This is a genomic window from Streptomyces sp. NPDC058459, assembly GCF_042721685.1.
In the GTDB taxonomy this organism is placed as follows: Bacteria; Actinomycetota; Actinomycetes; order Streptomycetales; family Streptomycetaceae; genus Streptomyces.
This window is the reverse complement of the sequence record NZ_JBHXLV010000002.1, coordinates 1-107,180: the sequence shown is the minus strand read 5'-3', so window position 1 is coordinate 107,180 and position 107,180 is coordinate 1. Positions and strand designations below refer to the sequence as shown.

Genomic DNA, 107,180 nt, shown 5'->3' with positions numbered 1-107,180 from the left:
CTGCCGAAGTTCTCCCACCGGGACGCCGACGAGACGGCCGTGCTGCCGCCCGTACGCGACGACGCGCCCGCCGACCGGACGCCGCTCGGGTACTTCCGCGACGAGCGGCCCGCCGAGGCCGACGACGCGGAGGACCGCACCCGCGAGATGCCGAGGCTCGGCGCCGACGGCAAGCCCCGCCGGCCGCGTCCCGACTGGGCCGAGGAGACCCCGCTGGACGACCTGCCGTCGCTCGCGGACGAACTCCTCGGGTCCTACGACGAGCAGGAGGAGCAGGACGAGCGCGGCCGGCGTGGCCGGGGCCGGCGTAGCTGACCAGGGGGAACGAGGGGCGGTGTCCACCGGGCGCTTCGGCGCGGCGGAGGGCGCCGCCCTTCGCCGTGCGGGCACTGTCGCGGGCGCTGCTGCGGGCACTGTCAGTGGGCCCCCGCACAATGGACGACGGAACACGAAGTGACGGAAAGGGCGGCGTGACCCATGAGCGTCTGGGACGACCTCGTCGGGCAGGAGAAGGTGAGCGCGACGCTGGTGGCGGCCGCGCGGGACGCCGACGCGCTCGTCACGGCCGCCACGGCGGACCAGCCGCCGCCTGAGGCGTCGAAGATGACCCACGCCTGGCTGTTCACCGGCCCGCCCGGCGCCGGCCGTAACCAGGCGGCGCGGGCCTTCGCCGCCGCCCTCCAGTGCGTGAGCCCCGACCGCGCCCTCGGCGGCACCCCCGGCTGCGGCTTCTGCGACGGCTGCCACACCGCGCTGCTCGGCACCCACGCGGACGTCTCCCCGGTCGCGGCCGTGGGCGCGGAGATCCTGGTCAAGGACATGCGGGACACGGTCCGCAAGTCGTTCACCAGCCCGGCGAACGGCCGCTGGCAGATCATCCTGGTCGAGGACGCCGAGCGGCTGAACGAGAAGTCGGCCAACGCCGTCCTGAAGGCGGTCGAGGAGCCCGCCCCGCGCACCGTCTGGCTGCTGTGCGCGCCCTCCATCGAGGACGTGCTGCCGACCATCCGCTCCCGCTGCCGCCACCTGAACCTGCGTACGCCGCCCGTCGCGGCCGTCGCCGACATGCTGGTGCGCCGCGACGGCGTCGAGCCCGACGTCGCCGCGGCCGCCGCCCGCGCCACCCAGGGGCACGTCGACCGCGCCCGGCGCCTGGCCACCGACCCGGAGGCCCGCCGCCGCCGTGCCTCGGTACTGAAGCTGCCGCTGCGGCTGGACGAGGTCGGCGGCTGCCTCAGGGCCGCCCAGGAGCTGGTCGACGCCGCCGCCGAGGACGCCAAGCAGCTCGCCGAGGAGATGGACGGCAAGGAGACCGACGAGCTGAAGACGGCGCTCGGTGCCGCCCAGGGCGGACGGCTGCCGCGCGGCACCGCGGGCGCGATGAAGGATCTGGAGGACATGCAGAAGCGGCGCCGCACCCGCACCCAGCGCGACAGCCTCGACGTCGCCCTGGGCGACCTCACCGGCTTCTACCGCGATGTCCTCGCCCTCCAGTTCGGCTCCCGCCTGGCCATCGCCAACGAGGACGCCGAGGACACCCTCCAGCGCATCGCCGGTGCGGGCTCCCCCGAGTCCACCCTGCGCCGTATCGAGGCGATCGGGGCCTGCCGCGACGCCCTGGACCGCAATGTGGCCCCGCTGCTGGCGGTGGAGGCGATGACGATGGCGCTGCGCGCGGGGTGAACGGAGCGTACGCGCCCACAACATGAACACAGAGCACGCGAGGCGTCGCGCAGGGTTACGCTCACCTGATGGACACCAGGTGCTCCCCGTCGCCCCCGCCCGCCCGGTCGCTCCCGGCGCGCCGCCCGTCCCGGCCACCCGCCGCCTCCCGAGCCACGGCCCGGGTCGCGGCGGCCCTGCTCGCGGCGTCCGCGCTGCTCGTGTCCGGCTGCGGCGCGGGCGGCAGGGGGTCGGACGGCACGATGGCGGCGGCACTGGCCGCGCTGCCGATGTCGACGCCCTCGGCGCTGTCGCCCTACTACACCCAGAAGCTGAGCTGGCGGAAGTGCGGCGCCACCGGTTTCGAGTGCGCGACGATGAAGGTGCCGCTCGACTACGACAAGCCCGGCTCGGGCGACATCAAACTGGCCGTGTCACGCAAGAAGGCCACCGGCAAGGGCAGGCCGCTCGGCTCGCTGCTGGTCAACCCGGGCGGCCCCGGCGGCTCCGCGATCGGCTACCTCCAGAGTTTCGCGGCCCTCGGCTACCCCGCCGAGGTGCGCGCCCGCTACGACATGGTCGCCGTGGACCCGCGCGGGGTGGCCCGCAGCGAGCCCGTGGAGTGCCTCGACGGCCGTCAGATGGACGCCTTCACCCAGACCGACGTGACCCCCGACGACGCCAGGGAGAAGGACGCGCTGGTCGGCGCGGACCGGAAGTTCGCCGAGGGCTGCGGGAAGCACTCCGCGCGGCTGCTGCGGCACGTCTCCACCGTCGAGGCGGCCCGCGACATGGACGTCCTGCGCGAACTGCTGGGCGACAGGAAGCTGAACTACGTGGGCGCCTCGTACGGCACCTTCCTCGGCGCGACCTACGCCGGGCTGTTCCCGCACCGCACCGGCCGGCTGGTGCTGGACGGCGCGATGGACCCCTCGCTGGACGCCCGGCAGCTCAACCTGGACCAGACGGCGGGCTTCGAGACGGCGTTCAAGGCGTTCTCGGCGGACTGCGTGAAGCGGGCCGACTGCCCGCTGGACGGCAAGGACGCGACGCCGGCGCAGGTCGGCGACCGGCTGGAGAGGTTCTTCCGCGCGCTGGACGCCCACCCGATCCCGGCCGGCGACGCGGACGGCCGCCTCCTGACCGAGTCGCTGGCGACCACCGGCGTGATCGCGGCGATGTACGACGAGAGCACCTGGGAGCGGCTCCGCGAGGCGCTCAACTCGGCCATGGACGAGAAGGACGGCGCAGGCCTGCTCTCCCTCTCCGACAGCTACTACGAACGTGACGCCCACGGCCACTACAGCAACCTGATGATGGCCAACGCGGCCGTGAACTGCCTCGACCTCCCGCCCGCCTTCGACGGCCCGGAGCAGGTGGAGAAGGCGGTGCCGGAGTTCGAGAAGGCGTCCCCCGTGTTCGGCCCCAGCCTGGCCTGGTCCTCCCTGAACTGCACGTACTGGCCGGTGCGGGCCACGGGCGAGCCGCACCGCATCGAGGCGAAGGGCGCGGCGCCCATCGTGGTGGTCGGCACCACCCGCGACCCGGCCACCCCGTACCGCTGGGCCCGGTCCCTGACCCGCCAGCTCTCCTCGGGCCGCCTCCTCACCTACGACGGCGACGGCCACACCGCCTACGGCCGCGGCAGCTCCTGCATCGACTCCGCCATCGACATCTACCTCCTCCGAGGCACCCCGCCCGCCCAGGGCAAGCGCTGCACCTGACCCCGCCTCGCCCACCGGCCCCGCCCCCGGGGCCGGTACGCACCACTCCCGCACCTGTGTAGACTTACCGACGTCGCCGATCGCACTCCGGTGCGTCCGACACGCCGCTTTAGCTCAGATGGCCAGAGCAACGCACTCGTAATGCGTAGGTCTCGGGTTCGAATCCCGAAAGCGGCTCCATTGAACCCCATGTCACATAGCTCGTGACCTGGGGTTTTTTCCTTTTCGTGACCTTGGATCTGTTGGCGTTTCAGCCTGGAGTCTCCGGAACGGGGCCTCCGGTGGCCGAGCGGTGGCCAATCGTGCAAACGGCGTGCAGTGGCGGTGGCCGAGAGCGTTGCCAGGGGGCCGCTGCACGGCGCTCTGCCGTTGTTCCATCCCTACAAGCCGTCGTCACGCGGGGCCATGAGTGAAGGCTTCCGGACAGGGCCAGCAGTCTTGGGGTGAGGTGGGTGGCGCGGGTCCTAGCCGTCGCTGGGGATGCCTCTACGCCTCAAGCCGCCGGAGCGCAGCGCCTCCCCTCCCGCCACGGCGAAAGTGAACGGAAGGCGGGAGGGGACTGGACGGCTGAGGCCAGCCGCTCCGGTAGCGGATAGGGATTCTCGATGATGTTCAGGCGTACCGGAACATCAAATTCGGGAGCGCCGTGAGAGGTCTCGCTACGCAGTTCGCCCGTACGGGCAGATCATCGATGCGAGTCATCGCAGGGGCGCCTTCTGGTCCAGGAAATCGAGGACGAGTGGGCTGGCAAGGTCGCGACACTCCTCGAAGTACGCGTGCCGAGCGCCCTGGATCAGCTGCAGCCGGGCGCCCGGGATGCGGGCCGCCATGAGCGGTGCGTTGGCGACGGGATTGAGCAGGTCGTCGGTGCCGTGCAGTACCAGGGTCGGGGCGACGATGCCGGGCAGCGCGTCCCACGCGTCGTGCCCGTTGCTCGCGACCAGGTGTCCGCGCCGGGCATGCGCTGGCATGCTCCGGTCACCGAGTGTGTGATACGGGCCCGGGTGCATCGCGAGCCAGGCCGGTGTGTACATCAGCTTCAGCAGAGCTTGTCGCGCCTCCTCCGGATCGGACTGGATCAGGGATCTGCGTACCTCGCCGCTGCGCTCGATGCCGTGCTGACCGCCGGGCGAGGTGCAGCCGAGCACCAGGGCACGCACCCGCTGGGTGTGGCGGGCGGCCAGACACTGGGCGACGCGCCCGCCCATGGACGTGCCGTACACGTCTGCCCGGTGCACGGCCAGTTCGTCGAGGACCGCGACCACGTCGTCGGCGAACCGCTCGACGGAGTAGGGCAGGTGAGGCTTGTCGCTCTCCCCCGTGCCCCGATAGTCGATCGTGACGGTGCTCCGGACGTCGGAGAAGTCGTCGCGGACGTCGTCCCACCAGTGGTGGTCGTTCGCCTGGCCGGCGAGCAACACGAGCGGGGGACCGTCACCGCGGACCTGGTAGGCGATGCGGACTCCGTCCGAGGTCTTGGTGTGCGGCACGGCGATTCCCTTCGAAGGTGACACGACAGGCGCCCGTCTGACGCTGCGGCAGGGGACGTGATCGCATCAACACCTGAGGGTGACGCGACACCCGGCCAGGCTCGGCTTCGCCTCGGCGTCGATCTCGTGGAAGCAGTATTGATCAGAAACTCATGAGGTTCACTCGGTGGTGACCTAGCGGCCGTCAGGGACGTGTACTCGGGCCGTGTCGTGGGCTGTTACATCGATGCCCGGATGAAGCATCGCCTTGCACAAGCCGTGCTGGAGCCCACACTCACCCGCCGCGGCCCGGTTGAGGTTTGCGTCGTCCACTCCGACAGAGGATCGCAATCTTGGTCCTGTATGGTCGCTGCCGTGCTCACCCGGCACGGCCGGGTGGGCTCGATGGACCGGGTCAGGGCCGCAGGCGACGACGCCGTGATGGAGGGCTCCTTCACCCTGGTGCGGAAGGAACGTTTCGTCCGCCGCGTGTGTGCCACCTGGGAGGAGTTGCGGATCGTGTGTCACCTGGAGTGAGCGGGCCTACCGCCAACGTTGGCGCGACAGGCGCCTGGGCCGATTGACCCCCGTGAGTACGAGTTCATCATGACCCCGTCCACAGCCCCGACTGCGTTGACCACGCTGTCCCTTGATCATGCAGGAGTCCGACTTCACCGTCTGGCTGGCACCACGGAAAGAGAATGCATGGCAACCTCGTTCGGCTATGGCGGCAGCGGCGCAGCAGCAGTTCCGTTCCGGGTGCTCGGACCGCTTGAGGTGAGTGGCGAGTCGGCGCCCGTGTCCGTGGCATCGGGGCGGCAGGAGATAGTCCTCGGGGCTCTGGTGCTAGAGCTGAACCGGGTGGTAGAGACGACCTACCTGGTGGATGCCATCTGGGCTCACCATCCGCCGAAGACCGCACGCGCTCAGGTGCAGATCTGCATATCCCGGCTCCGCAAGGCACTTTCCGACGGGAGAGTCGACGCCGCCATCGAGACCCGCGCTCGTGGCTACGTCCTGAGGGTTCGGGAGGATGCGACCGACATCGGCACATTCCGCAGGTTAGTGGCGGAGGCGGATGCTCTGGCCCGTGACGGTCTGAAGACGGCTGCGGTGGAAGCGCTTCACTCGGCGACGGGCCTGTGGCGGGGGCGGTGTCTGGCCGGTGTGCCCAGTGAAGTCCTGACCGGGGCGGCAGCGCGGTGGGATGAGACCCGTCTGGAGGCGGAGGAGACCCGCATGCGGCTGTTGCTGGAACTGGGGCGTTACGAGTGCTTGGTCGGTGAGCTGATGCAGCTTGTCGCTGGCCATCCGCTGCGTGAGCGGCTGCGGGGGTACCTCATGGTGGCGTTGTATCGTTCGGGCCGGCAGGCGGAGGCGCTCGAGACCTACCACCAGGGCCGCGCGTTGCTCACCGAGGAACTGGGCCTGGACCCGAGCAAAGAACTGCGAGATCTCGCGCAGGCGATCCTGACCGATGACCCTGGCCTGGCACTGGCTGAACAGCCCGAACCGCGTGCTGCCGTGGCGACGCAAATCGCTCGGCCGGCGCAGGAACCGGGCGCCGATCCTGAGTCTGTCGTCACCCCCCGGCAGCTGCCCGCGGATATCTGTGATCTCGTGGCCGACGACACGCTCGTCTCAGTGATCTGCGACGCCGTCACCGAAGGACAGGGAAAAGGGCCGCTAAGCATGTCCTTGGTCCTCGGCAGACCCGGCGTCGGCAAGAGCACCTTGGCCACGCATGTGGCGCACCGACTGGCGACGGAGCACTTCCCGGACGGCCAGCTCTACTGTGAACTCAGGGGACTGGGCGGCCAACCGGTGGACCCGGCTCAGGCGTTGGCGCGATTCCTGCGAGCGCTGGGCGTACCTGGCGAGACCATCCCCTATGCGCTCGACGAACGCGCGGAGATGTACCGCAGTCTGCTGGCCGATCGGCGGATTCTGGTGCTGCTGGACGACGCGGTGAGCGAGTCGCAGGTGACGCCGCTGCTGCCTGGAACAGGCACCAGCGGCGTGCTGGTCACCAGCCGCGGCCTGCTTACGGCGTTGCCGGGTGCACGCCGGTTCGAGGCGGAGCCGCTGAACACGGAGCAGGCCCTCCAACTGCTGGGACGGATCATAGGGGAGCACCGCGTCGAGGGTGAGGCGGAGGCAGCGCGAGCCCTCGTACGCTTGACAGACGGCCTGCCGCTCGGCTTGCGTATCATCGGCGCGCGACTGGCCGCGCGCCCGCACTGGTCGTTGGCCTCCGTCCAGAACCGGCTTGAGAACGAGCACCGCAGGTTGGACGAGCTTGCACACGGCGAGCTGTCCATCAGGGCGAGTCTCTCACTCAGCTACGACGCCCTGACGGCTGCTGACCGTAGACTTCTGTGCCTGCTCAGCCTGTCCGAGGGAACGGTCATTCCGGACTGGATGGGTACCGCCCTTGCCGACGACCGCACGCGCTGCCCCACCGACCTCCTGGAACCGCTGGTCGACACGCGGCTGCTCGACATCACGGCCATGGACCAAGGCGGGGATGCCCGGTACGGACTGCCGCTCTTGGTGCGGACGTTCGCGCGCGAACGACTGGCCGCGGAGATTCCCGAAGCAGAACGGGTCGCAGCGGTGCGGCGCATGGTCGGTGGCTGGGTGGCACTCGCCGAGCGGACGCACGAGGAGATGTACGGCGGTCGGCACATGTTCGTGTCCGGTCAGGCCGAACGGTGGCATCCACCGGAGAACATCGTACGGCGGTGCGTGCGCGATCCGCTCGGATGGCTGGAGAGCGAGCAGACCAACCTGGCGAACGCGGTGGAGTTGGCGGCCCGGTTCAAGCTGGACGAGTCGTGCTGGGAGTTGGCCACCAGTCTGGTGACGCTGTGTGAGGTCCGCGGCCTTCCCGATCTCTGGGAGCGCACGCATCGGATAGCGCTGACCGCCGTGCAAGAGGCTGGCAACGAACGAGGTCAGGCGGCGGTTCTCGGCTCTCTGGGGGCCCTGCATTTGTATCGGGGCGAGTACGAGGCGGCAGGCCCTTATCTCAGCGCCGCTCTGCGGATGTTCGAGCGGGTCGGTGAGGTGCGTGGCCAGGCGCTGTCCTTGCGTTACCTGGCGCGAATCGAGCGGCATCACGGTGACGACGGTCGCGCCATGGCCCTGTGCGAGAGAGCCGAGCGCCACTTCACGCGGGTGGAGGATGCCGTCGGTCGCGCGAGTGTGCTTGGCGAGATGGCGCGTATCATGATGCGGCGAGGGGATTTCACGCGCACCCGTGCCTGCATCGACGAGGCCCTCGGCATCTGCCGATCGACCGGCTTCAACCGGGGCCAGGCCCTTGTGCTGCGGCGGTTGGGACAACTGCTGATGTACCAGCAGCAGTACGCGGCGGCGGAACGGACCCTGCTGGAAGTTCTCGGCATAGTCAGGGCGAGCGGCGATCTGGTCGGGGAGGGGTATGCGCTGCATGACCTCGGCCGGGTCAACGTCGATCTGCGCCGTACGGAACAAGCAGTCGAGTACTACTCGCAATCGGCAAGGATTCGGGAGCGAATCCTCGATCACAGGGGGGCCGCTGCCGTTCGGGCTGACATCGTTGTCATCCTGGGCGGGCTCGTGACGCCGATCGGCTGACACCGCCTGGCCTCCCGCGCTATGTCCAGGGCGTGTGGTCGGCGGCCGGGCGGCCGGCAGGCGTCACGGGGCGAGGGCGGTTCGTGCGATGCCGCCGATCTGTCCAGGCCGAGGGGGTGGTGTCGCACCGTTCGCCACCGCTGTCTGAGTTCGGTCGCGGCGCGATCGCCCAAACAACGGTCGACGCACTGTGCCGCAACTCGACAGTCCCGTTGCGCGCGGTCGTCGCCGCCTTGCAGGCGTAGGCGCCAGGGCTCAGGGCTGTCCCGCAATCCCCGGCGGGCACACGACGACACCTACGCCTCTCGCCGCGTTGTCGGATCGTCTCCACATCCAGTATGCGGACGGCCCCCCGCCTCGCGATGCACCGCAGCTGACGCCGTGCGCTGATCCACTGGGGATCGCGGGACAGCCCTTAGCCTCATGCTTTCATGAAGCGGGTTGTCCGACAGGCGGTCAGGTAAGCGAAAAGTGCCTCTGACCAGCGAGAGTGAGGATTGCTGAGGTCCTTGTTCCCGCTCCTGTCGGAGACACTTTCCAGGTGAAGCAGCCTACCGGGTCCTACCCTCATGTCCGTGTCCGGGATGACGGCCGGGCCGTGGTCTCCCAGGCCGGTTCGGTCCTGCTGGTCGAAACGGTCCGCAAGACCGGTCTGGGTCAGGCCATATCCCAGGCTCTCGCGCCGTGGCGAAAGCCGCGGACCATCCACGATCCCGGCAAGGTCCTGCTGGACCTTGCTCTGGCGGTCGCACTGGGCGGGGACTGCCTCGCGGACATCGCGATGCCGCGGTGTGAGCCGGCCGTCTTCGGCTCGGTCGCCTCCGACCCGACCGTTTCCCGCCTGATCGACACCCTCGCCGCCCCCGGTGACAAAGCCCCGCGGGCCGTCCGGTCCGCACGCTCCGAAGTCCGTCCTCAGGTCTGGTCGTTGGCCGGCAAGAACGCCCCGGACGCCGACGGCCAGGTCACGGCCGACCTCGACGGCGTCCTCGTGATCGCGCACTTCGACAAGCAGGACGCGGCCGCGACCTGGAAGAAGACCTACGGCCATCACCCCCTGACAGCCTTCGTCGACCACGGGCCGGGCGGAACCGGCGAGCCCGTCGCCGCCCTCCTCAGACCGGGGAACGCCGGCTCGAACACGGCCGCCGACCACATCACCACCGCCCAACTGGCCCTGGCCCAAATGCCGGAGAAGTACCGGCGCGGACGGCAGGCGCTGATCCGCACCGACTCCGCCGGCGGCACCCACGACTTCGTCGCCTGGCTCACCCAGCCAGGCCGGTGGCTGTCCTGCTCGGTCGGCATGACGGTCACCGAAGCCGGTCCACGAACACGTAGTGAAGGTCCCGGCCCGGGCCTGGACCCCGGCCGTCGAAACGGACGCAGAGATCCGGGACGCTGCCTAGGTCTTTGAACTCACCGGTGACGTTCTGGACGGCTGGCCCAAGGGCACGCGGCTGATCATCCGCAAGGAACGACCGCATCCCGGAGCCCAGTTGAGGATCAGGGACGCGGACGGCACGCGGATCACCTGCTTCGCGACCAACACCCCCGACCGCCCGATCGCCGCTCTCGAGCTCCGTCACCGGCTGCGGGCCCGGGGCCGAGGACCGGATCCGGGCCGCCCGGGCCACCGGCTGCGCAACCTGCCCCTGCACACCACGGCCCAGAACCGCATCTGGCTTGAGATCGTCCAGATTGTCCTGGACCTGCTGGCCTGGATATCGATGCTCGCCCTGACCGGCACCGCACGGTTCCGGGAACCTCGCCGCCTGCAATTCCGCCTGTCCTCCGCAGCCGGACAACTCGTCACCACCGGCCGGCGCCGCATCCTCCGCCTCGCCCGCCACTGGCCCCGGACAGCCGAAATCACCGACGCCCTCGAACGACTTGCACTCCCACCCAATCCCGGCTGACCAGCGGATCCACCTGTCCCTACGAGAAGAAGACCCGGCCGGAGCAGTGCAACCCGGCGCCCAACCGAGGCGACACTCGGGCCCTCGGAATGCGCGCCATCAGCCAGCGAAAGCAAAACGGTCCACCGACCCCGTCGGCGGACCATTATGCAAGATCGAGGCTAATGCCGAAAAAGGCCATTTGTCTAACCATCCTTTGCGCGATGCGGGTGACGGTGACGGTGCCCGTATCTTCCAGAGTTCTATTGCGGCCGCATGCCCGCGCTATCGATTTCTTATCCCTGTGCTGTCCTCGACGGATACCGGATCGATAGCACGACACATGACATTAGGTCCTGCCGACCTCGGCGCCCCTTCAGCAGGCAGCCCTCACAGTCCTCAGAAAGTAGTCCAACGACCGTGGTGACTGGTTGGCGGTGCGCCGTGGCGGGCGAGTTCAGCATGTACGCCACCGCCTTGAGCACGGCACGCTCGTCCAGCGACGCGGCCCCGCCGTGCCGCAGACAGGAGTCGAACGACGGCGACGACGGGACGGCCAGGTCCCGAAGGCAGTCGGGAATCAGCCGCTGCGGCACATCGGTACTCACAAAGGGCATCAGGCCGCAGCTCACACCGTCACCACGTGAGACGAACCCTTCACGCAGTTTTCCGTGCCGAACGACCCAACAGAGTCAGGTGATCATGAACCCGGAATTCTACTCGCGGGTTGCCGACGAGTTCGGTGAATATACCAGTGCGGGGATGCGCACGGATGTCTTTCCGGACGGGGACCCGGAGGCTGCTTTTGACGAGCTGGCCAGGGGCCTGGGCGGTCCGGATGGCCGGCTGGTCGATGTCGGCTGCGCCGACGGGCGCAACCTGCTGAGGATCGCCCCGGCGTTTGGAAGCGTCCTCGGCATCGACATGTCGTCGTCGATGCTTGAGTCAGCCGAGCGGAAGCGTACAGGGACGGGGCTCGGGCACGTCGGGTTCGAGCGGCACGATGCTTCGCGTACCGGTCTTCCTGACGGGGAGGCCGACGTGCTCACGTCTAGACGAGGGCCGTTGTTCCCGGGCGAGTTCCGCAGGGTGCTAAAGCCCGGCGGTCACCTGATCTACATGGGCATCGGCGAGACGGATGTCCGCGCACTGAAGGAGACCTTCGGCCGGGGCCAGCTCTACGGCCGCTGGGACGGCAGGCCAGTGATGGACGACGTGAGCGCGGAGCTCACCGAAGCTGGCTTCACGGTGGTGCTACAGAAGGCTTTTCAAACCGAAGAATTTTATCACTCGCCAGTCGAGCTCGACAGGTTTCTGCGTCAAGTGCCGATTTTCGAGGACTACGACACCGAGGCGGACCGGGTTCCGTTTGAGCGCTACGTGGCATCGGCCGGCAGTGACCGTGGTGTCCGGCTCGACCGGCACTGGTTCGTGGTCCAGGCGAGGAGGACGGCGTGACGATCTTCGACGACCTCGAGTCCGAAGTCCGCAGCTACAGCCGGCTGTGGCCGGTCGTCTTCGACCGGGCGCAAGACAGTCGGCTGTTCTCCGAAGGCGGTCGGCCCTACCTGGACTTCTTCGCCGGTGCGGGTGCGCTCAACTATGGTCACAACAACGCCTTCCTCAAGCAGGCCCTCGTGGACTACATCGCCCGGGACGGGGTGTCGCACGCGCTGGACATGTCTACCGTGGCGAAGCGGGACTTCTTGGAGACCTTCCAGGAGGTCGTCCTGACGCCGCGAGAGCTGCGGTACAAGGTGGCGTTCCCCGGTCCGGGCGGTGCGAACGCGGTCGAGGCGGCACTGAAACTGGCCCGGCGGGTCACCGGACGGCAGTCAGTGGTGAGCTTCACCAATTCGTACCACGGGATGACTCTTGGGGCCCTCGCGGTCAGCGGTAACGCGGCGAAGCGCGCGGCCGCCGGCGTGGCTCTGACCCTGACGACGGCGCTGCCCTACGACGGTTATCCGGGTATCGGGGAAACCGGCCCGCACCATCTCGACCGGCTGTTGTCGGACCCGGGTAGCGGCCTGGACCGGCCGGCCGCGGTCATCGTGGAGACCGTTCAGGGCGAGGGCGGACTGCGGGCCGCCGACGCGGACTGGCTGCGTGACCTCGCAGGGGTGTGCAAACGGCACGAGGTGCTGCTCATCGTGGACGACGTCCAGATGGGCTGCGGCCGCACCGGGTCGTTCTTCAGCTTCGAGGACGCCGGGATCACCCCCGACCTGGTGTGTCTGTCCAAATCCATCGGAGGGTTCGGCCTGCCGCTGGCTCTCCTTCTCATCCGGCGGGAGTTGGACGTCTGGAAACCGGGCGATCACAATGGGACGTTCCGCGGTGTCAGCGGGTCCTTCGTGACCGGAGCGCAGGCGCTGCGCTCCTATTGGAGTGACGGGACGCTGGAGAAGTCCACTCGCGAGCGAGCTGAGCGGATCAGGGCGGCTCTGAGCGCCATCGCCGACGAGCACCCCGAGGCGGGCCTGGAGGTCAGGGGCCGGGGATTCGCGGCCGGACTACGGTTCGCCGTGCCCGGCGCGGCCCGCGCGGTGTGCGTCGCGGCCTTCGAGAGGGGCCTGCTGATGGAGACCTCCGGTGCGGCTGCCGATGTGGTGAAACTGCTGCCCCCGCTGACCATCAGCGACGACGACCTGGACGAAGGTCTCGACATCATCCGTACCTGCGTGGACGCGGGACTCGAGCGGAGCAAGTGAGAGGTCAGGGCTGTGCCAGAAAAAATTCCCGAAGTCGACCTCGAGGCGTGGCGCACGGCGTCCGACGCCGAGCGTGCTCTGATCACTGCGGAGTTGGACACCGCGCTACGCAACACCGGAATGTTTCTCCTGTCCGGGCACGGTGTGCCGCGAGCGGTGATCGACGACTTCCGGGACACCGCGAAGCGGTTCTTCGCGCTGCACAGGGATGTCAAGGCCCGATACGCCATCGAGGCCGCGTATGACAGCGGGTGGCTGGAGATGCATCCCCCCGGCGGGGTCGGGGTACCGGTGAGCGAGGCCGAGGACGCCCCGAGCGCGCCAGATCTTCATGAGTCGTTCTACGTGGGACCAGGTCATCGGACCGGCGACGAGCAGCGGAACCGGTTCAACTACCCGGTGAACCGCTGGCCGGTCGAGCTTCCGGAACTGCGGGCGGCGGCGGATGCGTACACGACGCACATGGTGCGGGTGGTACAGGCGGTCAACGAACTGCTAGCTGTCACGCTGGGGCTCCCGGAGGATTTCTTCACCTCGCGGGCGCAGCGGGCGACGTGGACGCAGAACGCCAGTTGGTACCCGTCGTATTCGAGCATCGGAGAGGTCGCACGCGGTCAGTTCCGCAATGGGCCGCACACCGATCTCGGGACCATCACCCTGCTGAGCCGACAGCCCGGTGTGGGTGGGTTGCAGGCGAGGGACGAGGAGGGCTGGTTCTCGCCGCCGTACAGCCCGGACTCGCTGATCGTCAATCTCGGGGACCTCATGGAGCGGTGGACCGACGGTCGCTGGCGGGCGTTGAAGCACCGTGTGTTGCCGCCCAGTCCGACGGCTCCGGACGAGGAACTGCTCTCGCTGGTCTTCTTCTTCGAGACCGACCCCGACACGCTGATCGAGCCGCTGGCCGTTCCCGCCGGCGGCGGCCGGGGGCTGTCGTCGGTGTACGCGCGGCGGAGCGTCCTGGAGAAGCTCGGTGTCTCGCCGGATTCCGTCCCGGGGGCCGAAGCATGAGCAGAATCGTTACTGTGGTGTCGGGAGGAATCGACTCGGTCACCATGGCGCATCACCTCGCCGCCGAGGGCCACGACCTTCAGGTGCTGTCCGTCGACTACGGTCAACGCCACCGGAAGGAATTGGAGTTCGCCGCCGCCGTCGCTCAGCGGCTCGGTGCGCCGTACGAAGAGGTCGATCTGCGCTCATTGCGTGGCGTCATGCGCGGATCGTCGCTGACGGACCCGTCCGTGGCGGTGCCCCGTCCGGACCGGCCGGTCGGGGGGAACCCGAACATCGTGCCGAACCGCAACGCCGTCTTGTTGTCGGTGGCTTTCGCGCTGGCGGTCACCGTAAGGGCCGATGCCGTCGCCTTCGGCGTCATGGCCGAGGACGTCGGTCCGTCCGACACCTCTCCGGAGTTCCTGCGGCTCTTCCTCGAGATGGAGAGGGTGGCGACCAGGGGTTCGCTCCCGCCTGAGACCGAACTGCTCGCTCCGCTGATCGAACTGCCAAAGACCGGAGTCGTCGCTCTCGGCGAGAAGCTCGGCGTGCCTTGGGACCAGACCTGGACCTGCTTCCGCGGTGAGGACATCCACTGCGGCGCGTGCGCGGCGTGCGGAGAGAGACGCGGAGCCTTTGCGGACCTCGGCATCACGGACCCGACGACCTACCGCGAAGCGTGGACCCGGCGGTGACCGGCGCCAGCCGCCTTGTCGGCGGCCCCCACACGGAAGGAGACAGTGCCGCGTGGAACCGGAAATCGTAGTCAACGAGATCTTCGGCCCGACCGTCCAGGGCGAGGGCCGATCCCTCGGCCGAAGGTGCGCGTTCCTGCGGCTCGGCGGCTGCAACCTGTCGTGCACCTGGTGTGACACGCCCTACACCTGGGACTGGACCGGAGTGGGCGACTCAGGGGTCGCGTACGACCCCCGTGAGGAGTTGCACCGCCGTCCTGTCGGCGAGGTGGCCGAGGAACTCTTGGCATTCGGAGTTGAGTTGATTGTCATCTCCGGCGGCGAGCCACTCGGCCAGCAGAGCCGACTGGTCCCGTTGGTCGAGCTGCTCACCGCGCGAGGTATGGAGATCGAGATCGAGACCAACGGCACACACGCGGCGGACCCGGCCCTGGTGGCCGCCGGAGTCCGCTTCAACGTCTCGCCGAAGCTGTCCCACTCGGGCGACGCGGCCCATCGGCGGATCAGACCGGACGCGCTGAGGAGCCTCGCGGCGACCGACGGCGTCACCTTCAAGTTCGTCTGCCGCGACGCCGGAGATCTGGACGAAGTGGCGGCACTAACACAGGAGTTCAATCTAAACCCAGTCTGGATCATGCCGAAGGGGCAGTCGGGCGCCGAGGTTGGCCGGCACATGGCCGAGCTAGCCGACGAGGTGGTCACACGAGGCTGGAACCTGACCACACGCCTGCACACCTTGTTGTGGGGCGACACGCGAGCTGTCTGAACGCGTGTCCGAATCAAGAGAGAAGGACGAATCGGAAACATGACGCTGCGCATCACGAAGAAGTTCGAGTTCTCCGCCAGCCATCAACTCTCCGGCCTGGCCGAGGGACACCAGTGCTCGCGGCTGCACGGCCACAACTACGTCGTCGAGCTGGAGCTGAGCGCCGATCTCACCGAATTGACGCCGACGGGGTTCGTCCGTGACTACGGCGAGTTGGCCCCCTTCAAGTCGTGGCTCGACCAGACGCTCGACCACCGTCACCTCAACGACCTCGTGGACGAGAACCCCACCGCCGAGAACCTCGCGGTGTGGCTCTACGAGCGCTGGTCGAAGGACTTCCCGGAGCTGACCTGCGTGCGCATCTCCGAGACCCCCAAGACCTGGGCCGAGTACCGGCCCTGAACAACCGGCCGGCTGACGAGAGCAGCCGCCCGTTCATCGGAATCGAACAATGGCCGTGCCGGTCGGACTGGAGAGGTGCCTGAATGTCTGCGACGACGTGGATGCCGGAGGATGACGTCGATCCGGAGAAGCCCCGCGAGGAAGACCCACTGGTCGGACTCGCCCGGCAGCTCCTGAAGGAGATTGGGGAAGACCCCGACCGCGACGGGTTGCGCGACACACCGGCGCGGTTCGCCCGGTGGTGGCGTGAGTTCATCAACTACGAGCCAGGCTCGGTCGGTACTCTGTTCGAATCGGCCGGAACCAAGCAGTTGGTCATCGTCTCGGACATTCAGGTCTGGTCGCTGTGCGAGCACCACCTGCTGCCGTTCAACTGCTCGGTGACGATCGCCTACCGGCCTGCGGACCGGTTGCTGGGCCTGTCGAAGTTCGCCCGGATCGCGCATCGGCACGCGCACAAGCTCCAGGTCCAGGAGCGGCTGGTCTCCGAGATCGCCGAGGCCGTCACGGGACTCAGCGGGGCACAGGACGTGGCCGTCATCGCTAAGGGCGAGCACCTGTGCATGACGATGCGCGGCATCAAGGCGGCGGCCCAGATGACCTCGACGGCCTACCGCGGGGCCTTCAGCGAGGACGCCGGGCTGCGAGCCGAGATGTTCAGCCTGCTGCGCCCCTGAAACCGATCCACACCCTTGGAGACCTATCTTGGGCCGCTGCCCTGGCCTGTACCGGGTCGCTGCCGCGGCCCCGAGGAGCATGCGCCATGGAAACACCATCGGTGTCAGGAATCGGGCGAGTCGCCACTCGGCCCCCGGGGTTGGAAGCGCCGATGACCCTGCTACGCGAACCGGCCGTCGCCGCCGGCGAGTCGATCAAACAGAGCATTCCGATCGGATTGCGGGACCGAGCCGACGACGACGGGGCCGGCGCCGCGCTCTTCGGCCGACGGCTGCGCGACCTACGACTGGGGAGCGGGTTGTCCCAGAAGCAGCTGGCGCGCTCCAGCACGCTCAGCGTTCGAGCGATACGTGATCTGGAGAACGGGAGGGTACGGCACCCCAGGGCGGACTCCCTGCGCCTGCTCGCCGACGCTCTCGGCCTCAGCGCCCGTCAGCTGAAGGGGCTGGCGAACGACCACTCGCGCGGCTGCCCGGCCGGCGTCGCCGAGCCGACGGTGAGCGGCCCGTTCATCGGCCGGGAGCAGGAGCTGGCTGCGCTGACGACGATGCTCGGTCCCGAGCACCATCGTCTGATCACGGTCGCCGGGATCGAGGGCGTCGGCAAGTCCCGGCTCGCGTGGGAGGTGGCGCACGCACTGGAGGCGGCCGAGCACGCGACGGTCCTCTGGCTGCCCCTCCATGACGACCGGCTCCGTAGCGGACAGGCGCCCGGGGGGGCTCCGGACCATCCCACGTGGTGGCCCGACAGCCGACGGCGCCTCGCAGAGACCATCGGGAAGTCGAACAGCATTCTCGTCCTTGACGGCGCTCGCCCGGAAGACGAACTGACGGACGTCACGGCGCATCTCCTGGCCATCTGCCCCCGGCTGCGCATTCTCGTCACGACGAGGAATCCCGTCGGCATGCCCCTCGACACGGTCTTCCCCCTCGCGCCGCTCTCGGTGCCCTCGCCGGATGTCGAGGCGGCGGACCTGGACAGCGTCGCGTCGGTGGCCCTGTTGCTCGCGCAGACGAAGCGCATTCGGCCGGCTTTGCGCCCCGACCTCGACGTCCTCACGGACATCGCCCGGATCTGCCGCGCGCTCGACGGCCTTCCCGCCGCTCTCGAATCCGCCGCCTACTGGAACTTGATCTACTCCCCGCGAGAGCTCGCCCACCAACTCGCCGTCGAGCCGTTTGCCGTGGCACGGCGGCCCCCGGGCAGCCATCAGCGGTCGGATGCTTACGCGTCGGTCCAGCACACCGTCGCCACGCTGAGCAGCCGCCAGCGAGCCCTGCTGTCGATCATGTCTCACAAGCCATCCCGCGAAACGGACGGTTACTGGTCGGTGGCGGAGGTCGCGGACGAGATGGGCCTGTCGGTTGCGGACTGCGCCGACGACATCTACCACCTCGTCATCCTTGGCATCCTGCACCGCGTCGACCGCCACGACGTGGCGATGTTCAGGGTGCTCAACATCGTCTGCTTCGCCGAACAGCGCGCGCTAGCTGGACGGAACGACATCGCAGGACAGCGCACCGCCGCCTGAACTGCATACCACGAGAGAGGACTTGATCAGTGCGCCTCTGCACTCTTCGCACTGGGACCGGTGAGGACGTCGGCGTGTCGGTGCCCGGCGGAATCGCCGTACTGAGCCTCGTCAACGCGACTGAGGGGACCAGCTACGGTCCCACCCTTCTGAACATCATCCAGAAGGGCGAGGCCGTGGCGCTCGCTGCCACGGTCGCCGGCCTGCCCGACCTCGTCAGCCAGGGCATGGGGGCCGAGCCGGTGTTCGGACCGCTGTACCGATGCCCACCGAAGCTGTGGGGTGTGGGCCTGAACTACGTACGTCACGCCGACGACCTTGGCGTACTGCAGCCGGCCGACGCCCCCGGCTCCTACCTGCGGCCGTCTTCCACCGTCATCGGCTACGGCGACGACATTCTGCTCCCCGGCCAGTCGCAGCGCGTCACCGCCGAGGCCGAGCTCGGCGTGGTCATCGGCACCACCTGCCGGGACGTGCCGGCCGAGGACGCCCCATCCGTCATCTTCGGCTACACCAGCGTCCTGGACATGACGGCCGAGGACGCGATCAGGCTCAACCCCCGTCACATTCCGTGGGCGAAAGCCTTCGACACATTCTGCAGCCTCGGCCCCTGGGTCGTCACGCCTGACGAGATCCCCGATCTGTCCGCCGTGCGGATCTCCACCGTCGTCAACGGGCGAACGATCGCGTCCAACCAGGTGTCCGCAATGAAGTACGACCCGTATTGGCAGGTCGGCTACTTCTCCGGTGGCATGCTCCTCGAAGCCGGATCCGTGATCGCCACGGGTACCCCGGGCGCCGGCGTCATCCACGACGGAGACACGGTGGAGGCCCTTGTCGAGGGCGTCGGCGACCTCCGCAACACCGTCAGGCTCAAGGCTGCCTGACACTGCGACGGAACCCTGCTTCCGCCGGCCTGAGGCGGGCTCTCGCGCGCGGCGGGCCGGGTGGGCTATTCGGCGCCGTGACCCCGTCGCGGCGCCGAACACGTTCATCCGACCGTCGGGTTGGCGGGGTCGGGGGCGATCTCCAGCCTGACGCTCTCCCGTGCGGCGGCCAAGGTGCGGAGCACGGTTGCCCGGTCCGTACCGTGCACCGAGGCGCTGACCGGAATGCACATGTTGTGGTCGGTGATCGGCACATGGTCGCCGGGCTGGAACTCCACGAGCACATCGGCGACTCCGGGTAGGGCGCGCAGCGTGTCGAGCCCGTGCGTGGCCACCAGCGTGCCGGGTGCGTCGTCGTTGCGGATGACGACGGAGCCGAGCACGGCTCGAAACCCGTGATCGCCGTCGATCATGTCTGGACGGCGGCCGAGGAAGCACTCCACGGCGTCGTGGAATGGTCGCAGGTCGGAGTGCCTCATCCACATTGGGACCGCGGGGCCGCCCGAGAACCGGGCCGCGAGTTCGATCAGGTAGACATCGTCCCCGTCCCCACCGCACTTGACCTCGATATGGCCGGGCCCATAACGGATGCCGAACGCATCGAGTGCTTTCTTGCAAAACCGCTCCACCCGGGCGTAGTCGGGATGGGAGTCGTCGATCTGGACAATGTCCCAGAGGGGGAAATCGTAGTCGCGGTCGTCAGGCCACCGGTATTCCCAGATGTCGATCAGCCGGTGCGCACCGTCGGCGCTGCAGAAATTCACCGCGTATTCTCGCCCGCGCACGTATTGCTCGACCAGCCATTCCTTCACCGGTCGGTCGTGCCAGTCCACCGCAAGCCCCTTAGTCGCCCCGTCCAGGTCCGCCGCGTTACTGATGACTATGACGCCGTAGGAGCCCGAGCCCATCGTCTGCTTCACGATGACGGGAAAGCCGATTTCCCGGGCGGCGCCCGCGACCGCATCGAGGGAGTCCACAAGCCGGAACTCCGGAACGCGGACCCCCGTGTGTACGGCCCTGGCCCGCATCGCCGCCTTGTTCCGCCGCGCCCAGCTCAGAGTGTGGTCGTTTCCAGGCAGGCCGAGCCGCACCGCGATCTCGTCGGCCACGTGAAGGGTCGACCCACGGGCGGGGACGACGGCCCACGGCTCCAGCCCGGCCTCGCGGACCTGCCAGACGGCGTCTTCCACCCCGTCGGCCCGGAGCGACGTCTCACCGGCGGGGCCGGACAGGGCCGCGGCCGTGGACGATGGCCCCGTGGACAGCGAGACTGCCTGAAAGCCCAGATCGCGTATGGCGGCCTTGTACGCGTGTCCGTTCCTGCCGTCCGCGGGGTCGACCAGCAGGACCACCGGGTCGTTCGATTCCACCGAAAACTCCTCTACGTAGCGACGGTCAGCGCGCGGCCATGGCTTTGGCGGCCTCGATCACCATGGCCTCCTCGGGGTGGACCCGGTCGATGTCGGCGACCGCTGCCATCAGCTCGAAGACATCGACGTTCGCGGTCTTCGCGCATCTGCTGATCAGCGGGAAGAAGCTGGAGTGCGTACGGGTGATGCCACCGACGAGCTGGTACGTACGGTCGTCGTGCAGTCGCTCCAGCGGGCGGACGACGGCTTCGCTCAGTTCCGCGAGAGCCCGGAAGTCATACGCGTCGCGACAGCCCTGGGCATGGAGGGTCGCCGCGAACGTCTCCGTCACGGTGTTGCCGGCCCCGCGGCCGATGCCGTCGAGCGTCGTGTCGACGAACCGTGCGCCGCTCCCCGCCGCCGCGAGCGCGTTGGCGTTGGCCAGGCTCAGGTTGTCGTGCCCGTGGAAGCCGAGTGGAACCTCCACCGACTGACCGACCTTCTCGAACAGCTCGGTGACATCCGAAGGTAGGTAGCCACCCACCGAGTCGACGAGGTAGACGATGTCAGCGCCGTACTCCGCGCACTGCCGGACCGCGTCCGTGACGCCGTCCGCTTCGAGCACGTTCGTTTTCATGAGGTTGGCGAACGCCGTGACGCCGAGGTCCTTGGCGAGGGCGAGGAAGGCCTCGGCCGGGGCGACGGCGGAGATGTCCACGCCGACCCGGACGAACCGCATGCCGGCTGCCACGGCCTGCTTCAGGTGATCCAGCTCGGCGATTCCCGGGATGCAGAACATTCCCCAACTCGCGTGCGTCAGCGTCTTGGAAGCGATGTCGAAGCATCGTGCGTCGGAGACGAGGCTGGGATGAGCCGTGCACTCAGCGGCGTTGAGGCCCAGCCCGTGACCCAGCTCGACGAACCCGATACCTGCTCTTTCAAGACCAGTCAGAACGCTTTTGATCGTGCTTTCAGTGAACTTGAAGTCCACGGCATAACTACCGTCACGGAGCGTGCAGTCCAGGATTTCGACTGCGGATGGCTGCCCGTCCATGGCGGCCATCGGCGATGTCTCTGACATTGAACACCTCAAGCAGAGAAGTAATGGGAGAACAGTGTTCCGACACTAGCCGAGAAGTGCCCGTCCGTCGGCGGCAGATGCCCGGCAGAAAGGCACGAAGTGGCGGGCGTACATGCCTCTTGAGGCAACTGAGGCGACGCGGATTGGCAGGGAAAAGGAATGAAGCAGACGCTGCCTTGGTCAGGTTGCGCTGACCGGTCGCAGTTCGCTGACGAACGTGTCGAAGCGGGAGCGGTAGGAGCCGAAGCGCACCTTGTTGACGTCCGGGTCCGGCGGCCCACCGTCGACCTCGATCTCGGAGAACCACCATCGCCCGCCAGCGCAAAGGAAGTCGACGCAGAGGTACGGCAGCCCGACCTCACGGGCCACCGCTCGCGCCGGGGCGATCACCGCATCGGGCATGGCGGTCCACTCGGCCGTGCCGCCCTGGGCGAGATTGCCCGCTAGCGCGTCGCCGCGCAGTGCACGCGTCAGCACGCTGTGCGGCTCGCCGTCGAGGCAGTGCACACGGTAGTCGACCGCGTCCCGTCCCAGCCACGGCTGGATCACCACCGTCAGCTCGGTGGCGGACGCCCAGGTGAGCACGGCATCCAGTTCTGCGATATTCAAGGCGACGAATACACCGTTCCCGCCTCCCCAACTGGCGGGTTTTACCACCACGGGGAAGTCGATGTCGCTCGCGCGCATCGAGGCGGTGCACCAGTCGAGATGGTCCCGGTCGTATCCGCGGGTACACAGCCGCACCGACGGCAGCCTCGACACCTCACTGCCGAAGCGCTGCAGCGCGGTGAGCGTCTTCTCGTTGTTGATCAGGCTGAGCCGGACGGGGACTGTCGTGAAGAAACCGGCCGCTGACAGGGCGGCGTAGGTCGTCAGGTGCCGCCAGTAGTCGTATCGGTCGACCGGCCACGTGACCAGCTTCGTGTGGAAGAAGGCCCTGTCCCGTGCGACGAGCGCACCGCGCACGCGGACCGAGGCGCCGTCGTCCTGCGTGACGCCCACGACGACGTCGTCGACGCTGATCCGGGTCAGCCGCATGCCCGCCGCGTGCGCGGCGTCGTCGTAGCCTGTGTTGATCGGGGCGTCGTAGGGATTCGGTGACTTGCTCGCGCGCTCTGAACGGATCCAGAACATCGTGATCGCGTCGCTGTCGTCCACTGTCGTCATGCTCAGACTCCGATTGCCGAGGCCGAAACCGCGTCGCTCGCGGCACGGAACCGATGAAACGCCTCGCGGTAGGCGACGAGTTGGACTTCGACGGCGTCGGCGTCGGCGTCGGGTGCGAAGCCTGTGCAGTCCACATACGACAGCCAGAAGCGATCGGCGTCTTGGACGAACCCGACCCGGACGTAGGCGAGTCCGAGCGTGGTCGCGACCGATCTCGCTGGGTCGGACAGCCGCTCGGCGAGTGCCCCTTCCAGACCGGTCGGCTCGCCGTCGACGCACACCACGGCGTGTTCGACGACGTGGTCTCCGAGCCATGGCTGCACGAGGAGGGTCACCTCGGACGCGCCCGCCAACTGCAGGAAAGTGGTCAGCCTGCGTTCGTTCTCCGCGACGAAGACCCGGTCGCCGGGCCGGCGGACCGCCGGACGCACCGCCACCGGGAACTCCAGCCCCCAGTCGGCCACGCGCAGCCGGTCGCGATGGACCTCGATCTCGCGGGTGCACAGCCGCACCGACGGCAGGGTGCGCACCTCGCCGAGGTCGAAACTCAGGAGCGGCACCATCCTGTCGGTCCAGGTGATGGAGTGAACGGCGGGCACGGTGACCATGAACTCGGCGGCTTCGAGTATCCCGATGGTACTCAACAGGCGCCAGGCGTCCGCCGCCTGCGTGGACCCGCCGACCGAGCCGGTGTGGAAGAAGGTGTCGTGCGGGTCCACGCGTTCGCCCCGCACCCGCACGACTGCTGTCTCTCCCGTCTGGCTCACCACCAGGTCGTCGACCGTGGCCGTGCGCAGATCGACGCCGAGGTCCGCCGCCGCCGCGATCAGGTCCCCTACGCACGCGTGGTCGGCCGCCGCGACCGAGGTGTGGTCGCGTTCCGATCGGAGCCAGATGAGGGCGGGGGGAGAAAGGGTGGGCATGGATCTCGCTCCTGGATCGGGGGCGCCAGGCGAAGGGGATCGCGGGACGGCGCCCGGAAACGTACGTGCGGGCGGTGCCGATAAAAGGTTCAGTCGTCCAGCACGGCCAGAGCCCGCGCGGGTGCGCCGTCTCCGCCGCGGACGTTGAGCACACCGACGAAGAGCGTGGTCCACCGGTCCGCGATCTCGCGCAGTACGAGGTTCTCCACGATCAGCGTGCCGGCGCCCAGCAGTGTGCGGTGCACGTCGTAGGGGAAGTCGGCCGGGCGCATGCTCATCGGAAGATCCGGGCTGATCGTGTCCATACCGATGAGGCGCAGCCCCGTGTCCACGGCCCATTGGGCCGCGTCGACCGCTAGGTAGGGGTGGCTGTCCACATAGGCCGACTCGCCGTAGCGGTCGTCCCAGCCGGTGCGGATCAGCAGGGCGTCACCGGGTTCGAGGTCGACGGCGGACTTCAGATCGGCTGACGTGATCGGAACGGGCTCGTCCCGCAGTACCTCGATGCAGTACGCCCGGCCGACCAGCGTCGACACGGGCAGGTGGTCGAGCGTGGCGCCGTCTTCGACGAAGTGCGACGGGGCGTCCATATGGGTGCCGATGTGCGTCGGTATGTTCAGTCGCATGACCCGCATCCGGTCGTCCGCCCATGTGCTGGTGGGCGTGAACTCGGGGGCCTGGATCGTGCGCGCGTGCGGCATGCCCGTTTCCAGCGGGCGGGAGAGATCAACTGTACGTGGCATGGGGTGCCCACTCCTTGGCTTCGACTTAGTTGGCTCGTCCGTCTTCGTACACGCCGTAGATGCGGCGCAACCTGCGTTTCGAGGTGGTTTCCCGGAACGGTCGGCGGCCGTGCAGAATGCGCCGGTTGTCCCACATAAGGCCGACGCCACGTTCGAGCAGCACGGCTTCCGCGTCCACCGCAGCGGCAGCGGAGACCTGGTCGAATGCGTCCATGGCCGCAAGAAGCGCCGGCGGAAGCGGTGTGCCCTCGGCGGCGAATGCTTGCTCTATGTACATGCGGACGTAGCGCAGTTCATATCCGTTGTCCGTCCGCGTCAGCACGGGCTGCCGTTTGATCTTGACGCCGGCCATCTGGTCCTTCACGTCGAACGGCACAGGCCGACTCAGTTCGGCGACATGGGCCGAGTCGATCCGGTTGAGCTGCTGAACCAGGCTCTCGACGTCCATCAGCAGCGTTTCCCCGCCCGTCGCGGACGACAAGCCGAACAGAAAGGCAACGTCGGGCAATTGCGGCAGCAAGGTGCCGTCGGTGTGGTAATTGCCCGTCTTGTTCGAGTTCGAGTAATGGCTGGTGGCTGCGGCTCCGGCCTTGACCTCGACGGGATAGATGAGTTCGCCGGAGCTGTACTGCGGAACCGGGCGGAAAAGCACCGTGAAAAGATTCCAGAAGATGGTGCTGATGTCGTGTTCGCTGAGTCCCTCCGGGGCGACTCGCACGACGACGCCCCCCGCGTCCTTCCGGATGGCCGAAACTATCTCGTCACGCAGCGCAAGGATCTCTGCACCGGCCGCCGGGAAGATCTCCGTCGGCCACTGGTCCAGAGGCGCTTCCCTGTCGATTTCCCGCTCCAGCAGTGCTGAAGACGCCGCGTCGGAGATCGTGAACTCCGGGATCGTGTATTCCGCTGCCATCGTGACTTTGTCCATTTCTAAGGGAAGGGTCGTGAGACTTGGTCGGCGATCAAGTGCCTTTCACGTATCGAGCGGCCACTTGCGATAACGGCCCGATGGAATTTGCAGCACGTCGCGCTCGACAAGTTGCCAGTCGCTTCGCACAGGCGGCTGCTCCGTCCTGCGGCGCTCGCTCATGCGGCTCCGATGGAACTCGATCACATCGGAGGAGAATCTCAGCCGGCCGGTGTTCAGGTAGCGCACCGCACCCTGGACGTCTCGGGCCGTTAGTACCTCGCCACGGTTGTAGACGCTGGGGGAGAAGGGTATGTCCAGATAACCTCGCGCGAATGCCTTCACTGCGCCGTCCGTGAGGCTCCCGTCGCCAGCCATGAGGACGCTCTCGAGGATCTGATCCACTTCGGCGCGCAGGACGGTCGCCTCTTCGTGGACCGTCCGCTCGTCCACCTCGACGCTGTTCGACTCCAAGGCGCCCAGGCGGCTGAGTTGCAGGCCCTCCTGGTTGTCAGACACCGACGGAATGGTGGTCGCCTCGACCGGTGTCTTGACGATCAGCCGCGAAGCACCGGACAGCCGACCGGTGGCCGCGGAAGCCACGATCAACTGCGTCGCCCGCTTCCGGTCCTGCGGGAAAGCCGCCATGTGCTGGTGGAACACGATGTTGACCTGAACTCCGGGATATCCCAGGTTTGCCAGATATTTCTGGCCGAGTTCGCGCAGGACCTTGATCGCAGCGATGTCTTGGGATCGGTTTCCCTGTTCGGCGTATCCGAGTGATACCGAGCCCACGCCTTGGCTGGCCGCCAGCATGGCCTCGATCAAGTTGACGACGATCGCCAGACTGGGTGGGATCAGCACCGCCGTGAGGGTGCCGAAGAACTCACGGTCGATGACCACACCGAACTTCTCACGATAGAGACCGACCAGCCGGTCGACGTACTGCCACTTGCGAAGGGACTGAGCTGGCGAGTAGTCCTTGAAGTAAGGGATGTTGTACGTGATCGCGCCGCCCTCGAAACCGGTCACGCCACCGGCGCATGAGATTTCGGCGAGGAGTCGTGGGTCCCGCGTGCTGTGCCGGGTCTGCAGCGGTGTCCCTACCTCCGATATCACCTGCCGGAGAACGTCGACCCCGTGATTCACCATGGGGAATCCGTTGAGCGTGGAGGCGCCGCGTTCCCGGCTCTCAGCGATCGCGTCGCCGGCCTTGCGGTATTCGTTGTTCCTGGTGAGTGAGTCGATCTGGTAGGACAGCACGTCCGCGCCAGCCCGACGCAGGGCCACGAAGGCCGCGCGTTGCTCGGCGGCAAGTGCCACGCCTGAGCGCGGCTGCACCAGGAACGGTCGCTCCCCCCGGGGACGCGGCGTGTGCGCGCGACTGAAGGACGGCTGCCGGAGCAGGAAAGCCGCGTTATCCGCCAAGTCCCGCGCACGCGCACCGGTCGGCCAGGACTCCAGCACTCCGGTCCGCTGTTGCTGCAGTTCCTTCTCGGTGAGTCGCTGGTCGGGCGGCGCCGTGCCCGGTTGGGCGGGCCAGGAGACGGCTACCGGTCCGCCGCGTACCGCCGGAGGCCGAGTCGAGAGATCCTCGGTCAGCACGGAGAGAATCGTCGGAATGTCGACGTACGTCGGAAAGACCCGCCGAAAGCCAAGCCGGCGTGCATCGCCGCGTATCCGCTCGGAACTGCCTACGTCTAGGTTTCCACCGGCATACCAGAGCGCATCGATGTCGGGATGCTGGAGCATCAGGTCCGGAAACCGCTTCAGATAATGGCGCAGATGACCGTCCATGCACGAGATCATCACGACATCCGCGTTGGCCGCATGCCCGAAAAAATCGTCGAGGCTGTTCTGGGTGCCCATGAAATAGACAGTGTGGCCAGCCTCCGTGATGGCGTGTTTCAGCAGCGTGAGGCCCACCGAATGGGCATCGGCGCCGATCCCGCCGAGCACGATCGACCGTGGCTTCGGCAATGCCTCTGACATCGAATACCTCGGGCGATGGAAGGTGGGGCAAGGTCGTGTCGACAGTAGCGGAGAAATGCACCTGCACCAGCGGCAGAAGTGCGGCAGAAGCCCGGCAGAAAGTGCGGGTCCCACGGTGTAACTGCCGCTCCGGCAGCATGGGATGCCTTGCGGTGTGTGGCCCTTACGTGTAGGAATTGGACCGCATGGATCTGCGGGATCCGTAAGGGCGCGACGAGGAAAGGGTTACTCGGTGGCCAGCATACTCAGTGATAGTCAGGTGGATTTCTACCGCGAGAACGGGTTCTGCGTCGTCGACGGAATATTCGACGCCGAACTGATCGGGAAGGTACGATCTGTCGTCGACGGCCTGCTTGCCTCCGCGAACCTCGCCGATGTGGCTGAGGCGGAGCCGGAGGACGGCTCCAAGGCTCGCCGCATCTGGGCCCCGACCTCCAAGGACGAGCTCTTCGCCCGTATCGCGGAGGACCCCGGGCTCCTCGACGCGGTCGAGCAGCTGATCGGTTCGGACATCGTGCTGCAGTACTCGAAGCTCAACGTGAAGCCGCCGCGTGTGGGCAGCGTCGTCGAGTGGCACCAGGACTTCGCGTTCTACCCGCACACGAACACCGACCTGGTCGCCGCGCTGATCTATCTCGACGACGCGACCCGGGAGAACGCCTGTCTGCGGGTAGTCGCCGGTTCGCACCGGCACGGCCTTCTCCAGCACGAGGCGGGGGGCTACTTCGTGGGCAAGGTCTCGTCGCCGGCGAACGTGGGCTTGAAGGACTCCGCGATCGTCGACTGCGAGGCGACCGCTGGCTCGGTGGTGTTCATCCACCCCCTGCTCCTGCACTCGTCGGAGAAGAACCTGTCGGACGTGTACCGCCGCGTCTTCATCCCGTCCTACCGCGCGGCCGACGCCCTCCCCATCTACTACGGTCCGCATGCCGCGCACAACGAGCCAACAGCGAAACTCGTGCGCGGCCGTGCCTCCAAGGTCGTGCGGAGCGAGGCCGGGCAGTGGCGGCTGCCGGTCGCGGAGGCGGAGTTCAACTCGCTGTACCAGGTTCAGGAAGGCTCTCACGTGAACGATGGCGTGAAGTCGTCCACCGGCTACTTCGCCCACGAGTACGACACGAAGGACGCGGTAGGCGCCACGATGTGAGGTGCCTCCGGCATGCAGACCAGTACGGCCCCCGCCGCATCCGACGAGAAGACGCAAGGAGCATCATGACCAGCTCGCTCAGCGGAACGCCCGCTGTTGTGCTTATGGACCCCTGCGGGCCGGGCATGGGTTTCAAGCCCCAGGTGGCCGGGCGCGGAATGGCCGTGATCTCCGTGTACACGATGCCCAGCGAGCACCTCCGGATCCGGTACCCCGACCACACCGTCGGCGACACGGTCAGTCTCCACGCCGCGGAACTCCACGATATCCGGAAGCAACTGGCGGAACTGGGCGCCGACATCCGGGCTGTGGTACCCGCCAACGACGTGGCCGTGGACAAAGCCGACACACTGGCCGAGGAGTTCGGCCTGCCCGGCAACGGTGCGCGGCTGGCCCTCGCCCGCCGGGACAAGTCCGCGATGCGGGAGACCGCCGCGCGGTCGGGAGTCCGTATTCCCCGGTACGTGACGGTCGAGGACGCGGCCGACATCACCCGTGCCGCGCACGACGTGGGCTTCCCGGCCATCGCCAAGCACACGACCGGGGCCGGGTCGCACGGTATCCGGCTGCTGAGCGGGCCGGGGGATGCCGAGGACCTCTCAGACCTGCACCAGACCGACCACTTCGGAAGGCGGGTCGAGGGCTGGCTGGTCGAACAGTACGTGCGGGGGCGGGAATTGGGGGTCAACTTCTTCTCCCACGACGGCACGCATCACGTCCTGGACATCTGGGAGTACCGGCAACCCGACGACCGGGACTACTCGTTCCCGTACTGGGAGTGGGCGCAGATCTCCCGGGACGATCCCGACTGGCAAACAGCCGTCGACTACGTGCGGCAGGTGCTCGACACGTTCGGCGTACGTCTGGGCCCCAGTCACACCGAGATCAAGATGTCGGCCGGCCAGCCCCACCTCATCGAGCTGGGCGCCCGGCTGCCCGCGTACCCCATGATCGACGCGTGGCTCGCGCACAGCGATCTCGACCCGCATCGCCAGAGCCTGGCCGTCCGGCTGGGCGAGGTGCCGAAGATCGCGACCGTGTCGGTGAAGTTCGACGGCTACTGCGGCGCCAACGCCATCCGCAATGACGGGCCGGCCGGCCGTCTTGTGGAGATCCGCGGACTGGACGAGGTGGAGCAACTGCCCGGCGTGGACAAGGTGGTGGTGCGCTACCGGCCGGGCGACCTGGTGCCGACGACCACCAGCATCCCGACCATTCCGCTCAGGGTGAGCGTCTCCGCGCCGGACCGCCGGACACTGATCCAGCGCATGGCCGCGGTCCGCGACACCGTGAAACCAGTGATCGAACCGGTCTGCTGATCCCGATGACGTTCTTGTCCCAGTACCGGGAACTCTTCGCTCTGCCCCAGTTCGGCTCGTCCCTGTTCGCTGCGGTCGCGGGCAAGCTGAAGCCGGGTATCTCCGCGGTCGCCCTCCTGCTTGAGGTCGCGCACTATCGGGGCCTCGGTCAGGCAGCCGTGGTGGTCTCGGTGTCCGCGCTGGCCGGCGCCACCGTCCCGCTGAGGGGCAGGCTCATGGACGGCTACGGCTACACCCTGGTGATGTTTCCGGGGCTCGTGGCGCATCTGGGCGCCCTGATCGTCCTGGTCTGGAACGAAAGCACACACGGGTCGTTCGCCATCACAGTGGTCTGCGCGTTCATCGCGTCGGCGTCGCTTCCTCCTATCTACATCGTGACCCGGCTGATGTGGGGAGCGATGACGACGGACGACCTCCGGAGATCGATCCTGTCGCTGGATGCCGTGCTGACCGACGTGGGATACATCGTGGGTCCCACCATCGCCGCCGTTCTGGTGGTGGCGGTGGCGCCGTGGGCCGGTCTCGCCGCCTCCGCGCTGCTGACCACCATCGCGACTCTCCTGCTGCTCTCCCGCAAGCTCCCGCACCAGCACAGACAGGTGCGGTCCGCGGAGCGCCACTGGCTGGGCCCGCTGCGTGACCGGGCGGTGCGTCGGACCATGGTGGCGGTGGTGGCCTTCTTCGTCGCGGTCCGTGCGATCGAGCTGGCGTTCCCCGCCTGGGCCCAGCAGCACGACGCACCGCTGATGAGCGGAGTGCTCCTCAGCTGCATGTCGGTGGGCAGCATGGCGGGCGGCCTGGCTCTAGGAGCCCTGCCGGCCAAGAGGGCGAGCCGGGCCACGTTCCCCGTCACGTTGGCCGCGCTGTCCGCGGGAACCCTGCTGGTGGCGGCGGCCAGCCTCAGCTGGACCGCGATCCTGATCGTGGCCGCGGCGATCATGGGAATGGCGGTGGGGCCCAGTTTCGTGGCCCTGTGGGCGACGGTCGGTGATCTGTCTCCGGAGAACATGGCCGCGGAGACGCAATCGTGGATCAGTTCGTTCATGTCGTTGGGCGGAGCCGTCGGGGCAGCTGCCAGCGGGGTGGTCGTCCAAGCGCTGGGACCAGGGGCGCTGCTGCTCCTCGCGGCCGTGGCCCTCGCTCTCGCCTCCGGGCTGGCGCATCTGGCGATCAGCGGTAGAACGAAGACGTCGGAGCAGGCGCCGGGAGTCGATACCTCCCGCGTCGTGACATCGGAGGTGCAGTGACTCGTCAACGGGTGGCCCTGGTAAGCCATGTCGGTTACGACGCCTACCGCCACGATGACGGCAGCCCCTTCTTCCCTCCGGACGAATACGACATCACCCTGCTCGCGCGGTCTCACGACCTCGCTCAGGTGCCCCCCGGTCAGGTGGACCGCTGCATCCCGGTGCACATCCACCCCACCGGAGAGCTCACAGAGTCGCTGCCGGAACTGGTCAGTGACCTCGAGTTCGACTGGGTGGTGGCGACCCAGGAGCGACTGCTGCTGCCGGCCGCACGTCTGCGCGAGACCCTAGGCGTCGGCGGGATTGGCACGCAGCACACGCTGCTGCTTCGCGACAAGATGGCGATGAAGCGCCACTTCTCGGCGCATGGGATCCGGGTTCCGGAATTCATGGAAATCCCTGAACCCATCCGGGCGACAGAGCTTCTCGGCAAGTTCGGTCAGATCGTCGTCAAGCCTGTCCTCGGCTCTTCTTCTCTGGACGTGCATATCGTCCGCGATCAGAACGAGCTGCTGCGCTTGCAGCAACAAGGGTTCGCTGGCCCAGACCGGTACGAGGCCGAAGAATTCATCGCCGGCCGTCAGTTCCATATCGACAGCGTCGTCAACAACGGTGTACCGGTGTCTGTCTCCGTCTCGCAGTATCTGGACTCGCATGAAACATTTCCGTTGAATGGGCAGGTCCGGTCGCACACCCTTGACGATGGGCCGGACCTCGACGTCCTGGTCGAATTCAACCGCGCGGTGCTCGGGTGCATCCCTTGGTTCAGTGGTGCCGCGCACCTTGAAGCATTCCTCGATGCCCATGGGAGGGCGGTGTTCTGCGAGTTGGGCGGACGCCCCGGCGGTGCCGGAATAGACACTACATTTCGGTATCGTCACGGGGTTTCGCTGCTTTTCGCCAGCATCTTGCCGCAGATCGGGCGCGTTGTCCCGGACAGCGTAAGTCAGGCGCATACGGACCGGCCGGCGACCGGTTGGTCCATGATCTATCCGCCGAGGCTGGGGCGCTTTCGTGGGTTCGATGCGTTTCCGCGGGCCGAGTGGTTGCTTCAGCTCAGGGCGCCTTACCGTCCGGGTGAACTCGTCAGGCAACCCAGGCAAGCAAAGGACGCGGTCGCGGTCGCGTCCGTCTGCGGCAGGGATTCACGTGAAGTCGTAAGTCGGCTCGCCGAGGTCAAGAGCGAGATCATCGTGTCCATTACCCCGGAGTGATCGATGACTGCAGGGGTGAGACGCCGCCGTAAGCGGCGCACAAGCCTGCCGGTGATCACCTAAAGGCAGCCTGCAATTCCCATAGGAACGCTCGGGTGCGCTCTCGCGACCGGGTCGCTTCATAATGGTGAGATTGCCGTGCCAACTGGGCAGTCCCGTTCACATGCTCAGCCCCTTTCCTAAGCGCTATCGACTACGGCGAGGAAGAACTCCTGGGGCTGCTCATCCACGCACACCATGCTTGCCCGCTGAACTGGCTGGCCCGCTCAACCCGCTGCTCGACGGCCGCCTTGCCGTCACCGGCACCGTCGGCGTTTGCCATGTCCGGTCCACGCTGACCGCGGCCTTGGCCGCGCCCTGACGCGAAGGCGCAGTAGAGGACCCACACCCTGCATAGAGCCTCTCTTTGTCGTCATAGGTGCACCTTTCGGCGGCTGGCCGGTGGCCGGAAGTCTTTGGACGGCGTAATACCGATGATCACAGACCGACCAAATGCACGTGCGCCGATCAGGTAAAACGTCACTCAGTAGCACGACCAAGCATCATGCAGCATGAACGCTCACGGTCTCGTAATGCGTAGGTCTCGGGTTCGAATCCCGAAAGCGGCTCTTTCAAGACCCAGGTCAGATACCAGTTGACCTGGGTCTTTTGCTTTTCCTTGACCTTCCCCGGTGGGGGGCGAAGCGCTCGGCGAGCCCGCAGGCTGCGATGTGAGGCCGAGGTGCGGCTATTTCTGCAGCGGCGCTGCAGAGGTGTGGCCAGGACGTGTGAGCCGAGAGTCGGCGAGACGACGGTGGCTTTGTTCGATCTCCACAAGTGCCGCAGCCGGCCGGCGACGTTCCGGCGACGATGCCAGGCGCGCAAACTGGGTGGATTCGCGGGACTTGGACCTGGAATGCTTCATGGCTATGGCAGCAACAGCCTGTGTACCGCCGGTCGAGCAGGAGGCCGAGGCACTCGCGGCCGCGGCACCGAGGATCGGAACGGCCAGCAGCAGCGGACCGGAGGCGAAGAGACCGACGACGGTCCCGGTGGTCTTCTTCATCGCCGCTGCCGTTCGCAGGGGCGGACAGCCCGGCCGGGCGACGGAGTTGGGTCAGGGCGTGGGCGTATCAGGGCGTGCTGCATCGCAGCGGCTCCTCGGGTTCGCAGGAGGCGCGGTACCGACTTCTCGTGCAAAGCCGTCGGCACCGCGCCGATGTGAATCCGCCTCTCAGGGCGGGCCCGGGTCAGGGGAGTTGGTAGCTCCCGGACGCCGGTCTCAGGTCATGCGCGGCAGCCAGCCGCGCTCGTAATCTCAGGCGGTGCACCGGGTCTCCTCACGGCATCGAGAACGAGGGATCAACGTGCCCTCCGGGCCGCGCTCTTGGACGCGGCAACACGGATCAACACAGGTCATCGGGGGCGGAGCCGGGCTCCGCCTCGGTGACACGGCGAGACAGTAGACCGGGATTCCGGCCGCACCAAACGACCGCCGAACCCGGGCCCGGAGCACGCCACGGGCTCGCTAGGTGCGGCCGGAAAACGCGGTTAACCTCCGGCGCAACCCAGCTCCGAACGGCCGTTGTTGACCGCCGTCCGGAGCTGGCCCAGTTCCGTCGTGCCCTGAAAGAGGCCCCGCACATGAGCTACACGCTGCATCGAGGCGACGCCCTCACCGTGCTGAAGACCCTGCCGGATGAGAGCGTCAACGCCGTCATCACCGACCCCCCGTACAACTCCGGCGGACGCACCAGCTCGGACCGCACCGGCCGCACCGCCCGCGCCAAGTACGTCACCAGCGGATCGGCGCACGACCTGCAGAACTTCCCCGGAGAGAACCGCGACCAGCGGAGCTATCGAAGCTGGCTGACCACGCTGCTCACCGAGGCGTACCGGGCCGCGACCGAGCACTCCGTCGCCATGGTCTTCTCCGACTGGCGCCAGGAGCCGACTACCAGCGACGCCCTGCAGATGGCGGGCTGGACCTGGAGCGGCACGATCCCGTGGATCAAGCCCGCCAGCCGGCCCCGCAAGGGCGGGTTCAAGCAGTCGGCCGAGTTCATCACCTGGGGCGTCAAGGGCAGCCTCGAAAAGGACCGGGACCTCTACCTGCCCGGCCACTTCATCGCCTCCCAACCGCGCAAGGACCGCGTCCACATCACCCAGAAGCCGGTCGAGATCATGCAGCAGCTCGTGCAGATCTATTCCGTGACCCTGGTTCAGGTGACGTACCAGTCCCGAGGTGCCCCTCGTGAGCCCTCCGGTGGCCGACCGGTGGCCAAACGTGCAAATGGCGTGCAGCGGCGGTGGCCAGGAACGACGATGGGGGTGGGCGTACGGCAGTCTGGCCGTTGTTCCGTTCCTACAAGACGTCGCTCTGCCTCACAGCCTGGGGGACATCGGCAACCACATCAGGGGGCACGGCTATGATGAAGTTTCCCCGTGATCTCGGACATTCGTTTGTTATGCCGCGAGAGCGTGCTGGTGCCGTTGCCGGGTCTCAGCCGGGGTGAGGTAGCCGAATACCTTGTGTTTGCGCAGGCGGCGCCGGTTGTAGAACGTCTCGATGAAGGCGAAGACCTCGGCGCGGGCGGTGGCCCGGACGAGTTCGGCGCGGTGATGGTCGGCCATGGCATAGCCGACGACTTCGCGGGTGGCCAGGTCCAGCCAGCAGGCGAGGTAGAGCCAGCCCTCCGCGGTAGGCGGGTAGGTGATGTCGCCCACCAGTCTGGTTCCGGGCGTATCGGCGTGAACGTCGCGGCCGATCAGGTCCGGGGCCGGCGTCCCCTTCTTGTCCGGCCGAGTCAGTGAGCGGTGCTTGCGGCGGGTGACGCCGCGGATGTCGTGCTCGCGCATCACGCGGGCTATGCGCTTGCGGTTCACCCGCCGCCCGAGGCGGCGCAGCTCGGCGTGGATACGGGGGACACCGTAGGTACGGCGGGAGGCGAGGTGCAGCATGGTGATCTCGTGCGCGAGTGCGTCGTCGGCGGCCCGGCGCCTGCGGCGGGCGGCTTCGCCCTCGCGCCAGGCGTAGCCAGGCGTAGTAGGAGGAGGAGCGGGCCACATGCAGGACTCGGCACAGCAGCACGATCGGATAGTTCGCCTTCTCCGCATGGATCAACCGGTACAGCTCGCTCACCGGTCGTTCTCCCTCACGAAGAAGGCCGTCGCTTTTTTCAGGATCTCGATCGTCTGCCGCTGTTCGCGGATCTCCTTGCGCAGCCGCCGCAGTTCCTCGCGCTCCGCGCTGGTCAGCTCGCCCGGGGCGCCCTCACCCTGGTCGGCCTTGGCCCGGCGGTACCAGCCGCGCAAAGACTCCGAGCTGATGCCGAGTTCCCGGGCGACCGCAGTGACCGTCTTCCCTGAGGAGTCGACGAGCGCGATCGCGTCTCGCTTGAACTCCTCGGTCTACCTCTTCGTGTACTTGCTTCCCACCTGGTGCTACTTCCTCTGGAACCTCAAGATCCCAGTCTCCAGGTGTCCACGATCAAGGGGAAGCTTCACCCGCCCTTCAGACGGGGTGCGGGACGCCGACTTCCGTCACAACTTCCTTACGCGGCGTCAGTTTTGCCTTCTCTTCACGTTATCCTGTGTGCTAGTCGGACTTCTGTGGATCAACTGCAGCGTCTTTATGATTCCCTTGACGAAGAGCAGATTCTTTCATCAGTGAACCATGTCCTTTTATTTACTTATTGGTAATCACTTGTGAGGCATTTTGCCCCAGTTGGTTCTGATGGAAATTCATTGACGCAGGCAAGTTCTCAGGTTTTGATCACCCCGCTGTGAACAGCAGTGAAGGTTCTGTGATCGCGGGGGTCGGGCTGTGTGGCGTGCCGGAAGACGGCTGAGATGGGTGGCGACATCTGCGTTGCTGGTGCAACTGGTGGGTGCGGCGGGTGCGCATGCGGTCGCCGACGCGCCCACAGGGAATGCTTCCTCGGTCACGGATGACGCGACGGGTCTGTCGCCCGAGGCTGCAGCGTCGCAGAAGGCCGCGGAGTCGGGTTCGCCCGTCGAGGTGGCTGCCGAGACGACGCCCACGCAACTGGTGACGGCACAGCCGGACGGCACGTTCACCGTCGAGTTCGATGCCGAGGCTGTACGTGCGCGGCAGGCGTCGCGCTGGGTTCCCGCCGACACCGACCTCGCGGCGACCTCCTCCGGTTTGGTCGTGCCGAAGGCCGCCGCTGTGGACATCGCCTTTTCCGGGGGTGGCGTGCATGATCCTCTGGCGCGGATCACGAAGGACGGCAAGACCTACAGTGTCGGCTCACCCTGGACACTGCCGACGCCGGCGCTCTCCGGTTCGACGGCGACGTACGCGGACGTCCTGCCCGGCACGGACCTGGTAGTGCAGGCGACGGCGGACGGCTTCAGCGAGAACCTGGTCGTCAAGTCCCGGTCGGCGGCCGACAACCCGGATCTGTCGAGCGTGCGCTTCCCTGTCTCGGTCGACGGCGTTTCCGCGTACGACACCCACTCCGGTGGCGCGGCCTTCGTCGACGCCGAGGGCCAGCCGGTATTTACCACCGGCAGCGCGCTGATGTACGACTCCTCGACGTCTGCGGCCTCTACGACCTCCTCTGCGGCTGCCACCGCCGCCACCGCGCCCAGGGCTTCCACCGCCTCGTCCACGACTGCGTCGCGGGCCTCGTACGACGTGACGAGCGCCGCCCTGCGGACGGCCGTGACCGAAGCGGGCACCCTCGACGGTCCCCACCCCGGTGCCCGCGCGACCGCCATGGACGTGACCGCCTCGGACGACGCGCTGACAGTGAGGCCGGACAAGTCGTTCCTCGACGACCCGGACACCACCTACCCCGTGGTGCTCGACCCGCAGACGACCAGTGCGTCGCTGTCGGGGTGGACGACGGTGTGGACGAGTTCGCCGTCGACATCGTTCTGGAAGACCTCGCACGCCCTGGGTGTCGGCTACGACGCATGGGTGGACAACAAGAAGGCCCGCGCGCTGTACCAGTTCGACACGCACACTCTCGGCGGCAAGAAGATCCTCTCGGCGACCTTCACCGCTCTTGAGGTGTGGTCGGCCAACTGCACCCACAAAGCAGTGCAGTTGTGGCGTACCGGGTCGATCGCGTCGTCCACGACCTGGTCGAAGCAGCCGGCCTGGTCCGCCCAGGTGGACTCGGTCAGCACGGCCAAGGGCTATTCGTCGTCCTGCCCCGGCGGGAACGTCGACTTCGACGCCACCAAGGCGGTGAGCTACACCGCCGGGCAGTCAGCATCGACCACCACACTGGGGCTGCGGGCGGCCGACGAGGGCGATGACATCGCCTGGAAGCAGTTCGCCTCGCCGTCTGACCACAAGCCCACTCTGTCGGTGACGTTCGTGTCGAAGCCGTCCGCACCGACGGGTGTGAAGCTGTCGAGCCCGAACCTGACGTGTGCGACGTCCCGTACCACGGCCGCCGTGATCCGGGACACGACGCCCAGGCTGGGAGCGGCCCCGAAGTCGGCGGACGGATCACAGTCGACGCTGCGGCCGAACTTCGAGGTGTACAAGTACGACGCCGACGCCACCGACCCGCTGGTCGGCTCGGGCAGCCCCTCGGCCTACACGACCTCCGGTACCACCGGCACGTGGACGTCTCCGACGCTGACGAACGGGCAGACGTACTGGTTCCGCGCCCGCAGCCAGTACAAGTACTCCTTCGATGGAACCACCGGCTACATGTACTCGGGTTGGACCAGTGGGTGCTGGTTCCGGATCGACTCCTCGGCGCCGGTGCAGCCGGACGTCGACTCGACGACCTACCAGGAGTGTGCGAGCCCGGACAGTCCGGACGACTGCACGGCCTACGGTGGTGTGGGCGCCCCGGCGACGTTCACCCTCAAGGCCAACGGGGCCACGGACGTGGTCAAGTACACCTATCAACTCAACGACAACCCGGTGCGGACGAAAACCTTCGCGGCTACCACGACCAGCTATGCGGTGTCCCTGGCGCCGGACGTCCGCGGGGTCAACACCCTGACCGTCCAGACCTGGGACGCGCCAGGCAACGCCTCCATCAGTTACACGTACACCTTCAAGGTCGCGCCCGGGGCGGGCCCGGTCGCCCACTGGTCCCTCAACGAGGGAACCGGCACCACGGCCACCGATTCGGTCGGCGCGCGGACGGCGACCCTGGCCGGTTCGGCCGGCTGGTCCTCACTCGCCCGGCTCGGCACCTCCCTCCAGACCAATGGGACTTCGTCGTACGCGGCGACAGGCTCGGCCGTTCTGGACACCACCAAGAGCTTCACGATCTCGGCGTGGGCCCGCCTTACGGGTACCGCCCACAACGCGGTCGCCGTCTCGCAGGCGGGCGTCAACGGGTCGGCGTTCGCGATCTACTATTCGACGTCCTACGACGCCTGGGTCTTTAACCGGTACACCACGGACGTGACGGCACCGGCCATTGTCCGCTCGACGGGTACCACCACGCCTGAGGTCGGTGTCTGGACGCATCTGATGGGTGTGTACGACGCGCAGGAGCAGACGATCCAGCTGTTTGTCAACGGTCTGGCGCAGGGTGATCCCGTTTCCTTCACCACGCCCTGGCGGGGCACCGGCGGTCTCCAGATCGCCCGCGGCCAGTACGGCAGTGCGTTCACCGACTATTTCCCGGGTCAGGTCGACGAGGTGGCCGCCTGGAACCGGATCCTGTCGAAAGAGGAGATCGCAGACCTCCAGGCGATGACCAACGCCGACACCGGCCAGGCACAGCCGGCGCTCGCAGCCGGGTGGGGCCTCGACGAGACCTCTGGAACCAGCGCCGCCGACTCCTCCGGATACGGTCACACGGCCACGGTCGCCGGGGGCGGCGGCTGGAGCACCGACACCGACGGCGGTAAGGGCAACGTTCTGTCCCTGAACGGCACTTCGACGGCTGACGCCTCCGCGAACGGACCGATCGTCGACTCTCAGGGAGATTTCACTGTGGCGGCCTGGGCCAAGCTCGACACGGCCTCGCTGTCCGACACCTCCGTCGCACACCACATGCGCGTCGCCACCCAGTCCGGCGGCGTTCGTGACTCATGGGGTCTGTGGTACGACCAGGCGGCGGGCTCCGCGCAGGGCATGTGGGTGTTCGGTCGTACCACAGCGGACGCCGCCGGCACCGCGGCCACGGTCGTGAAGGTGCCCGCCACCACCGCTTCGGCACAGCTGGTCGACCCGGGCGACTGGACCCTACTCACCGGCCTGTACGACGGTGCCCACCACCAGCTCTTCCTCTACGTCAACGGAGTCCGCCAGGGCGCGCAGGGCGACACGGACACCGATGACGACACCGGCGACGGCGTCGTGTTCACCTCGCCCTGGCAGGCCATCGGCACCTTCAACATCGGTCGCGGACGGATCAGCACGGGCGCGTACAGCGACTTCGCCCACGGTCTCGTCGACGACGTGCGGGTGTGGACCGGTGTCATGTCGGACACTGCCATCGACCAGATGTACGTCAACGAAGCGCCCATTCCGCTCTAGATCACAGTGCCGACAGCATCGGTACGCATACGAAAACTTTCGACACACGGGGAGTTCAGTCATGGGCGGGCCAGGGCACAGACGGCGGGAACAGGTGCGCCGGATACGACTGTGGGTTGTCGGGGCCACGACGAGCGCGCTGGTGGCCACCAGCCTCGGCACAGCGCCTGCGGTGTGGGCGACCCAGCGTCACGGACACCACACCGTGGCAGCGCCAACGGCCAAAAACGGTAAAGCGGTTGCCTTCAAGGTGAAGACGGCTGCGAAGAAGGACCCGGTGAAGGCCGCCGCCGCTCGTACCGTCAAGATCCTTTCCCGGGGAGTGAGCTGGCCCACTGCTTCGGCCAGGACGTTCCCGGTGGCGGCGAGGACGGCCAAGTCCACCCTGGTCGGCCGACTTCCAGTGAAGGTGACCCCGCCCCCCAAGGGCCGGGCCCCCACGAAGGTCACTGTCAGGACGGCCCCGCACGGGACGGCCACCGCTCTCGGCATCCATGGCGCGGTCCTCTCCCTCACTCGGGCCGACGGCCGGAAGTCCGCAGCCAAGGCCCGGTTCACGCTGGACTATTCGGGCTTCGCGAACGCCTACGGAGGCGACTACGCCGCCCGGCTCTCCCTCGTACGCCTCCCCGCCTGCGCGCTGACCACCCCGCAGCTCAAGAAGTGCCGTACGACGACGCCGCTGCCCACGACAAACGACACCGCGACGCACACGCTCACCGCGACCACCCCGGTCGCGCTGGCCGCGACGACCGTCGCAGCGACCGCCGACGCCAAGTCCGGGGCCGGTTCCTACGCGGCGACCCCGCTCAACCCGTCCGCGTCCTGGAACGCCGGCGGCTCAAGCGGCGACTTCACGTGGTCGTACCCGCTGTCGGTGCCACCTTCCAACGGCGGCCCGTCACCCAACCTGGCCCTCACCTACGACTCCCAGAGCATCGACGGCCGCCTGCCCTCGACCAACAACCAGCCCTCCTGGGTTGGCGAGGGCTTCGACATGACCACCGGGTACATCGAGCGCTCATACGACTCCTGCGACGACGACGGCCAGTCCGGCAAGAACGACGAGTGCTGGGCGAACGACAACGCCACCCTCGTCCTCGGAGGCAAGTCCAGCCCTCTGATCAAGACGAGCTCGGGCGAGTGGCACGCGAAGACCGACGACGGCGAGCGCGTCACCCGCTCCACGGGCGCGACCAACGGCGACAACGACGGCGAGTACTGGACCGTCACCACCGCGGACGGCACCCAGTACGTTTTCGGCAAGAACCGTCTGCCGGGCTGGGCGACCGGGGACGCGGTCACCAACTCCACTTGGACAGCCCCGGTGTTCGGTGACGACTCGGGCGAGCCCGGTTACGACCAGGGGACGTCGTTCTCCGGCCGTGCGCTGACCCAGGCCTGGCGCTGGAACCTCGACTACGTGGTCGACCCGCACGGCAACGCCATGGCGTACTGGTACACCAAGGAGACCAACTACTACGCCAAGAACGGCACCACCACCGCCAACGGCACGGCGTACGACCGCGGCGGCTACCTCAGCCGCATCGACTACGGCATCACCTCCTCCACCGTCTTCGGCACCGCCCCGGAGAAGGTCTCCTTCACCACCGCGGAGCGCTGCCTGGTCACCAGCACCGAGGACTGCTCCTCGCTCACCTCATCCACCTCCTCGCACTGGCCGGACGTGCCGTTCGACCAGATCTGCGCCTCGGGCAAGGTGTGCACGGCAACCGGGCCGACCTTTTTCTCCCGCAAGCGACTTACGGGCATCACCACGAGCGTGTGGGACGCGAGCCTGGCCACGCCCGCCTACCGTGACGTCGACTCCTGGGCGCTGTCCCAGTCCTTCCCCGACCCGGGTGACGGCACCTCGGCCGGACTGTGGCTGAAGTCCATCACCCGTACCGGAAAAGACGGTTCGACCAAGGCCATGCCGCCGGTCGCCTTCGCGGGCGTCCAGCTCTACAACCGTGTCGACACCACCCACGACGACATCGCCGCGCTGGTCAAATGGCGAGTGCGGACGATCACTTCGGAAACCGGCTCGGTTCTCACCGTCAACTACTCCGACCCGCAGTGCGTCGCCCGTACCACCATGCCCAGCGCTCCCGACTCCGACACTTTGCGCTGTTTCCCGACGTACTGGCAGCCGCCGTTCACGGCGGACCCCCAACTGGACTGGTTTCACAAATACGTTGTCACCCAGGTCACCGAGTCCGACCCGACCGGCGGCGCCCCGCTGAAGGAGACCGATTACACCTACAACGGCTCCCCGGCCTGGCACTACGACACCGACAACGTCACCGCCCCCGCCAAGCGCAAGACGTGGGCGCAGTGGCGCGGCTACGGCAGCGTCACCACGACCACGGGCGATGCGCAGTCCACCCGCACCAAGACGGTCGCCACGTATTTCCGCGGCATGGACGGCGACAAGCAATCCGACGGCACCACCCGCAGCGTCAAGGTCACCGACTCCACGGGGGCTTCCGTCACCGACTCCGACCCGCTGGCGGGCACCGTCCGGGAGTCCATCACCTACAACGGCTCCGCCGAGGTGTCCGGGACGATCACCGACCAGTGGATCCACCAGACGGCCACGGACGGCACTCGCAGCGCGTACTTCACCCGCCCGGCAGCCGTGCATTCCCGCACGGACCTGTCCTCGGGCGGCACGCGCAGCACGCTCGTGTCGACCACGTACGACTCGACGACCGGTGCGGCGCTGACCGTCGACGATTCCGGTGACACGGCCGTCAAGGGCGACGAGCAGTGCACCCGCACCACGATCGCGAACAACACCACCGACTGGCTGATGGCGTTCCCGGTGCGGGTCGAGACCGTCGACGTCGCGTGCGACGCCACCACCACCCGACCCGACGACGTGGTCTCCGACAACCGCACCCTCTACGACAGCAAGTCCTACAGCACCGCCCCGACCCTCGGCGACGAGACATCGACCCAGCGCCTGTCGTCGTACAGCAGCGGCACCCCCGTCTACCAGACGGTCTCCACGAGCCACTACGACACCCAGGGCCGCGTCGACTCCGTCAAGGACGCCGACTCCACGACCGTCAGCAAGACCACCTACACGCCGGCCATGGGCGGCCCGCTGACCAGCACGGTCACCACGGACGCCAAGAGCTACCCGACGACCACGAACTTCGACCCCGCACGGGGCATCGCCACCTCGGTCGTCGACCCCAACAGCAAGCGCACCGAATACGCCTACGACGGCCTCGGCCGCCTGACGTCCCTGTGGCTGGCCAACCGCAGCAAGTCCTCGGGCCAGAGCGCGAGCCTCGTCTACACCTACACGATCTCCAACACTGCCGCCTCCGTGGTCTCCACGGGCAAACTCAACAACGACGGTACGACCTACGACACCACGTACGCCCTCTACGACGCCCTGCTGCGCCCGCGCCAGACCCAGACTCCCGCACCGGGCGGCGGCCGGGTCATCGCCGAGACCAAGTACGACAGCCACGGTCTGGCCGTAGAAGCGGACGCCGACTACTCGGACACCAAATCCCCGTCCGGGACACTGGCGAACATCACCTCCGCGGTTCCGTCCCAGATGCTGACGACGTACGACGGCGCGGCCCGGCCCACGGCGGAGGACTTCCACGCGGTGGGCACCAAACGCTGGACGACCTCCACGGCGTACGGCGGAGACCGCGTGACGGTCACCCCGCCCAAGGGCGGCGTCGCGACCACGACACTGACCGACACGCTCGGCCGCACGGTCGAGACCCGGCAGTACGACGACGGCACGCCGTCGCCGTCCGGCTCGCACACGTCGATCAAGTACACCTACAACCCGAAGGGCCAGCTCAAGGAGGTTGTCGACGACGCGGGCAACACCTGGTCGTACGGCTACGACCTGATGGGCCGCAAGATCACCTCGACGGACCCGGACACCGGGACGACGAGCACGGCATACAACGAGCTGGACCAGGTCGCCTCCACCACGACCGCAGTCGGCACGTCCGACGAGAAGACGCTCAGCTACTCCTACGACATCCTCGGCCGTAAGACCGATCTGTACGACGGCACCACCAAGGACGCGGTGCATGAACTGGCCAAGTGGACCTATGACTCGGTGCGCAAGGGCCAGCCGACGTCCTCGATCCGGTACGTGGGCGGGTCGTCCGGGTCCGGGAGTGCGTACATCAGCCAGGTCGGCGCCTATGACGACCTGTACCGGCCGACCCTGACCCGGGTCACCGTTCCATCGGTCGCGGACGAGGAGGCGCTCGCCGGTACGTACACGTCGACGACCGGCTACAACCTCGACGGCACCGTCCAGGTCACCTCCGACCCTGGGGCCGGCGGACTTCCCGCCGAGTCGCTGGAATACGGATACAACGACCTGAGCATGCCGACGACGCTGAACGGCGCCACTGGCTACGTTCAAAAAACGAGTTATTCGAAACTCGGTGACGTCGCGCAGCTCACACTGGGGGTTTCGTCCTCCGACACCGCCAAGTGGCTGCAGATCACCAACACCTATGAGGACGGCACCCGACGTCTCCGGCGGGAGCTGGTCACGGACGACGCCCAGTCGGCGCCCGTCCAGGACACGTCGTACACCTACGACGACGCGGGCAACCCGACGAAGGTCGCCACGCACGCCGACGGCACCGACGATGTCCAGTGCTACCGCTACGACGGCCACGACCGGCTGAGTGAGGCGTGGACCGCGACGGACGGCTGCTCGGCAGACCCGTCGACAGCGGTCCTCGGCGGCCCGGCACCGTACTGGCAGAGCTTCCAGTACGACGACCTGGGCAACCGCGACACCCAGACCGACCACGCGACTAGGGTGGGTGGTTCGGACACGACGACCTCATTCGCCTACCCGCCTAAGGGCACGGCCCAGGCGCACACGCTGACGTCGTCGACCACGGTCGTGGGCTCCACGACGACCACGAACTCGTACACCTACGACGGTTCGGGTCAGACCCACACCCGCACTCTCAACGGCAAGACTCAGACACTGGACTGGGATTCCGAAGGCCATCTGGCCAAGGTGACCAACGCGGACGGTACATCCGCTTCCTACCTGTACGACGCGGACGGCAACCGGCTGCTCTCGCGCGACGGCTCCGGTACGACGCTGTACCTGGGCGACACCGAGGTGCATCTCGCCAAGGGCGCGACGACGGCCACAGGCACCCGCTACTACGAGTGGGCAGGCCAGACCGTCGCGGTGCGCACGAGCACGGGCGGCCTCCAATGGCAGGTCACCGACGCGCACGACACCGCGGAGACAGCGGTGGACGCGACGACGCAGGCGGTCACGCGGCGGCGGCTCGACCCGTTCGGCAACACTCGTGGCACACAGCCGACTTCGAGTGCATGGCTGGGAGACAAGAGCTTCGTCGGCGGGGTGCAGGACGCCGTCACGGGCCTGACGCACCTGGGGGCGAGGGAGTACGACCCGACGATCGGCCGCTTCGTCTCGGACGACCCGGTCCTGGAGCTGACCGACGCTCAGCAGATCGACGGATACACGTACGCGGCGGACAACCCGATCACAGGCAGCGACCCGACAGGCCTGCAAATGCCTGCCGACCAAGGCTGCACCTCGTGTCAGTCGGACGGCACGTCTTACCTCGTTGACACCGGTTCTGTCAACGACACGAGCTCCGGCACCCACCACAGCTATGGAAGCGGGGGCGGAGGCGGTAGCGGGGGCGGGGGCGGGCGCGGTGGCAGCTCCCACCACAGCTGCGGCTTGTCCCTCTCCTGCTACGCCAAGAAGGCCTACCACGTGGTCGAGCGGCACCCGGTACTCGCAGCCGTGGTCGCCACGGCGGTGGTGGTCGGCGCGGTCGCATGTGTGGCAGCGACGGCGGGCGCGTGCGGCGCCGTGCTGGTCGCGGGCGCCGAGGGTTTCACGGCCGGGGCCGAGATCGGTGGCCTGGGGGCCGCAGTGACGGGGGCCGCGGCCGGGGTGATCGGCGAAGGCGGGGCCGTGGTCGTCGGATCGGCGAGCATCGCCGGAACCGGGGTCGCAGCCGTCGCCGAGGGCACGAGAACGGCCACGGCGGAGGACTCGGCAGCGGCCAGCGGTGCCAAGGCCCATCGATCGGCGGCGGACGACACGTCCCGGGGCGCGAGCCCGCGCGTGGGCAAGGGGGTCGGAGCCCCGCACGCGAAGAGCGTCACGCGGAAGGGGCGTACCGACAACTCAACCGTCATCGCGGGCCACGGTTACTACGTGCTCGGAGACGGGGACGCTACGGTACCGACCGGGACGTGGGTGAAGTTCTACGTCGAGGACGGGAAGAAACTCAAGGACTCCATCGGTCTCGCCGTGGAAACAGGTGCGAACATTCCTCCCATCGAGACGTTCGGGCCCGGACGGAGCATCCCCGACTACACCGTCGACGTCCCCGACAACCTGAACATCAGCAGCAAGTCGATCAGTGTGTTGGAACCCACCAAGTTGAGTGACATCCTGGAACCGAACATGGGCGCGTGCCACGTCGTGGTCTGCCGCGAGTACAAGAATCCCAGGAGGTGAATGATGGCGTACTACAAAGACCTCAGCACGTACGAGTACTCGGACCACGCTGACGAGCCGGGCTGGACGGGTGGGGGTGCGTCCCCGCTGAACGTGGGATGGCTCGCCGAAGGACATGATTTTCCGCAGGGCGACGTGCCAGAGGGGTTCGTGGAAGCCCTCCTGGAGCTGGCCAAGGACGCGGTGAACGTCTACCGGGGCATGCACTTCTGCGACTTCTGCCCGACCTTCCAGGAAGCGCGGAAGAACGTCAGGTTCCGAGACGTGTTCATCGGCAGCGGCGAGGTCCATGTGAGGGGCGGCGAAGGCCATGTCTACGCTGCCCCGGCGCTGGTCGTGCATTATGTGGCGGACCATGCATACCAGCCGCCGCGGGAATTCGTCGACGCGGTACTCGCGGCGGGGGCGGGAAAGTGACGGGCGCACGCGCGGAACGCCGTTCCGCCGGCACCGAGACTCTGCTGGACGTGCTGCTGCGCTGGACATGGATCCGGCGCCGCACGCCCGCGCGGGACATCGCCGACTTCGACAGTGGGCAGCCGCTGCGGGTCGTCGGGTTCACGCAGAGCATCGGCGGGACGGTCGAGGTCCCGGTCGGCAAGGGCAAGCAGGTGGTGCGGTTGAGGCGGGGGTATCTCCGGCTCGCCGTCCGTGAGGCGCCGGCTTGGAGCGATACGCAGGGCGGACGGAGTGCGACCCTCCAAGCGCCGTTCCGGCTGAGGCCGGCGAGCAGGAAGGTGCGGCTCGCACCGAAGTTCGAGAGGTACGAACTCGTCACCGGCGCCGGGACGTACGACCTCGCGGTCCCGAAGAGGGACGGGGAACTGATGCGGCACGCGTTCGGCAAAGGGGCGGAGTCCCGGTGAGCGAGGGCGAGTCCCGCGCGGGCCTCGACGCTCGGCACACCGCTTGACCGTATGAGTTGTCGGTCACCTCATGGACGTGCGAGGAGCTTGCGTCAGCGCACCGTGCGCCGGGGAAGCGAGACCGGAAACCGATATCTGAACAGCACCCGGGTCACCGACCAGGTCGATGTCCGGTGAGTTCTGCGTCGATGCCGCTCCCTGCTAGTTTCGTAGGCAGAGCGCCAGAGCGCGAATCCTTCGATGCTTGTAGAGCTGCCACAGCCCGTGTAGCGGGCACGCGAAGGCGGTAGCGCTCGCGACAGTGACGCTCGCGGTGGCCGCCCGGTGGCCGGACGCCTTTGGACGACATGGAACGAGGCGGCACAGGACAACCGGCCGTGCATGCTCTGATCAGGCCGGACATCACTCGGCAGCACGGCGCGGCACCGGAGAGCACGAACGCTCTCGGTCTCGTAACGCGTAGGTCTCGGGTTCGAATCCCGAAAGCGGCTCCGATGAAGAACCCCAGGTCCGCGGCCTGGGGTTTTCTGTTGCCTATGTCGGGTCCTGGGCCCGCGGTACCCCCGTATGCGCAGGGGTGCCGCAGGCGAAGGGGTCAGTCCTCGGTCGGGGTGCCGAGTTCGGTCACCTCTACCCAGTTGACGGTCTCGTCGTCGAAGCGGAGCTGGTTTTCCCAGGTGTCGGAGGCGATCACGGCGTACAGGACGTCCTCGCCGTCCGGGGCGCTGGGGTGGAGGAACGAGGTGGCGTCGGGGCCGAGGTGTTGGACGCTGCGGGCGATCCAGACGTGGCCGCCGTCGCCGTCGTCGTACTTCACGGCCCTGAGGACCTCGTACCGGGCGAGGTCGGACTCCGTGTTCGGGTTCCATTCCAGCAGGACGCCGTCCTCGCGGGGCGTCGCCTTCAGGCCGGTGACGGGTGCCGGGGCGATGTCGTCACCGTCGGTGGTGGCGGAGGCCGGGGCGGAGACGGGGGAGCGGTTGCCCGCCCTGTCGACGGCGACCACGGTGTACGTGTACGTGTGGCCGCGGTCGACCGTCTCGTCGGTGTAGGTGGCTCCCCACACGCCGGCCCGGTAGAGGTGGCCGTCGCGGTAGAGGTCGTAGCGGTCGACGTCGTCGCTGGTCGACGGCGTCCACCGCAGCACGATGCCGGTACGCGGCTTGAACACGGCCGTCATGCCGGTGGCCGGTGCGGGTGCGTGATCGCCACGGGCGGCGGACGCCGTCGCGCGTGTCGCCGAGGGGTTGCCGGCCGCGTCGACGGCGGCGACGTAGTAGGTGTAGGCCGTCCGCTCGGCGGCGGCCTTGTCGGTCCAGGAGGGCGAGGGCACCGTGGCGACCTGGGTCACCGGGGCCTCCGGGAAACCCGGCTCGGCTTGCCGCCGGCGGAAGACGGTGTACTCGGCCGCACCCGGGACCGGCTGCCAGGCCAGCGCCACGCCGTCCTGCCCGTCCGTCGCCGTGAGGCCGGCCGGTGTCGCCGGGGCGGTGCGGTCCGCCGTGGTGGCGGACACGTCCGCGCTGCCGGTGGACTCATGGCCGGCCTTGTCGACGGCGCGGGCTTCGTAGAAGAAGGTCTGGCCGGTCACGGGCGGCAGGTCGGCGAAGGACGGGGAGGTGAGCAGCTTCGTGCCGCTGACCTTCGTCCAGGCGGTGTCGCTCAGCCGGCGGTAGACGCGGTAACCAGCGAGATCCATCTCCTTGTTGGGCGTCCAGCGCAGGGTGGCCTTCGCCGTCGTGCGGTCGTACGCGGCGGTGGGCCCCGCCGGCGCCAGCGGCTTGACCGTGTCCGCCTGGGCGTCGGTGCGCGGGGTGTACGTGAAGGCGGCGGAGGCGTAGCCGGTCCACGCGACGTAGTCCACGCGGAGCGTGTGCCTGCCTGCGGGGATGCTCAGGTCGACGGTCTTGCGAACGGTCGAGGAAACGTTCCGCCACAGGTCGATCCGCCGCGCGCCGTCGATGTAGACGCGTATGCCGTCCTGTGTGGCCGCGGCGAGCCGGAACGGGCCGCCGGAGCCGAAGTCCCGGGTGACGGACCAGCGGACGGAGAAGTTGTCCTTCGGCAGCGTGACTCCGGCCGGGTCGCCGTAGCCGTAGTTCTCGGAGATCGCCGAGTCACAGGCGGTCAGCTTGGGCGTGCCCTTGAAGGAGGTGTTCGCGTAGTACTGCGCGGTCCAGGACGGCGACGCGCAGGTGACGGCGGAGGCCGGGGTGGCGGTCAGCAGACCGCCGGCGGTGGCGAGGGCGGCCGTCAGGGCCGCCGCCGCCACGCGGGTACGAGTTGTCACAGGAAAAGGGGCCCTTTCCGGACCTGCGGAAACACGGACAGGTGATGCTCGTGTGACTGCTGAGGCGGGGTCAGGGTTGCCCTGCATGAGCCTTGTATTCCGGTTGCCGTTCGCCCGTGCGGGTGACCGGATCAGTGCGTCAGCTTCAGCCCCGCCACGCACGCGATGAGCCCGAGCAGCAGCAGGATCTTCGCGGTGCCGGCCGGTTCGCCGTCGAAGAGCATGGCGTAGGCCGCGGTGAGGGCGGCGCCGATGCCGACCCAGACCGCGTACCCGGTGCCGACCGGGACCGTGCGGAGGGCGAAGGCGAGGCCCGACATGCTGAGCAGCAGGCCGAGTACGAAGATCACGGACGGCAGAAGGCTGCTGAAGCCTTGCGACTTGCCGAGGGCGGTCGCCCACACCGCTTCCAGCATTCCGGACAGTACGAGCGCGATCCATCCCATGGAGAACTCCCACGCGCCGTCTTGTCGTGTGCTGGGTACGGCGCACCTCGTCCAGGAGCCGATCGAAGCTCTGTCAGCCATGGTCGCACGGGCGGCGCGCGCTCACTTCGCGTCCGCGTAGCACTCCACCACGGCCGTGCTGAACGGGAAGCGCACCGGGGTGTCGCCGAAGGTGAGCCGGGCCGCCAGGGTGGAGGCTTCCCGGATGGCCGCCGCGACCTGCTCGGCCTCCTCGGCGGGGCAGTGCACGATGACCTCGTCGTGCTGGAAGAAGACCAGCTCGGCGGCGAGGTCCGCGCACGCGCGGCGCAGGGCGGCCAGGAGCAGCAGCGTCCAGTCGGCGGCGCTGCCCTGGACGACGAAGTTGCGGGCGAAGCGGCCCCTGCTCCGGTCACTCGGCGTTCCTCCGCCGGACCCCTCCTCCTCACCGGCCGGGATGCCCGCCTCCTCCGCGGTGTCCGCGTCCGCGCCGGCCACCGGCGGGCAGGTGCGGCCCAGCCAGGTGCGGACCAGGCGGCCCTCCTCGCCCGCGCGGGCGGCCTCGTCCACGTAGGCCACGGCCCTGGGGTAGCGGCGGCGCAGCGCGGCCAGGTTCTTCAGGCCGTCGCCCGAGGTCTGGCCGTAGATCGCGCCGAGGACGGCCAGCTTGGCCTGGTCGCGGTCGCCGGAGAAGGCGCGCTCGGACACGGACTGGTAGAGGTCGCTCTCGCGGGCCGCGACCTCCATCAGCCCGGCGTCGCGGGAGATCGCCGCCAGCACCCTGGGCTCCATCTGGGCTGCGTCGGCCACCACCAGCCGCCAGCCGGCGTCGGCCACGACCGCGCGCCGGATCACCTTGGGTATCTGCAGGGCGCCCCCGCCGTTGGTGACCCAGCGCCCGGTGACCGTGCCGCCCGCGAGGAACTCGGGACGGAACCGGCCCTCGCGCACCCAGTCCCGCAGCCAGGACCAGCCGTGCGCCACCCAGATCCGGTACAGCCGCTTGTACTCCAGCAGCGGGGCCACGGCCGGGTGGTCGAGGGACTGGAGTTCCCAGCGCCGGGTGGAGCCGACCTTGATCCCGGCCCGTGCGAAGGCCCTGATCACGTCGGCCGGGAGATCCGGGCGGACCCGGTGGCCGAAGGCCGTGGACACCTCGTCGGCCAGCTCACTGAGACGGCGCGGTTCGCCGCCGCCCGCGTACCGCTCGCCCAGGAGGTCGGTGAGCAGGGCGCGGTGCACGTCGGCGCGCCAGGGCAGGCCCGCGCGGTTCATCTCGGCGGCCACCAGCATCCCCGCCGACTCCGCACCGGTCAGCAGACGCATCCGGTCGGGGTGGGCGGTCCGCTCGTGTCTTCGCTGCTGCTCGGCATAGACCTCCAGGAGGTCGGCCAGCGGCATCCGGGTGCCGGACGGCTCGAACAGGGAGGACTGGGCGCCCGGTTCGGCCGCGCGCTGCGGCGGGTCGGGCGGTACGGCGCCGCCTCGGAGGCGGGCCAGGGCGGCGGCGGCCGAGCGTGGTTCGCCGTACCGCCCCTCATGGCCCAGGAGCAGGGTCTCGGCGTCCTCGATGTCATAGCACCGCTCCACTCGCACCCCCGTGGCGAGCAGGCGCGGGTAGACCTCGGAGGTCGACCGCCACACCCAGCGTCCGGTCTCCGGGCGGCTCCGCACCGCCTGGGCGAGATCGCTCTCGCGCCGGACCGGACCAGCGGGCAGCCCGTCCGGGCCGAGGGGGGCGACATCCACGCCACCGTCCTCGGCCGGTGCGAGCGCCCACCGGTCGGTCATGCGTTTGAGTGTGGCAGGGGGGTCTGACAATGGGTCTGACCTGTGCTTTCGGCGTGCCGGCCCATCGGAAGGGTTATCGGCTTGGCCTACGCTCGGCCGCGCGGCTCAGCTGTCCTCCCCGTCGTCCGGATGGCTGGCCGTCTGCCGGGCCGTGGTAGCCGCCCCCTTCTGCTCCAGGAGCAGCGCCAGCGCCCGGTTCACGTACTCCTCGGTGCCCTCCTTGGTGATGCCGAGGCCGGCGAGGACGCCCGCGCCGTTCTCCTGCTCCAGCAGGGCCAGCAGGATGTGCTCGGTGCCGATGTAGTTGTGGTCCAGCCGGAGTGCCTCGCGGAAGGTGAGTTCCAGGGCCTTCTTGGCCTTGGGGCCATAGGGGACCAGCTCCGGGGTGACTTCGGCGGCCGGAGGGAGGGCGTCGGTAGCGGCCCGGCGTACGGCGTCGGCCGCTACGCCCTGTGCCTCCATCGCCTTCACCGCGAGGCCTTCCGGCTCGGCCAGCAGGCCGAGGACCAGGTGCTCGGGCCTGCCCTCCGCGTTGCGGGCGGTCACCGCCGCGTTGTGCGCGGCCATGACGACGTTGCGGGCGCGGGGGGTGTAGCGGCTGAAGCCCTGGCCGGGGTCGAGATCGGCCGACTCCTTCGAGACGAACCGCTTCTGCGCCGCCTGCCGGGTCACCCCCATGCTCCTGCCGATGTCGGTCCAGGAGGCACCCGAGCGGCGGGCCTGGTCCACGAAGTGCCCGATCAGATGGTCCGCCACATCGCCCAGGTGATCCGCGGCGATCACCGCGTCCTGAAGCTGTTCGAGGGGCTCGGCGTGGGCGGTCTTGATGGCCTCGATGAGGTCGTCGAGGCGTACGGAAGCCGTGACTTTCGGGTTGGTCGCCATGTGACAACCGTAGGTTGACACCCCGCCATTGTCAACCAATGGTTGACAGTCACCCTCGACGCTCCGTGCCATACCAAGGATTCACAACAAGGATTATTGTCCACACCCTGTGGACAACTTTGGCGGCCTGTCGGCGGAACATGGCACGATCGACCACGTGACCAGCACCGCCAGCACCGTCGAACGCGCCTTCGCGGCCGCTCTCTACGACGACACCGACTCGGGACTCGACACCGGCGCATCCCTGCTCGCCGCCGACACCGGTGCCGATGCCGAACTCACCCGGCGCGGCGAGGAGTTCGTCGCGGCGGCCTGGCAACGCGGATGGCAGCCCGCCGATGTGGCGCGGTTGGTGCGCCGGGAGCTGGAAGACACCCATCTCGGCCTCGCCGCCGGGCTGATCCGCGTCCAGGCGGCGAAGGACCGGCCGCGCGGCCCCCGTTGGACCGCCCAGCTCGACGCCCTCGCCGACCTGCCGGACGCCCGCGCCAGCGACCGTTTCTCGCACGCCACCACCGTTCTGGAGCTGTACCGGCTGCTGCTGCGCCTGCCCACGCTGGAGCCGCTGGAAGAACCACGCCGGCCCACCGGACCAGGCACCTCCCGCATGCTCGGCCGTATCCGCGCCCTGCTCGCCAAGGCCGAGGGGACCGGGTATCCGGAGGAGGCCGAGGCGCTCACCGCCAAGGCGCAGGAGCTGATGGCCCGGCACAGTGTCGACGAGGCGCTGCTCGCCGCCTCCGCCCCGGCGCCGGACGCGCCCGGCGCCTGCCGGACAGGTGTCGAGCCGCCCTATGAGCAGGCCAAGGCCGTCCTGCTGGACGCGGTCGCCCGCGCCAACCACTGCCGCGCGGTGTGGAACGAGCCGTACGCCTTCTCCACGGTCGTCGGCTTCGAGGCGGACCTGGAGGCGGTCGAGCTGCTGTACACCTCGCTGCTGGTGCAGGCCACGCACGCGATGGCCAAGGCCGAGGCGGCGCAGCGGGCCGGGGGCCGCAAGCGGACCAAGGCCTTCCGGCAGTCGTTCCTGGCCGCCTACGCCCACCGCGTCGGGGACCGGCTCGCGGCCGCCGCCGAGAGCCAGGTCAGCCAGGACCTGCTGCCGGTGCTGGTCACCCGTGAGACGGCGGTGACCGACCGCGTGGAAAGCATGTTCCCGCGCACGACCACCACCCGGCTGCGCGGCATCAACGACGAGGCCGGCTGGACGGAGGGAGCGAGAGCGGCCGACGAGGCCCAGGTCAGGTCACGCCGACGGCTGCCCTGAGGCACGGCGGCCGCCTACCCGCCCGACCCGCCCACCCGTTCACCGACGCGCCGGCCCACCGAGCCCCTGGCCTCCGGCCGAGCCCCTGGCCTCCGGCCGAGCCCCTGGCCTCCGGCTGAGCCCTCGCTCCCGGGCCGAGTCCCCGCCCCCGGGCGGAGCCCTAGTCGCCCACCTGCTGGAACGCGCTCACCGAGCCGTCCACGCCGTCCGCCCCCTTGCCCGCGACCGGGCCGAACTTCCACGGGAAGGTCTTCGCCTCGCCGCCGCCCGGCAGGGTGACCTCCATGCTGCTCGCCTTCAGCGCCTTGGCGTCGCCGTCCGCGCCGCGCACGTAGGAGACGGTGAAGGTCGCCGAGGCGCCCTTGGCCAGCTTCAGCGTCTGGGCCTGCGCGCCCTCGCTCACCGCCAGCTTCACCGAACGGTCGCCGTCGCGCAGGGTGACGCCGGGGAAGTGGTCCAGGACGCAGGGGGCGCTCTGGTTGGTGATGCTGACCGGTACCTCGCCGCTGTCCCCGGCGGCGGGCGCGACGCTCGCCGAGCCGACCTCCAGGGAGACCGCGCCGGCCGCGCAGCCCGAGCCGGTGCTGCTCCTGGCGCCGTCCGTGCCGCCGCCGCTGCCGCCGTCGTCGCAGGCGGTCAGGGCGAGGGCGGCGGCAAGAGCGGTGAGGGTGAGCGGAATGACACGGCGCATGTACTGGTCCCATCGAGGTCGTGACGTCTCCCCGCATCATGGCGCCTCGGCGCGGGGGCCGAGCAGGCACCCCCGCCGATTCACCACTTCAGGCGGAGAAACCGGGGAAACACCTGCGGACGACGGACCTGAGACGGACCTACGGCGGACCTACGACGAACCCACGGCGGACCTACGACGAACCCACGGCGGACCTACGACGGCTGAAGGCTGGTCGGCAGCCCCGTCGGCAGCTTGCCGCCGTCGGCCCTGGTGTACGACTCCGACCCCGCGTCCCCCTTCCAGGTCACCTTGAGCGCCGTGCCGTTGACCGAGTCGACCGTGCCCTCGGACCGGCTGTCGTCGCCGCCCTGGCAGGTCAGCCTGATCGTGCCCCTGCCCGCCCGTTCGCCCGCCGTGCCGCTGCACACCGTGCCGCCGGTCACGAAGAGCCCGGCCTGCTTCCCGGTGATCACCAGGGCGACGATCTTCCCGCCGCCGGTGGTGATCCAGCTGCCCTGGAGCCCGTCGGAGGCACCGGCGCCGTCGGAGCCGTTCGAGCCGGAGGGGGCCGGGGCCGCACTGCTCGTGGTGGGGGAGGGGGACTCGTCCGGTGTGCCGTCCCCGCCGCACGCCGTCGCGGTCAGCGCGAGCGCGCCCACCAGCCCGGCCGCCGCAGCGGCCCGCACCTTCGCCGTAGCCGTCGTCACGTCAAGCTCCCAACCAGTAGCCGGTCGCCTCGCCGGCCGTGCGCGAGGCCCCCCTGAGCCGGAGGTCGGCAGCAAGTTACCAGCCGTGTCCCGGTACATTCCGGGACACGGGGGAACAGGACGGGCCCGGCGCGCGTCTCCGCCCCGGGAGGGACGTTCCGATCCGGACGACCTGGCGCGGAAGCGCTGGCCCGGGGCCCGTCCGCGCATGCCGGAAGCCGCTTCGGGGCAGACGCGTCAGCACCACCAGCCCCGAGGCTCGGGTAAAGCGGACGTCAAAGCTGTAACCGCGGGAACACCCGCCGTGCACGTGCATCTGCTCATTCACCTGCACATGAACAAGGTTATGATCCGGGTCGATCGACCGTGTGATGTCGATCAGTGCGACATCGACCAGATCATCCATGGCCACATCGGACAGTGCACAGCGGGGAGCGACCTGTGGACCGCCACGTTGACGGCATGTACGGGGGGTACGACGTGTACAACGGCATGACTGCCACGCAGTTGGACGGCGTGGCATGGCAGAAGAGCCGTCACAGCAACTCCCAGGGGTCCTGCGTGGAGTTCGCGCGGCTGCCCGGCGGCGAGGTGGCGGTGCGCAACTCCCGCTTCCCGGACGGGCCCGCGCTGGTCTACACCCGCGCGGAGATCGAGGCGATGCTCCTCGGCATCAAGGACGGCGAGTTCGACCACCTCATCGCCGGCTGACCCCGCTACCGGCCGGCGTCGGCGGCAGCCACGCCCGACAACGATGTCACTGACGTGGACCAGCGGGACGGCCAGCGTCGCTCACTTGGTGCTCCCCAGCCGGAACAGCGCCCAGACCAGCTTGCCGCCGGCCCCGCCCGTGACCGGGTGCCAGCCCCAGCCGTCCGCGAGGGACTCCACCAGCAGCAGCCCCCGCCCCGACTCGGCGGAGAAGTCGTCCTCGGTCTCGCGTGGCACGGGGCTCTCGTCGCTCGGGTCGCGCACCGAACACACCAACCGCCCGGTCCAGCGCAGCAGATGCAGCCGGACGGGTGCCGACTGCCCTGCGCCGGACGGGAGTTCGGCTGGCAGCGCGTGCCGCAGGGCGTTGGTGACGAGTTCGGAGACGACCAGGGCGATGTCGTCGAAGCGGTCGCCGACGTCCCAGTGGCCGAGGGTGGACCGGGTGAAGCGCCGGGCCTCACGGACCGCGTCGTAGCGTGCGGGCAGCGCGCAGGAGGCGGCTTCGGACGCGGCTTCGGGGTCCAGCGGCGGAAGGCCCTGCCGTAATGGCTTGAGCATGGTCGATCCATTCATCCCCATGCGAGGCACTCCCGGGAATCGCGGTCGTGGCGAGGCAGCGGTGGCGCTGGTCCATGGTTTCGGATGCGCACAGCAGATGCAAGGGCAGATGCACGTGCACGCGGCCGAAATCACCCTGCGCGTACCGCTTCTTGGCCATTTTTTCCGCCATCCGAATTTCCTCAGGCGTCAGTGGTATCGACCTATGGAGGGCAGAAACGGTTCAGCTCTTTCCGTTTCCGTAACCGTACGAGTACTGCTTGAAGTGTTTTAGTGGCAGACTCAGGAACTTGAGGACGGTTGGGGAGGCGACGAACGTGAGCGCGGGAGAGCCCGGATCGGTGGTGCGGCGGATGCTGCTCGGCTCGCAACTCAGGCGGCTGCGAGAAGCTCGGGGGATCACACGAGAGGCGGCGGGTTACTCGATCCGCGCCTCCGAATCGAAGATCAGCCGGATGGAGCTGGGCCGGGTGAGCTTCAAGACCAGGGACGTCGAAGACCTGTTGACGCTCTACGGCATCGACGACGAGGCGGAGCGCGAGTCGCTGCTCTCCCTCGCACGGGAGGCCAACGTGGCGGGCTGGTGGCACAGTTACTCCGACGTGCTGCCGAGCTGGTTCCCCACCTATGTGGGCCTGGAGGGCGCCGCGCACCTCATCCGGGTCTACGAGGTGCAGTTCGTGCACGGCCTGCTCCAGACCGAGGACTACGCCCGCGCGGTCGTCCGGCGCGGCATGCGCGGCGCGAGCGCGGAATGCCTGGAGCGCCGGGTCGCGCTGCGCCTGGAGCGGCAGAAGCATCTGCTCGACGACCACGCGCCCGAGTTCCACATCGTGCTCGACGAGGCCGCCCTGCACCGCCCGTACGGCGACCGCGAGGTCATGCGGGGGCAGCTGCGGCACCTGATCGAGGTCTCCGAGCGGCCCGACGTACGCCTTCAGGTCATGCCCTTCGGCTTCGGCGGGCACTCCGGGGAGAGCGGTGCCTTCACCCTGCTCAGCTTCCCCGAGTCCGACCTCTCCGACGTGGTCTACCTGGAGCAGCTCACCAGCGCGCTCTACCTGGACAAGCGCGAGGACGTCGCCCAGTACGAGCACGCGTTCAAGGAGTTGCAGCAGGACAGCCCCGGCCCGGAGGAGAGCCGGGACCTCATCCGAAGGCTCGCCGAACAGGTCTGAACCGACGAGGAGTTGAGGGGATGCGCGCTCCTCGCTCTCCGTAGCGCACCAGTACGATGGCCCGTGATCAGCACCTGGCGTGACTCAGCCGTACGCTCATGATTGAGGGATCACATGGTGGCCTTTTTCAGCGACCTCGCCCAGCAGTACATCGACGGCGAATGGCGGCAGGGCACCGGCTCCTGGGACGTCATCGACTTCGACCCCTACGACGACGAGAAGCTGGCCTCGATCACCGTGGCCTCGGTCGACGAGGTCGACCAGGCGTACCGGGCCGCCGAGCGGGCCCAGCGGGAATGGGCGCGCACCAGCCCCTACGCGCGTCGCGCGGTCTTCGAGCGGGCCCTCGCCCTGCTGGAGGAGCGCGAGGAGGAGATCGCGGAGCTGATCGTCACGGAGCTGGGCGGCACCCGGGTGAAGGCGGGCTTCGAGATCCACCTCGCCAAGGAGTTCCTGCGCGAGTCGGTCCAGCTGGCGCTGAGCCCCGAGGGCCGCATCCTGCCGTCGCCGGTGGAGGGCAAGGAGAACCGCCTCTACCGTCTCCCGGTCGGCGTGGTGGGCGTGATCAGCCCCTTCAACTTCCCCTTCCTGCTGTCGCTGAAGTCGGTCGCCCCGGCGCTCGCGCTCGGCAACGGCGTGGTCCTCAAGCCGCACCAGAGCACCCCGATCGCGGGCGGCACCCTCATCGGCAAGCTCTTCGAGGACGCCGGCCTGCCGGGCGGACTGCTCAACGTGATCGTGACCGACATCGCGGAGATCGGGGACGCCTTCATCGAGCACCCGGTGCCCCGGGTCATCTCCTTCACCGGCTCCGACGCCACCGGCCGCCATGTCGCCACCGTGTGCGCGGCCCACTTCAAGCGGGTGGTGCTCGAACTCGGCGGCAACAGCGCCCTGGTGGTGCTGGACGACGCGGACCTCGACTACGCGGTGGACGCGGCCGTCTTCAGCCGGTTCGTGCACCAGGGGCAGGTCTGCATGGCCGCCAACCGGGTGCTGGTGGACCGGTCGGTGGCGGACGAGTTCAGCGAGAAGTTCGTCGCCAAGGTGCGCTCGCTGCCGGTGGGCGACCCGCGCGATCCGCGTACCGTCATCGGGCCGGTCATCAACTCCACGCAGGCGAGCGCCCTTTCCTCGGTGGTCGAGCAGGCGCTCGCCGAAGGGGCCACGGCGCTGGTGCGTGGCTCGGTCGAGGGCAACCTGGTCGCGCCCACCGTGCTCACCGATGTGCCGGAGCACTCGGACCTGCTGCGCCAGGAGGTCTTCGGGCCGGTCGTCTTCCTCGTCCCGTTCGACGGGGAGGAGGAGGCCCGGCGCATCGTCAACGACACCCCCTACGGGCTCAGCGGCGCCGTCCACACCGGTGACATCGAGCGCGGGGTGGCGTTCGCGCGGCGGATCGACACCGGGATGTTCCATGTGAACGACGGCACCGTGCACGACGAGCCGATCGTGCCGTTCGGGGGGGAGAAGCACTCGGGGCTCGGCCGGCTGAACGGCGAGACGACCGTCGAGGCGTTCACCACCACCAAGTGGATCTCGGTGCAGCACGGGCGCAGCGGCTTCCCGTTCTGAGCGACCGCGAGAAACTTCCGCCGTCACGGGCCATCGAGGACAGGATCTGACCTCGATGGCCCGTAGCTTCGTCGGTGTCGGGGCCGGACGGCTCCGGCTGGACCTAGGAGAGGCGGACGATCATGGTTGCTCATGTGCGAGCCGAGGCGCCGGGCGACGAGCGCGGGGCACTGCTGGCGTTCCTGGACGAGCAGCGCGGCGGCATCCGCAGGGCTCTGCTGGGCGTGACCGAGGAGCAGGCGCGCACCCGGCCCAGCGCGAGCGAACTGTCCCTGGGCGGCCTGCTGAAGCATGTCGTCGAGGTGGAGCAGGGCTGGGTCGCCCGCGCCCTTCAGGAGCCCGCGGCGGTACCGCGGGACGAGTCGAACTGGCACGAGTCCTTCCTGCTCACCGAGGACGAGACGGTGGCCGGAACTCTGGCGTACTGGGAGCAGGTGGCCACCGCGACGGAGAAGCTGATCCGTTCCGCGCCCAGCCTGGACGACACCTTCCCGCTGCCTCAGCAGCCCTGGTTCCCGCCGGACGGCGCGGTCTCGCTGCGCTGGCTCTGTCTGCATCTGATCCGCGAGACGGCCCGGCACGCCGGCCACGCCGACATCATCCGGGAGTCCCTGGACGGCAGGACGGCCTTCGAGCTGCTCGCACTGGAGGGACAGGGGTCCGCCGCCTCCTAAACGTTCAGTGGTGGAAGCCCGTGGCCGCCTCCTTGTCACCGGTCGGCGCCTCCTGGCGGCGCAGGCCGGTGACGGCGCGGGTGAGATCGGCGAGGAAGAGGTCGGCCAGGTCGTGGGAGAAGCCGTTGCGGCACACCACCCGGAGCACGGAGAGGTCCTCCCGGTCCGGCGGAAAGGTGTACGCGGGAACCAGCCAGCCGTACTCCCGCAGCCGCCGGGAGACGTCGAACACGTCGTACGCGGTGACGTGGTCGGCGGTGGTGAAGGCGAACACCGGCAGCTGGTCACCCCGGGTCAGCAGGCGGAAGTCGCCGAGCGCCTCGACCTTTTCGGCCAGGTAGGTCGCCACGTCCCGGGTGGAGCCCTGCACCGCGCGGTAGCCGTCGCGGCCCAGGCGCAGGAACGTGTAGTACTGGGCCGCGACCTGGGCGCCGGGGCGGGAGAAGTTCAGCGCGAAGGTGGGCATGTCGCCGCCCAGGTAGTTGACGCGGAACACCAGCTCCTCGGGGAGTGCCTCCGTGTCCCGCCACAGGGCCCAGCCGACGCCCGGGTAGACCAGGCCGTACTTGTGGCCCGAGGTGTTGATCGAGGCCACGCGCGGGAGGCGGAAGTCCCAGACGAGGTCCTCGTCCAGGAAGGGGGCGACCATCGCGCCCGAGGCGCCGTCCACGTGCACGGGGATGTCGAGGCCGGTGCGCTCCTTCAGGGCGTCCAGTGCGGCGCACAGCTCGGCGACGGGCTCGTAGGAGCCGTCGAAGGTGGAGCCCAGGACGCCTACGACGCCGATGGTGTTCTCGTCGCACATCCCGGCCGCCGCGTGCGGGTCGAGGTGGAAGCGGTCGCCCTCCATGGTGACGAACCGGGGCTCCACCTCCCAGAAGTCGCAGAACTTCTCCCAGCAGACCTGGACGTTGACGCCCATCACCAGGTTCGGGCGGGCTCCCGGGTACCGGTCGGCGTTGTTCTTGGTCCAGCGGCGTTTGAGCGCCATGCCGGCGAGCATGCACGCCTCGCTGGAGCCGGTGGTGGAGCAGCCGATCACGGCCGAGGGGTCGGGGGCGTTCCACAGGTCGGCGAGGATCGCCACGCAGCGCCGCTCCAGCTCGGCGGTGCGCGGGTACTCGTCCTTGTCGATCATGTTCTTGTCCAGGCACTCCGCCATCAGCACCCCGGCCTGCGGCTCCATCCAGGTGGTGACGAAGGTGGCCAGGTTCAGCCGGGCGTTGCCGTCCAGCATGAGTTCGTCGTGCACCACCTGGTACGCCGTCGCCGGGGACAGTGAGGAGTCCGGCATCCGGTGGGTGGGCGGGGCCTCGGTCATCCCGCCGACGGGGTCGGCGTCCCCGAAGAACGGGTTGACGGAGAGGTGACGTTCCTCGTGCTTCCTGGGACCTCGGTGCAGTGCCATGGACCATGCCTCCATCAGGGGGAATCAGGGAGGGTTCAGGGACATATCAGGGAGGGTTCAGCGGATCGGGGTCCCGTCCGCGCGCAGCTGCATCTGCGGGCGCCCGGTCACCAGCAGCCAGGCGGGCAGCGAGGCGACGCACAGCAGGGCGAGCACTCCGGGCGAGGCGACCAGCGCGGCGGCCGTGAAGAGGCTCACCCAGCCCTGCCGGGTGATCGCCAGCAGCATCCCCAGCACCCCGGTGGCCACCCCGACCGCGGGCTGCACGGCCGGGACCAGGGCGTGCGCGCACAGGCCCAGCGCGGCCCCGATGAACACGGACGGGAAGATCCGGCCGCCCCGGAACCCGCAGGAGGCCGCCACCACCAGCGCGGCCAGCTTCACCACCGCCAGCACCGCGAACTGGCCCGCCGACCAGCCGTCCGGGTCCCGCGCCAGCTCTCCGACCTCGGTGAGCCCCTTGAACAGCGTGAGATGGCCGCCCGCGGCCGCCAGGGCGCCCAGCACCAGCCCGCCCGCCGGCAGCATCAGCATCGGATGCCGCAGCCGGTGGAAGGCCGTGTGGACGTGGGGGAAGACGTGGACCGCGCCCATGCCGAGCAGCGCGGCCGCCGGGGCGATCACCAGCGCCGCCACCACGTCGCCCCAGCGGGGATGGCCGAAGGGCGGCAGCCCCAGGTCGAAGGTGGGGCGCGCGACCAGCGTGGTGGTGACGGCGCCGCACGCGGCGGCGGTCAGCGGCGCGAAGAGGTTGTCCCAGAGCCGTCCGCGCAGCGGGCGCCCGGCCAGCGCCTCGGAGATCACCAGCGCCGCCGCGACCGGAGTGCCGAACAGCGCCCCGATGGTGGCCGCCTCCGCCAGCACCGGCCACAGCGAGTCCGGCGCCCTGGGCACCAGCTTCCGCCCGAGCCACATGGCGAGGCCGACGTTGACCGCGATGACCGGGTTCTCCGGGCCGAGGCTGGGCCCGCCCGCCAGCATCAGCCCCACCGCGAGCAACAGCCCCGGCAGCACCACCGGCGGCAGCACCGGCGCGTCCAGGCCGAGGGTGGCCGGATCGGGTCCGGCGTGCCCGGGGACCTTCCACACCACCAGGCCGACCGCTACACCGGTGGCGAACAGCATCACGAACATCCACAGCACCGAGTACCGGCCCACCCCCAGCGCGTCCGGCAGCGGCCCCCACAGCACGTGCTGGAGTTTCTCGGCCGCCGTGCTCACCCCGACGAAGACGAGGCTGGCGGCGATCCCCACCGTCACGGAGGGCAGGATCAGCGGCAGCAGCGCACGTGCCGGGGCCGTGGGAGCGGTCGGAGGCGGCTGCCGCGCGGTGTCCTGGGCCACGCGCTCACCATAAGCGGACAGAAAAGACACAACATCCCGAACGGCATCCGGCTTGCACCTCACGCGGCGTGAGGCGTCAGCGTGGTGTCCGGGCGGTGACGGCGACGACAGGGAGCGGGAAGTGGGCTGGTCGGTGGGGCAGGTCGCGGGGTTCGCCGGGATCACGGTGCGCGCACTGCACCACTGGGACGAGATCGGACTGCTGGTGCCCGGCGAGCGCACGCACGCGGGACACCGGCGCTACACCGACGCCGACCTCGACCGGCTCCAGCGGGTCCTCTTCTACCGGGAACTGGGCTTTCCCCTGGACGAGGTGGCCGTCCTGCTGGACGACCCGGCCGCGGACCCCCGCGCCCACCTGCGCCGGCGGCACGAGCTGCTGACCGCCCGGATCGAGAGGCTGCGGCAGCTGGCCGAGGCCGTCGAACACGCCATGGAGGCACGCAGGATGGGCATCGACCTCACCCCCGAGGAACGCTTCGAGGTCTTCGGGGACCAGGACCCCGGGCAGTACGCCGAGGAGACGGAGCGGCGCTGGGGCGGCACCGAGTCCTACGCCGAGTCGCAGCGGCGCACCGCCCGCCACACCAAGGAGGACTGGCAGCGGATGCGCGCCGAGTCCGACGACTGGAACACCCGGTACGCGGCCCTGGTGGCCGACGGCGTCCGGCCGGCCGACGCGGCGGCGATGGACCTCGCCGAGGAACACCGCCGCCACATCGGCCGCTGGTTCTACGCGTGCCCGTACCCGATGCACCGCTGTCTGGGTGAGCTGTATGTCGCGGACGCCCGCTTCACCGCCCATTACGACGCTCTCGGCCCCGGTGTCGCCGCCCATCTGAACGCGGCCATTGCCGCCAACGCCGGCCGGCACGGGGAGTGAGCCGGTGGTCCTGGCTCACTCCCGGGCCAGGACCACCGCCGTTCCGCGGGGGCGCACCCCGGTGCCCGGCTGTGCCCCGGTCGCCCGACAGTGCATGCTGGGACCGCCGGTGGAACCTGGGCCGGTCATGACGCGTTGATAGCTTTGTGCGGCCACCGACAGACATCGCTGACCTCGCAGCCGCCGCAGCCGCCGCAGCCGCCCTTCTCCCCCCCCCTCAGGAGCCCGGACCCGTGACGACACTCGCCCTCGGCCCGAGCTGGCTCGACCCCGACCACCTGCTGCAGACGTACAGCATCTGGGGTCTGCTGCTCATCGTCTTCGCCGAGTCCGGCCTGCTCATCGGCTTCTTCCTGCCGGGTGACTCGCTGCTGTTCACCGCCGGTCTGCTGATCAACTCCGGCCGGCTGGACTTCCCGCTGTGGGGCGCCGTCGCGCTGATCTGCGCCGCCGCGATCCTGGGCGACCAGGCGGGCTACATGTTCGGCAAGAAGGTCGGCCCGTCCCTGTTCAACCGGCCCGACTCGCGCGTGTTCAAACAGGAGAACGTCACCAAGGCGCACGAGTTCTTCGAGAAGTACGGCCCCAAGTCCCTGGTGCTGGCCCGCTTCGTGCCCATCGTGCGCACCTTCACGCCGATCATCGCGGGCGTCAGCGGGATGCGGTACCGCTCGTTCCTGACCTTCAACGTCATCGGCGGCGTGCTGTGGGGCGCCGGGGTGACGCTCCTCGGCTCCTGGCTCGGCAACATCGGCATCGTCAAGGACAACATCGAGGCGATGCTCATCCTCATCGTCCTCATCTCGGTGGTCCCGATCGCCATCGAGTTCCTGCGCGCCCGGGGCAAGAACAAGCGCGCGGGGCGGCAGGCCCCCGAGCAGCCCGGACACGAGCAGCCGCGGGCGCCGGTCCTGGACGACTCCACGACCCGGCTCCGCCGCATCGAGCCCGACCAGCCCTACGGGGACCCGTACGGCCGCCCGTACGAGCAGCAGGCGGCCCCCCAGCAGCAGTGGCAGCAGGGCTACGGCGGCCAGGGTCAGCCCGATCAGGGCCAGGGCGGCTACGGGCAGCAGCAGGACCCGTACCACGGCGGACAGCCCCAGCAGCAGCCGCGGTACGACGGCTACGGCCGCCCCCAGCAGCCGCACCAGCCCCAGCAGCCCTACCCCGGCCCCTACGGGTACGACCAGGGCGGCAACCGCTCCCAGTAGCGGCCGGCCCCTCGAAATCCCCTAGAAGCCCCTGGTCCGCTTGGCCGCCCGGCGCTTGCCCGCGGAGCCGATCCGCAGGGTGAGCCGGGAGATCTCGGCACCCAGGTTCACCCCGATGGCGATGGCCATGGCCAGCGACACGGCCTTGGCCAGCGACACCAGCCCCTTGTCCACCTCGCTCTGCGCGATGGACAGCAGACCGAAGTACGTGGCCGAACCGGGCAGCAGCGGGCCGATCGCGGCCGTGGTGAAGGGCAGCGCGGACGCGAACCGGTACCGCGACAGCAGCTGCCCGAACAGACCCACCAGGCCGGCCGCCACCGCCGTGGACGCCACCGGCGAGATCCCCGCGGTGTGGTGCAGCGCGCCGTACACCGACCAGGCGACACCGCCGTTGAGCGTCACCCACAGCACGGTGGAGCGCTCCTGCTGGAGCAGCACAGCGAAGGTCAGCGACAGCACCATCGACGCCACGATCTGGACCACCGGCCGGGACGAGATGCTCGGCACCGTGTCCGGGTTCAGCCCGCCGCCGATCTGCACCCCGAAGTACAGGACCGTCAGCACGCCGACGACGATGCCGACGAAGAAGTACATGACCTCCAGAAGGCGCGCGGCGGCGGTGATGTAGAAGCCCGTCAGACCGTCCTGCACGCTCGCCACCAGCGCTCTTCCGGGCAGCAGCGCGAACAGCCCACCGGTGATCACCGCGGACGCCTTCACATCGACGTGCGCCAGCGAGAACGCCACCCCGATCGCGGCGGGCGGCATCGCGGCCACCGTGAACTGGTAGAACTCCGGCAGCCCGCGCCCTGCGCACAGCCACGCCAGCCGGTCGCCCAGCATCGCGCCCAGCGCCGCCGCGACGAACACGATCACGTCACCGCCGACCAGCACCGAGGCCGCACCCGCCAGCAGCCCGCTCGCCAGGGTCAGCGCCCAGCCGGGGTACGGGTGCCGGTTACGGCGCATCTCCGCCAGCCGGCCGTACGCCTCCTCCAGGGAGACCTGCGCCTCGGCGTCCGTGAGGTCGTCCACCAGCCGGAAGACCGCGGCCAGCCGGGTGTAGTCGGTGCCGCGCCTGCGGACCGTCCGGGACGCCGTCACCGGGTCCTCCACCAGCGAGGGCTGATAGGTGATCGACAGCAGCGTGAAGGTCACCGTCGGCTCGCAGCGGTCCAGCCCGTAGGACCGGCACACCGCGAACATCGCGGCCTCCACGTCCTCGGCGCCCTCACCGCCCGCGAGGAGCAACTCCCCGATACGCAGGGTCAGGTCGAGCACGCGCGGGACCGCCGGGCCCTCGTCCTCGGCCCGCGCCACCGGTTCCGGCGCCGGACGCTCGGCCACCGGCATGCGCAGCATCGTGCGCATCCGGTCCTGCCAGGGCGCGTCCGTGACCAGTGCGATCATCGGTGCGCCGGACGCGGGGGTGAACGCGGACGGCGCGTCCTTGACGCCGTACGTGCGCGGCCGGTCGAACGCCGAGCCCTCCGGCTCGGCCTCCGCCTGCGCGCCCTCCAGCCCCCTGGGCCTGGAGAACTCGGATGTCGTCTCCGACTCGCCGCCCGTCCTGGCGACCGCGAGCCCCTCCGGAACGGCGAACTCGGACGTGATCTCCGGGTCGTACGTGGCCCGCGCCTCGTCCGACCGGGGCTTGCGGTCCTCCGCCTCCGACACCTCGCACCGCTCCCTGAACGACACCTTCCGATTACGCCTCAGTATGCGCGTGAAAGCACGAGCGGGCCGCACCACCCCCACCGGGGTGACACGGCCCGCTCGCCGAGGAAGGGCAGGTCAGTGACCTCCCTGCTCCTCCAGGCGCTTGTAGGAGCGCTCGATCTCCGCCTCCGCCTCCTGGCGGCCGACCCAGTTGGCGCCCTCGACCGACTTGCCCGGCTCCAGGTCCTTGTAGACCTCGAAGAAGTGCTGGATCTCCAGGCGGTCGAACTCCGACACGTGGTGGATGTCGCGCAGGTGCTCCACCCGGGGGTCGGTGGCCGGTACGCACAGCAGCTTGTCGTCGCCGCCCGCCTCGTCCGTCATCCGGAACATGCCGATCGCGCGGCACTTGATCAGGCAGCCCGGGAACGTCGGCTCGTCCAGGATGACGAGGGCGTCCAGCGGGTCGCCGTCCTCGCCGAGCGTGTTCTCGACGAATCCGTAGTCGGTCGGGTAGGCGGTCGAGGTGAAGAGGCGACGGTCCAGGCGGATCCGACCGGTCTCGTGGTCCACCTCGTACTTGTTCCGCGAACCCTTAGGGATCTCGATCGTGACGTCGAACTCCACCGGTGACTCCTCCATGATCAACGCATAGTTCTGGTGGTTAAGTGTCCCTCACGCAGGTGTGTGGATGCGAAAGGGGCTGGTGGTCGTGCCGGAGCTGGGACCTCTGCGGTCCGTTGGACCGCGGCTGAAGCGGTTCACGGACGCCCTGCGACCGAGTCTGGCGCACGCGGCGTCCGTCGTGAAACCGCGTCTCACGCGGTTGACGCACACCATGCGGCCCGGACCCGGCCGACCCGGCCCCAGACCCCCGAGGACCTGGCCCTACACCGCCTCGGCGGCCACCGCCGGACTGGCACTCGCCGTCGGCGCCGCGGCCGTGGCCGGCCCGTTCGACGGCGCGGGCCAGCGTACGGCGGAGCGGGACCGCGCGGTCGCCCTCACGCTCGCACGTGGCGCAGATCACGATGGCGGCGGCGCCGAGGCGGACGACGCCGGCGCCGTGCCGAGCGCCCCGCCCGTGCTGCGCGGGCTCGGTGGCGTCGCGGAGCCCGCCGACTCCCGGCAGGTCGCCCCGCGCGGCATCGCGGGCGTCCTGGACCCCTTGCTGGCCGACCCCGCCCTCGGCACCGGCCAGGCCGCGGCCGTCGTGGACGTGGCCACCGGCACCCGGCTGTACGGCGCCCGCTCCGGCCAGGCGTTCACCCCCGCCTCCACCACCAAGATCGCCACCGCCGTGGCCGCGCTGTCCGCGCTCGGCCCCGAGCACCGGCTCACCACCCGCACCGCGCTCGAACCCGACACCGGCGAACTCGTCCTGGTCGGCGGCGGCGACCCCACCCTCACCGCGCACAAGGCCGGCGGCGGCTGGGCGAGCCTGCGCACCCTGGCCGCGGACACCGCCACCGCGCTGAAGAAGCGCGGCGTCGAGAAGGTCACGCTCTCCTACGACACCACGCTCTACTCCGGCCCCTCCGAGCACCCCATCGGCGTCAACGACAACCTCGCCCAGGTCACCGCCCTCACCGCCGACGAGGGCCGCACCGACGGCTCCGGCAGCGGGCCCGTGGCCCGGGTCGCCGACCCGGCGGCCGAGGCCGCCCGCACCTTCGCCGCGCTCCTGAAGGAGGCGGGCGTCACCACCACCCCGCCCGGCCCCTCCAAGGCCACCGGCCGCGCGGCGACCCTCGCCACCGTCTTCTCGCCCCCGCTGTCCGACGTGGTCGAGCGGATGCTCACCAACAGCGACAACGACATCGCCGAGGGGCTGGCCCGCCAGACCGCCCTCGCCTCCGGGCAGCCCGGCAGCTTCGCGGGCGGCGCCAGGGCCATCGCCGCCCGGCTGGCCAGGCTCCGGCTGCCGATGCGCGGCGCCTCCTTCCACGACGGCAGCGGCCTGGACCGGGACGACCGGCTCACCGCCGACCTCCTGACCGCCCTGCTCGCCACCGCCGCCGACCCCGCCCGGCCCGGCCTGCGCCCGGTCCTCACCGGCCTGCCCGTCGGCGGGTTCACCGGCACCCTCGCCGAGCGCTACGCCGACGGTGGCGCGGCCGGTGTCGTCCGCGCCAAGACCGGCACCCTGACCGGCGTCAACTCCCTGGCCGGCACGGTCGTCACCAAGGACGGCCGCCTCCTGTCCTTCGCCTTCCTGGCCTCGGGCACCACCGACCCCCAGTCCGCCCAGTCGGCCCTGGACCGCACGGCGACCACCCTGGCCGGCTGCGGCTGCGGGTAGCCTCCGGCGGCCGGCGCGGACCCCGTCCGGCCGGGACGCGGCCCCGCGCGGGACGCCCCGCCAGGGGCCTGGCGTACCGGGGGGCCACGCCGTGCGGTGCCGGCGCGGGTTCGTCGCGAGGACACCGGCGCCCGCCCCCCGGCGGGCCCCCGGCCGCCGTCGGTGCGCCGCCTGGTCCGGCCCGTGGACTGCCCGGAGCGCGGGGGCTCACGTACCGTTGACGCATGACGAGCTTCGGTGGCACCGCTTCTCAGGGGATGGTCGACTGGAACCTCGCGGTGGCGACCGCGACGCGGCTCGTGCGGCCGGGGCCGGAGATCACCCGGGAAGAGGCCCGAGCGGTCGTCGCGGAGCTGCGCCGGCACGCCAAGACCTCCGAGGAACACGTCCGCGCCTTCACCCGGATGGGGACCGAGGACGTCCACGACACCCCCGTACTGGTCGTCGACCGGCCCGGCTGGGTGCGGGCCAACGTCGCCGGGTTCCGTGAACTGCTCAGGCCCCTGCTCGACAAGATGCAGGAGCGGCGCGGCCCCGGCGCGGGCAACGCCGTCATGGGCGCCGTCGGCGGCAAGGTGACCGGCGTCGAACTCGGCATGCTGCTGTCGTTCCTGTCCTCCCGCGTCCTCGGCCAGTACGAGACCTTCGCCCCCGCCGCGCCCGACCTGCCCGCCGGTACCGCGCCCGGGGGAGGCGGCCGGCTGCTGCTCGTCGCGCCGAACATCGTCCACGTCGAGCGCGAACTCGACGTCGACCCCCATGACTTCCGGCTCTGGGTGTGCCTGCACGAGGAGACCCACCGCACCCAGTTCACCGCCGTGCCCTGGCTCCGCGACCACCTGGAGGGCGAGATCCAGGCGTTCCTCGCGGAGACCGACGTCGACCCGATGACGTTCCTCGAACGCATCCGGGACGCCGCCCAGTCGCTCGCCGGGGGGCGCCCCGAGGGCGAGCAGGAGGACGGCGGACGCTCGCTGGTGGAGCTGGTGCAGACGCCGGCCCAGCGGGAGATCCTCGGCCGCCTCACCGCCGTCATGTCCCTGCTGGAGGGGCACGCCGACTTCGTCATGGACGGCGTCGGCCCCGAGGTCGTGCCGAGCGTCGCCGAGATCCGCGAGAAGTTCCAGCAGCGCCGCGCCAAGGGCGCCTCCCGGCTCGACCTGGCGCTGCGCAAGCTCCTCGGGCTCGACGCCAAGCTGCGCCAGTACCGCGACGGCGAGCGCTTCGTCCGCGCTGTTGTCGGCGAGGCCGGCATGGACGGGTTCAACCGCGTCTGGACCTCGCCCAACACCCTGCCCACCAAGGCCGAGATCTCCGACCCGGCCGGCTGGGTAGCGCGCGTGCACCGCACGACCGAGTCCTGACAGCGGGCCGGCAGGCGGCAGGGGCACGGCGGGCAGGCGGCAGCGCGGCGGCGGGGGGCACGGCGGGCACGGCGGGCACGGCGGGCACACACGGCAGGAAAACGCCCCTCCAATCACCCGTCCGAGGGACCGTCAGCCATGCGTAGGCGTGCAATGCTCGGGGAATGGCCCGCTTCTGTCACCATCGACGCACTCTGAGTGACCGGACTTCGGGCTCGTCCCCCGAAACTTCATGAAGGGAACCGGACATGGGTCCCCATCCCGCGGTCGCGGCGATACGCCTGGCGGTCCGCCGCGTCCTCCACGACATCGCCACCGGCCAGGCCGCCGAGCACGGCACCACTGGGCACACCACCGGCCACGGCGCCGTGGCCGTCGCCCACCGAACCGGCGTGCCTGGCACCGCGCAGCGCCACCGGGGCTCTGCCCCCGCCACCGCCCCGCTCGTGCTCGTCGCCTGCTCCGGCGGCGCCGACTCCATGGCGCTCGCCTCCGCCCTGGCCTTCGAGGCCCCCCGCCTCGGCCTGCGCGCCGGCGGTGTCACCGTCGACCACGGCCTCCAGCCCGGCTCCGCCCTGCGCGCCGACGAGGTGGCCCTTAGACTGCGCGCACTCGGCCTCGCACCCGTCGAGTCCGTCGCCGTCACCGTGGGCCGCGAGGGCGGCCCCGAGGCGGCCGCCCGGGACGCCCGGTACGCCGCCCTGGACGCCGCCGCCGAGCGGCACGGCGCCGCGGCCGTCCTGCTCGGCCACACCCGCGACGACCAGGCGGAGACCGTCCTGCTCGGGCTGGCGCGCGGCTCCGGCATCCGCTCCCTGTCCGGCATGGCCGCGGTCTCGGGGGCCGACGGCCGTTACCGGCGCCCGTTCCTCCAGCTGGACCGGCAGACCGCCCGCAAGGCATGCCTGGTCCAGTCCCTGCACGTCTGGGACGACCCGCACAACACCGACCCGGCCTACACCCGCTCCCGGCTGCGACACGAGGGCCTGCCCGCGCTGGAGAAGGCGCTCGGCAAGGGCGTGGTCGAGGCGCTGGCCCGCACCGCCCAGCTCTCCCGCGACGACGCCGACGCGCTGGACGCCTGGGCGGGCCAGGCCGAGTCCTCCGTACGCGACGCGGAGGGCGAGCTGGAGTGCGCCAAGCTCTACGCGCTGCCCCCGGCCGTCCGCCGCCGGGTGCTGCGCCGGGCCGCCATCGAGGCCGGCGCCCCGGCCGGTTCCCTCTTCGCCCGCCACATCGAGGAGCTGGACCGCCTGATCACCGGCTGGCGCGGCCAGGGAGCCATCAATCTGCCGGGCAAGGTCGTCGCCCGGCGGCAGGGTGGCAGACTGGTGATTCGGCAAGGCTGAAATCCCGACCCCCGGAGCCCGGCTCCGAAGGGCCGGGCCTGCCGGTGGCCGCCGCCGCGGCCATAAGCGCGGGACGACGAAAGTGATGCGGGTGGACGCGAAAGACATGGGTGCCGACCTCCAGCGGGTGCTCATCACCAAGGAAGAGATCGACGCGAAGCTGGCCGAGCTGGCCGCGAAGATCGACGCGGAGTACGCGGACAAGGATCTGCTGATCGTCGGGGTCCTCAAGGGCGCCGTCATGGTCATGGCGGACCTGGCGCGGGCGCTGTCCACCCCCGTCACGATGGACTGGATGGCCGTGTCCTCCTACGGCGCGGGCACCCAGTCCTCCGGTGTCGTCCGCATCCTCAAGGATCTCGACACCGACATCAAGGGCCGGGACGTCCTGATCGTCGAGGACATCATCGACTCCGGGCTGACCCTGTCCTGGCTGATCAACAACCTCGGCTCGCGCGAACCCGCCTCCCTGAAGGTGTGCACGCTGCTGCGCAAGCCGGACGCCGCCAAGGTCTCCATCGACGTGGAGTGGATCGGCTTCGACATCCCGAACGAGTTCGTGGTCGGCTACGGCCTCGACTACGCCGAGAAGTACCGGAACCTCCCGTTCGTCGGTACGCTCGCGCCCCACGTCTACGGCGGCTGACCCGAGCGGTCCGCATCACCGGGGAAGATCGGGAACCCCTGCGGCTTCCATGACGTTGGAGCATTGGAAGACGGGCCGTGGTCCGTCCGGACCGCCGAGTGCGGCCGCGGACGTCGGGGCTGGGGTACCGTCAGAAGAACTGTCTTATCAAACTCACTGTGGCAGGAGGGACGGGGCGTCACCGCTCCGTGTGGATGGACGTGAAGCGATACTTCCGTGGGCCGGTCATGTGGATCGTGCTGGCCGTCCTTGCCGTGGTCGTGTTGATGCAGGTCGTCGGCAATTCCGGCGGCTACAAGACGGTGGACACCGGCCAGGTCGTGGCGGCGATCAACGACAACAAGATCAAGTCGGCCAAGCTCACCACTGGTGACGAGCAGACCATCAAGGTCACGCTCAAGGACGGCGTCAAGGTCAAGGACAGCTCGAAGATCCAGGCGAGCTACATCGGCGACCAGGGTGTGGCACTCGCCCAGACCCTGCAGACCAAGTTCCAGGACAAGCAGATCACCGAGGGATACACCGTCTCTCCCTCGAAGCAGAGCCCGTTCGTCGGCGTGCTGCTCACCCTGCTGCCCTTCGTCCTGATCGTGGTCGTGTTCCTGTTCCTGATGAACCAGATGCAGGGCGGTGGTTCGCGGGTCATGAACTTCGGCAAGTCCAAGGCGAAGCTCATCACCAAGGACACGCCGAAGACCACCTTCTCCGACGTCGCCGGCTGTGACGAGGCCGTCGAGGAGCTCCACGAGATCAAGGAGTTCCTCCAGGAGCCGGCCAAGTTCCAGGCCGTCGGCGCCAAGATCCCCAAGGGTGTGCTGCTGTACGGCCGCCCGGGTACCGGCAAGACCCTGCTCGCACGCGCCGTCGCGGGCGAGGCCGGGGTGCCCTTCTACTCGATCTCCGGTTCCGACTTCGTCGAGATGTTCGTCGGTGTCGGTGCCTCCCGGGTCCGCGACCTGTTCGAGCAGGCCAAGGCGAACGCCCCGGCGATCGTCTTCGTCGACGAGATCGACGCGGTCGGCCGGCACCGTGGTGCCGGGCTCGGCGGCGGTCACGACGAGCGCGAGCAGACGCTGAACCAGCTGCTGGTCGAGATGGACGGCTTCGACGTGAAGGGCGGCGTCATCCTGATCGCCGCCACGAACCGGCCCGACATCCTCGACCCCGCCCTGCTGCGTCCCGGTCGTTTCGACCGGCAGATCGCGGTCGACCCGCCGGATCTCCAGGGCCGCCTGGAGATCCTCAAGGTCCACCAGAAGGGCAAGCCGGTCGCGCCCGACGTCGACCTGGCCGCCGTCGCCCGCCGGACCCCCGGCATGACCGGCGCCGACCTGGCCAACGTGCTCAACGAGGCGGCGCTGCTCACCGCGCGCGGTGACCAGAAGCTGATCGACAACATGGCGCTGGACGAGGCGATCGACCGTGTGGTCGCGGGCCCGCAGAAGCGGACCCGGATCATGTCGGACAAGGAGAAGAAGATCACCGCGTACCACGAGGGCGGACACGCCCTGGTCGCGGCGGCCTCGCCGAACTCCGACCCCGTCCACAAGATCACCATCCTGTCCCGGGGCCGTGCCCTGGGCTACACGATGGTGCTCCCGGACGAGGACAAGTACTCGACCACGCGCAACGAGATGCTCGACCAGCTCGCCTACATGCTGGGCGGACGCGCCGCCGAGGAACTGGTCTTCCACGACCCGACCACCGGCGCCGCCAACGACATCGAGAAGGCCACCAACGTGGCCCGCGCGATGGTCACCCAGTACGGCATGACCGAGCGGCTCGGCGCCATCAAGTTCGGCGGCGACAACAGCGAGCCCTTCCTCGGCCGTGAGATGGGCCACCAGCGCGACTACTCGGAAGAGGTCGCCGGGCTGGTCGACGAAGAGGTCAAGAAGCTCATCGAGACCGCGCACAACGAGGCGTGGGAGATCCTGGTCGAGAACCGGGACGTGCTCGACAACCTGGTCCTGGCCCTCCTGGAGAAGGAGACGCTGGGCAAGGAGGAGATCGCCGAGGTCTTCGCGTCGATCCACAAGCGCCCCCCGCGTCCGGCCTGGACCGGCTCCTCGCGCCGTACGCCGTCCACCCGCCCGCCGGTGCTCTCCCCCAAGGAGCTGGCACTGACCAACGGTGCGAACGGCGCCACGCCCGCGATCAGCACGGTCAAGTCCACCGCGGCCGAGCACGGCCCGGTCCCGGAGCCGTCCCCCGAGGACCGCTCCGAGAGCTGACGCCCCCTCGGCCACCTGGCCGGAATGTCTGCCGCGCCCCCCGGGTTCTAGCCTGGGGGGCGCGGCATTTCACCATGCCCGCGCGCTGACGTACAGGAACGAGGCACCAGATGACCGACCCCGTGATGCCGGCCGGAGACGGCACCCTCGGTGAGTTCGACGAGAAACGCGCCGAGAACGCCGTCCGAGAGCTCCTCATAGCAGTCGGCGAAGACCCCGACCGCGAGGGACTCCTGGAGACCCCGGCCCGGGTGGCACGGGCCTACCGGGAGATCTTCTCCGGGCTGCGGCAGCGCCCGGAGGACGTGCTGACGACCACGTTCGACCTCGGTCACGACGAGATGGTCCTGGTGAAGGACATCGAGGTGTACAGCACCTGTGAGCACCATCTGGTCCCGTTCCGGGGCGTGGCGCACGTGGGCTACATCCCCGCGGTCACGGGGAAGATCACGGGTCTGTCGAAGCTGGCCCGGCTGGTGGACGTGTACGCGCGCCGTCCGCAGGTGCAGGAGCGGATGACCACGCAGATCGCCGACTCGCTGATGGAGATACTCGAGCCGCGCGGTGTGATCGTCGTGGTCGAGTGCGAGCACATGTGCATGTCCATGCGCGGTATCCGCAAGCCCGGCGCGAAGACGATCACCTCGGCGGTGCGCGGTCAACTGCGGGACGCCACTACCCGCAACGAGGCGATGAGCCTCATCATGGCGCGCTGACGCGCCCTCTCCGCACTCCGCCCCGGGCCGGCGGCCCTCAGGCCGCCGGTTCTGTGCCTGTGGGTCCCGTCGGTGGGGTGTCGTCGTCCTCGGGGAGGCGGCAGACGCGTTCGAGGAGGAGGGCGGCCGCTATGACGGCGAAGCCGGCCAGGACGGAGAAGCCGGCGTAGAGGGCCTGGTCGCGGCGGGCGGGGATGTCGAGGAGTTCCAGCAGGAGGATGCCCGTGCCGCCGTAGACGCCGCTGACCAGGGCGGCGACCAGGGCGCTGGCGTGGCCGAAGACGACCGCGCGGGCGGCCATCATCGGGTCGACGCCCTTGGCGTCGGGGCGGCGCTCGCGCTGGGCCTTGAAGCGGGCGCGCAGGGAGATCGCCGTGGCGAACAGGATCACGGCGATCAGGGCGAGCACGATGGGCGCGGCCACCGGGACTCCGGGCAGTGTCCCGAACGAGTTCCACAGGCGGGCGCCCGACCAGGACAGGATCGCGGCGACGACGAACACGCCTGCCAGCACCCTGATGCGCAGCTGTTTCACGGTGTCCCTTCAGCTCCCCCCGGACCCGTGCGGGCCGTGGTCGTGTCGACCTTAACGACTACTCGGGCAGTCGGAGTTCCAGATCCGCGCGGGGCGCGACTCCCTCGCTGGTGACGGCCGACAGCAGCTGGGCCACCGCGCCCTGGCCGGGCAGCTCGGCGGCGGGGTCCACGTCGTGCCAGGGGGCGAGGACGAAGGCCCGCTGGTGGGCGCGCGGGTGGGGGAGGGTGAGCCGGGGGTCCTCGGAGGTGAGTCCGGCATAGGACACGATGTCGACGTCCAGGGTGCGCGGGCCCCACCGCTCGTCGCGGACCCGGTGGAACGCCTCCTCGACGGCCTGCGCCCGCTCCAGCAGGGAGGACGGGGGCAGGGTGGTCTTCAGGACCACGACCGCGTTCAGGTACGAGGGCTGGCTGCCGGGGTCGACGCCCCACGGCTCCGTCTCGTACACCGGGGAGACGGCCTTGACGCGGACGCCCGGTGTGTCCTCCAGCGCGTCCACGGCGCCCTGGAGGGTCTCCAGGCGGTTGCCGAGGTTGGAGCCGAGGGAGAGCACGGCCCGCTGGGGGTTGTGCAGGGTGGAGTCGGCGTCGTCGACCTGCTGGACCACGGACGCGGGTACCGGCTGGACGGTCGGGTCACTGTGACCCTTGGTGAAGGGGCGGGTCATGCTCGGCTCCGGAGGATGGTGACGGTCACGTCGTCGAAGGGGACGGTGATCGGGGCGTCCGGCTTGTGGACGCACACCTCGACCTCCTGGACCCCGTCGTGCTTCAGGCAGGTCTGGGCGATCCGCTCGGCGAGGGTCTCGATGAGGTTGACCGGCTCGCCCTCGACCACGGCGGCGGTCTCCTCGGCCACGACGCCGTAGTGCACGGTCTTCGTGAGGTCGTCGTCCGCCGCGGCGGGGCGGGTGTCCAGGCCCAGGACGAGATCCACGATGAAGGTCTGGCCCTCCTCGCGTTCCTTGGGGAACACCCCGTGGTGCCCGCGGGCCTTCAGGCCCCGCAGCGCGACACGATCCACGCGAATCACTCCTGCAGTCGTCGGGAACGGCCGGTCGCCGCCGCGCTCGGGCGGCACACCGGCTCGGGACGAATCTACCCGCGCGCACTGACATCGCCGGGCCACGGGGGCGTGGCCCGGCGCCGGTACCGGGAGCGTTCACCCGGTGCGCGCCGAGGTGGTTTCCCGGGGGAACCGGTGGTGCCGTCGACCGGCAGCCGCACTTGTCCCGGCCGGGGTGATTCCAGCCAGGTCCCGGTCAGGCGAGCGTGCCGTCGTCGGGGCCGACTCCGGGGTCCTGGCCCTCGTCGTCCTCGTCGTCGTCGTCGGCCGTGGCGAGGACCGGGGAGGCGTGGTGGGACCACAGCTTCCAGCCCTCCGGGGTGCGCCGGAACACGTTGGTCGCGACGACGAGCTGCCCGACCAGCGGCCCCAGCTCCTCGCCCTCCTCGGGCGCGGGCCCGCCGCTGAGGATGTTCTCGGTGCAGCTCACCAGCGCCGTGTTCCCGGTGACGGAGACATGCACGTCGGTGAGGAAGAACTGGATGTAGTCGGTGTTGGCCATGATCAGCGCGTACGACCTGAGGACCTCGCCGCGCCCGGTGAGCACCGGCCAGCCGGGGTGGACGCAGGAGACGACGCCGGTGTCGGCGGGGTCGTGGAACTCCTCGTCCACGCCCAGGTCGGCGGGGGCCAGCCAGAGTCCCGCCACCTCTTCGAAGTCGCCGCGCTCCATCGCCTCGTAGTAGGTGGTGTTGGCGGACGACACCTCTTCGACATCGACGTCCGCGGCGCTCACCGGGCGTCCCCGGTGAGGGACTGAGCCGCCCGGGTGTCAGCGCGTGCGCCCTCTATCGCGCGGGCCACGCGTACCGCGTCCGCCGTGGCGCGGACCTCGTGGACGCGGACGGCCCAGGCGCCGGCCCCGGCGGCCAGGGCGGAGACGGCGGCGGTGGCGGCGTCGCGTTCGCGGGCGGGCGGGGCGCCCCCGTCCGGGCCGGCGAGGACGTGGCCGAGGAAGCGTTTGCGGGAGGCGGCGACCAGAAGGGGGTGGCCCAGCGTGCGCAGCCGGTCGAGGTGGGCGAGGAGGGCGAGGTCGTGCTCCGCCTCCTTGGAGAAGCCGAGGCCGGGGTCGACGACGACGCGGTCCGGGGCGACGCCCGCCGCGAGAACGGCCTCCACGCGCGCGTGGAGTTCGTCGCAGACCTCGGTGACGACATCCTCGTAGACCCCGTGGACGTTGCCGCCCTCCAGGAGGCCGCGCCAGTGCATCACCACGAAGGGGGCGCCGGTGGCGGCGACCACGGGCAGCATCCCGGGGTCGGCGAGGCCGCCGCTGACGTCGTTGACCAGGACGGCGCCCGCCGCGAGGGCCCCTTCGGCGACGCGGGCACGCATGGTGTCCACGGAGACGGTGACGCCCTCGGCCGCGAGGCCGCGCACGACGGGGATCACGCGGCGCAGTTCCTCGGCCTCCTCCACACGGGAGGCGCCGGGCCGGGTGGACTCGCCGCCGACATCGACCAGATCGGCGCCCTCGGCCGCGAGGTCGAGTCCGTGCTTGACGGCCGACGTGGTGTCGAACCAGCGGCCGCCGTCCGAGAAGGAGTCGGGGGTGACGTTCACGACGCCCATGACCGCGCAGCGGTCCCACGCCGGGAGACCCGCCACTTCGCCGCGCCCGCTGAGGTTCTTCATACGTTCAGCGTAGGCCCCGAGGTGCTCGCCGAAAGTGCCCGGGTCCGGACGGACAGGCCCCTTCCGGACTGCCTCGGCGAGGCGGTCCGGGGCCTGGAGGCCGGTCCGCGCGGCTCGCGCGGGATTGGTCCGGCCGGGTCAGGCGGCCCCCACGCCCGGCTCGTGGGAGCCGTGCGCGCAGGGCCGGGCGGCGGCGTTGCGCCGGCGGCGCAGGAAGCGCGGCAGCGGCAGCGCGAGGTCGACGAATCCCTCCGCCTGCATGGCGGCGAAGCCGATGCGGGGCAGGTCGGCGGAGGCGCGGTAGACCACGAAGCGGGGTTCCCAGCGGGGCTGGAACTTGGCGTTGAACTTGTACAGCGACTCGATCTGGAACCAGCGGGAGAGGAACACCAGCAGCCCCCGCCAGGCCCGCAGCACCGGCCCGGCGCCGATCTTCTCGCCGCGCGCGAGGGCGGAGCGGAACATGGCGAAGTTGAGGGAGATCCGGGTGATGCCGAACTTCGGCGCGGCCTGGAGGGCGGCGACGATGAGGAGTTCGTTCATGCCGGGGTCGGCCAGCCGGTCACGGCGCATCAGGTCGAGCGAGGCGCCGTCGGGGCCCCAGGGCACGAAGTGCAGGACCGCCTTCAGGTCGCCGTAGGGGCCGGGGATCTCGTCCTGCTTGTGGGCGGTGGCGATCAGGCAGTCGCCGTCGGCGGTGTCGCCGATGCGGCCGAGCGCCATGGAGAAGCCGCGTTCGCTGTCGGTGCCGCGCCAGTCCTCGGCGGCCCGCCGCACACGTTCCAGCTCGGCGCCGGAGAGGTCACGGACGCGCCGTACCCGGGTCTCGTAGCCGGCCCGCTCGATGCGCTTGACCATCTGGCGCACATTGCGCATCGCGCGTCCGGCGAGCGAGAAATCCGGCACGTCGACCACCGCCTCGTCGCCCAGCTCCAGGGCGTCGAGACCGGTCTCCCGGGTCCACACCTCGCCGCCCGTCTCCGAGCAGCCCATGACGGCGGGGGTCCAGGAGTGGGCCTTGGCCTCGTCCATGAAGCGCTCGATGGCGCCGGGCCACGCCTCCACGTCCCCGATGGGGTCACCGCTGGCCAGCATCACGCCGGAGACCACGCGGTAGGTGACGGCGGCCTTGCCGCTGGGGGAGAAGACGACGGCCTTGTCCCGGCGCAGCGCGAAGTGGCCGAGGGAGTCGCGGCGGCCGTGCCGGTCCAGCAGGTCCCTGAGGCGCGCCTCGTCCTCCTCGGTGAGGCGGGCGGCGGGGTGTTCGGGGCGGAAGGCGAGGTAGCTGGTGGTGACGGCGGTGAGCCAGCCGAGGGCGCCGAGGGAGAAGGCGACCGTCCAGGAGGTGCTGCCCCGGTAGTCGACCGGGCCCTCGAAGCCGAACAGGCCGTAGACGACATGGGTCAGCCGGTCGGCCAGGCTCGGGTCGCCGACGGTCCGGTCGGGGTGGACGCTGACGATGACCAGTCCGAGGACGAGGGAACCGGCGCTCATGAGGATGAAGTTGGCAAGGGCCCGCCAGCGGCTGCGCGGGTCGGGCAGCGCGCCGAACTCGGCGCGGTGGCGCAGCAGCGGCACCAGGAGCGCGACCGAGATGAGCACGCCCAGCAGTGAGTGCCGGTACACGAACTCGGCGACCGCGCCGGCCGGCAGCAGGGCGACGGCGGCCCGCCAGGCGCGGCGCTTGCGGCGCTTGAGCCCGTGCGCGAGCAGTAGCAGCAGCACGCCCGCGCTGAGCGAGAGCGCCGCCGCGAACGGCCCGAAGGAGCCGGGCAGCGCCTCGGCCAGGGCGTGCATACGGCTGTGACGGAAGCGCGGGAAGACCCCCGCGGCGATGTCGAGCAGGCCGACGAGGGCACAGGCCCGGCCGATCAGGGTGGGGACGACCTCGGGACGCGGGCCGCGCAGTATGCGCCGCGCCCGGTTCTGACGCCGCGGAACCCCGCCTGACAATTCCGCATCTATCCTGACAGACATCGCATCCCGTAGCTCTGCGAGAGACCTTGAAACCCGGTGCCGATCGGGCATCCGGTGACATTGCGCCCTCTAGGACGGTGTCTTGGGGAGAGAGGTTCCTCCCGCTCCGGAAAGTCGGGTCAAAGGTCGAGGAAAGCCTGGGGCAAGTCCGTGCGGCTGTACGGAAACTCGGGCGGAAAGCGCAGGCAGGGACAGTCATGGGTCTCACGAGCAACTCAACTCTGGCGGTGGCGGTGGCGGTCGCCGTGATGCTGTTCGGGGTCACGCTGTGGCTGTGGCCCCGCCTGGCCCGGCGGAGCTGGCGCGCGCTCGGCGGCCGGGTGGGCCTGCTGCTCGCCACTCAGCTGGCGCTCATCTGCTCCCTGGGGGTGGCCGCCAACCAGACCTTCGGTTTCTACGCGGGCTGGGACGACCTCCTCGGCCGGGAGAGCGGCCAGGGCGTCCTCGTCGACCACTCGGCCACCACCGGACCGGGCGGCCCGCGCGGCCCGCTCCAGGTGCTGAGCACCAACGCCGTGCCGGGCGGGGCCGGTTCGCGTGCCTCGAAGGTCGGTCAGGTCCAGAAGGTCGACATCGTCGGCCGTGTCTCCCGTATCGCCACCCCGGCCTACGTCTATCTGCCGCCGGAGTACTTCCAGCCCCGGTTCCGCAGCCGTACGTTCCCGGTCTCGGTGGTGCTGACCGGCTACCCCGGTACCGCGCAGGCCCTCGTCAGCAAGCTGAAGTACCCGGCCACCGCGCGGGACCTGGCCGAGGACGGGCGGATGCGGCCGATGATCCTGGTGATGATGCGGCCCACCGTGGCGCCCCCGCGCGACACCGAGTGCGCGGACGTGCCCGGAGGCCCCCAGACCGAGACCTTCTTCGCCGAGGACCTCCCCGAGGCCGTCCTCGCGCACTACCGGGCCGGCGCCCGCCCGGGTAGCTGGGGCATCATCGGCGACTCCACCGGCGGCTACTGCGCCCTGAAGCTCGCCATGCGCCACCCCGGTGTGTACACGGCCGGCGCGGGCCTGTCGGCGTACTACAAGGCACCCGTCGACCCCACCACCGGCGATCTCTTCCACGGCGACCGGAGCCTGCGCGATCACGCCGATCTGTGGTGGCTCCTCGCGCACGAGCCCGCGCCCGACACCTCCCTGCTCGTCACCAGCAGCAAGATCGGCGAACACAACTACGCCGACACCCTGAGGTTCGTGACACAGGTACGCGCCACCGGCCGGACCAGGATCTCCTCCATCATCCTCGACAGCGGCGGCCACAACTTCAACACCTGGCGACGCGAGATCCCGACCGCCCTCCAGTGGCTCAGCGGCCGCCTGACCGACCGCTGAGCACGCGGCCCTGAACCCCCGTGAACCCTTGGCATGGCAGGGTTTTTGCGCCTCGGGGACCCATAAGACGCCTACGCGCGGTAAGTTTCTGGCCATGCCACGTGGACGCCACCGCCATTCCCCGCCTCTGCACCGGCTGTTGCCTCCCTCCGTGATCGCCGGTGTCGCCGTCGTCTGCGCGCTGGCCCCGTGGGTGTTCTCCTCCCTCGGGGTGGTGCGCGCCCTGGCGGCCGTCGCCGCGCTCACGGCGATCGGCGGCGCGGTCGTGATGCGCCAGTGGGACGCACAGGCGGGCAAGCAGGTCGCCGAGCTGACCCGCGCGCGGGTCAGCGACGAATGGCGGTACGACGAACGGGTCGCCGAACTGGAGACCGACCTGGAGGAGTCGCGCGAGCTGCGGGCCGGGCTGGAGCGGCGCCTGCGGGCCAAGCGCGCCGAACTGGCCGGGCTGCGGGGCGAACACGCCGCCCTGCTGCGCCGGTACGCCACCGCGGAGACCGAGCGCGCCACCGCCCTTGAGGGGCGGCGGCTGCTGGAGATCGAGGCGGCCCCGGAATCCGGCGCCCTCGCCCTGCCGTCCGCCGAGGGCGCGGCCGCTGTGGAGCAGACCGTCGAGGCTCCGGCGGCGGAGCCCGTCTCCCCCGGGCCGGCCGCGCGCGCGGAGCTGTTCCTGAGGGCCGCGACCGCCCTGGCGCGCCTGGAGCTGACGGCCGGGCAGCCGGAGGGCGAGGAGCCGGAGACCCCGGTGACCCCTGAGACGCCGGTCACCCCTGAGACCGCGCATTCCGACGAGACCCCTGAGACCCCTGGGACCCCTGAGACCGACGAGAGCGCGGCGGCCGGACCGGCGGAGACCGAGGCCGAGGCCGCTGCCAAAGGGGATTCGGACGGTGAGGGCACCGGGGCCGGCGAGTTCACCGAGCCCGCCGAGGGGCCCCGGGCGGGCGCCGAGGGCCTGGGACCCGTGGACCCCGAAGGCGAAGTGACCGAGGCGCACACCACCCCGGACGAGCCGGCTCCGGAGGAGGCGCGGGCGCACACCACCGGTACGGCCGTCGTGCCCGCCCGGTCCGCCGGGCACTTCGCCGTGCCGACCGCCGTCGCCGTGGTACCGGCCGCGCCCGCGCGGCGTCCGCAGGTCGAGGGCGGGTTCGACTTCTTCGGTACGCAGAAGGACGGCTCGGCGGCGACGGAGGTGCGCAACGAGGATCTGGCCAACGTGGTCGGGCAGGAGGCCCTCGCGCCGCACGAGTCGGACGCCGAGTCCGCCTACAAGCCCGCCGGAGCGTACGACGTGGGCCAGGTCATCGACCTCACCGCCCACGACGAGACCGAGCACATCGACCTGGAGGGGCTGCGCAGCGCGGCTTCCTGACCCTGGCTCCCCGGGCGTAGGGGAGACTGGGACGCATGACTGCCACGGAGACCACGGTCGGGATCGGCGGTGCCGCCGAGAGCACCGACATGGTGCTCAACATCGGCCCCCAGCACCCCTCCACGCACGGCGTGCTGCGGCTGCGGCTGGTGCTGGACGGCGAGCGCATCCAGCGCGCCGAGCCGGTGATCGGCTATATGCACCGGGGCGCGGAGAAGCTGTTCGAGGCCCGTGACTACCGGCAGATCATCATGCTGGCCAACCGGCACGACTGGCTGTCGGCGTTCTCCAACGAACTGGGCGTGGTCATCGCCGTCGAGCGGATGCTCGGCATGGAGGTGCCCGAGCGCGCGGTGTGGACCCGCACCCTGCTCGCCGAGCTGAACCGGGTGCTCAACCACCTGATGTTCCTCGGCTCCTACCCGCTGGAATTGGGCGGGATCACCCCCGTCTTCTACGCGTTCCGGGAGCGCGAGGTGCTCCAGACCGTGATGGAGGAGGTCTCCGGCGGCCGTATGCACTACATGTTCAACCGGGTCGGCGGCCTCAAGGAGGATCTCACCGACGGCTGGACCGGGCGCGCGCGGGACGCCGTCGTCGCCGTCCGCTCCCGCATGGACGTCTTCGACGACCTGGTCCTCGGCAACGAGATCTTCCGGGGGCGCACACGGGGCGTGGGGGCGCTCACCCCGCGGGCCGTGCACGCGTACGGCGTGAGCGGGCCCGTCGCGCGCGCCTCCGGCGTCGACTTCGACCTGCGCCGCGACGAGCCGTACCTCGCCTACGGGGACCTCCAGGACACCCTGAAGGTCGTCACCCGGACCGAGGGCGACTGCCTGGCCCGCTTCGAGGTGCTGCTGGCGCAGACCCACAACGCGCTCGACCTCGCGGACGCCTGTCTGGACCGGCTCGCGGAGCTGCCGCCCGGCCCGGTCAACCAGCGGCTGCCCAAGGTGCTGAAGGCGCCCGAGGGGCACACCTACGCCTGGACCGAGAACCCGCTCGGCATCAACGGCTACTACCTGGTCAGCAAGGGCGAGAAGACCCCGTACCGGCTGAAGCTGCGGTCGGCGTCCTACAACAACATCCAGGTGCTGGGCGAGCTGCTGCCGGGGACGCTGGTGCCGGACATGGTGGCGATCCTGGGGTCGCTGTTCTTCGTGGTCGGCGACATCGACAAGTAGCGACGAGTAGCGACGAGTAGCGGCGAGTGGCGCCGAGTGGTCACCGCAGTGGTGGCTCGGGCAGGCCGGCCGGCTGGAGGAGCCAGCCGAAGTCGCCGAGGCCGCCCGGTGCGGTCAGTTCGGCGGCGGCTCCGGCGCTCGCGAGGGCGCGTACGTAGGCGGCGGGGTCGGTGGTGGCGAGCGTGAGCGGGGGGCGTGCGCCGGTGACGTCCAGCGCGCGCAGGGCCTCGCGCTGGGTGAGCAGGCGCGGGGTGCCGTGGGCGCTTCCGGCCGCCGCGCAGGCGTCCAGCGCGACATGCGCGGTGATGTCGCACGTCCCGTCGGGCACCGGAGCCGTCTCCCGGCCGTCCCGGAACCCGGTGAGCGTGCCGAAGGGCGGGCGGGTGCCGAGCGTGTGCGCGTAGTCCACCGCCACCGCGAGCCCCCGCTCCACCCGGCCGACGGCGCCTGCCCAGGCCCGGTCCCTCGGCAGCCCGATCTCCGCCCGCAGCCCCTCCTCCCCGCGCACGGGCCACCACCTGGCCAGCCACTCCGCCTCCGCGCCCGCCACCGGCTCACCGAGCCGCTCGGTGCCGTCCGGCGCGACCAGCACCAGCCGGGGCACCCCCGCGCGGTCCGTCTCGGCGACGTCCACGGGCACGTTGTCCAGCCACTCGTTGGCGAACAGCAGCCCGGTGACCGCCCCCGGCACCTCGGCCCGCCACTCGATCCGCCGGTCCAGGCCCTCGGGACGGTCCGCGATCTCCACGGCGTACGCCCGCGTGCGCGCCGCCACCTCCCCGGGCAGCGCGGCCAGCACCCCCTGGGCCAACTCCCCGCGTCCCGCGCCCAGATCGACGAAGTCCAGCACCGCGGGCCGCCCCAGCGCCCCGTCCACCCGGCACAGCAGCCGGGCCACGGCGGCGGCGAACAGCGGCGAGGCGTGCACGGAGGTACGGAAGTGTCCGGCAGGGCCCTCGGGACGCCGGTAGAAGCCGCCGGGCCCGTACAGCGCCCGCTCGGTGGCGTCCCGCCACCCCTGCTCCGCCCGCTTCCGCACCGGTTCAGCCTAGGCGTACGGAGGACCGGGACATCCACCTTGCGGCGTACGTGTGCCGGGCATGGATCGCCCCCTCGGCTGACCCGTGCGCACAGCGGCTTTCCCTAGGCTGATTACGTGCAGCGCCTCTATGACTTCATCCGCCGCCACCCCACGGGGGTCGACTGCTTCTGGGCCGTCGTCCTGCTGGGGATCTCCGGCGTGAGCGTGGTGAACGTGGACGGCACCCCGCACCACCACGGCTCCCTCGCCGCGTCCTGGACGATGTCCGCGGTGCTGTGCGTGATCCTGGCCCTGCGCCGCCGGCTGCCGGAGCAGATGCTGGTCGCGGTGCTGGTCACCGGGCTGGCGCAGCTCATCCTGGACGTGGAGCCGCTCGTCGCCGACTTCACCATGCTGGTGATCGTCTGCACGGTCGCCGCGACCGGCGCCCTGTGGGCCTCCCGGCTGGCGCTCGCCGCCAGCCTGGTCGCGGCCTCGCTGGCGCAGCTGCGCTGGCCGAACGAGCAGGTGAGCGGGCTCGGGCAGCTCGCGCTCGCGGTGTTCCAGACGGTGCCGTTCGCGCTGGCCTGGGTGCTCGGCGACTCCATGCGCACCCGCCGCGCCTACTTCGCCCAGCTGGAGGAGCGCGCCGCCCGCCTTGAGAAGGAGCGGGAGGCGCAGGCGAAGGTCGCCGTCGCCGCCGAGCGCGCCCGCATCGCCCGCGAACTGCACGACGTGGTCGCGCACAACGTCTCGGTGATGGTGGTGCAGGCCGACGGCGCCGCCTACGTCCTGGACGCCGCCCCCGACCAGGCCCGCCAGGCCCTGGAGACTATCTCCTCCACCGGCCGCCAGGCGCTGGCCGAGATGCGCCGCCTGCTGGGCGTGCTGCGCACCGGCGAGCACCAGGAGGGCGGGGAGTACGTCCCGCAGCCCGACGTGGAGCAGATCGACGACCTGATCGAGCAGTGCCGGGACTCCGGGCTGCCCGTGGACTTCAAGGTCGAGGGCACCCCGCGCCCGCTGCCCAGCGGCGTGGAGCTGACCGCGTACCGGATCGTGCAGGAGGCGCTCACCAACACCCGCAAGCACGGCGGGCCCGAGGCGGGCGCGAGCGTGCGGCTGGTGTACTTCGACGACGGGCTCGGCCTGCTGGTCGAGGACGACGGCAAGGGCGCCCCGCACGAGCTGTACGAGGAGGGCGGCGCGGACGGCCAGGGACACGGCCTGATCGGCATGCGGGAGCGGATCGGCATGGTCGGCGGCACCCTGGACGCCGGGCCCCGCCCAGGCGGAGGCTTCCGCATCAGCGCGCTGCTCCCGCTGAAACCGGCGCACTGACACCTGTCACGGACGCGCCCCGCGCACACCGGACGACAGACCCGCAAGAAAGACACGGAAGAGGACCCGATGGCGATCCGCGTGATGCTCGTCGAGGAGCGCGGGACACATACACATAGGCTGTGACCTGCGCTGTTATGAATCAGGGGAGTAAGCGGGTCATGGAACAGAGCGGGGACATAGCCGGGGGACCGTTCGCCTGTGACGTGTGCGGGGAGGTCGAGGCCCAGCCCATTGACCTGTACACGCGCAAGTCCCGGAGACTGCGCGAGGACGACTACCGCCGGGGGCAGAGCACCGACGCGCAGACGGAGCAGGGGCACCGCTGGGCGCACCGCAACGGGTACGCGGTCCGCAAGGTCTGGAAGGACCTGCAAAGCGCGTACAAGGACGTGAAGCGCACGGACTTCGACCGGGCGTTGCAGGCGCTTGCGGCGGGGGAGGTTCCGGCGCTTTGGGCATACGCGATCGACAGGTTCAGCCGCAAGGGAGCCGAGGACCTGCTGAAGGTGATCGGCAAGGCGCGCGTCATCTTCGACATGGACGGGCTGGACTCCAACGAATCCCGTGACCGTCGCTGGATCATCAACCGGGCGGAAGAGGCGCGGGAGTATTCCGAGATCCTTTCCCGCCGGGTGAGCGACACCAAGGCGGAACAGCGGGACCGTGGGCTCTGGGTTGCGGGGCGTCCGCCGTGGGGGCTGTCTGTCTCGCGTGACCGGCGCCTTTCGGAGGACGTGACCCCTGCCGCGAAGGGCATGCCGTCGCGTTCTGACGTGGTGCGCGAGATGTTCCGGCGCGTGGCTCATGAGGGTGCGTCCACCCGTGATCTGGCGCGCTGGCTCGATGAGTCGGGAGTGCCCGGCCCTGGTGGCAAGGGATGGCGCTATCCGTCCATTGCCCGGATGCTGAGGCACCCGGCCTACGTCGGCTGGCAGATGGTGCAGATCGGGTCCCGACCGACTGTCTACCGGAACGAGCGGGGGCGGCGCGTCGCACTTCTAGGATGCGACGGCGCGCCTGTCGGATTGGTCACGGAGGCGGAACAACGTAAGGCGCTGAGCACCTTGACCCGGCTTGCGGAGACGGCTCCCGTACCGGCCCCCGAAAAGCGAGACACCCGTGCGAAACATCTCCTTACCGGACTGGCCCGGTGTGCCGGCTGTGGGCTCTCGGCCCCGTTCCAAGGACGGTCGTACGCGTGCGGGGGTGTGTTGGGCGGCCGGGACTGCGAGGCGCGAGCGTCGGCCCGGGGGCCGCAGCTTGAGGAGTACGTGTTCCAGTGCTGGCTTGCCCGCCTGACGGCTGCCGAGCCCGATGATCCGATCCTGCATGTCGTCTCGGAGCGCTGGACGGCCCGTGTGCGGCCGGAGGAGACGGAAGAGGAGCAGGCGGCCCGTACGGCTCTGCGCGTGGCCGAGAGGGGCTTGCAGCGCCTCTTGGGGGACCGCCAGAAGGGCGTGTACGACGGTGCCGCCGCTCGCTACTTCGCACCGATGCTGCGAGACGCGAGTGACGCGGTGGAACTGGCCCGGAAGGACGTGGACAGGTATGTCGGCGACGGTCCACTGAGCCTGCCGTTCCTGAGCGTCGAGCGGGAGATTCTTGTAGAGGCGTGGGAGGCTGCCGACTTGCCCTTGCGCCGTGACCTGCTGCGCCTTGCCATCGATCGCGTGATCATTCGCAAGGCCCCTCGCCGGGGAACCAAGTTCGACGGTGACTCACGCGTCACGATCGAGTGGGCGGAACCTGCTTCATCAGGCGCGTAACTGCGGTGGTGCGGTGGTGAATGACGATGTTGCGCGCGCTTCCGGCTCTCTCTACAGCGGTGTTGTTTTTGTTCCTCTCTCTTCACCTAATCACGGCTTGAACTGCCCGTTTGATAGTCTCTTGAGCCCCCTTCTGGGTACCTGTCGAGTCACCTTGGGTCACTTGGGTGGGCAAGACAGCGGGGGTGATCTGCCTTGAATGTCTCGTGTAAGAGGTTTGAGTGAGTAAGTACATAGCTGACACTGCGGCTCGTAGCGCGCTGGAAACCGCCTCCCGGTACGCGGACAGGGCGAGCGCGCCGACACCCTTCGTGTGGTCGGGGGCGCAATGGACGACGCCGGGCGGCGAGTGGCGAGACTGGCCGCTGATCCGTCGCGGGATGGGTGAGTGGCTGCGCGGCCTGGCGGACGTGTTCGACGCAGGCGAGAACACTGAAGAGCGCCGCAAATCGCTGGGTGACGCCATGCGAGATCACCGGTTCGCCGCAATGCATTCCATGGACGGCGACGATCAAGCCTGGCACACGGAACGAGCGGACGCCCCGACTCTGGAGCTGGACGCCCTCCCGGCTCCCGTGAACGTACCTGTGACCGTGATGCGGGATCTGCGCGCGGTGGCGAATGAGATCGAGTCGGCATCGGATGCGCGGTCCACTCAACTCCTTTCGCTGGCATCGCAGTTCGACGCCTTCCGGGCTCCGCTGAATGATCCCGCTTCGTGGGTGCGGAACCTGGGGGCTGCGCCGTACGGCACACACGTGCGCACCTCTGCCGTGTGGGAGGCGTTCGCGTCGGCGGAGCCGGTGTTGGCTCGTTCGTTGGGAACGGTGACGGGTAAGCGTGCCTTGTTCACTGCCATGGACAAGCGTTTTGGTGCACGTCGGAAGCTGTCGGGTTATGAGGGTTGGCGGGGCGTGTCGCTGCCAGGGTGACCCCCAGGCGGGTACCCCCCGGGCGGTTCTCGTCTGCGCGTCTGGGAGGGGAAACTCGCGCATGGCTGATCGGGGCTTTTGTGCGGGGAGTTGCTGTGCGTGACGGTTGGCGGGGTGTCCATCAAACGATGGTTTATGAGACGACCCCGCCGACCGGTCCCGGGGCGGGAAAGTGTGCCTCAAAACCCGTCTCAAAACATGCCCGCAATCTCTGGTGTTGTGAGACGAGTTCTGAGACGATTCCTGCATGACGACGAACACGAACACCGGAACCCTCATCGGCTACAAGCGAGTCAGCACCAACGCGCAGGATGCACAGCTCCAGGCGGACGCGCTGAGCGACGCCGGGTGCTCCCGGATCTTCGAGGACAAGGCGTCCGGCAAGAACGCGGACCGCGCGGGCCTGATAGCCGCTCTCGACTACATGCGGGAGGGCGACACTCTGTGCGTGTGGAAGCTGGACCGGTTGGGGCGCTCCACGAAAGACGTGCTGACCATCGCTGAGGATCTGCACTCTCGGGGGATCAGCCTGCGCATCCTGACGGGCACGCTGGCCGGTAGCTACTCCCCCAAGGGTGAGGGGAAGTTCTTCTTCACGATGATGGTGGCGTTCGCTGAGCTGGAGCGGGACATGATCGTGGAGCGCACGCGGGCGGGTCTGGACGCTGCCAAGGCGCAGGGGCGTACCGGTGGCCGACCCGCTGTGATGGACGCTGACAAGCTCGCTGCGGCCCGTGCTCGCAAGGCTGCCGGGGAGAGCGTCACGGCCATTGCCAAGGCTCTCAAGGTGTCCCGCGCGACGCTGTACCGGGCACTGAGCGACGACGCGTAACCGACTCGGCACAACAGGCCGTCTGCCCCGCTGGGGTGGGCGGCTTTGTCGTGTACGACCCCTGGGGTGGGCGCGCTGAAAGTTCGACGGACTACCGCCCCGGCGATCCCGGCTCAAGCTCGGAACGCGTGCCCTGAGTGTGCGGCCTTTTCCCGCCGCCCGTACCGCACTGAGCTGCGGCAATGACGCTGCCGTGGGGTTAGAACGGCACTGTTAGGGGTGGGGAGTGCTCCTTGACACCCGGATCAGGGGCCGGAACGTAATGGCAGCCTGGCCCCGGTACGGGTTTCAGAGGGCACCGCTTCAGCCGGCGGTCCCGCCCAGTGGTCAAGTCCTCTGCGGCACCCAGTAGGCGGGCGTACTCTCGGCTCATGCCTGCCAACTTGGGTGACCGGCTCAGGGACGTTCGCAAGCGTCGGGGGATGACCCAACGGGAACTCGCCCATGAGTCCGGGGTGTCTGTCTCGCTGATCCGCAAACTCGAACAGGGTGAGCGGCAGGACGCGCGCTTGGAAACCGTGCGTCGGCTCGCTGCCTCGCTCAGGGTGCCCACCACTCGGCTTGTTGCGGAATCTGTGAAAGAGGCGGCGAGCCCCGCCACTCTTGATCAGTGGGCAGCAGTCAGAAGGGCGGTGACTGCTCCGCTGAGGAACGCCGCCGAGTTGGACGAGCCGCCGACCGTGGCAGGGGTGCGCGGCGCTCTCAGCGCTGCCTTGCCCTTGTTCTCCGGTGACCGGTTCGCAGAGTTGCGGGCGGTGCTGCCCCTTCTGTTGCGGGATGCTGACACGGTGGCTCAGCTCGACCCGGAGGGGCGCGCCGTCCGCGTACGCCTGTTGCAGCTCACCGGTTGGCTTCTGACGCAGACCCGGCAGTTCGAAGCGGCTGAGTGGTGCCTGCGGGCCGCTCTGGACGGCTCTGCGGACCGGCTGCAAGGAGCGTCCACGGTCAACACAATGTGCTGGCTGCTGCTGCGGCAGGGCAAGCTCGGTGAGGCGCGGGAGTTGGCCACTCAGTGGGCCGACGAAACGGAACCCCGGCTCTCACGGGCGACCCCGGACGAACTCAGCGCGTGGGGGTGGCTGCTGCTGCGTCTGTCGGCTGCCGCCGTGCGGGACAATCGTGCGGAAGAGGCTGAGGACGCGCTGAGACTGGCCCACTCCGCCGCTGTGGCCCTGGGGCGGGAGTTCACCCCTGGCGAGGACTTCCTGCGGGCGTTCGGCCCGATCACGGTGACGCTCAAGCGGACCGAGAACGCCATGGTCCTGGACCGCCCGGACGTGGTGCTCCAACTTGCCGCGAAGATCCCGGCAGGGGGGCTCCGGCCCACCTCGAACAATCGCAATCGTCACCTGCTCGACGTGGCCAACGCCTACGCCAGCACACGGCAGTACGGGCAAGCCGTCGACACCTTGGCCGGTATCCGCGACGCCGCTCCCGAGTGGCTGCCGAACCAGCGCTATGCCCGTGACATTCTCGGCCGCATCGTGGCCAAGAGAAGGACGCTGACGAGTGACATACGCTCGCTGGCTGACACGGTGGGTTTGCCCGTTTGACGCCTCGTGGCACTTCCTGATGATCTTGAACTGAACTGCCATTGTCGCCGCCCGGGGTGATCTCTAGCGTCGGATGGCATGACCACCGAACCCACGCGCTACAGCGCTTCGCCGGTTGAACTGCCGTTGCGGCTGGACCCTGAACCGGTCCCCGTCGAGGGGTGCGCCGGCTGCGCCGAACTTGCCTCCGTGCGAGATCGTGCGCGTGCCGGGGGCGACATGACGACCGTGACCGACTGCAACGTCTACATGCGGCGGCACCCGGTAGGTCATCAGTGAGTGTCCGGGACGGCGCGGGTGACGCGGAGGACGCGGAACGGCCACTACTGACGCTTCGGGTCTCTCGCGACAGCGGGCGCACCTGGAACCCTCAGAGGATTGTTTGGAGCACGGACGACTTACCCCCACTGCTGTCCTCCGTGTGGCCACCGTGCCAGTGCCAGCGATGCGGAAATCGTAGGTAATACGCAGCGCTGGCCCAGCCCCGCTCATGCGGCCGGTGAACGGGGCTCTTCGCTGCGTACCCTGGCTTGCATGACTGCCTCAGACAGCCCGAACCCGGTAGGGTGCGTAAGAGTCATGCTCGTCGACGATCAGGTGCTGCTGCGCACCGGTTTCCGGATGGTGCTCGCCGCCCAGCCGGACATGGAGGTCGTCGCGGAGGCGGGTGACGGGGTGGAGGCGCTCGAGGTGCTGCGCACCACCCACGTCGACGTGGTCCTGATGGACGTGCGCATGCCCAAGCTGGACGGGGTGGAGACGACCCGGCGCGTCTGCGCGGACCCCGAGCCGCCGAAGGTGCTCATCCTGACCACGTTCGACCTGGACGAGTACGCGTTCTCCGGGCTGAAGGCGGGCGCCTCCGGCTTCATGCTCAAGGACGTGCCGCCGGGCGAGCTGCTCAGCGCGATCCGCGCGGTGCACAGCGGGGACGCGGTCGTTGCCCCCTCCACCACGCGCCGGCTGCTCGACCGGTTCGCCCCGATGCTGCCCTCGGCCGTGCGGGAGCCCCGGCACGCGGAGCTGGCCCGGCTCACCGAGCGCGAGCGCGAGGTCATGATCCTGGTCGCCCAGGGTCTGTCCAACGGCGAGATCGCCGCCCGCCTGGTCCTGTCCGAGGCCACGGTGAAGACCCATGTGGGCCGCATCCTCACCAAGCTGGGGCTGCGCGACCGCGTCCAGGTGGTCGTCCTCGCTTATGAGACGGGCCTCGTGCGGGCGGGCGGCCACCTGTAGGTCCCCGTGCCCTCGGGGTCTCAGCGCAGGACGCCCTCGATGAAGTCACTGCCCAGGCGGGACACCGCGGCCAGGTCCAGCTGGTGCTGGACGTACCGGCCGCGCCGGCAGCTGGTGATCAGGCCCGCCTTCTTCAGCACGGCCAGGTGCCGGGATATCTCCGGCGCGGACATGCCGTGCGCGTCGGCCAGCTCGCTCGTGCTGTGCGGGGCGCGGGCCAGATGGCGGCACAGGCGCAACCGCGTGGGGTGGGCGAGGGCCTCCATGCGGAGGGTGAGCTGCTCGACGGTGGGTGCCTCGGGGCGGGTGGCCTGGGCGGGGTAGGTGATCACGGGCTGCCAGCCGTACCGGTGCAGCACCAGCACATGCGGCCAGCCGAGGCTGGTCGGCACCAGGGTCAGACCGCCGTCGCCCGTGGTGCCCCGGCCGACCAGGAGCTTGTCGACCGTGATGAGCGCGGCCTCCTCGTCCAGCGACACCGCGCCGGAGAGCGAGGAGAGCGCCTCGGCGGGGCCCTTGCGGCGCAGCAGCTCGGTCTTGTGCCGGGCGTCGGCGGCCAGTTGGGGCTGGAGCCGGGCCCAGGTGCCGGCGAAGAACGCCTCGTCGCAGTCGAGCACCAGCTGCCGGAACCAGGCACGGATCGCGGGCGGGTCCTGGAGCAGCCGGCTCGCGAACCGCTCCTGGACGGGGCCCCGCGCGGCGGCCAGGTCCAGGGCGCGGCGGCGCAGCTCCGGGTCACCCAGCGGGCCGGCGCTCCGCTGGGAGTACTGGGAGTGGCAGGTGAACTCCAGCGCCACGTCCACGAACTGCTCGTCCGTCAGCTTGTCGAGCATGTCGAGTTCCTCGGCGAGCGTTCCGCCCGGCAGCCCGCGCCGGCCGGGGAGTCCGGCGAACGGGGCGAACACGTCCGAGAACGTCGTACGCCACAGGAAGTCCGCCTCGCACAGCCGGTCGGCCAGGTACGGGTCCAGCCGGCCGGAGACGGCGGTCACCCAGCCCCGCAGCTCCGGGTGGTGGCCCGGCTCGCTGAGCGCGTGCAGGGACAGGCCCAGCTCGGCCAGCGGTGAGGGCACCACGGAGATGCGCTCCGCCGGGAGCCCCGCGATGTCGATGGTCACGCTCATGTCCCCATGGTGCCCCCCGCCACCGACAACGCCCCCTGGACCGACGGCCGCGGTCGACGCAGGGGGCGTCCGTGAGGCAGCGGGCTCAGCCCAGCCGTCCGGCGAAGTCCACGGCCGCGTCCCGTACGTCCCGCGCCGTCCACGCCAGGCCCGCCGCGCGCACGCCGGCCTCCGTGACGGCGAGGCCCGGACCGCGGGAGCTCCAGGCGCCGGCGAACAGCAGCGTGCCGGTCTCCTCGGCCTGCGCGACGGCCGCCTCCGCCAGCACCTCGGGCTCGAACGGCAGCCAGACCTGGAAGTCGTGGGTGTGCGGCACCCCGGGGTGCACCCGCGCCCACGGCAGCCCCGCCGCGGCGAACCCCTCGCGCAGCGCGGCGGCCACCACGCGCGCGTGCCGTACGTACTCGGGCAGCCTCGGCAGCTCCCGCTCCAGCCCGACGAGTGCCGACAGCGCGGTCGGGAACTGCTGGAAGACCGTGCCCCCGTACCGGTGCCGCCAGGTGCGCGCATCCTCCACGAGGCTCGCGGGACCGGCCAGCGCGGCGCCGCCCAGGCCGCCGAGGGACTTGTAGAACGACACATAGACGCTGTCGGCCAGGGACGCGATCTCGTCCAGCGGGCGGCCGAGGTGGTCGGTGGCCTCCCACAGGCGGGCGCCGTCGAAGTGCACCACCGCCTCGCGGTCCCGCGCGGCCTCGACCGCCTCGGTCAACTCCTCCCAGGACGGCAGCAGGAACCCGGCGTCGCGCAGCGGGAGTTCCAGCATGAGTGCGCCGAAGGGCTCGTCCAGGCCGCGCACCTCGGCGGCCGTCACCGGGTGCGGCTCATGGCTGACGACGACCGGGCGCAAGCCGCTGACCTGGCTGAACGCATGGCGTTCATGCACCTCGGGGTGGGACAGCGCGTGCAGGGCGACCGCGGGGTTGCCGGTCCGGGCGGCCCAGCAGCGCAGGGCGACCTGCTGGGCCATGGTGCCGGTCGGGAAGAACACGGCCGCCTCGGTGCCGAGCAGCTCCGCGACCCGGCGTTCCAGGGCGGCCACCACGCCGTCGCCGTAGAGGTCGGTGGGCTCGTCGAGGTCGTACACCCCGGGCGCCGCCTCCGTCAGCGCGGTCAGGCGCTCGCGCAGCGTGCCGCGCCAGCCTCCGCGCGACAGCGCGCGGGGCGCCGTACGCAGGGCTGTCCGGCGTCGCTCGCGTATGGAGAGTGGGGAGAGTGGGTGTTCCTGGCCGTCCGTGTCGCTCATGAGGGGGATCATGCCGCGCCGGGCACCGCGAGGGTACCGGTTTCCGCGCGGGGCGGGTCGGTGCGGGTCGGTGCGCCCACAGCCTGTGGACGACCGGGGCCCGGACGCCGGATAGCGTTAACATGACGAGAAATCGTCCGGTACCCAGAGCGGACTGGAACGGGAAGGTCACGGTCGCGTGAGTACAGTCCATCCCCCTGACGGCACAGCCGGCACAGGCACCCAGGACCGCCCCGCGCGGCTCACCGTCGGCGTCGTGGGCGCCGGACGCGTGGGCCCCGCCCTGGCCGCGTCCCTCCAGCTCGCCGGGCACCGCCCGGTGGCCGTCTCCGGCGTCTCCGACACCTCCCGCAGGCGCGCAGGGAAGACGTTGCCCGGGGTGCCGCTGGTGCCCCCGGCCGAGGTGCTCCGGCGGGCCGACCTGGTGCTGCTCACCGTCCCCGACGACGCCCTGCCCGGCCTGGTCACCGGCCTCGCCGAGACCGGCGCCGTCCGCCCCGGCCAGCTCCTCGTGCACACCTCCGGCCGGTACGGCGTCTCGGTGCTCGAACCGGCCCTGCGCGCGGGCGCGTTGCCGCTCGCGCTGCACCCGGCCATGACCTTCACCGGCACCCCCGTGGACGTCCAGCGCCTGGCGGGCTGCTCCTTCGGCGTCACCGCGCCCGAGGAGCTGCGGCTCGCGGCCGAGGCCCTGGTCATCGAGATGGGCGGCGAGCCGGAGTGGATCAGCGAGGAGAGCCGTCCGCTCTACCACGCGGCCCTCGCCCTCGGATCCAACCACCTGATCACCCTCGTCGCCCAGTCCATGGAGCTGCTGCGCACCGCCGGGGTGGGCGCCCCCGACCGGATGCTCGGCCCGCTGCTCGGCGCCGCACTGGACAACGCCCTGCGTTTCGGCGACGCCGCCCTCACCGGCCCCGTCGCGCGCGGGGACGCGGGCACCGTCGCCGCGCACATCGCCGAGCTGCGGGAGCACTCCCCGCAGACCGTCGCCGGCTATGTGGCGATGGCCCGCGCGACCGCCGACCGCGCCCTCGCGCACGGCCTGCTCAAGGCCGAGCTGGCCGAGGATCTGCTCGGCGTGCTCGCCGACCAGGAGACCGGCACCGGCACCGGCAGCAGCACCGGCACCGGCTCTGATGCCGGCGGAGACGACGAAGAGAACGGCCCCGAGGGGAACGACCGATGACCACCGCCCTGCTGAGCACCGCCGACGAGCTGCACGCACGCGTGCGCCACGGCCGCCGTGCCGTCGTGATGACCATGGGCGCCCTGCACGAGGGCCACGCCACGCTGATCCGCGCCGCCCGCGAGATCGCCGGGGCGGACGGCGAGGTCGTCGTCACCGTCTTCGTCAACCCGCTCCAGTTCGGCGCGGGCGAGGATCTCGACCGCTACCCGCGCGCCGTGGACGCCGACCTCGCGCTCGCCCGCCGCGCGGGCGCCGACGCGGTGTTCGCCCCGGCCGTGGCGGCGGTCTACCCCGGCGGCGAGCCCCAGGTGCGGATCACCGCGGGCCCCATGGGCGGCCGCCTGGAGGGCGCCATCCGTCCCGGCCACTTCGACGGCATGCTCACCGTCGTCGCCAAACTGCTGCACCTCACCCGCCCCGACGTGGCCCTGTTCGGGCAGAAGGACGCCCAGCAGCTTGCGCTCATCCGGCGCATGGTCCGGGATCTCGACTTCGGCGTGGACATCGTGGGCGTGCCCACCGTCCGGGAGGAGGACGGGCTCGCCCTGTCCAGCCGCAACCGCTACCTCGCCCCCGCCGAGCGCGCCACCGCCCTCACCCTGTCCCGCGCCCTGTTCGCGGGCCGGGACCGGCACGCGGCCCAGGAGGCGCTGCGTGCCCGCGCCCTGGAGGTGCCGTCCACGCACGCGCGTGCCGAGGCGCTGAGCGCCATAGGCGAGTCGCGGGCGGCGGCCGACGCGCACGCCGTGGCCACCGTCGCGCCCGGCGGCCCGGCGGCCGTCCGCGCGGCCGCCCGCCAGACCCTGGACGACGCCGCCCGCTTCGACCCGCCGCTCGACCTGGACTACCTCGCCCTGGTCGACCCGGCCGACTTCACCGAGATCGCCGACGACTTCACCGGCGAGGCGGTCCTGGCGATCGCCGCGCGGGTCGGCTCGACCCGGCTGATCGACAACGTCCCGCTCACCTTCGGCAGCCCTGGAGCCGCCTTGTGACCACCACCGGCATACGACTGCACGCCCCCGCCCCCGGCTGGTCCATCCCGGCCGACGTCGTGGTGGTCGGCTCCGGCGTGGCCGGCCTGACCGCCGCGCTGCGCTGCGAGGCGGCCGGGCTGACGACGGTCGTCGTGACCAAGGCCCGCCTGGACGACGGCTCCACCCGCTGGGCGCAGGGCGGCATCGCGGCCGCCCTGGGCGACGGCGACACCCCCGAGCAGCACCGGGACGACACCCTGGTCGCGGGCGCGGGCCTGTGCGACGAGGACGCCGTACGCCTCCTGGTCACCGAGGGCCCCGACGCCGTACGGCGGCTGATCGCCACCGGCGCCCGGTTCGACACCGACGACGCGGGCTCCATCCAGCTCACCCGCGAGGGCGGCCACCACCGGCGCCGCATCGCCCACGCGGGCGGCGACGCGACCGGTGCGGAGATCTCCCGCGCGCTGGTCGACGCCGTCCGCGCGCGGGGCCTGCGCACGATCGAGAACGCGCTCGTCCTGGACCTGCTCACCGACACCGAGGGCCGCACGGCCGGTGTCACCCTGCACGTCATGGGCGAGGGCCAGCACGACGGCGTGGGCGCGGTGCACGCGCCCGCCGTGGTGCTCGCCACCGGCGGCATGGGCCAGGTGTTCTCCTCGACCACCAACCCCCCGGTCGCCACCGGCGACGGCGTGGCGCTGGCGCTGCGCGCGGGCGCCGAGGTCAGCGACCTGGAGTTCGTGCAGTTCCACCCGACCGTGCTCTTCCTCGGCACCGACGCCGAGGGCCAGCAGCCGCTGGTCTCGGAGGCGGTGCGAGGCGAGGGCGCCCACCTGGTCGACGCCGACGGCACGCGCTTCATGGCCGGCCAGCACGAGCTGGCCGAGCTTGCCCCGCGCGACATCGTCGCCAAGGCCATCATGCGGCGGATGGCCGAGGTGGGCGCCGACCACATGTATCTCGACGCCCGGCACTTCGGCGCCCATATGTGGGAGCACCGCTTCCCGACGATCCTGGCCGCCTGCCGCGCCCACGGCATCGACCCGGTCACCGAGCCCGTCCCGGTCGCCCCGGCCGCCCACCACGCCTCCGGCGGTGTCCGCACCGACGACCGCGGCCGTACGACGGTCCCCGGCCTGTACGCGTGCGGGGAGGTCGCCTGCACCGGGGTGCACGGCGCCAACCGGCTCGCCTCCAACTCCCTGCTCGAAGGGCTCGTCTACGCCGAGCGCCTCGCCGCGGACATCGCGTCGGAGCAGGCCGGGCACGCCGGGAACGGCCCGCGCGTGCCCGCGCCCGTCCCGCACTCCGGCACCCCCGCGCACCCCCTGCTGGCGCCCGAGGACCGGCTCGCCGTCCAGCGGATCATGACCGAGGGCGCGGGTGTGCTCCGCTCGGCCGCCTCCCTGGAGCGCGCGGCCCGGCGCCTCGCGGAGCTGCACACCCGCGCCGGCGACGCCCTGGACGGCGAGGGCAAGACCGCCGAGCCCGGCGTCGACACCTGGGAGACCACCAACCTCCTGGACGTGGCCCGCGTCCTGGTCGCCGCGGCCGCGCTGCGCGAGGAGACCCGCGGCTGCCACTGGCGCGAGGACCACCCCGGCCGCGACGACCTCCACTGGCGGCGCCACCTGGTGGTGACCCTCCGCGCGGACCGTTCGCTGGCCGTACGCACCACCGAGAGCGCAGACTTCCCCCCTGCCCGGTGACATCTCTGTCCACCGGGTGAACCCGCCTCCCCAGGAGCAGTGACGAACGTGAGCACCGACGACCTTCCCCTCGCCCCGACCGGCGGCTGCGGCGACGGCTGCGCCTGCGGCGCGGACGAGGAGGGCGAAGAGCAACTGGAGTGCGGTCTCGACCCCGCGCTCGCCGCGCTGCTGGCCGAGGCCGGGCTCGACCCCGTCGAGATCGAGGACATCGCCAACGTCACCGTCCAGGAGGATCTGGCCGGCGGCGTGGACGTGACCACGGTGGCGACCATCCCCGAGGACGCGGTGGCCACCGCCGACTTCGTCGCCCGCGAGGCCGGCGTGGTGGCGGGCCTCAGGATCGCCGAGGCCGTGCTCTCCGTGGTCTGCGAGGACGAGTTCGAGGTCGAGCGGCACGTCGAGGACGGCGACCTCGTGGAGGCCGGGCAGCGTCTGCTGTCGGTCACCGCCCGCACCCGCGACCTGCTGACCGCCGAGCGCGGCGCGCTGAACATCCTGGGCCGCCTGTCCGGCATCGCGTCCGCCACGCGCGCGTGGGCCGACGTGCTGGAGGGCAGCCGCACGCGCGTGCGCGACACCCGCAAGACCACCCCCGGCCTGCGCTCCCTGGAGAAGTACGCGGTGCGCTGCGGCGGCGGCGTCAACCACCGCATGTCGCTCTCCGACGCCGCCCTGGTCAAGGACAACCACGTACTCGCCGCCGGCGGCGTCACCCAGGCGTTCACGGCAGTACGGGAGACCTTCCCGGACCTGCCCGTCGAGGTGGAGGTCGACACCCTGCACCAGCTGCGCGAGGCGGTCGACGCGGGCGCCGACCTGATCCTGCTGGACAACTTCACCCCCGGTGAGTGCGCCGAGGCCGTCGCCGTCACGGCCGGCCGCGCCGAGCTGGAGGCGTCCGGGCGGCTCACCCTGGAGAACGCCCGCGCCTACGCCGACACCGGTGTGGACTTCCTGGCCGTCGGTGCCCTCACCCACTCCTCGCCGGTGCTCGACATCGGCCTGGACCTGCGCCCGGCGGAGTGACACGGATGCTGCTCACGATCGACGTCGGCAACACCCACACCGTCCTCGGTCTCTTCGACGGCGAGGACATCGTCGAGCACTGGCGCGTGTCCACCGACCCGCGCCGCACGGCCGACGAGCTGGCGGTGCTGCTCCAGGGCCTGATGGGCACGCACCCGCTGCTCGGCGAGGAACTGGGCGACGGCATCCACGGCATCGCCATCTGCGCGACGGTGCCCTCGGTGCTGCACGAGCTGCGCGAGGTCACCCGCCGCTACTACGGCGACGTGCCCTCGGTGCTGGTCGAGCCCGGCGTCAAGACCGGGGTACCGGTGCAGTTCGACAACCCCAAGGAGGTCGGCGCCGACCGCATCATCAACGCGGTCGCCGCCAACGAGCTGTACGGCGGCCCGGCGATCGTCGTCGACTTCGGCACGGCGACCACCTTCGACGCCGTCTCCGCGCGCGGGGAGTACGTCGGCGGGGTCATCGCGCCCGGCATCGAGATCTCCGTGGAGGCGCTCGGCGTCAAGGCCGCGCAGCTCCGCAAGATCGAGGTGGCACGCCCGCGCAACGTGATCGGCAAGAGCACCGTCGAGGCCATGCAGTCCGGCATCGTCTACGGCTTCGCCGGCCAGGTGGACGGCGTGGTCGGCCGGATGGCGCGCGAGCTGGCCGACGACCCCGACGACGTCACCGTGATCGCCACCGGCGGTCTGGCGCCGATGGTGCTGGGCGAGTCCTCGGTGATCGACGAGCACCAGCCCTGGCTGACCCTGATCGGCCTGCGCCTGGTCTACGAGCGCAACGTGCCGCGCAGGTAGCGGCCGGGGCGCGTGGGACTCAGGGCCGGGCGGGGGAACCCTGGGTCCGACACGCGTCGCACGACGCACCGGTCCGTAACTTTTGTCCGATTAGCCGTAGCGTCGCCGCATGCCCACGCCCTACGGAACTCGCGGCGGCATGGCGTTCGGCGCGGAGGAGCTGCGTGTGCTCCGTCGTGCCCTCGCCCTCGCCCTCCACCCCGGCACGTCCTCGGCCGAGGACGTGCAGGACTGCTTCCGCCTAGCCGACTCCGTCGACGAGGCACTGGACGAAGCGGCTCGCCTGCGCGCCTTCCTGCTGGCCGACCTCGACCGCTACCGCGCCGCCCTGCCCGGCACGGCGGCCGGCTACCTCACCCTGCTCCAGGAGGCGCTCGGCGCCGGGCACCGGCCGGTCCCGGACGATCTGGCGGCCCTGCGCGCGCTGCGCGGCAACTCGGTGGCGGCCGCGCTCCTGGCTCACTGCCAGGAGCACGTCGAACGGTGCGTCCGTCCCCGCTTCGCGGTGCCGCCCACGGCCGCGCCCGTCCCGGCGCCCACCGTCCCCGCCCCCGCCGCACCACCCTCCCGCGCTCGTCTGCTGGCCCTCCCGGGCGGCGCGGGGCCGTCCGGGCCCACCGGGGCCGACGAGGCCGGGGAAGCCCCCCAGAAGCCCGCCGAGGAGCCCGCCCGCCCCCCGGTCCCGCGCCCCGGCGAGCATCCCGCCGAACCGGCGGCCCCCAAGCGCCCCGTCCCCACCCCCGGCGAGGTCTTCCCCCGCCGCAAACCGCAGTCACCGCCCGCCGGCCAGGACCACGCCCACCACCTCGCCGCGGGCTGACCCGGCCCGACGGGGCGGGGGGACATGTCGTGCGACCTGCCGCGTGACATGCCGCGTGACATGCCGGGGGACCTACAGGGGACATACGGGGGACATGCAGCCCACCCGGCCCCGGTCCGCCCGCTCCGGCTGGCTACTCTGGTCACATGGACTACGTCTCCGCGCTCGTGCCCCCGGTCGTCATGGCCGTGTTCTTCATCGGTGTGGTCAGGGTGATCGTGAAGACCCAGGGCGGGGCGGCCAAGAGCAGGGAGGACGCGGCCGTCGACGCCGCCGTCGCCCGCACGGAGAGCGCCTCCCGGACCGCCCCCGGCGACGCCTGAGCGGACCCCGCACGTCGGCTCCGATTTGACCGGATCTCCCACTATTATTTGTTTTGTGCCTCGTCCCCTGGGAGATCTCGAAGACGCCGTCATGTCACGGGTGTGGAAGTGGAACCGCCCGGTGACCGTCCGGGAAGTCCTGGAGGACATCCAGCGGGACCGCTCGATCGCGTACACCACCGTCATGACGGTTTTGGACAATCTCCATCAGAAGGGCTGGGTCCGCCGAGAGGCGGAAGGGCGCGCCTATCGATATGAGGCCGTCTCCACCAGAGCCGCCTACGCGGCCGCGCTCATGAACGACGCGTGGTCGCAGAGCGACAACCCGGCCGCCGCCCTCGTCGCCTTCTTCGGGATGATGAGCGAGCAACAGCGCCAGGCCCTCAGTGACGCCATCCGTATCGTCCAGGGGCCGCAAACGCGCGAGAACCCCGGTTCGGCGGAGGACGCCGGCGGGCGATAGCGTCCGCCCATGTCAGCGAAGAGCCCCGAAGTCCCGCCGAATGCCCTCACCGTCCGGCGCGCCCGGACCAGCGATGTTCCCGCTGTCCGCCGACTCCTCGACGCCTACTCGCGTGACCGCATCCTGCTCGACAAAGCCACGGTCACGCTTTACGAGGACATCCAGGAGTTCTGGGTCGCGGAACGCGACGACAACGCCGAGGTCGTCGGCTGCGGCGCCTTGCACGTCATGTGGGAAGACCTCGCCGAAGTCCGCACTCTCGCGGTGAACCCCGCCCTCAAGGGCGCCGGGGTCGGGCACCGGCTGCTGGGGAAGTTGCTGGAGACCGCGCGCCGGCTCGGCGTTAGCCGCGTTTTCTGTCTGACCTTCGAAGTCGACTTCTTCACCAAGCACGGCTTCGTGGAGATCGGTGAGACACCGGTCGACACCGATGTGTACGCGGAGCTCTTGCGCTCCTATGACGAGGGTGTCGCGGAGTTCCTCGGTCTCGAACGAGTGAAACCCAACACCTTGGGCAACAGCCGGATGCTTCTGCATCTGTGATCGCCAATGCCCCGGTTCCCTATGTCCGAAACGCGCACGTTTCCGGACGGGAGAGGGTACGTGGTCTCTCCCCGAGGGTTTGTGTTTTTCCGGCAAAGGCGGTTTGCTTTCCGGCGTACTGCTGCACTGCATATAACAGGGGCGGCTAAACGGCGTACGCCGCGGACCTCCCCCGTCCTCACCTTTTCGATGAAAGGAAATCCGGTGGCACAGAAGGTTCAGGTCCTTCTTGTCGACGACCTCGACGGCGGCGAGGCCGACGAGACCGTGACGTTCGCGTTGGACGGCAAGACCTACGAGATCGACCTCACGAGCGCCAACGCGGACAAGCTGCGCGGCCTTCTCGACGCGTATGTGAGGGGCGGCCGTCGCACCGGTGGCCGTTCCTCCGGTACCCGCGGCAAGACCCGCGCCGCTTCCGGTGGCAACCAGGACACCGCGGCCATCCGCGCCTGGGCCAAGGAGAACGGCTACGACGTGAACGACCGCGGCCGCGTTCCCGCCGGCATCCGCGAGGCCTACGAGAAGGCCAACGGCTGATCACACCCCCGTACGGGCGGCTCGGCGCCCACCCGCAGCCGGACCCGGTGGCACTGTGCCGCCACGGTGTCCACCAGCCGTGCGAGATCGGGGGCGCCCGCCACGCCCTCGAAGGACGGCAGCGCGGGCAGCGCCGCCTCCACATCGCGCCCCGGCTCGGGGGGTCGCAGCCATACGGCGGCCCCCTGCAAGGCCCCGGCCCCCGGCCCGGCCCCCTGCAAGGCCCCGGCCCCCGGCCCGGCCCCCTGCAAGGCCCCGGCCCCCGGCCCGGCCCCCTGCAAGGCCCCGGCGCCTGACCGCCGCACCGCCGCCGCGCCCACGGCCCGCTCGGGCGGCACCGGTGCCTGGAGCAGCTCCCCGGTGCCCAGCGTCCGCAGGTCCAGCGCCAGCGCCCCCCACTCCAGCCAGTCCAGCAGCTGCGGCAGCTCGTCCGCGCTGCCCGCGGCCACCAGCAGCCGCATCCGGCCGCCCATGAGGGCCACCGGGGAATCCGGCGCCAGATGCCGGAGCGCCGCCGCCCCCGCCTCGGCCGGGACGTCCAGCACGTCGAACCGCACCCCCGTCACCAGCCGCAGCGGCGCTCCGGGCGCCGTCGCCCAGCCCAGCACGCTCTCGTACCAGCCCCGGGCCGCCGTCTCGGGGTCCTGGCCGGGCGGGCGCCTCGGACGCGGGAAGGGGGGCGCCGATGCGGCCGGGGACGCCGTCGGGAAGGACGCCGCGGATGCCGCCGGGGGAATTGAGCCAGCCATGCCAGGTGCAACCGCCTGAACCCGTCAGGAGTTACGCTGAGCGTCCGGACAGTTGCGCTGTGTGCGGCGAGGGGGAGTGCGTGGGCGAACGGGAAGTCGTGAGGTTGTTCGCCCATAGCGGAGGGAACCGGGGCGCGCGGCATGGACCGCCGGTCCCCGCGGGTAAGACATGCCTAGTGGGAGGGGTCGACACGCATGAAGGGCCGTCTCACGTTCGCCATCGGCGCAACGGTGAGTGGGGTAACTGCCTGGCCTGCGGGAACATCGTCTCGCACCATCGAGTTGGAGCAGATGTCGGCGTTCGGGGTCAGGAGGCCATCGACGGTGTCGGCAGTCGGAATGAGCGGTCCCCGCTTGCGGGACTAAGCTGCGGAAGGACAGGGAGGGGAAGTTCCCCCCACTGCCTGACCGCTCTGAGGAGCGATTAACGATGTTCGAGAGGTTCACCGACCGCGCGCGGCGGGTTGTCGTCCTGGCTCAGGAAGAAGCCCGGATGCTCAACCACAACTACATCGGCACCGAGCACATCCTCCTGGGTCTCATCCACGAGGGTGAAGGTGTCGCCGCTAAGGCCCTGGAGAGCCTCGGCATTTCGCTTGAGGCGGTCCGTCAGCAGGTGGAGGAGATCATCGGTCAGGGCCAGCAGGCCCCGTCCGGGCACATCCCCTTCACCCCCCGTGCCAAGAAGGTCCTGGAGCTCTCGCTCCGCGAGGCCCTTCAGCTCGGCCACAACTACATCGGTACCGAGCACATCCTGCTCGGCCTGATCCGTGAGGGCGAGGGCGTAGCCGCCCAGGTCCTGGTCAAGCTGGGCGCAGACCTCAACCGGGTGCGGCAGCAGGTCATCCAGCTGCTCTCCGGTTACCAGCAGGGCAAGGAGACGGCCGCCGCCGGCGGCCCGGCCGAGGGCACCCCCTCGACCTCCCTCGTCCTGGACCAGTTCGGCCGGAACCTCACCCAGGCCGCTCGTGAGACCAAGCTCGACCCGGTCATCGGGCGCGAGAAGGAGATCGAGCGGGTCATGCAGGTGCTGTCCCGCCGCACCAAGAACAACCCGGTGCTGATCGGTGAGCCCGGCGTCGGCAAGACCGCCGTCGTCGAGGGCCTCGCCCAGGCCATCGTCAAGGGCGAGGTGCCCGAGACCCTCAAGGACAAGCACCTCTACACCCTGGACCTCGGTGCCCTGGTCGCCGGCTCCCGCTACCGCGGTGACTTCGAGGAGCGCCTGAAGAAGGTGCTCAAGGAGATCCGCACGCGCGGCGACATCATCCTGTTCATCGACGAGCTGCACACGCTGGTCGGTGCGGGCGCCGCCGAGGGCGCGATCGACGCCGCCTCCATCCTCAAGCCGATGCTGGCCCGCGGTGAGCTCCAGACCATCGGTGCCACCACGCTGGACGAGTACCGCAAGCACCTGGAGAAGGACGCGGCCCTGGAGCGCCGCTTCCAGCCCATCCAGGTCGCGGAGCCGTCGCTGCCGCACACGATCGAGATCCTCAAGGGCCTGCGCGACCGGTACGAGGCGCACCACCGCGTCTCCATCACCGACGAGGCGCTGGTCCAGGCCGCCACCCTGGCCGACCGGTACATCTCGGACCGCTTCCTCCCCGACAAGGCGATCGACCTGATCGACGAGGCCGGTTCCCGGATGCGTATCCGCCGGATGACCGCGCCGCCGGACCTCCGCGAGTTCGACGAGAAGATCGCCGGTGTCCGCCGGGACAAGGAGTCCGCGATCGACTCGCAGGACTTCGAGAAGGCCGCCTCCCTGCGCGACAAGGAGAAGCAGCTCCTGGCCGCCAAGGCCAAGCGGGAGAAGGAGTGGAAGGCCGGCGACATGGACGTCGTCGCCGAGGTCGACGGCGAGCTGATCGCCGAGGTCCTCGCCACCGCCACCGGCATCCCGGTCTTCAAGCTGACCGAGGAGGAGTCCAGCCGCCTGCTCCGCATGGAGGAGGAGCTGCACAAGCGGGTCATCGGCCAGGTCGACGCCGTCAAGGCGCTGTCCAAGGCGATCCGCCGTACCCGGGCCGGTCTGAAGGACCCGAAGCGTCCCGGCGGCTCGTTCATCTTCGCGGGTCCGTCCGGTGTCGGTAAGACCGAGCTGTCCAAGGCGCTCGCCGAGTTCCTCTTCGGTGACGAGGACGCGCTGATCTCCCTCGACATGTCGGAGTTCAGCGAGAAGCACACGGTCTCGCGCCTCTTCGGTTCGCCTCCCGGCTACGTGGGTTACGAGGAGGGTGGCCAGCTCACCGAGAAGGTGCGCCGCAAGCCGTTCTCGGTCGTCCTCTTCGACGAGGTCGAGAAGGCCCACCCGGACATCTTCAACTCGCTGCTGCAGATCCTGGAGGACGGTCGCCTGACCGACTCCCAGGGCCGGGTCGTGGACTTCAAGAACACGGTCATCATCATGACGACCAACCTCGGCACGCGGGACATCTCCAAGGGCTTCAACCTGGGCTTCGCCGCCTCCGGCGACTCGAAGACCAACTACGAGCGCATGAAGAACAAGGTGTCGGACGAGCTGAAGCAGCACTTCCGTCCCGAGTTCCTCAACCGTGTCGACGACGTGGTCGTCTTCCCGCAGCTGACCCAGGCCGACATCCTCCGGATCGTCGACCTGATGATCGGCAAGGTGGACGAGCGCCTGAAGGACCGGGACATGGGCATCGAGCTCTCCCAGTCCGCCAAGGAACTGCTCTCCAGGAAGGGCTACGACCCGGTGCTGGGCGCGCGTCCGCTGCGTCGCACGATCCAGCGCGAGGTCGAGGACACCCTCTCGGAGAAGATCCTCTTCGGTGAGCTGCGCCCCGGTCACATCGTGGTCGTGGACACCGAGGGCGAGGGCGACAGCCAGACCTTCACCTTCCGGGGCGAGGAGAAGGCCGCGCTCCCGGACGCCCCGCCGATCGAGCAGGCGGCCGGCGGAGCGGGTCCCAACCTGAGCAAGGACGCGTGACCCTGCGGGGGCTCGCGTAGGTCCGGGAAGGGGGCCGGTGCTTTCGGGCAC

Annotated in this window: 89 protein-coding genes, 1 tRNA gene, 4 pseudogenes and 1 riboswitch; of the genes and pseudogenes, 61 read left to right on the top strand and 33 right to left on the bottom strand. The window is 69.9% G+C overall.

Annotation, left to right across the window (positions count from 1 at the left end; genetic code table 11):
• From ACFWN1_RS01070 to ACFWN1_RS01055, 4 genes and pseudogenes are all read left to right on the top strand, one after another.
• A pseudogene (locus ACFWN1_RS01070) lies at nucleotides 1–315 on the top strand (dTMP kinase); the annotation flags it as partial.
• Nucleotides 316–477: 162 nt separating this feature from the next.
• Entirely contained in the window at nucleotides 478–1,683 is a 1,206-nt protein-coding gene (locus ACFWN1_RS01065) for a DNA polymerase III subunit delta' (protein ID WP_384356841.1), read from the top strand.
• A 68-nt stretch (nucleotides 1,684–1,751) separates the two neighbouring features.
• Complete coding sequence (locus ACFWN1_RS01060; RefSeq protein ID WP_384356839.1) at nucleotides 1,752–3,386, top strand: alpha/beta hydrolase; 1,635 nt, start codon at nucleotides 1,752–1,754, stop codon at nucleotides 3,384–3,386.
• A gap of 103 nt (nucleotides 3,387–3,489) precedes the next feature.
• Nucleotides 3,490–3,566, top strand: a tRNA-Thr gene (locus ACFWN1_RS01055).
• A 382-nt stretch (nucleotides 3,567–3,948) separates the two neighbouring features.
• On the opposite strand, the pseudogene ACFWN1_RS01050 reads toward ACFWN1_RS01055, so the two are convergent.
• Nucleotides 3,949–4,088, bottom strand: a pseudogene (locus tag ACFWN1_RS01050) (histidinol-phosphate transaminase); the annotation flags it as partial.
• On the bottom strand, nucleotides 4,085–4,876 hold the full coding sequence (locus ACFWN1_RS01045; RefSeq protein WP_384356836.1) for an alpha/beta fold hydrolase: 792 nt from the start codon (nucleotides 4,874–4,876) through the stop codon (nucleotides 4,085–4,087). The pseudogene ACFWN1_RS01050 and the gene ACFWN1_RS01045, both read right to left, overlap by 4 nt.
• Before the next feature lie 186 nt (nucleotides 4,877–5,062).
• Between ACFWN1_RS01045 and ACFWN1_RS01040 the strand changes: the two are divergent.
• The 13 genes and pseudogenes from ACFWN1_RS01040 to ACFWN1_RS00980 form a co-directional block, all read left to right on the top strand.
• A pseudogene (locus ACFWN1_RS01040) lies at nucleotides 5,063–5,392 on the top strand (IS3 family transposase); the annotation flags it as partial.
• Between the two features lie 168 nt (nucleotides 5,393–5,560).
• Nucleotides 5,561–8,476, top strand: coding sequence for a BTAD domain-containing putative transcriptional regulator (locus ACFWN1_RS01035; protein WP_384356833.1), 2,916 nt, complete (start codon nucleotides 5,561–5,563; stop codon nucleotides 8,474–8,476).
• A 541-nt stretch (nucleotides 8,477–9,017) separates the two neighbouring features.
• The gene (locus tag ACFWN1_RS01030) at nucleotides 9,018–9,893 is read left to right on the top strand and encodes a transposase (RefSeq protein WP_384356830.1); all 876 of its coding nucleotides are present in this window, start codon (nucleotides 9,018–9,020) and stop codon (nucleotides 9,891–9,893) included.
• Between the two features lie 82 nt (nucleotides 9,894–9,975).
• Nucleotides 9,976–10,395, top strand: coding sequence for a transposase (locus ACFWN1_RS01025; RefSeq protein WP_384356827.1), 420 nt, complete (start codon nucleotides 9,976–9,978; stop codon nucleotides 10,393–10,395).
• 681 nt (nucleotides 10,396–11,076) lie between these two features.
• Nucleotides 11,077–11,832, top strand: coding sequence for a class I SAM-dependent methyltransferase (locus ACFWN1_RS01020; RefSeq protein WP_384356825.1), 756 nt, complete (start codon nucleotides 11,077–11,079; stop codon nucleotides 11,830–11,832).
• On the top strand, nucleotides 11,829–13,088 hold the full coding sequence (gene ectB / locus ACFWN1_RS01015; RefSeq protein WP_384356822.1) for a diaminobutyrate--2-oxoglutarate transaminase: 1,260 nt from the start codon (nucleotides 11,829–11,831) through the stop codon (nucleotides 13,086–13,088). Before ACFWN1_RS01020 ends, ectB begins: the two co-directional genes overlap by 4 nt.
• A gap of 12 nt (nucleotides 13,089–13,100) precedes the next feature.
• A complete protein-coding gene (locus ACFWN1_RS01010) occupies nucleotides 13,101–14,099 on the top strand; it encodes an isopenicillin N synthase family dioxygenase (protein ID WP_384356819.1) in 999 nt (332 codons plus the stop codon).
• Nucleotides 14,096–14,776 (top strand): 7-cyano-7-deazaguanine synthase, encoded by a 681-nt coding sequence (locus tag ACFWN1_RS01005; RefSeq protein ID WP_384356816.1) that lies wholly within the window; start codon nucleotides 14,096–14,098, stop codon nucleotides 14,774–14,776. Before ACFWN1_RS01010 ends, ACFWN1_RS01005 begins: the two co-directional genes overlap by 4 nt.
• A 52-nt stretch (nucleotides 14,777–14,828) precedes the next feature.
• Nucleotides 14,829–15,542, top strand: a complete 714-nt coding sequence (locus ACFWN1_RS01000) for a 7-carboxy-7-deazaguanine synthase QueE (protein ID WP_384356813.1) — start codon at nucleotides 14,829–14,831, stop codon at nucleotides 15,540–15,542.
• Between the two features lie 39 nt (nucleotides 15,543–15,581).
• Nucleotides 15,582–15,944 (top strand): 6-pyruvoyl tetrahydropterin synthase family protein, encoded by a 363-nt coding sequence (locus ACFWN1_RS00995; RefSeq protein WP_384356810.1) that lies wholly within the window; start codon nucleotides 15,582–15,584, stop codon nucleotides 15,942–15,944.
• Nucleotides 15,945–16,027: 83 nt separating this feature from the next.
• On the top strand, nucleotides 16,028–16,621 hold the full coding sequence (gene folE / locus ACFWN1_RS00990; protein WP_384356807.1) for a GTP cyclohydrolase I: 594 nt from the start codon (nucleotides 16,028–16,030) through the stop codon (nucleotides 16,619–16,621).
• A 152-nt stretch (nucleotides 16,622–16,773) separates the two neighbouring features.
• Complete coding sequence (locus tag ACFWN1_RS00985) at nucleotides 16,774–18,153, top strand: helix-turn-helix domain-containing protein (protein ID WP_384356804.1); 1,380 nt, start codon at nucleotides 16,774–16,776, stop codon at nucleotides 18,151–18,153.
• Nucleotides 18,154–18,227: 74 nt separating this feature from the next.
• A complete protein-coding gene (locus ACFWN1_RS00980) occupies nucleotides 18,228–19,040 on the top strand; it encodes a fumarylacetoacetate hydrolase family protein (RefSeq protein WP_384356801.1) in 813 nt (270 codons plus the stop codon).
• A gap of 104 nt (nucleotides 19,041–19,144) precedes the next feature.
• Here the strand turns inward: ACFWN1_RS00980 and ACFWN1_RS00975 are convergent, their stop codons facing one another.
• The 7 genes from ACFWN1_RS00975 to ACFWN1_RS00945 all read right to left on the bottom strand — a co-directional run bounded on the left by ACFWN1_RS00975 (nucleotide 19,145) and on the right by ACFWN1_RS00945 (nucleotide 27,202).
• Nucleotides 19,145–20,410: an ATP-grasp domain-containing protein gene (locus tag ACFWN1_RS00975; protein WP_384356798.1), complete on the bottom strand. Its 1,266-nt coding sequence runs from the start codon at nucleotides 20,408–20,410 to the stop codon at nucleotides 19,145–19,147.
• 25 nt (nucleotides 20,411–20,435) lie between these two features.
• Nucleotides 20,436–21,470 (bottom strand): hypothetical protein, encoded by a 1,035-nt coding sequence (locus ACFWN1_RS00970; protein WP_384356795.1) that lies wholly within the window; start codon nucleotides 21,468–21,470, stop codon nucleotides 20,436–20,438.
• A 180-nt stretch (nucleotides 21,471–21,650) separates the two neighbouring features.
• A complete protein-coding gene (locus tag ACFWN1_RS00965) occupies nucleotides 21,651–22,637 on the bottom strand; it encodes a RimK family alpha-L-glutamate ligase (RefSeq protein ID WP_384356792.1) in 987 nt (328 codons plus the stop codon).
• 2 nt (nucleotides 22,638–22,639) lie between these two features.
• On the bottom strand, nucleotides 22,640–23,560 hold the full coding sequence (locus ACFWN1_RS00960) for a hypothetical protein (protein WP_384356789.1): 921 nt from the start codon (nucleotides 23,558–23,560) through the stop codon (nucleotides 22,640–22,642).
• Between the two features lie 89 nt (nucleotides 23,561–23,649).
• The gene (locus ACFWN1_RS00955) at nucleotides 23,650–24,303 is read right to left on the bottom strand and encodes a cyclase family protein (protein ID WP_384356786.1); all 654 of its coding nucleotides are present in this window, start codon (nucleotides 24,301–24,303) and stop codon (nucleotides 23,650–23,652) included.
• Nucleotides 24,304–24,328: 25 nt separating this feature from the next.
• Nucleotides 24,329–25,231 carry a TauD/TfdA family dioxygenase gene (locus ACFWN1_RS00950; RefSeq protein ID WP_384356783.1) on the bottom strand — a complete coding sequence of 301 codons (903 nt, stop codon included), beginning with the start codon at nucleotides 25,229–25,231 and terminating at the stop codon, nucleotides 24,329–24,331.
• A 45-nt stretch (nucleotides 25,232–25,276) separates the two neighbouring features.
• The gene (locus ACFWN1_RS00945; protein ID WP_384356780.1) at nucleotides 25,277–27,202 is read right to left on the bottom strand and encodes a methylaspartate mutase subunit E; all 1,926 of its coding nucleotides are present in this window, start codon (nucleotides 27,200–27,202) and stop codon (nucleotides 25,277–25,279) included.
• A 232-nt stretch (nucleotides 27,203–27,434) separates the two neighbouring features.
• On the opposite strand from ACFWN1_RS00945, the gene ACFWN1_RS00940 reads away from it, so the two are divergent.
• From ACFWN1_RS00940 to ACFWN1_RS00925, 4 genes are all read left to right on the top strand, one after another.
• Nucleotides 27,435–28,349 (top strand): phytanoyl-CoA dioxygenase family protein, encoded by a 915-nt coding sequence (locus ACFWN1_RS00940; protein WP_384356777.1) that lies wholly within the window; start codon nucleotides 27,435–27,437, stop codon nucleotides 28,347–28,349.
• Nucleotides 28,350–28,414: 65 nt separating this feature from the next.
• On the top strand, nucleotides 28,415–29,668 hold the full coding sequence (locus tag ACFWN1_RS00935; RefSeq protein ID WP_384356774.1) for an ATP-grasp domain-containing protein: 1,254 nt from the start codon (nucleotides 28,415–28,417) through the stop codon (nucleotides 29,666–29,668).
• 5 nt (nucleotides 29,669–29,673) lie between these two features.
• Nucleotides 29,674–30,915 (top strand): MFS transporter, encoded by a 1,242-nt coding sequence (locus ACFWN1_RS00930; RefSeq protein WP_384356771.1) that lies wholly within the window; start codon nucleotides 29,674–29,676, stop codon nucleotides 30,913–30,915.
• An 11-nt stretch (nucleotides 30,916–30,926) separates the two neighbouring features.
• A complete protein-coding gene (locus tag ACFWN1_RS00925; protein ID WP_384356768.1) occupies nucleotides 30,927–32,129 on the top strand; it encodes an acetyl-CoA carboxylase biotin carboxylase subunit family protein in 1,203 nt (400 codons plus the stop codon).
• A 727-nt stretch (nucleotides 32,130–32,856) separates the two neighbouring features.
• Here ACFWN1_RS00925 and ACFWN1_RS00920 read toward each other — a convergent pair.
• Nucleotides 32,857–33,174 carry a hypothetical protein gene (locus ACFWN1_RS00920; protein WP_384356766.1) on the bottom strand — a complete coding sequence of 106 codons (318 nt, stop codon included), beginning with the start codon at nucleotides 33,172–33,174 and terminating at the stop codon, nucleotides 32,857–32,859.
• Nucleotides 33,175–33,752: 578 nt separating this feature from the next.
• Here ACFWN1_RS00920 and ACFWN1_RS00915 point away from each other — a divergent pair.
• Nucleotides 33,753–34,541 (top strand): DNA-methyltransferase, encoded by a 789-nt coding sequence (locus ACFWN1_RS00915; RefSeq protein WP_384356763.1) that lies wholly within the window; start codon nucleotides 33,753–33,755, stop codon nucleotides 34,539–34,541.
• Nucleotides 34,542–34,574: 33 nt separating this feature from the next.
• On the opposite strand, the gene ACFWN1_RS00910 is transcribed toward ACFWN1_RS00915, so the two are convergent.
• Nucleotides 34,575–35,177 (bottom strand): IS3 family transposase, encoded by a 603-nt coding sequence (locus ACFWN1_RS00910; protein ID WP_384356760.1) that lies wholly within the window; start codon nucleotides 35,175–35,177, stop codon nucleotides 34,575–34,577.
• Between the two features lie 69 nt (nucleotides 35,178–35,246).
• Nucleotides 35,247–35,507, bottom strand: a pseudogene (locus tag ACFWN1_RS00905) (transposase); the annotation flags it as partial.
• A 622-nt stretch (nucleotides 35,508–36,129) separates the two neighbouring features.
• On the opposite strand from ACFWN1_RS00905, the gene ACFWN1_RS00900 reads away from it, so the two are divergent.
• The 4 genes from ACFWN1_RS00900 to ACFWN1_RS00885 all read left to right on the top strand — a co-directional run bounded on the left by ACFWN1_RS00900 (nucleotide 36,130) and on the right by ACFWN1_RS00885 (nucleotide 46,995).
• A complete protein-coding gene (locus tag ACFWN1_RS00900) occupies nucleotides 36,130–39,597 on the top strand; it encodes a LamG-like jellyroll fold domain-containing protein (RefSeq protein WP_384356757.1) in 3,468 nt (1,155 codons plus the stop codon).
• Between the two features lie 250 nt (nucleotides 39,598–39,847).
• Nucleotides 39,848–46,129, top strand: coding sequence for a putative adhesin (locus ACFWN1_RS00895; protein WP_384356754.1), 6,282 nt, complete (start codon nucleotides 39,848–39,850; stop codon nucleotides 46,127–46,129).
• Nucleotides 46,130–46,132: 3 nt separating this feature from the next.
• Complete coding sequence (locus ACFWN1_RS00890; protein ID WP_384356751.1) at nucleotides 46,133–46,546, top strand: hypothetical protein; 414 nt, start codon at nucleotides 46,133–46,135, stop codon at nucleotides 46,544–46,546.
• A complete protein-coding gene (locus ACFWN1_RS00885; protein ID WP_384356748.1) occupies nucleotides 46,543–46,995 on the top strand; it encodes a hypothetical protein in 453 nt (150 codons plus the stop codon). The genes ACFWN1_RS00890 and ACFWN1_RS00885 overlap by 4 nt, the downstream gene beginning before the upstream one ends.
• Before the next feature lie 595 nt (nucleotides 46,996–47,590).
• Here the strand turns inward: ACFWN1_RS00885 and ACFWN1_RS00880 are convergent.
• The 4 genes from ACFWN1_RS00880 to ACFWN1_RS00865 form a co-directional block, all read right to left on the bottom strand.
• Complete coding sequence (locus tag ACFWN1_RS00880; protein WP_384356745.1) at nucleotides 47,591–49,285, bottom strand: fibronectin type III domain-containing protein; 1,695 nt, start codon at nucleotides 49,283–49,285, stop codon at nucleotides 47,591–47,593.
• 131 nt (nucleotides 49,286–49,416) lie between these two features.
• The gene (locus ACFWN1_RS00875) at nucleotides 49,417–49,731 is read right to left on the bottom strand and encodes a DMT family transporter (RefSeq protein ID WP_384356742.1); all 315 of its coding nucleotides are present in this window, start codon (nucleotides 49,729–49,731) and stop codon (nucleotides 49,417–49,419) included.
• Nucleotides 49,732–49,741: 10 nt separating this feature from the next.
• A riboswitch (guanidine-III (ykkC-III) riboswitch) is annotated at nucleotides 49,742–49,805 on the bottom strand.
• A gap of 28 nt (nucleotides 49,806–49,833) precedes the next feature.
• Nucleotides 49,834–51,501, bottom strand: a complete 1,668-nt coding sequence (locus tag ACFWN1_RS00870) for a bifunctional 3'-5' exonuclease/DNA polymerase (RefSeq protein ID WP_384356739.1) — start codon at nucleotides 51,499–51,501, stop codon at nucleotides 49,834–49,836.
• A gap of 105 nt (nucleotides 51,502–51,606) precedes the next feature.
• On the bottom strand, nucleotides 51,607–52,386 hold the full coding sequence (locus ACFWN1_RS00865; RefSeq protein ID WP_384356736.1) for a Clp protease N-terminal domain-containing protein: 780 nt from the start codon (nucleotides 52,384–52,386) through the stop codon (nucleotides 51,607–51,609).
• 157 nt (nucleotides 52,387–52,543) lie between these two features.
• On the opposite strand from ACFWN1_RS00865, the gene ACFWN1_RS00860 reads away from it, so the two are divergent.
• On the top strand, nucleotides 52,544–53,653 hold the full coding sequence (locus ACFWN1_RS00860) for a DUF2786 domain-containing protein (RefSeq protein ID WP_384356733.1): 1,110 nt from the start codon (nucleotides 52,544–52,546) through the stop codon (nucleotides 53,651–53,653).
• A gap of 160 nt (nucleotides 53,654–53,813) precedes the next feature.
• Here ACFWN1_RS00860 and ACFWN1_RS00855 read toward each other — a convergent pair whose 3' ends face one another.
• Both ACFWN1_RS00855 and ACFWN1_RS00850 read right to left on the bottom strand, forming a co-directional pair.
• Nucleotides 53,814–54,344, bottom strand: coding sequence for a DUF4232 domain-containing protein (locus ACFWN1_RS00855; RefSeq protein WP_384356730.1), 531 nt, complete (start codon nucleotides 54,342–54,344; stop codon nucleotides 53,814–53,816).
• Nucleotides 54,345–54,538: 194 nt separating this feature from the next.
• Entirely contained in the window at nucleotides 54,539–55,033 is a 495-nt protein-coding gene (locus ACFWN1_RS00850; protein WP_384356727.1) for a hypothetical protein, read from the bottom strand.
• A gap of 462 nt (nucleotides 55,034–55,495) precedes the next feature.
• On the opposite strand from ACFWN1_RS00850, the gene ACFWN1_RS00845 reads away from it, so the two are divergent.
• Nucleotides 55,496–55,744, top strand: coding sequence for a DUF397 domain-containing protein (locus ACFWN1_RS00845; protein ID WP_037775640.1), 249 nt, complete (start codon nucleotides 55,496–55,498; stop codon nucleotides 55,742–55,744).
• Between the two features lie 81 nt (nucleotides 55,745–55,825).
• Here the strand turns inward: ACFWN1_RS00845 and ACFWN1_RS00840 are convergent, their stop codons facing one another.
• Nucleotides 55,826–56,305, bottom strand: coding sequence for an ATP-binding protein (locus ACFWN1_RS00840; protein ID WP_384356724.1), 480 nt, complete (start codon nucleotides 56,303–56,305; stop codon nucleotides 55,826–55,828).
• Between ACFWN1_RS00840 and ACFWN1_RS00835 the strand changes: the two genes are divergently transcribed.
• The 4 genes from ACFWN1_RS00835 (at nucleotide 56,304) to ACFWN1_RS00820 (ending at nucleotide 59,732) form a co-directional block, all read left to right on the top strand.
• Nucleotides 56,304–56,579, top strand: a complete 276-nt coding sequence (locus ACFWN1_RS00835; protein ID WP_384356856.1) for a hypothetical protein — start codon at nucleotides 56,304–56,306, stop codon at nucleotides 56,577–56,579. The genes ACFWN1_RS00840 and ACFWN1_RS00835 overlap by 2 nt on opposite strands.
• Nucleotides 56,580–56,658: 79 nt before the next feature.
• Entirely contained in the window at nucleotides 56,659–57,483 is an 825-nt protein-coding gene (locus ACFWN1_RS00830) for a helix-turn-helix domain-containing protein (protein ID WP_384356853.1), read from the top strand.
• A 114-nt stretch (nucleotides 57,484–57,597) separates the two neighbouring features.
• Nucleotides 57,598–59,058, top strand: coding sequence for an aldehyde dehydrogenase family protein (locus ACFWN1_RS00825; protein WP_384356720.1), 1,461 nt, complete (start codon nucleotides 57,598–57,600; stop codon nucleotides 59,056–59,058).
• Between the two features lie 122 nt (nucleotides 59,059–59,180).
• Nucleotides 59,181–59,732: a DinB family protein gene (locus tag ACFWN1_RS00820; protein WP_384356717.1), complete on the top strand. Its 552-nt coding sequence runs from the start codon at nucleotides 59,181–59,183 to the stop codon at nucleotides 59,730–59,732.
• A 4-nt stretch (nucleotides 59,733–59,736) separates the two neighbouring features.
• Here ACFWN1_RS00820 and ACFWN1_RS00815 read toward each other — a convergent pair whose 3' ends face one another.
• Together ACFWN1_RS00815 and ACFWN1_RS00810 are read right to left on the bottom strand one after the other, a co-directional pair.
• Entirely contained in the window at nucleotides 59,737–61,140 is a 1,404-nt protein-coding gene (locus ACFWN1_RS00815; RefSeq protein ID WP_384356714.1) for a glutamate decarboxylase, read from the bottom strand.
• Between the two features lie 57 nt (nucleotides 61,141–61,197).
• Nucleotides 61,198–62,484, bottom strand: a complete 1,287-nt coding sequence (locus tag ACFWN1_RS00810) for an ion channel protein (RefSeq protein ID WP_384356711.1) — start codon at nucleotides 62,482–62,484, stop codon at nucleotides 61,198–61,200.
• Between the two features lie 121 nt (nucleotides 62,485–62,605).
• Here ACFWN1_RS00810 and ACFWN1_RS00805 point away from each other — a divergent pair, with 121 nt between their 5' ends.
• Both ACFWN1_RS00805 and ACFWN1_RS00800 read left to right on the top strand, forming a co-directional pair.
• A complete protein-coding gene (locus tag ACFWN1_RS00805) occupies nucleotides 62,606–63,367 on the top strand; it encodes a MerR family transcriptional regulator (RefSeq protein ID WP_384356708.1) in 762 nt (253 codons plus the stop codon).
• A 233-nt stretch (nucleotides 63,368–63,600) separates the two neighbouring features.
• A complete protein-coding gene (locus ACFWN1_RS00800; protein WP_384356705.1) occupies nucleotides 63,601–64,581 on the top strand; it encodes a DedA family protein in 981 nt (326 codons plus the stop codon).
• Nucleotides 64,582–64,602: 21 nt separating this feature from the next.
• On the opposite strand, the gene ACFWN1_RS00795 is transcribed toward ACFWN1_RS00800, so the two are convergent.
• On the bottom strand, nucleotides 64,603–66,261 hold the full coding sequence (locus ACFWN1_RS00795) for a threonine/serine exporter ThrE family protein (protein WP_384356702.1): 1,659 nt from the start codon (nucleotides 66,259–66,261) through the stop codon (nucleotides 64,603–64,605).
• Nucleotides 66,262–66,378: 117 nt separating this feature from the next.
• Nucleotides 66,379–66,870 carry an inorganic diphosphatase gene (locus tag ACFWN1_RS00790; RefSeq protein WP_031182757.1) on the bottom strand — a complete coding sequence of 164 codons (492 nt, stop codon included), beginning with the start codon at nucleotides 66,868–66,870 and terminating at the stop codon, nucleotides 66,379–66,381.
• A gap of 64 nt (nucleotides 66,871–66,934) precedes the next feature.
• Here ACFWN1_RS00790 and dacB point away from each other — a divergent pair, with 64 nt between their 5' ends.
• The 6 genes from dacB to folE (ACFWN1_RS00760) all read left to right on the top strand — a co-directional run bounded on the left by dacB (nucleotide 66,935) and on the right by folE (ACFWN1_RS00760) (nucleotide 74,854).
• On the top strand, nucleotides 66,935–68,545 hold the full coding sequence (dacB, locus tag ACFWN1_RS00785) for a D-alanyl-D-alanine carboxypeptidase/D-alanyl-D-alanine-endopeptidase (protein WP_384356698.1): 1,611 nt from the start codon (nucleotides 66,935–66,937) through the stop codon (nucleotides 68,543–68,545).
• Nucleotides 68,546–68,802: 257 nt separating this feature from the next.
• Complete coding sequence (locus ACFWN1_RS00780) at nucleotides 68,803–69,909, top strand: zinc-dependent metalloprotease (RefSeq protein ID WP_384356850.1); 1,107 nt, start codon at nucleotides 68,803–68,805, stop codon at nucleotides 69,907–69,909.
• Nucleotides 69,910–70,157: 248 nt separating this feature from the next.
• Nucleotides 70,158–71,258, top strand: a complete 1,101-nt coding sequence (gene tilS / locus ACFWN1_RS00775; RefSeq protein ID WP_384356695.1) for a tRNA lysidine(34) synthetase TilS — start codon at nucleotides 70,158–70,160, stop codon at nucleotides 71,256–71,258.
• A gap of 85 nt (nucleotides 71,259–71,343) precedes the next feature.
• Complete coding sequence (hpt, locus tag ACFWN1_RS00770; RefSeq protein WP_384356692.1) at nucleotides 71,344–71,904, top strand: hypoxanthine phosphoribosyltransferase; 561 nt, start codon at nucleotides 71,344–71,346, stop codon at nucleotides 71,902–71,904.
• Nucleotides 71,905–72,098: 194 nt separating this feature from the next.
• On the top strand, nucleotides 72,099–74,138 hold the full coding sequence (ftsH, locus tag ACFWN1_RS00765; RefSeq protein ID WP_384356689.1) for an ATP-dependent zinc metalloprotease FtsH: 2,040 nt from the start codon (nucleotides 72,099–72,101) through the stop codon (nucleotides 74,136–74,138).
• Nucleotides 74,139–74,248: 110 nt separating this feature from the next.
• The gene (gene folE, locus ACFWN1_RS00760) at nucleotides 74,249–74,854 is read left to right on the top strand and encodes a GTP cyclohydrolase I FolE (protein WP_384356686.1); all 606 of its coding nucleotides are present in this window, start codon (nucleotides 74,249–74,251) and stop codon (nucleotides 74,852–74,854) included.
• 37 nt (nucleotides 74,855–74,891) lie between these two features.
• On the opposite strand, the gene ACFWN1_RS00755 is transcribed toward folE (ACFWN1_RS00760), so the two are convergent.
• The 6 genes from ACFWN1_RS00755 to ACFWN1_RS00730 all read right to left on the bottom strand — a co-directional run bounded on the left by ACFWN1_RS00755 (nucleotide 74,892) and on the right by ACFWN1_RS00730 (nucleotide 80,069).
• Nucleotides 74,892–75,389: a DUF3180 domain-containing protein gene (locus ACFWN1_RS00755; protein WP_384356683.1), complete on the bottom strand. Its 498-nt coding sequence runs from the start codon at nucleotides 75,387–75,389 to the stop codon at nucleotides 74,892–74,894.
• Nucleotides 75,390–75,447: 58 nt separating this feature from the next.
• Nucleotides 75,448–76,059, bottom strand: a complete 612-nt coding sequence (folK, locus tag ACFWN1_RS00750) for a 2-amino-4-hydroxy-6-hydroxymethyldihydropteridine diphosphokinase (RefSeq protein ID WP_384356680.1) — start codon at nucleotides 76,057–76,059, stop codon at nucleotides 75,448–75,450.
• Nucleotides 76,056–76,415 carry a dihydroneopterin aldolase gene (gene folB, locus ACFWN1_RS00745; protein ID WP_384356677.1) on the bottom strand — a complete coding sequence of 120 codons (360 nt, stop codon included), beginning with the start codon at nucleotides 76,413–76,415 and terminating at the stop codon, nucleotides 76,056–76,058. Before folB ends, folK begins: the two co-directional genes overlap by 4 nt.
• Nucleotides 76,416–76,653: 238 nt before the next feature.
• Nucleotides 76,654–77,193, bottom strand: a complete 540-nt coding sequence (locus ACFWN1_RS00740) for a nuclear transport factor 2 family protein (RefSeq protein WP_384356674.1) — start codon at nucleotides 77,191–77,193, stop codon at nucleotides 76,654–76,656.
• Nucleotides 77,190–78,092 (bottom strand): dihydropteroate synthase, encoded by a 903-nt coding sequence (gene folP, locus ACFWN1_RS00735; RefSeq protein ID WP_384356671.1) that lies wholly within the window; start codon nucleotides 78,090–78,092, stop codon nucleotides 77,190–77,192. Before folP ends, ACFWN1_RS00740 begins: the two co-directional genes overlap by 4 nt.
• A 138-nt stretch (nucleotides 78,093–78,230) precedes the next feature.
• On the bottom strand, nucleotides 78,231–80,069 hold the full coding sequence (locus tag ACFWN1_RS00730; protein ID WP_384356668.1) for a phosphatidylglycerol lysyltransferase domain-containing protein: 1,839 nt from the start codon (nucleotides 80,067–80,069) through the stop codon (nucleotides 78,231–78,233).
• 197 nt (nucleotides 80,070–80,266) lie between these two features.
• On the opposite strand from ACFWN1_RS00730, the gene ACFWN1_RS00725 reads away from it, so the two are divergent.
• The 3 genes from ACFWN1_RS00725 to ACFWN1_RS00715 all read left to right on the top strand — a co-directional run bounded on the left by ACFWN1_RS00725 (nucleotide 80,267) and on the right by ACFWN1_RS00715 (nucleotide 83,962).
• On the top strand, nucleotides 80,267–81,403 hold the full coding sequence (locus ACFWN1_RS00725) for an alpha/beta hydrolase (protein ID WP_384356665.1): 1,137 nt from the start codon (nucleotides 80,267–80,269) through the stop codon (nucleotides 81,401–81,403).
• Nucleotides 81,404–81,497: 94 nt separating this feature from the next.
• Complete coding sequence (locus tag ACFWN1_RS00720) at nucleotides 81,498–82,778, top strand: hypothetical protein (protein ID WP_384356662.1); 1,281 nt, start codon at nucleotides 81,498–81,500, stop codon at nucleotides 82,776–82,778.
• 35 nt (nucleotides 82,779–82,813) lie between these two features.
• Complete coding sequence (locus ACFWN1_RS00715; RefSeq protein ID WP_384356659.1) at nucleotides 82,814–83,962, top strand: NADH-quinone oxidoreductase subunit D; 1,149 nt, start codon at nucleotides 82,814–82,816, stop codon at nucleotides 83,960–83,962.
• 40 nt (nucleotides 83,963–84,002) lie between these two features.
• On the opposite strand, the gene ACFWN1_RS00710 is transcribed toward ACFWN1_RS00715, so the two are convergent.
• Nucleotides 84,003–85,001, bottom strand: a complete 999-nt coding sequence (locus ACFWN1_RS00710; protein ID WP_384356656.1) for an SAM-dependent methyltransferase — start codon at nucleotides 84,999–85,001, stop codon at nucleotides 84,003–84,005.
• A gap of 117 nt (nucleotides 85,002–85,118) precedes the next feature.
• On the opposite strand from ACFWN1_RS00710, the gene ACFWN1_RS00705 reads away from it, so the two are divergent.
• The 7 genes from ACFWN1_RS00705 (at nucleotide 85,119) to ACFWN1_RS00675 (ending at nucleotide 92,646) form a co-directional block, all read left to right on the top strand.
• Nucleotides 85,119–86,324, top strand: coding sequence for a sensor histidine kinase (locus ACFWN1_RS00705; RefSeq protein ID WP_384356653.1), 1,206 nt, complete (start codon nucleotides 85,119–85,121; stop codon nucleotides 86,322–86,324).
• A 161-nt stretch (nucleotides 86,325–86,485) separates the two neighbouring features.
• Nucleotides 86,486–88,093 (top strand): recombinase family protein, encoded by a 1,608-nt coding sequence (locus tag ACFWN1_RS00700; protein WP_384356650.1) that lies wholly within the window; start codon nucleotides 86,486–86,488, stop codon nucleotides 88,091–88,093.
• Nucleotides 88,094–88,473: 380 nt separating this feature from the next.
• Nucleotides 88,474–89,025: a hypothetical protein gene (locus tag ACFWN1_RS00695; RefSeq protein ID WP_384356647.1), complete on the top strand. Its 552-nt coding sequence runs from the start codon at nucleotides 88,474–88,476 to the stop codon at nucleotides 89,023–89,025.
• Between the two features lie 247 nt (nucleotides 89,026–89,272).
• Nucleotides 89,273–89,857 carry a recombinase family protein gene (locus ACFWN1_RS00690; RefSeq protein WP_384356644.1) on the top strand — a complete coding sequence of 195 codons (585 nt, stop codon included), beginning with the start codon at nucleotides 89,273–89,275 and terminating at the stop codon, nucleotides 89,855–89,857.
• Between the two features lie 371 nt (nucleotides 89,858–90,228).
• Nucleotides 90,229–91,410, top strand: coding sequence for a helix-turn-helix domain-containing protein (locus tag ACFWN1_RS00685; RefSeq protein ID WP_384356641.1), 1,182 nt, complete (start codon nucleotides 90,229–90,231; stop codon nucleotides 91,408–91,410).
• 78 nt (nucleotides 91,411–91,488) lie between these two features.
• Entirely contained in the window at nucleotides 91,489–91,689 is a 201-nt protein-coding gene (locus tag ACFWN1_RS00680) for a hypothetical protein (protein ID WP_381264854.1), read from the top strand.
• Nucleotides 91,690–91,944: 255 nt separating this feature from the next.
• On the top strand, nucleotides 91,945–92,646 hold the full coding sequence (locus ACFWN1_RS00675; RefSeq protein ID WP_384356638.1) for a response regulator: 702 nt from the start codon (nucleotides 91,945–91,947) through the stop codon (nucleotides 92,644–92,646).
• Between the two features lie 20 nt (nucleotides 92,647–92,666).
• Here ACFWN1_RS00675 and ACFWN1_RS00670 read toward each other — a convergent pair whose 3' ends face one another.
• On the bottom strand, nucleotides 92,667–93,770 hold the full coding sequence (locus tag ACFWN1_RS00670; protein ID WP_384356635.1) for a DUF5937 family protein: 1,104 nt from the start codon (nucleotides 93,768–93,770) through the stop codon (nucleotides 92,667–92,669).
• 85 nt (nucleotides 93,771–93,855) lie between these two features.
• Nucleotides 93,856–95,028, bottom strand: a complete 1,173-nt coding sequence (locus ACFWN1_RS00665) for a threonine aldolase family protein (RefSeq protein ID WP_384356632.1) — start codon at nucleotides 95,026–95,028, stop codon at nucleotides 93,856–93,858.
• 166 nt (nucleotides 95,029–95,194) lie between these two features.
• On the opposite strand from ACFWN1_RS00665, the gene ACFWN1_RS00660 reads away from it, so the two are divergent.
• From ACFWN1_RS00660 to ACFWN1_RS00615, 10 genes are all read left to right on the top strand, one after another.
• Nucleotides 95,195–96,205, top strand: a complete 1,011-nt coding sequence (locus ACFWN1_RS00660) for a Rossmann-like and DUF2520 domain-containing protein (protein WP_384356629.1) — start codon at nucleotides 95,195–95,197, stop codon at nucleotides 96,203–96,205.
• Entirely contained in the window at nucleotides 96,202–97,203 is a 1,002-nt protein-coding gene (gene panC, locus ACFWN1_RS00655; RefSeq protein WP_384356626.1) for a pantoate--beta-alanine ligase, read from the top strand. Before ACFWN1_RS00660 ends, panC begins: the two co-directional genes overlap by 4 nt.
• Nucleotides 97,200–98,900, top strand: a complete 1,701-nt coding sequence (locus tag ACFWN1_RS00650; RefSeq protein ID WP_384356623.1) for an L-aspartate oxidase — start codon at nucleotides 97,200–97,202, stop codon at nucleotides 98,898–98,900. The genes panC and ACFWN1_RS00650 overlap by 4 nt, the downstream gene beginning before the upstream one ends.
• A 48-nt stretch (nucleotides 98,901–98,948) precedes the next feature.
• The gene (gene nadC / locus ACFWN1_RS00645; protein WP_384356620.1) at nucleotides 98,949–99,929 is read left to right on the top strand and encodes a carboxylating nicotinate-nucleotide diphosphorylase; all 981 of its coding nucleotides are present in this window, start codon (nucleotides 98,949–98,951) and stop codon (nucleotides 99,927–99,929) included.
• 5 nt (nucleotides 99,930–99,934) lie between these two features.
• Nucleotides 99,935–100,732 (top strand): type III pantothenate kinase, encoded by a 798-nt coding sequence (locus ACFWN1_RS00640; RefSeq protein ID WP_384356617.1) that lies wholly within the window; start codon nucleotides 99,935–99,937, stop codon nucleotides 100,730–100,732.
• A gap of 139 nt (nucleotides 100,733–100,871) precedes the next feature.
• A complete protein-coding gene (locus ACFWN1_RS00635; protein ID WP_384356847.1) occupies nucleotides 100,872–101,552 on the top strand; it encodes a hypothetical protein in 681 nt (226 codons plus the stop codon).
• A 146-nt stretch (nucleotides 101,553–101,698) separates the two neighbouring features.
• Nucleotides 101,699–101,875 carry a hypothetical protein gene (locus tag ACFWN1_RS00630; protein ID WP_384356614.1) on the top strand — a complete coding sequence of 59 codons (177 nt, stop codon included), beginning with the start codon at nucleotides 101,699–101,701 and terminating at the stop codon, nucleotides 101,873–101,875.
• A 67-nt stretch (nucleotides 101,876–101,942) separates the two neighbouring features.
• Entirely contained in the window at nucleotides 101,943–102,338 is a 396-nt protein-coding gene (locus tag ACFWN1_RS00625) for a BlaI/MecI/CopY family transcriptional regulator (RefSeq protein ID WP_384356844.1), read from the top strand.
• A 9-nt stretch (nucleotides 102,339–102,347) separates the two neighbouring features.
• Nucleotides 102,348–102,881 carry an amino-acid N-acetyltransferase gene (locus tag ACFWN1_RS00620; protein WP_384356611.1) on the top strand — a complete coding sequence of 178 codons (534 nt, stop codon included), beginning with the start codon at nucleotides 102,348–102,350 and terminating at the stop codon, nucleotides 102,879–102,881.
• A gap of 204 nt (nucleotides 102,882–103,085) precedes the next feature.
• On the top strand, nucleotides 103,086–103,421 hold the full coding sequence (locus ACFWN1_RS00615; protein WP_384356608.1) for an Lsr2 family protein: 336 nt from the start codon (nucleotides 103,086–103,088) through the stop codon (nucleotides 103,419–103,421).
• Here the strand turns inward: ACFWN1_RS00615 and ACFWN1_RS00610 are convergent.
• A complete protein-coding gene (locus tag ACFWN1_RS00610; RefSeq protein ID WP_384356605.1) occupies nucleotides 103,400–104,170 on the bottom strand; it encodes an SCO3374 family protein in 771 nt (256 codons plus the stop codon). The two genes, ACFWN1_RS00615 and ACFWN1_RS00610, sit on opposite strands and share 22 nt — an antisense overlap.
• Before the next feature lie 430 nt (nucleotides 104,171–104,600).
• Here ACFWN1_RS00610 and ACFWN1_RS00605 point away from each other — a divergent pair, with 430 nt between their 5' ends.
• Entirely contained in the window at nucleotides 104,601–107,129 is a 2,529-nt protein-coding gene (locus tag ACFWN1_RS00605) for an ATP-dependent Clp protease ATP-binding subunit (protein ID WP_384356602.1), read from the top strand.
• Nucleotides 107,130–107,180 lie beyond the last annotated feature (51 nt).

Excerpts from the sequence above, each read along its gene's own strand:
- ACFWN1_RS00695 (WP_384356647.1), top strand. The coding sequence starts at position 88,474 with ATGGGTGAGTGGCTGCGCGGCCTGGCGGACGTGTTCGACGCAGGCGAG.
- ACFWN1_RS00955 (WP_384356786.1), bottom strand. The coding sequence starts at position 24,303 with ATGCCACGTACAGTTGATCTCTCCCGCCCGCTGGAAACGGGCATGCCG.
- panC (WP_384356626.1), top strand. The coding sequence starts at position 96,202 with ATGACCACCGCCCTGCTGAGCACCGCCGACGAGCTGCACGCACGCGTG.
- ACFWN1_RS00685 (WP_384356641.1), top strand. The coding sequence starts at position 90,229 with ATGCCTGCCAACTTGGGTGACCGGCTCAGGGACGTTCGCAAGCGTCGG.
- ACFWN1_RS00845 (WP_037775640.1), top strand. The coding sequence starts at position 55,496 with ATGTACGGGGGGTACGACGTGTACAACGGCATGACTGCCACGCAGTTG.
- ACFWN1_RS00610 (WP_384356605.1), bottom strand. The coding sequence starts at position 104,170 with ATGGCTGGCTCAATTCCCCCGGCGGCATCCGCGGCGTCCTTCCCGACG.
- ACFWN1_RS00640 (WP_384356617.1), top strand. The coding sequence starts at position 99,935 with ATGCTGCTCACGATCGACGTCGGCAACACCCACACCGTCCTCGGTCTC.
- ACFWN1_RS00920 (WP_384356766.1), bottom strand. The coding sequence starts at position 33,174 with ATGAAGAAGACCACCGGGACCGTCGTCGGTCTCTTCGCCTCCGGTCCG.
- ACFWN1_RS01005 (WP_384356816.1), top strand. The coding sequence starts at position 14,096 with ATGAGCAGAATCGTTACTGTGGTGTCGGGAGGAATCGACTCGGTCACC.
- ACFWN1_RS00670 (WP_384356635.1), bottom strand. The coding sequence starts at position 93,770 with ATGAGCGTGACCATCGACATCGCGGGGCTCCCGGCGGAGCGCATCTCC.
- ACFWN1_RS00865 (WP_384356736.1), bottom strand. The coding sequence starts at position 52,386 with ATGGCGACCAACCCGAAAGTCACGGCTTCCGTACGCCTCGACGACCTC.
- ACFWN1_RS00720 (WP_384356662.1), top strand. The coding sequence starts at position 81,498 with ATGCCACGTGGACGCCACCGCCATTCCCCGCCTCTGCACCGGCTGTTG.
- ACFWN1_RS00935 (WP_384356774.1), top strand. The coding sequence starts at position 28,415 with ATGACCAGCTCGCTCAGCGGAACGCCCGCTGTTGTGCTTATGGACCCC.
- ACFWN1_RS00700 (WP_384356650.1), top strand. The coding sequence starts at position 86,486 with ATGGAACAGAGCGGGGACATAGCCGGGGGACCGTTCGCCTGTGACGTG.
- ACFWN1_RS00855 (WP_384356730.1), bottom strand. The coding sequence starts at position 54,344 with ATGCGCCGTGTCATTCCGCTCACCCTCACCGCTCTTGCCGCCGCCCTC.
- ACFWN1_RS00915 (WP_384356763.1), top strand. The coding sequence starts at position 33,753 with ATGAGCTACACGCTGCATCGAGGCGACGCCCTCACCGTGCTGAAGACC.
- ftsH (WP_384356689.1), top strand. The coding sequence starts at position 72,099 with ATGGACGTGAAGCGATACTTCCGTGGGCCGGTCATGTGGATCGTGCTG.
- ACFWN1_RS01020 (WP_384356825.1), top strand. The coding sequence starts at position 11,077 with ATGAACCCGGAATTCTACTCGCGGGTTGCCGACGAGTTCGGTGAATAT.
- ACFWN1_RS01035 (WP_384356833.1), top strand. The coding sequence starts at position 5,561 with ATGGCAACCTCGTTCGGCTATGGCGGCAGCGGCGCAGCAGCAGTTCCG.
- ACFWN1_RS00630 (WP_384356614.1), top strand. The coding sequence starts at position 101,699 with ATGGACTACGTCTCCGCGCTCGTGCCCCCGGTCGTCATGGCCGTGTTC.
- ACFWN1_RS00725 (WP_384356665.1), top strand. The coding sequence starts at position 80,267 with ATGGGTCTCACGAGCAACTCAACTCTGGCGGTGGCGGTGGCGGTCGCC.
- ACFWN1_RS00665 (WP_384356632.1), bottom strand. The coding sequence starts at position 95,028 with ATGATCCCCCTCATGAGCGACACGGACGGCCAGGAACACCCACTCTCC.
- folK (WP_384356680.1), bottom strand. The coding sequence starts at position 76,059 with ATGACCCGCCCCTTCACCAAGGGTCACAGTGACCCGACCGTCCAGCCG.
- folE (WP_384356686.1), top strand. The coding sequence starts at position 74,249 with ATGACCGACCCCGTGATGCCGGCCGGAGACGGCACCCTCGGTGAGTTC.
- ACFWN1_RS00965 (WP_384356792.1), bottom strand. The coding sequence starts at position 22,637 with ATGACGACAGTGGACGACAGCGACGCGATCACGATGTTCTGGATCCGT.
- ACFWN1_RS00870 (WP_384356739.1), bottom strand. The coding sequence starts at position 51,501 with ATGACCGACCGGTGGGCGCTCGCACCGGCCGAGGACGGTGGCGTGGAT.
- ACFWN1_RS00875 (WP_384356742.1), bottom strand. The coding sequence starts at position 49,731 with ATGGGATGGATCGCGCTCGTACTGTCCGGAATGCTGGAAGCGGTGTGG.
- ACFWN1_RS00690 (WP_384356644.1), top strand. The coding sequence starts at position 89,273 with ATGACGACGAACACGAACACCGGAACCCTCATCGGCTACAAGCGAGTC.
- ACFWN1_RS00910 (WP_384356760.1), bottom strand. The coding sequence starts at position 35,177 with ATGTGGCCCGCTCCTCCTCCTACTACGCCTGGCTACGCCTGGCGCGAG.
- ACFWN1_RS00825 (WP_384356720.1), top strand. The coding sequence starts at position 57,598 with ATGGTGGCCTTTTTCAGCGACCTCGCCCAGCAGTACATCGACGGCGAA.
- ACFWN1_RS00780 (WP_384356850.1), top strand. The coding sequence starts at position 68,803 with ATGGTCGACTGGAACCTCGCGGTGGCGACCGCGACGCGGCTCGTGCGG.
- folP (WP_384356671.1), bottom strand. The coding sequence starts at position 78,092 with ATGAAGAACCTCAGCGGGCGCGGCGAAGTGGCGGGTCTCCCGGCGTGG.
- tilS (WP_384356695.1), top strand. The coding sequence starts at position 70,158 with ATGGGTCCCCATCCCGCGGTCGCGGCGATACGCCTGGCGGTCCGCCGC.
- ACFWN1_RS00950 (WP_384356783.1), bottom strand. The coding sequence starts at position 25,231 with ATGGACAAAGTCACGATGGCAGCGGAATACACGATCCCGGAGTTCACG.
- ACFWN1_RS01065 (WP_384356841.1), top strand. The coding sequence starts at position 478 with ATGAGCGTCTGGGACGACCTCGTCGGGCAGGAGAAGGTGAGCGCGACG.
- ACFWN1_RS00985 (WP_384356804.1), top strand. The coding sequence starts at position 16,774 with ATGACCCTGCTACGCGAACCGGCCGTCGCCGCCGGCGAGTCGATCAAA.
- dacB (WP_384356698.1), top strand. The coding sequence starts at position 66,935 with ATGCGAAAGGGGCTGGTGGTCGTGCCGGAGCTGGGACCTCTGCGGTCC.
- ACFWN1_RS00995 (WP_384356810.1), top strand. The coding sequence starts at position 15,582 with ATGACGCTGCGCATCACGAAGAAGTTCGAGTTCTCCGCCAGCCATCAA.
- ACFWN1_RS00835 (WP_384356856.1), top strand. The coding sequence starts at position 56,304 with ATGGTCGATCCATTCATCCCCATGCGAGGCACTCCCGGGAATCGCGGT.
- ACFWN1_RS00820 (WP_384356717.1), top strand. The coding sequence starts at position 59,181 with ATGGTTGCTCATGTGCGAGCCGAGGCGCCGGGCGACGAGCGCGGGGCA.
- ACFWN1_RS00960 (WP_384356789.1), bottom strand. The coding sequence starts at position 23,560 with ATGCCCACCCTTTCTCCCCCCGCCCTCATCTGGCTCCGATCGGAACGC.
- ACFWN1_RS00830 (WP_384356853.1), top strand. The coding sequence starts at position 56,659 with ATGCTGCTCGGCTCGCAACTCAGGCGGCTGCGAGAAGCTCGGGGGATC.
- folE (WP_384356807.1), top strand. The coding sequence starts at position 16,028 with ATGTCTGCGACGACGTGGATGCCGGAGGATGACGTCGATCCGGAGAAG.
- ACFWN1_RS00840 (WP_384356724.1), bottom strand. The coding sequence starts at position 56,305 with ATGCTCAAGCCATTACGGCAGGGCCTTCCGCCGCTGGACCCCGAAGCC.
- ACFWN1_RS00635 (WP_384356847.1), top strand. The coding sequence starts at position 100,872 with ATGGCGTTCGGCGCGGAGGAGCTGCGTGTGCTCCGTCGTGCCCTCGCC.
- ACFWN1_RS00620 (WP_384356611.1), top strand. The coding sequence starts at position 102,348 with ATGTCAGCGAAGAGCCCCGAAGTCCCGCCGAATGCCCTCACCGTCCGG.
- ACFWN1_RS00890 (WP_384356751.1), top strand. The coding sequence starts at position 46,133 with ATGGCGTACTACAAAGACCTCAGCACGTACGAGTACTCGGACCACGCT.
- ACFWN1_RS00730 (WP_384356668.1), bottom strand. The coding sequence starts at position 80,069 with ATGTCTGTCAGGATAGATGCGGAATTGTCAGGCGGGGTTCCGCGGCGT.
- hpt (WP_384356692.1), top strand. The coding sequence starts at position 71,344 with ATGCGGGTGGACGCGAAAGACATGGGTGCCGACCTCCAGCGGGTGCTC.
- ACFWN1_RS00605 (WP_384356602.1), top strand. The coding sequence starts at position 104,601 with ATGTTCGAGAGGTTCACCGACCGCGCGCGGCGGGTTGTCGTCCTGGCT.
- ACFWN1_RS00715 (WP_384356659.1), top strand. The coding sequence starts at position 82,814 with ATGACTGCCACGGAGACCACGGTCGGGATCGGCGGTGCCGCCGAGAGC.
- ACFWN1_RS00680 (WP_381264854.1), top strand. The coding sequence starts at position 91,489 with ATGACCACCGAACCCACGCGCTACAGCGCTTCGCCGGTTGAACTGCCG.
- ACFWN1_RS00930 (WP_384356771.1), top strand. The coding sequence starts at position 29,674 with ATGACGTTCTTGTCCCAGTACCGGGAACTCTTCGCTCTGCCCCAGTTC.
- ACFWN1_RS00815 (WP_384356714.1), bottom strand. The coding sequence starts at position 61,140 with ATGGCACTGCACCGAGGTCCCAGGAAGCACGAGGAACGTCACCTCTCC.
- ACFWN1_RS01060 (WP_384356839.1), top strand. The coding sequence starts at position 1,752 with ATGGACACCAGGTGCTCCCCGTCGCCCCCGCCCGCCCGGTCGCTCCCG.
- ACFWN1_RS00945 (WP_384356780.1), bottom strand. The coding sequence starts at position 27,202 with ATGTCAGAGGCATTGCCGAAGCCACGGTCGATCGTGCTCGGCGGGATC.
- ACFWN1_RS00675 (WP_384356638.1), top strand. The coding sequence starts at position 91,945 with ATGACTGCCTCAGACAGCCCGAACCCGGTAGGGTGCGTAAGAGTCATG.
- ACFWN1_RS00970 (WP_384356795.1), bottom strand. The coding sequence starts at position 21,470 with ATGTCAGAGACATCGCCGATGGCCGCCATGGACGGGCAGCCATCCGCA.